This is a genomic window from Pseudomonas sp. FEN (assembly GCF_904067045.1).
Lineage (GTDB): Bacteria > Pseudomonadota > Gammaproteobacteria > Pseudomonadales > Pseudomonadaceae > Aquipseudomonas.
In genome coordinates, this window is the sequence record NZ_CAJFDC010000010.1 from 280001 (window position 1) to 394428 (window position 114428).

Annotated in this window: 106 protein-coding genes, 1 tRNA gene, 2 rRNA genes and 2 pseudogenes (2 of these 111 running past the window's edge); 56 read left to right on the plus strand and 55 right to left on the minus strand. The window is 61.2% G+C overall.

From position 1 onward, the window contains the following. Both PFEN_RS09970 and rrf read left to right on the plus strand, forming a co-directional pair. A 23S ribosomal RNA gene (locus tag PFEN_RS09970) occupies window positions 1-1751 on the plus strand (it extends 1140 nt beyond the left edge of the window). A 171-nt stretch (window positions 1752-1922) separates the two neighbouring features. Next, a 5S ribosomal RNA gene (gene rrf / locus PFEN_RS09975) occupies window positions 1923-2038 on the plus strand. Between the two features lie 136 nt (window positions 2039-2174). Here the strand turns inward: rrf and PFEN_RS09980 are convergent. After that, window positions 2175-2921, minus strand: a complete 747-nt coding sequence (locus PFEN_RS09980; RefSeq protein ID WP_191486672.1) for an NADPH-dependent F420 reductase — start codon at window positions 2919-2921, stop codon at window positions 2175-2177. 102 nt (window positions 2922-3023) lie between these two features. Here PFEN_RS09980 and PFEN_RS09985 point away from each other — a divergent pair, with 102 nt between their 5' ends. Beyond that, window positions 3024-3377 (plus strand): winged helix-turn-helix transcriptional regulator, encoded by a 354-nt coding sequence (locus tag PFEN_RS09985; protein WP_191486673.1) that lies wholly within the window; start codon window positions 3024-3026, stop codon window positions 3375-3377. Window positions 3378-3531: 154 nt separating this feature from the next. Here PFEN_RS09985 and queD read toward each other — a convergent pair whose 3' ends face one another. Both queD and PFEN_RS09995 read right to left on the minus strand, forming a co-directional pair. Continuing rightward, window positions 3532-3888 carry a 6-carboxytetrahydropterin synthase QueD gene (gene queD, locus PFEN_RS09990; RefSeq protein ID WP_191486674.1) on the minus strand — a complete coding sequence of 119 codons (357 nt, stop codon included), beginning with the start codon at window positions 3886-3888 and terminating at the stop codon, window positions 3532-3534. Window positions 3889-3968: 80 nt separating this feature from the next. Beyond that, the gene (locus PFEN_RS09995) at window positions 3969-5048 is read right to left on the minus strand and encodes a patatin-like phospholipase family protein (protein ID WP_191486675.1); all 1080 of its coding nucleotides are present in this window, start codon (window positions 5046-5048) and stop codon (window positions 3969-3971) included. 291 nt (window positions 5049-5339) lie between these two features. On the opposite strand from PFEN_RS09995, the gene PFEN_RS10000 reads away from it, so the two are divergent. From PFEN_RS10000 to PFEN_RS31405, 7 genes and pseudogenes are all read left to right on the plus strand, one after another. Continuing rightward, a complete protein-coding gene (locus PFEN_RS10000) occupies window positions 5340-5648 on the plus strand; it encodes a PepSY domain-containing protein (RefSeq protein ID WP_191486676.1) in 309 nt (102 codons plus the stop codon). Further along, a complete protein-coding gene (locus tag PFEN_RS10005; protein WP_191486677.1) occupies window positions 5648-6313 on the plus strand; it encodes a response regulator transcription factor in 666 nt (221 codons plus the stop codon). Before PFEN_RS10000 ends, PFEN_RS10005 begins: the two co-directional genes overlap by 1 nt. Continuing rightward, on the plus strand, window positions 6313-7626 hold the full coding sequence (locus PFEN_RS10010; protein ID WP_191486678.1) for an ATP-binding protein: 1314 nt from the start codon (window positions 6313-6315) through the stop codon (window positions 7624-7626). Before PFEN_RS10005 ends, PFEN_RS10010 begins: the two co-directional genes overlap by 1 nt. A gap of 260 nt (window positions 7627-7886) precedes the next feature. Further along, window positions 7887-8621 (plus strand): annotated as a pseudogene (locus PFEN_RS31390) (cache domain-containing protein); the annotation flags it as partial. 102 nt (window positions 8622-8723) lie between these two features. Further along, window positions 8724-9479, plus strand: coding sequence for a methyl-accepting chemotaxis protein (locus PFEN_RS31395; RefSeq protein ID WP_412071421.1), 756 nt, complete (start codon window positions 8724-8726; stop codon window positions 9477-9479). A gap of 176 nt (window positions 9480-9655) precedes the next feature. Further along, a pseudogene (locus tag PFEN_RS31400) lies at window positions 9656-10399 on the plus strand (cache domain-containing protein); the annotation flags it as partial. A 102-nt stretch (window positions 10400-10501) separates the two neighbouring features. Then, complete coding sequence (locus PFEN_RS31405; RefSeq protein ID WP_412071422.1) at window positions 10502-11257, plus strand: methyl-accepting chemotaxis protein; 756 nt, start codon at window positions 10502-10504, stop codon at window positions 11255-11257. Between the two features lie 185 nt (window positions 11258-11442). Here PFEN_RS31405 and yegQ read toward each other — a convergent pair whose 3' ends face one another. From yegQ to PFEN_RS10135, 23 genes are all read right to left on the minus strand, one after another. Then, a complete protein-coding gene (gene yegQ / locus PFEN_RS10025; protein WP_191486681.1) occupies window positions 11443-12777 on the minus strand; it encodes a tRNA 5-hydroxyuridine modification protein YegQ in 1335 nt (444 codons plus the stop codon). Window positions 12778-12931: 154 nt separating this feature from the next. Next, a complete protein-coding gene (nuoN, locus tag PFEN_RS10030; protein ID WP_191486682.1) occupies window positions 12932-14395 on the minus strand; it encodes an NADH-quinone oxidoreductase subunit NuoN in 1464 nt (487 codons plus the stop codon). Window positions 14396-14402: 7 nt separating this feature from the next. Further along, window positions 14403-15935, minus strand: coding sequence for an NADH-quinone oxidoreductase subunit M (gene nuoM, locus PFEN_RS10035; RefSeq protein ID WP_191486683.1), 1533 nt, complete (start codon window positions 15933-15935; stop codon window positions 14403-14405). Window positions 15936-15975: 40 nt separating this feature from the next. Further along, window positions 15976-17829 carry an NADH-quinone oxidoreductase subunit L gene (gene nuoL / locus PFEN_RS10040; RefSeq protein ID WP_191486684.1) on the minus strand — a complete coding sequence of 618 codons (1854 nt, stop codon included), beginning with the start codon at window positions 17827-17829 and terminating at the stop codon, window positions 15976-15978. After that, window positions 17826-18134, minus strand: coding sequence for an NADH-quinone oxidoreductase subunit NuoK (gene nuoK, locus PFEN_RS10045; protein ID WP_191486685.1), 309 nt, complete (start codon window positions 18132-18134; stop codon window positions 17826-17828). The genes nuoL and nuoK overlap by 4 nt, the downstream gene beginning before the upstream one ends. Window positions 18135-18137: 3 nt before the next feature. Continuing rightward, window positions 18138-18638 (minus strand): NADH-quinone oxidoreductase subunit J, encoded by a 501-nt coding sequence (nuoJ, locus tag PFEN_RS10050; protein WP_191486686.1) that lies wholly within the window; start codon window positions 18636-18638, stop codon window positions 18138-18140. 9 nt (window positions 18639-18647) lie between these two features. After that, window positions 18648-19196, minus strand: a complete 549-nt coding sequence (gene nuoI / locus PFEN_RS10055) for an NADH-quinone oxidoreductase subunit NuoI (RefSeq protein WP_093421186.1) — start codon at window positions 19194-19196, stop codon at window positions 18648-18650. 11 nt (window positions 19197-19207) lie between these two features. Further along, window positions 19208-20215, minus strand: a complete 1008-nt coding sequence (gene nuoH / locus PFEN_RS10060) for an NADH-quinone oxidoreductase subunit NuoH (RefSeq protein WP_191486687.1) — start codon at window positions 20213-20215, stop codon at window positions 19208-19210. Continuing rightward, complete coding sequence (gene nuoG, locus PFEN_RS10065) at window positions 20212-22926, minus strand: NADH-quinone oxidoreductase subunit NuoG (RefSeq protein ID WP_191486688.1); 2715 nt, start codon at window positions 22924-22926, stop codon at window positions 20212-20214. Before nuoG ends, nuoH begins: the two co-directional genes overlap by 4 nt. Window positions 22927-23054: 128 nt before the next feature. Beyond that, entirely contained in the window at window positions 23055-24410 is a 1356-nt protein-coding gene (nuoF, locus tag PFEN_RS10070) for an NADH-quinone oxidoreductase subunit NuoF (RefSeq protein ID WP_191486689.1), read from the minus strand. Further along, window positions 24407-24904: an NADH-quinone oxidoreductase subunit NuoE gene (gene nuoE, locus PFEN_RS10075; protein ID WP_191486690.1), complete on the minus strand. Its 498-nt coding sequence runs from the start codon at window positions 24902-24904 to the stop codon at window positions 24407-24409. The genes nuoF and nuoE overlap by 4 nt, the downstream gene beginning before the upstream one ends. 2 nt (window positions 24905-24906) lie before the next feature. Continuing rightward, a complete protein-coding gene (gene nuoC / locus PFEN_RS10080; protein WP_191486691.1) occupies window positions 24907-26688 on the minus strand; it encodes an NADH-quinone oxidoreductase subunit C/D in 1782 nt (593 codons plus the stop codon). A 72-nt stretch (window positions 26689-26760) separates the two neighbouring features. Next, window positions 26761-27435, minus strand: a complete 675-nt coding sequence (locus tag PFEN_RS10085; protein ID WP_191486692.1) for a NuoB/complex I 20 kDa subunit family protein — start codon at window positions 27433-27435, stop codon at window positions 26761-26763. A gap of 10 nt (window positions 27436-27445) precedes the next feature. Continuing rightward, the gene (locus PFEN_RS10090) at window positions 27446-27859 is read right to left on the minus strand and encodes an NADH-quinone oxidoreductase subunit A (RefSeq protein ID WP_191486693.1); all 414 of its coding nucleotides are present in this window, start codon (window positions 27857-27859) and stop codon (window positions 27446-27448) included. Between the two features lie 639 nt (window positions 27860-28498). Beyond that, on the minus strand, window positions 28499-29824 hold the full coding sequence (gene aceA, locus PFEN_RS10095; protein ID WP_191486694.1) for an isocitrate lyase: 1326 nt from the start codon (window positions 29822-29824) through the stop codon (window positions 28499-28501). Between the two features lie 520 nt (window positions 29825-30344). After that, a complete protein-coding gene (locus tag PFEN_RS10100; protein ID WP_191486695.1) occupies window positions 30345-31145 on the minus strand; it encodes a secretin N-terminal domain-containing protein in 801 nt (266 codons plus the stop codon). A 302-nt stretch (window positions 31146-31447) separates the two neighbouring features. After that, window positions 31448-31873, minus strand: a complete 426-nt coding sequence (locus PFEN_RS10105) for a GNAT family N-acetyltransferase (protein WP_191486696.1) — start codon at window positions 31871-31873, stop codon at window positions 31448-31450. Continuing rightward, on the minus strand, window positions 31866-33032 hold the full coding sequence (locus tag PFEN_RS10110; RefSeq protein WP_191486697.1) for a cupin domain-containing protein: 1167 nt from the start codon (window positions 33030-33032) through the stop codon (window positions 31866-31868). Before PFEN_RS10110 ends, PFEN_RS10105 begins: the two co-directional genes overlap by 8 nt. A gap of 84 nt (window positions 33033-33116) precedes the next feature. Beyond that, on the minus strand, window positions 33117-34487 hold the full coding sequence (purB, locus tag PFEN_RS10115) for an adenylosuccinate lyase (RefSeq protein WP_191486698.1): 1371 nt from the start codon (window positions 34485-34487) through the stop codon (window positions 33117-33119). A gap of 112 nt (window positions 34488-34599) precedes the next feature. Continuing rightward, the gene (gene hflD, locus PFEN_RS10120; RefSeq protein ID WP_191486699.1) at window positions 34600-35223 is read right to left on the minus strand and encodes a high frequency lysogenization protein HflD; all 624 of its coding nucleotides are present in this window, start codon (window positions 35221-35223) and stop codon (window positions 34600-34602) included. Beyond that, entirely contained in the window at window positions 35220-36353 is a 1134-nt protein-coding gene (gene mnmA / locus PFEN_RS10125) for a tRNA 2-thiouridine(34) synthase MnmA (RefSeq protein WP_191486700.1), read from the minus strand. The genes hflD and mnmA overlap by 4 nt, the downstream gene beginning before the upstream one ends. 60 nt (window positions 36354-36413) lie before the next feature. Then, window positions 36414-36860: an NUDIX hydrolase gene (locus PFEN_RS10130; protein WP_191486701.1), complete on the minus strand. Its 447-nt coding sequence runs from the start codon at window positions 36858-36860 to the stop codon at window positions 36414-36416. A 220-nt stretch (window positions 36861-37080) separates the two neighbouring features. Continuing rightward, complete coding sequence (locus tag PFEN_RS10135; RefSeq protein ID WP_191486702.1) at window positions 37081-39306, minus strand: NADP-dependent isocitrate dehydrogenase; 2226 nt, start codon at window positions 39304-39306, stop codon at window positions 37081-37083. A gap of 507 nt (window positions 39307-39813) precedes the next feature. On the opposite strand from PFEN_RS10135, the gene icd reads away from it, so the two are divergent. Continuing rightward, the gene (gene icd, locus PFEN_RS10140) at window positions 39814-41070 is read left to right on the plus strand and encodes an NADP-dependent isocitrate dehydrogenase (protein WP_191486703.1); all 1257 of its coding nucleotides are present in this window, start codon (window positions 39814-39816) and stop codon (window positions 41068-41070) included. Window positions 41071-41145: 75 nt separating this feature from the next. On the opposite strand, the gene cspD is transcribed toward icd, so the two are convergent. Further along, the gene (cspD, locus tag PFEN_RS10145; RefSeq protein ID WP_224770935.1) at window positions 41146-41421 is read right to left on the minus strand and encodes a cold shock domain-containing protein CspD; all 276 of its coding nucleotides are present in this window, start codon (window positions 41419-41421) and stop codon (window positions 41146-41148) included. Window positions 41422-41648: 227 nt separating this feature from the next. Between cspD and clpS the strand changes: the two genes are divergently transcribed. Continuing rightward, entirely contained in the window at window positions 41649-42011 is a 363-nt protein-coding gene (gene clpS / locus PFEN_RS10150; RefSeq protein ID WP_040069302.1) for an ATP-dependent Clp protease adapter ClpS, read from the plus strand. A 28-nt stretch (window positions 42012-42039) separates the two neighbouring features. Continuing rightward, a complete protein-coding gene (clpA, locus tag PFEN_RS10155) occupies window positions 42040-44310 on the plus strand; it encodes an ATP-dependent Clp protease ATP-binding subunit ClpA (RefSeq protein WP_191486705.1) in 2271 nt (756 codons plus the stop codon). A gap of 186 nt (window positions 44311-44496) precedes the next feature. On the opposite strand, the gene infA is transcribed toward clpA, so the two are convergent. The 4 genes from infA to trxB form a co-directional block, all read right to left on the minus strand. Beyond that, window positions 44497-44715, minus strand: coding sequence for a translation initiation factor IF-1 (gene infA / locus PFEN_RS10160; RefSeq protein ID WP_002553999.1), 219 nt, complete (start codon window positions 44713-44715; stop codon window positions 44497-44499). A gap of 145 nt (window positions 44716-44860) precedes the next feature. After that, window positions 44861-45568, minus strand: a complete 708-nt coding sequence (locus tag PFEN_RS10165) for an arginyltransferase (RefSeq protein WP_191486706.1) — start codon at window positions 45566-45568, stop codon at window positions 44861-44863. Between the two features lie 185 nt (window positions 45569-45753). Next, a complete protein-coding gene (gene aat, locus PFEN_RS10170) occupies window positions 45754-46446 on the minus strand; it encodes a leucyl/phenylalanyl-tRNA--protein transferase (protein ID WP_191486707.1) in 693 nt (230 codons plus the stop codon). 178 nt (window positions 46447-46624) lie between these two features. Further along, window positions 46625-47575, minus strand: a complete 951-nt coding sequence (gene trxB / locus PFEN_RS10175; RefSeq protein ID WP_191486708.1) for a thioredoxin-disulfide reductase — start codon at window positions 47573-47575, stop codon at window positions 46625-46627. 157 nt (window positions 47576-47732) lie between these two features. On the opposite strand from trxB, the gene ftsK reads away from it, so the two are divergent. From ftsK to cysG, 6 genes are read left to right on the plus strand one after another with little or no spacing between them, the layout of a single operon-like run. Further along, window positions 47733-50138: a DNA translocase FtsK gene (gene ftsK, locus PFEN_RS10180; protein ID WP_191486709.1), complete on the plus strand. Its 2406-nt coding sequence runs from the start codon at window positions 47733-47735 to the stop codon at window positions 50136-50138. A gap of 58 nt (window positions 50139-50196) precedes the next feature. Further along, window positions 50197-50820 (plus strand): outer membrane lipoprotein chaperone LolA, encoded by a 624-nt coding sequence (gene lolA, locus PFEN_RS10185; RefSeq protein ID WP_191486710.1) that lies wholly within the window; start codon window positions 50197-50199, stop codon window positions 50818-50820. A gap of 19 nt (window positions 50821-50839) precedes the next feature. Next, the gene (locus PFEN_RS10190) at window positions 50840-52165 is read left to right on the plus strand and encodes a replication-associated recombination protein A (protein ID WP_191486711.1); all 1326 of its coding nucleotides are present in this window, start codon (window positions 50840-50842) and stop codon (window positions 52163-52165) included. Next, complete coding sequence (gene crcB / locus PFEN_RS10195; protein ID WP_191486712.1) at window positions 52162-52536, plus strand: fluoride efflux transporter CrcB; 375 nt, start codon at window positions 52162-52164, stop codon at window positions 52534-52536. Before PFEN_RS10190 ends, crcB begins: the two co-directional genes overlap by 4 nt. A 15-nt stretch (window positions 52537-52551) precedes the next feature. Beyond that, window positions 52552-53832 carry a serine--tRNA ligase gene (serS, locus tag PFEN_RS10200; protein WP_191486713.1) on the plus strand — a complete coding sequence of 427 codons (1281 nt, stop codon included), beginning with the start codon at window positions 52552-52554 and terminating at the stop codon, window positions 53830-53832. Continuing rightward, window positions 53833-55227, plus strand: coding sequence for a siroheme synthase CysG (gene cysG, locus PFEN_RS10205; RefSeq protein ID WP_191486714.1), 1395 nt, complete (start codon window positions 53833-53835; stop codon window positions 55225-55227). A 255-nt stretch (window positions 55228-55482) separates the two neighbouring features. On the opposite strand, the gene PFEN_RS10210 is transcribed toward cysG, so the two are convergent. From PFEN_RS10210 to PFEN_RS10240, 7 genes are all read right to left on the minus strand, one after another. Next, window positions 55483-56481: a glutathione S-transferase family protein gene (locus PFEN_RS10210; protein ID WP_191486715.1), complete on the minus strand. Its 999-nt coding sequence runs from the start codon at window positions 56479-56481 to the stop codon at window positions 55483-55485. A gap of 88 nt (window positions 56482-56569) precedes the next feature. Further along, a complete protein-coding gene (locus PFEN_RS10215; protein ID WP_191486716.1) occupies window positions 56570-57571 on the minus strand; it encodes a glycosyl transferase family protein in 1002 nt (333 codons plus the stop codon). Next, window positions 57568-57903 carry a TusE/DsrC/DsvC family sulfur relay protein gene (locus PFEN_RS10220; RefSeq protein WP_191486717.1) on the minus strand — a complete coding sequence of 112 codons (336 nt, stop codon included), beginning with the start codon at window positions 57901-57903 and terminating at the stop codon, window positions 57568-57570. The genes PFEN_RS10215 and PFEN_RS10220 overlap by 4 nt, the downstream gene beginning before the upstream one ends. After that, window positions 57900-58199, minus strand: coding sequence for a sulfurtransferase complex subunit TusB (gene tusB / locus PFEN_RS10225; protein WP_191486718.1), 300 nt, complete (start codon window positions 58197-58199; stop codon window positions 57900-57902). The genes PFEN_RS10220 and tusB overlap by 4 nt, the downstream gene beginning before the upstream one ends. Further along, window positions 58199-58561, minus strand: coding sequence for a sulfurtransferase complex subunit TusC (gene tusC, locus PFEN_RS10230; RefSeq protein ID WP_191486719.1), 363 nt, complete (start codon window positions 58559-58561; stop codon window positions 58199-58201). Before tusC ends, tusB begins: the two co-directional genes overlap by 1 nt. Window position 58562: 1 nt before the next feature. After that, complete coding sequence (gene tusD, locus PFEN_RS10235; RefSeq protein WP_191486720.1) at window positions 58563-58955, minus strand: sulfurtransferase complex subunit TusD; 393 nt, start codon at window positions 58953-58955, stop codon at window positions 58563-58565. Window positions 58956-59066: 111 nt separating this feature from the next. Beyond that, window positions 59067-59735, minus strand: coding sequence for a Bax inhibitor-1/YccA family protein (locus PFEN_RS10240; RefSeq protein ID WP_191486721.1), 669 nt, complete (start codon window positions 59733-59735; stop codon window positions 59067-59069). Between the two features lie 239 nt (window positions 59736-59974). On the opposite strand from PFEN_RS10240, the gene PFEN_RS10245 reads away from it, so the two are divergent. The 5 genes from PFEN_RS10245 (at window position 59975) to PFEN_RS10265 (ending at window position 67685) form a co-directional block, all read left to right on the plus strand. Continuing rightward, a tRNA-Ser gene (locus tag PFEN_RS10245) sits at window positions 59975-60065 on the plus strand. Between the two features lie 255 nt (window positions 60066-60320). Continuing rightward, the gene (wecB, locus tag PFEN_RS10250; RefSeq protein ID WP_191486722.1) at window positions 60321-61472 is read left to right on the plus strand and encodes a non-hydrolyzing UDP-N-acetylglucosamine 2-epimerase; all 1152 of its coding nucleotides are present in this window, start codon (window positions 60321-60323) and stop codon (window positions 61470-61472) included. Then, the gene (gene nrfB / locus PFEN_RS10255) at window positions 61469-63643 is read left to right on the plus strand and encodes a cyclic di-3',5'-guanylate-activated glycosyltransferase NrfB (protein WP_191486723.1); all 2175 of its coding nucleotides are present in this window, start codon (window positions 61469-61471) and stop codon (window positions 63641-63643) included. The genes wecB and nrfB overlap by 4 nt, the downstream gene beginning before the upstream one ends. Then, window positions 63640-66804: an NfrA family protein gene (locus PFEN_RS10260; protein WP_191486724.1), complete on the plus strand. Its 3165-nt coding sequence runs from the start codon at window positions 63640-63642 to the stop codon at window positions 66802-66804. Before nrfB ends, PFEN_RS10260 begins: the two co-directional genes overlap by 4 nt. Further along, a complete protein-coding gene (locus PFEN_RS10265; RefSeq protein ID WP_191486725.1) occupies window positions 66804-67685 on the plus strand; it encodes a DUF4434 family protein in 882 nt (293 codons plus the stop codon). The genes PFEN_RS10260 and PFEN_RS10265 overlap by 1 nt, the downstream gene beginning before the upstream one ends. 94 nt (window positions 67686-67779) lie before the next feature. Here PFEN_RS10265 and PFEN_RS10270 read toward each other — a convergent pair whose 3' ends face one another. Further along, window positions 67780-68265, minus strand: a complete 486-nt coding sequence (locus PFEN_RS10270; protein WP_191486726.1) for an Lrp/AsnC family transcriptional regulator — start codon at window positions 68263-68265, stop codon at window positions 67780-67782. 478 nt (window positions 68266-68743) lie between these two features. On the opposite strand from PFEN_RS10270, the gene PFEN_RS31005 reads away from it, so the two are divergent. The 4 genes from PFEN_RS31005 (at window position 68744) to PFEN_RS10285 (ending at window position 71451) form a co-directional block, all read left to right on the plus strand. Beyond that, window positions 68744-68872: a hypothetical protein gene (locus PFEN_RS31005; protein ID WP_263596599.1), complete on the plus strand. Its 129-nt coding sequence runs from the start codon at window positions 68744-68746 to the stop codon at window positions 68870-68872. An 18-nt stretch (window positions 68873-68890) separates the two neighbouring features. Beyond that, window positions 68891-69574 (plus strand): DUF2000 family protein, encoded by a 684-nt coding sequence (locus PFEN_RS10275; protein ID WP_191486727.1) that lies wholly within the window; start codon window positions 68891-68893, stop codon window positions 69572-69574. A gap of 75 nt (window positions 69575-69649) precedes the next feature. Further along, the gene (locus tag PFEN_RS10280) at window positions 69650-70270 is read left to right on the plus strand and encodes a LysE family translocator (protein ID WP_191486728.1); all 621 of its coding nucleotides are present in this window, start codon (window positions 69650-69652) and stop codon (window positions 70268-70270) included. Between the two features lie 167 nt (window positions 70271-70437). Next, on the plus strand, window positions 70438-71451 hold the full coding sequence (locus tag PFEN_RS10285) for a GlxA family transcriptional regulator (protein ID WP_224770936.1): 1014 nt from the start codon (window positions 70438-70440) through the stop codon (window positions 71449-71451). Between the two features lie 9 nt (window positions 71452-71460). Here PFEN_RS10285 and PFEN_RS10290 read toward each other — a convergent pair whose 3' ends face one another. From PFEN_RS10290 to PFEN_RS10300, 3 genes are all read right to left on the minus strand, one after another. Further along, window positions 71461-71736, minus strand: coding sequence for a metal/formaldehyde-sensitive transcriptional repressor (locus PFEN_RS10290; protein WP_191486729.1), 276 nt, complete (start codon window positions 71734-71736; stop codon window positions 71461-71463). A gap of 87 nt (window positions 71737-71823) precedes the next feature. Next, window positions 71824-73695: an ATP-binding protein gene (locus PFEN_RS10295; RefSeq protein ID WP_191486730.1), complete on the minus strand. Its 1872-nt coding sequence runs from the start codon at window positions 73693-73695 to the stop codon at window positions 71824-71826. Between the two features lie 150 nt (window positions 73696-73845). Next, entirely contained in the window at window positions 73846-74745 is a 900-nt protein-coding gene (locus PFEN_RS10300; protein WP_191486731.1) for a LysR family transcriptional regulator, read from the minus strand. A gap of 95 nt (window positions 74746-74840) precedes the next feature. Between PFEN_RS10300 and PFEN_RS10305 the strand changes: the two genes are divergently transcribed. Together PFEN_RS10305 and PFEN_RS10310 are read left to right on the plus strand one after the other, a co-directional pair. Beyond that, window positions 74841-75806, plus strand: coding sequence for an NAD-dependent epimerase/dehydratase family protein (locus PFEN_RS10305; RefSeq protein ID WP_191486732.1), 966 nt, complete (start codon window positions 74841-74843; stop codon window positions 75804-75806). A 180-nt stretch (window positions 75807-75986) separates the two neighbouring features. Further along, on the plus strand, window positions 75987-77474 hold the full coding sequence (locus tag PFEN_RS10310) for a hypothetical protein (protein ID WP_191486733.1): 1488 nt from the start codon (window positions 75987-75989) through the stop codon (window positions 77472-77474). A 32-nt stretch (window positions 77475-77506) separates the two neighbouring features. Here PFEN_RS10310 and PFEN_RS10315 read toward each other — a convergent pair whose 3' ends face one another. Then, window positions 77507-78418, minus strand: a complete 912-nt coding sequence (locus PFEN_RS10315; protein ID WP_191486734.1) for an AraC family transcriptional regulator — start codon at window positions 78416-78418, stop codon at window positions 77507-77509. A gap of 104 nt (window positions 78419-78522) precedes the next feature. Between PFEN_RS10315 and PFEN_RS10320 the strand changes: the two genes are divergently transcribed. The 8 genes from PFEN_RS10320 (at window position 78523) to PFEN_RS10355 (ending at window position 87070) form a co-directional block, all read left to right on the plus strand. Next, window positions 78523-79083, plus strand: a complete 561-nt coding sequence (locus PFEN_RS10320; RefSeq protein WP_191486735.1) for a carboxymuconolactone decarboxylase family protein — start codon at window positions 78523-78525, stop codon at window positions 79081-79083. A gap of 49 nt (window positions 79084-79132) precedes the next feature. Further along, complete coding sequence (locus tag PFEN_RS10325) at window positions 79133-80203, plus strand: acyl-CoA dehydrogenase family protein (RefSeq protein WP_191486736.1); 1071 nt, start codon at window positions 79133-79135, stop codon at window positions 80201-80203. Then, window positions 80200-81021, plus strand: a complete 822-nt coding sequence (locus tag PFEN_RS10330) for an ABC transporter ATP-binding protein (RefSeq protein WP_191486737.1) — start codon at window positions 80200-80202, stop codon at window positions 81019-81021. The genes PFEN_RS10325 and PFEN_RS10330 overlap by 4 nt, the downstream gene beginning before the upstream one ends. Beyond that, window positions 81008-82207, plus strand: coding sequence for an ABC transporter substrate-binding protein (locus tag PFEN_RS10335; protein WP_191486738.1), 1200 nt, complete (start codon window positions 81008-81010; stop codon window positions 82205-82207). The genes PFEN_RS10330 and PFEN_RS10335 overlap by 14 nt, the downstream gene beginning before the upstream one ends. Continuing rightward, the gene (locus tag PFEN_RS10340) at window positions 82207-82971 is read left to right on the plus strand and encodes an ABC transporter permease (RefSeq protein ID WP_191486994.1); all 765 of its coding nucleotides are present in this window, start codon (window positions 82207-82209) and stop codon (window positions 82969-82971) included. The genes PFEN_RS10335 and PFEN_RS10340 overlap by 1 nt, the downstream gene beginning before the upstream one ends. 352 nt (window positions 82972-83323) lie before the next feature. Then, window positions 83324-85066 carry an ABC transporter permease gene (locus tag PFEN_RS10345; RefSeq protein WP_191486739.1) on the plus strand — a complete coding sequence of 581 codons (1743 nt, stop codon included), beginning with the start codon at window positions 83324-83326 and terminating at the stop codon, window positions 85064-85066. Window positions 85067-85080: 14 nt separating this feature from the next. After that, window positions 85081-86403: an AAA-associated domain-containing protein gene (locus PFEN_RS10350; RefSeq protein WP_191486740.1), complete on the plus strand. Its 1323-nt coding sequence runs from the start codon at window positions 85081-85083 to the stop codon at window positions 86401-86403. Window positions 86404-86752: 349 nt separating this feature from the next. Beyond that, window positions 86753-87070, plus strand: coding sequence for a hypothetical protein (locus tag PFEN_RS10355; protein ID WP_191486741.1), 318 nt, complete (start codon window positions 86753-86755; stop codon window positions 87068-87070). 69 nt (window positions 87071-87139) lie between these two features. Here the strand turns inward: PFEN_RS10355 and PFEN_RS10360 are convergent, their stop codons facing one another. Both PFEN_RS10360 and PFEN_RS10365 read right to left on the minus strand, forming a co-directional pair. Then, on the minus strand, window positions 87140-87718 hold the full coding sequence (locus tag PFEN_RS10360) for a DUF4337 domain-containing protein (protein ID WP_191486742.1): 579 nt from the start codon (window positions 87716-87718) through the stop codon (window positions 87140-87142). 84 nt (window positions 87719-87802) lie between these two features. Continuing rightward, a complete protein-coding gene (locus tag PFEN_RS10365; RefSeq protein WP_191486743.1) occupies window positions 87803-89647 on the minus strand; it encodes a DAHL domain-containing protein in 1845 nt (614 codons plus the stop codon). A gap of 544 nt (window positions 89648-90191) precedes the next feature. On the opposite strand from PFEN_RS10365, the gene PFEN_RS10370 reads away from it, so the two are divergent. Further along, complete coding sequence (locus PFEN_RS10370; RefSeq protein ID WP_191486744.1) at window positions 90192-90407, plus strand: DUF2790 domain-containing protein; 216 nt, start codon at window positions 90192-90194, stop codon at window positions 90405-90407. A 217-nt stretch (window positions 90408-90624) separates the two neighbouring features. Here PFEN_RS10370 and PFEN_RS10375 read toward each other — a convergent pair whose 3' ends face one another. From PFEN_RS10375 to PFEN_RS10395, 5 genes are all read right to left on the minus strand, one after another. Continuing rightward, window positions 90625-91956, minus strand: a complete 1332-nt coding sequence (locus PFEN_RS10375) for an OprD family outer membrane porin (RefSeq protein ID WP_191486995.1) — start codon at window positions 91954-91956, stop codon at window positions 90625-90627. 273 nt (window positions 91957-92229) lie between these two features. Continuing rightward, window positions 92230-93618 carry a dihydrolipoyl dehydrogenase gene (lpdA, locus tag PFEN_RS10380; RefSeq protein ID WP_191486745.1) on the minus strand — a complete coding sequence of 463 codons (1389 nt, stop codon included), beginning with the start codon at window positions 93616-93618 and terminating at the stop codon, window positions 92230-92232. A 2-nt stretch (window positions 93619-93620) separates the two neighbouring features. Beyond that, a complete protein-coding gene (locus PFEN_RS10385) occupies window positions 93621-94901 on the minus strand; it encodes a dihydrolipoamide acetyltransferase family protein (protein ID WP_191486746.1) in 1281 nt (426 codons plus the stop codon). Continuing rightward, window positions 94902-95957: an alpha-ketoacid dehydrogenase subunit beta gene (locus PFEN_RS10390; RefSeq protein ID WP_191486747.1), complete on the minus strand. Its 1056-nt coding sequence runs from the start codon at window positions 95955-95957 to the stop codon at window positions 94902-94904. It abuts the gene before it with no gap. 2 nt (window positions 95958-95959) lie between these two features. Further along, the gene (locus tag PFEN_RS10395) at window positions 95960-97195 is read right to left on the minus strand and encodes a 3-methyl-2-oxobutanoate dehydrogenase (2-methylpropanoyl-transferring) subunit alpha (RefSeq protein WP_191486748.1); all 1236 of its coding nucleotides are present in this window, start codon (window positions 97193-97195) and stop codon (window positions 95960-95962) included. Window positions 97196-97391: 196 nt separating this feature from the next. Between PFEN_RS10395 and bkdR the strand changes: the two genes are divergently transcribed. Next, window positions 97392-97880, plus strand: a complete 489-nt coding sequence (bkdR, locus tag PFEN_RS10400; protein WP_191486749.1) for a Bkd operon transcriptional regulator BkdR — start codon at window positions 97392-97394, stop codon at window positions 97878-97880. 69 nt (window positions 97881-97949) lie between these two features. Here the strand turns inward: bkdR and csrA are convergent, their stop codons facing one another. Then, on the minus strand, window positions 97950-98141 hold the full coding sequence (csrA, locus tag PFEN_RS10405; RefSeq protein WP_191486750.1) for a carbon storage regulator CsrA: 192 nt from the start codon (window positions 98139-98141) through the stop codon (window positions 97950-97952). Window positions 98142-98391: 250 nt separating this feature from the next. Here csrA and PFEN_RS10410 point away from each other — a divergent pair, with 250 nt between their 5' ends. Next, the gene (locus tag PFEN_RS10410) at window positions 98392-98772 is read left to right on the plus strand and encodes a hypothetical protein (RefSeq protein WP_224770937.1); all 381 of its coding nucleotides are present in this window, start codon (window positions 98392-98394) and stop codon (window positions 98770-98772) included. A 178-nt stretch (window positions 98773-98950) separates the two neighbouring features. Here PFEN_RS10410 and PFEN_RS10415 read toward each other — a convergent pair whose 3' ends face one another. Together PFEN_RS10415 and PFEN_RS10420 are read right to left on the minus strand one after the other, a co-directional pair. Continuing rightward, window positions 98951-99640 (minus strand): endonuclease, encoded by a 690-nt coding sequence (locus PFEN_RS10415; RefSeq protein WP_191486751.1) that lies wholly within the window; start codon window positions 99638-99640, stop codon window positions 98951-98953. A gap of 4 nt (window positions 99641-99644) precedes the next feature. After that, window positions 99645-99923 carry a DUF1654 domain-containing protein gene (locus PFEN_RS10420; protein WP_191486752.1) on the minus strand — a complete coding sequence of 93 codons (279 nt, stop codon included), beginning with the start codon at window positions 99921-99923 and terminating at the stop codon, window positions 99645-99647. A 362-nt stretch (window positions 99924-100285) separates the two neighbouring features. Between PFEN_RS10420 and PFEN_RS10425 the strand changes: the two genes are divergently transcribed. From PFEN_RS10425 to PFEN_RS10465, 9 genes are all read left to right on the plus strand, one after another. Further along, a complete protein-coding gene (locus tag PFEN_RS10425) occupies window positions 100286-101242 on the plus strand; it encodes a sugar ABC transporter substrate-binding protein (RefSeq protein ID WP_191486753.1) in 957 nt (318 codons plus the stop codon). Window positions 101243-101298: 56 nt separating this feature from the next. Beyond that, window positions 101299-102852 (plus strand): sugar ABC transporter ATP-binding protein, encoded by a 1554-nt coding sequence (locus PFEN_RS10430; protein WP_191486754.1) that lies wholly within the window; start codon window positions 101299-101301, stop codon window positions 102850-102852. Further along, window positions 102849-103826 (plus strand): ABC transporter permease, encoded by a 978-nt coding sequence (locus PFEN_RS10435; RefSeq protein ID WP_191486755.1) that lies wholly within the window; start codon window positions 102849-102851, stop codon window positions 103824-103826. The genes PFEN_RS10430 and PFEN_RS10435 overlap by 4 nt, the downstream gene beginning before the upstream one ends. 3 nt (window positions 103827-103829) lie before the next feature. Beyond that, window positions 103830-104849: a LacI family DNA-binding transcriptional regulator gene (locus tag PFEN_RS10440; RefSeq protein WP_191486756.1), complete on the plus strand. Its 1020-nt coding sequence runs from the start codon at window positions 103830-103832 to the stop codon at window positions 104847-104849. A 23-nt stretch (window positions 104850-104872) separates the two neighbouring features. After that, entirely contained in the window at window positions 104873-105793 is a 921-nt protein-coding gene (gene rbsK, locus PFEN_RS10445; RefSeq protein ID WP_191486757.1) for a ribokinase, read from the plus strand. Further along, window positions 105790-106194 (plus strand): D-ribose pyranase, encoded by a 405-nt coding sequence (gene rbsD, locus PFEN_RS10450; protein WP_191486758.1) that lies wholly within the window; start codon window positions 105790-105792, stop codon window positions 106192-106194. The genes rbsK and rbsD overlap by 4 nt, the downstream gene beginning before the upstream one ends. Before the next feature lie 26 nt (window positions 106195-106220). Next, window positions 106221-107249, plus strand: coding sequence for a nucleoside hydrolase (locus PFEN_RS10455; protein WP_191486759.1), 1029 nt, complete (start codon window positions 106221-106223; stop codon window positions 107247-107249). 7 nt (window positions 107250-107256) lie between these two features. Beyond that, complete coding sequence (locus PFEN_RS10460) at window positions 107257-107562, plus strand: hypothetical protein (protein ID WP_191486760.1); 306 nt, start codon at window positions 107257-107259, stop codon at window positions 107560-107562. Window positions 107563-107734: 172 nt separating this feature from the next. Continuing rightward, the gene (locus tag PFEN_RS10465; RefSeq protein WP_191486761.1) at window positions 107735-108061 is read left to right on the plus strand and encodes an I78 family peptidase inhibitor; all 327 of its coding nucleotides are present in this window, start codon (window positions 107735-107737) and stop codon (window positions 108059-108061) included. A 72-nt stretch (window positions 108062-108133) separates the two neighbouring features. On the opposite strand, the gene PFEN_RS10470 is transcribed toward PFEN_RS10465, so the two are convergent. Both PFEN_RS10470 and PFEN_RS10475 read right to left on the minus strand, forming a co-directional pair. Next, window positions 108134-108346 carry a cold-shock protein gene (locus PFEN_RS10470; protein WP_007905882.1) on the minus strand — a complete coding sequence of 71 codons (213 nt, stop codon included), beginning with the start codon at window positions 108344-108346 and terminating at the stop codon, window positions 108134-108136. A gap of 293 nt (window positions 108347-108639) precedes the next feature. Beyond that, window positions 108640-108939: a hypothetical protein gene (locus PFEN_RS10475; RefSeq protein ID WP_191486762.1), complete on the minus strand. Its 300-nt coding sequence runs from the start codon at window positions 108937-108939 to the stop codon at window positions 108640-108642. Window positions 108940-109310: 371 nt separating this feature from the next. Here PFEN_RS10475 and thrS point away from each other — a divergent pair, with 371 nt between their 5' ends. From thrS to pheT, 6 genes are all read left to right on the plus strand, one after another. Then, window positions 109311-111233: a threonine--tRNA ligase gene (gene thrS, locus PFEN_RS10480; RefSeq protein WP_191486763.1), complete on the plus strand. Its 1923-nt coding sequence runs from the start codon at window positions 109311-109313 to the stop codon at window positions 111231-111233. Next, entirely contained in the window at window positions 111233-111784 is a 552-nt protein-coding gene (infC, locus tag PFEN_RS10485) for a translation initiation factor IF-3 (protein ID WP_191486997.1), read from the plus strand. Before thrS ends, infC begins: the two co-directional genes overlap by 1 nt. Before the next feature lie 60 nt (window positions 111785-111844). Next, entirely contained in the window at window positions 111845-112039 is a 195-nt protein-coding gene (gene rpmI / locus PFEN_RS10490; RefSeq protein WP_002553160.1) for a 50S ribosomal protein L35, read from the plus strand. A 29-nt stretch (window positions 112040-112068) separates the two neighbouring features. After that, on the plus strand, window positions 112069-112425 hold the full coding sequence (gene rplT, locus PFEN_RS10495) for a 50S ribosomal protein L20 (protein ID WP_002553161.1): 357 nt from the start codon (window positions 112069-112071) through the stop codon (window positions 112423-112425). Between the two features lie 110 nt (window positions 112426-112535). Continuing rightward, the gene (pheS, locus tag PFEN_RS10500) at window positions 112536-113552 is read left to right on the plus strand and encodes a phenylalanine--tRNA ligase subunit alpha (RefSeq protein ID WP_191486764.1); all 1017 of its coding nucleotides are present in this window, start codon (window positions 112536-112538) and stop codon (window positions 113550-113552) included. A gap of 35 nt (window positions 113553-113587) precedes the next feature. Then, window positions 113588-114428, plus strand: the beginning of a protein-coding gene (gene pheT, locus PFEN_RS10505; protein WP_191486765.1) for a phenylalanine--tRNA ligase subunit beta. The gene runs 1541 nt beyond the window's last position; the window shows 841 of its 2382 coding nt (coding positions 1-841); the start codon lies at window positions 113588-113590; the stop codon falls past the right edge of the window.

Below are 114428 nucleotides of genomic sequence, written 5' to 3' on the forward strand. Positions count from 1 at the left end.
CACCGAAGCTACGGGTATCACTTAGGTGATGCGGTAGAGGAGCGTTCTGTAAGCCTGTGAAGGTGAGTTGAGAAGCTTGCTGGAGGTATCAGAAGTGCGAATGCTGACATGAGTAACGACAATGGGTGTGAAAAACACCCACGCCGAAAGACCAAGGTTTCCTGCGCAACGTTAATCGACGCAGGGTTAGTCGGTCCCTAAGGCGAGGCTGAAAAGCGTAGTCGATGGAAAACAGGTTAATATTCCTGTACTTCTGGTTATTGCGATGGAGGGACGGAGAAGGCTAGGCCAGCTTGGCGTTGGTTGTCCAAGTTTAAGGTGGTAGGCTGGAATCTTAGGTAAATCCGGGATTCTAAGGCCGAGAGCTGATGACGAGTTGTCTTTTAGATGACGAAGTGGTTGATGCCATGCTTCCAAGAAAAGCTTCTAAGCTTCAGGTAACCAGGAACCGTACCCCAAACCGACACAGGTGGTTGGGTAGAGAATACCAAGGCGCTTGAGAGAACTCGGGTGAAGGAACTAGGCAAAATGGCACCGTAACTTCGGGAGAAGGTGCGCCGGTGAGGGTGAAGGACTTGCTCCGTAAGCCCATGCCGGTCGAAGATACCAGGCCGCTGCGACTGTTTATTAAAAACACAGCACTCTGCAAACACGAAAGTGGACGTATAGGGTGTGACGCCTGCCCGGTGCCGGAAGGTTAATTGATGGGGTTAGCTAACGCGAAGCTCTTGATCGAAGCCCCGGTAAACGGCGGCCGTAACTATAACGGTCCTAAGGTAGCGAAATTCCTTGTCGGGTAAGTTCCGACCTGCACGAATGGCGTAACGATGGCGGCGCTGTCTCCACCCGAGACTCAGTGAAATTGAAATCGCTGTGAAGATGCAGTGTATCCGCGGCTAGACGGAAAGACCCCGTGAACCTTTACTATAGCTTTGCACTGGACTTTGAATTTGCTTGTGTAGGATAGGTGGGAGGCTTTGAAGCGTGGACGCCAGTTCGCGTGGAGCCAACCTTGAAATACCACCCTGGCAACTTTGAGGTTCTAACTCAGGTCCGTTATCCGGATCGAGGACAGTGTATGGTGGGTAGTTTGACTGGGGCGGTCTCCTCCTAAAGAGTAACGGAGGAGTACGAAGGTGCGCTCAGACCGGTCGGAAATCGGTCGTAGAGTATAAAGGCAAAAGCGCGCTTGACTGCGAGACAGACACGTCGAGCAGGTACGAAAGTAGGTCTTAGTGATCCGGTGGTTCTGTATGGAAGGGCCATCGCTCAACGGATAAAAGGTACTCCGGGGATAACAGGCTGATACCGCCCAAGAGTTCATATCGACGGCGGTGTTTGGCACCTCGATGTCGGCTCATCACATCCTGGGGCTGAAGCCGGTCCCAAGGGTATGGCTGTTCGCCATTTAAAGTGGTACGCGAGCTGGGTTTAGAACGTCGTGAGACAGTTCGGTCCCTATCTGCCGTGGACGTTTGAGATTTGAGAGGGGCTGCTCCTAGTACGAGAGGACCGGAGTGGACGAACCTCTGGTGTTCCGGTTGTCACGCCAGTGGCATTGCCGGGTAGCTATGTTCGGGAAAGATAACCGCTGAAAGCATCTAAGCGGGAAACTTGCCTCAAGATGAGATCTCACTGGAACCTTGAGTTCCCTGAAGGGCCGTCGAAGACTACGACGTTGATAGGCAGGGTGTGTAAGCGCTGTGAGGCGTTGAGCTAACCTGTACTAATTGCCCGTGAGGCTTGACCATATAACACCCAAGCAATTTGCACGCTTCCAGCTGAAGAGCGAAGGGGCACCAGATTGCGGTGTGTGAAGACGAAACGAACCGAAAGTTTGCGACTCACAAAACACCAAGCTGTCACATATCCATTTGCTGGAGCGTGATCTCGCAAGAGAAAACGAGCTGGCTACCGAATTTCTTGACGACCATAGAGCATTGGAACCACCTGATCCCATCCCGAACTCAGCAGTGAAACGATGCATCGCCGATGGTAGTGTGGGGTTTCCCCATGTGAGAGTAGGTCATCGTCAAGATTAAATTCCAAAACCCCTGATTGCTAACGCGATCAGGGGTTTTGTTTTTGTGGCGTCGAAATATTGGGTGCGGGGCTTGAGGGCCTATTCGCCGCACCGCTGCGAATAGGCCAAATAGGCGCTGTCAGGCCCAACGTTAATCCAGCGGGTTGAAGGAACGGTTCATGGCTACAACATCGCCATGACTTGGGTTCGGCCCGAGCCGTTCGAAGTGCTGGGGCAGTTCATCTCGCTTTACTGCTGCCTGTCCCTTAACTGCTACTGCTAGAGCCCTGCGCATGGTTTCAGCGTCATAGTCACAGCAATAGCATGGTGTGGACGGTTGTTGCCTCCAGGACTCATCAAGAGAACCGCCGTCTACTGGATCGAAGCCAGCTTGGTTCACCAGAGACATTACCGTCTCTTTGGCCCCGGGATCGTCACCCGCTACCGCTGCCGCCAGGCGACCTTCAGTGCCCTCCGGAAGACCTAGCTCTGCCAAGGTATAGGCCAGCACATTGTTGAAAGCTTTAACCACAGGACGCCCAATTTGCTTAGTCACCCAGACGCTTTCCGTCATTCCTTGATCGATTTCATCAATGTGGGGGTCACGCAAACCAGGGTAGTAGTTACTGGTGTCGACAACCGGGACGCTGTCAGGCACAGAGGTAAACAGGTCAGAAGGGAGTGCGCTCAACGCAGGTAGCGGTATCGACAGTACGATCACATCCACCCCATCTACCGCGCCTCGAATATCTACAGGTTCCGCTCCAATTTCTTCGGCGAACGCACGAACGCCGTTGACGCCTCCAGAGTTTGCTACACGGATCTCATGACCGGCAGCTATAAGCTTACGGGCGATGGTGCCCCCGATATTTCCGGCTCCAATGATGCCGATTTTCATGCCTCAACCTCTTTAATTGATTGCCTCGCACCGATTTTAGGGGGCTCATGAGATAATGGTAAGTACACACCAAAAGGTGGGTAACTCACTTGCGAGAGAGAAATGGGACGAGACTGGAACTGCGACGATCCACAAAATCGAAGAAACTGGGCTGAGGCGACGACTGAAACTCTTCGCGTACTGGAAGGGAAATGGAAGATCATCATCTTGTGCCAGCTTTTCGCGGCAAAGGGCGCGCTTCGTTTCTCGGATCTGGAGAAATTGATCGAGGGGATCAATCAGAAGATGCTGATCCAACAGCTTAAGCAGCTAGAAAAGGACGGTATCGTACTCCGGACGGTGTACCCGCAGGTGCCACCTAGGGTGGAGTATCAGCTCACGCCTATTGGCCATGCACTCGGGCCATCAATCCAGGCGTTGATTGAATGGGCAGAGATGAGGCGCGATCACGTCTGAGCGCTATGAGCTTCGAACTAGTCTCCAAGTGGAACGAGGCTGTCGAGGTGGGATTGTCGGACGCTTACCGAAGACGACCGAAATAGGCGCTGCTGGACTCAAATCCCGGACACAAAAAAACCACCTGTGCAGGTGGTTTTCTTATCCAGGGAATTCACTCCCCGCGATAAATGCAGCCGCTGGTGCAGGTCTCATGAATGCGGATGGCCGACAGCTCAGGCAGCAACGGCTTCAACTCCTGCCAGATCCACTTCGCCAGGTTCTCGCTGGTGGGGTTCTCAAGGCCGGGAATATCATTCAGGTAGTTGTGGTCCAGACGCTCATACAGCGGCTTGAAGATCGCCTTGATCTCCGAGAAGTCACGGATCCAGCCGCTGTGCGGGTCCATCTCGCCGCTCAGATGAATCGCCACCTTGAACGAATGACCATGCAGGCGACCGCATTTATGGCCGTCCGGTACATGGGGCAGTCTATGGGCGGATTCGAAGGTAAATTCTTTGAAGATTTCCACGGTAATGTCAGCTCTGAAGGGTGGCCAGCGCGCAGCCGATGAATGCAGGGCGCAGTTTAACAGCTTGTGCGGCAAGCGCATCAAAGCGCCAACAGGCGCTCCCCCAGGCGGCCGTTGTCGACCAGTTCGAGAAACTCGTCGCCCAGGCGTCGGCTCTGCTCCATCGCCTTGCGCCAATAGGCCTGGCGTCCCTTGTCATCGCCCAGGTAACGCTTGAAGTCGTTGCGGTCGGGAAGCTTGCCGTGGGGCAGGCGGGCCAGGTATTCCCGCGAAGGCGCCAGTAGCAACACGTCCCGCAAGCGGTCCGGGCTGCCCCGACGCCAAGGCAGGGTCTTGTCAAACCAGCCGGGAATGACCTTGTCGGTGAAATGCGGATACAGCACCACATCCGTGCCGCTGTAGGGCAGGTCCAGGTGATAGTCCAACAGCCCGCCATCGCGGTAGGTGCCAGCGCCGACCCCGGCGATATCGCGCACACCTTCCATCACCATCGGGATGGAGCCGGACGCCAGCAGGCCCTGGCGCAGATTGTCCGCGGCCAGGGGCAGGCAGCGTGACGGAAAGTCCTCGAGTGCCTGAAGGGGAGGGGCCAGTCGCGGATCATGCAGGATGACCCGTTCGAAATGTCGCGACAGTCGCGAACGCCTCATCAGGTTGTTGGCGATGACCGACGACAGCCCAAGCCCGAGGCGTCCACGATGATCGTCGGCGAGCAGACCGTGGCTCTTCACGATGACCACGTTCAGGCGGTAATGGCTGTTCGTCAGGATTGACGCGTCGCGGCCATCGAGCAGGTCATGGAGCATGCGTCGGCAGCTCTCGCTGACCTGAGCCATGCTCACGCCCTTGGCAAAGCTTTGTTCGTTGTAGAGCTGGCCCAGTCGCCTGATGCCCTCGGCGGCGTCGGGCAGGCAGGCGCTGGCGAAGCGCCAGGCGCCGATGGACGCACCGATCAGCGACCGTTCCCGCGGGCTGGCCGGCAGCCACTCGCCGAACAGCGCCAGGTCCAGGCCCTGGATGCCGAGGGCCTTGGGGCCGCCGGCCGCACCAGGCAGGGTCCCGACATCCGCGGCTTTCAAGCCTTGTTCGCGAATGCGTCGCAAGGTCCGCTTGCCGGCCTTGAGGGTCAAGGCGGGAAACTTGATATGGATGGCAGTCATACGGTTCTCGTTCTACCGGGACCGGGATTATAAGGGAGGTCACGGTCTTCGACAGTTGTTGCTCTGCAAAAGCCACCCGCCAGGGTGGATGGCCGTGGAGGAAATTCAGTTTTGATTAAGTTGTGGTGTTTAGCCTGTGGTATCGGAAGGCTCGGTTGATACTGAGCCTCGTAATGAACGAAATGGCGACTTCCCTTATCAGATAGAACTGCGCGGTGCTCAAGGAACTGAGCGGGATATTGAATCGGACACCATCGACGGGCGGGTTCTCAAGGATCATCAGGACAGTTAATGACGTTGAATCTGCGCGCCTGCGGCCTGCTCGCGCTTGTGGCTTTCTGCTCGATGGTTTCGGCCCGCGACCTGGATCAGGACGAAGCCCTGCGCTTGCGCCGTCAGGGCATCATCATGCCGCTGGAGCAGTTGCTGCAGGAGGCCTTGAACCACTATCCCGGGGCGAAGCTGCTGGAAGCCGAACTGGTGACCCGGCATGACCTCTATATCTATGACGTCGAACTGCTGACCCGGGCCGGTGTGGTGCGGGATATCGAACTGGATGCCAGTAGTGGTCGTTTATTGAAAGACAAGGAAGACGATTGATGCGGCTGTTGTTGGTGGAAGACCATGTTCCCCTGGCGGACGAACTGATAGCCGGTCTCACGCGCCAGGGTTATGCCGTCGACTGGCTGGCTGATGGGCGCGACGCGCTCCGTCAGGGAACCGTCGAGCCCTACGACCTGGTCATTCTCGATCTTGGCTTGCCAGGCTTGTCGGGGCTCGAGGTACTGCACCAATGGCGTGCCGACAACCTCGCGGTGCCGGTGCTGATCCTCACCGCGCGCGGTTCCTGGGCCGAGCGTATCGAAGGGCTCAAGGCCGGTGCCGACGATTACCTGACCAAACCGTTTCATCCGCAGGAGTTGCAGTTGCGGGTCCAGTCGCTGTTACGCCGAGCCCGCGGCCAAGCCAACCAACCGACCCTGAAAGCCGCTGGCCTGCATCTGGATGAAGGCCGCCAGTGTGTCAGCCGCGAGGATGGCGATGTTCAGCTCACGGCGGCGGAGTTCAGGCTGTTGCGCTATTTCATGTTGCACCCGCAACAGATCCTGTCGAAAAGCCATTTGGCCGAGCATCTCTACGACGGCGAAACCGAGCGTGATTCCAATGTGCTGGAGGTGCACGTCAATCACCTGCGCCGCAAGCTGGGGCGCGCTGTGATCGAAACCCGCCGTGGCCAGGGTTATCGATTTGGCGGCGTGGCTTAGTGAAGTCGATTCAGCGCCGCTTGAGCCTGGGATTGCTCAGCGTATTGCTGGTCGCCGGACTGGTGGTGGCGCCGACCAGCCTTTGGCTGTTCGAGCTGGGCCTGCAACGTTATCTGGAGGACGGGTTGCACGCTGACAGTGAGAGCCTGCTGGTGGCGTTGGTGCGTAGCCCCGCAGGCCTGAAACTGGATGAACGACGCTTGTCGCCGGCCTATCTGCGGCCCTTTTCGGGGCATTATTTCCGTATTGATTTCGCCGATCAGCACTGGCGCTCACGTTCGCTCTGGGACCAGGACCTGCCCAGCGTCGAGCAGGCGGGGCTGCATGCCAACCTGCAACTGGGGCCGGAAGGGCAGATGCTCCTGGTGCTGCGTTCGGACTACCGGCGTCTGGGCCAATCGATCAGTATCAGCGTGGCCCAGGACTACACGCCGGTCCGCCGCAGTTTCCAGCTGATGCAACGGGTTGGCCTGGGCATCGGCCTGGCGGCACTGATCGTGATCCTGCTGCTGCAACGGGTTACCGTGCGTCGGGCGTTGCAACCGTTGGAAAACGCCCGCAAGCAAATTGCCCAGTTGCAACAAGGGCGCCGTTCACAACTTGATACCCAGGTGCCACGGGAACTGGAGCCGCTGGTGTCGCAGATCAATCGCCTGCTGACCCACACCGAGGGCAGCCTCAAGCGTTCGCGCAACGCCTTGGGCGATCTCGGGCATGCCCTCAAGACGCCCCTGGCGGTCATGCTGAGCCTGACCTCCAGTGCGGAATTGGAGGCGCACCCGCTGCTGCGGCAAACCTTGCGCGAGCAACTGGAGCAGATTCAGCAACGCCTGGAACGGGAGTTGGGACGCGCACGGCTGGCGGGGGACACCTTGCCCGGCGCGGCATTCGATTGCGATACGGAACTGCCGGCACTGTTCTCGACCCTGCGCATGATCCATGGCGAGCACTTGCAGTTGTCCCATGAGGTTCTGGCCGGGCTGCAGTTGCCCTGGGATCGCGAGGACCTGTTGGAGTTGCTCGGCAATCTGCTGGACAACGCCTGCAAGTGGGCCGATGCGCGGGTATGCCTGAGTATTGTCGAAGTATCGGCGGGCTATCGCCTGGGGATCGAGGATGATGGACCGGGCATCCCGCCGCAGAGCCGGGCGCAGGTGTTCAGCCGAGGCGCGCGCCTGGACGAGCAGATCCGCGGGCATGGTTTGGGCCTGGGCATTGTGCGCGATATCGTCGAGGCCTGGGGCGGCGACTTGCGTTTGTCGAGCAGCCCCCTCGGCGGGCTGCTGGTGACGGTCGACGTGCCGCGTCGCTAGACCCTGAACGGGTTCGTCGGGCGGCGGACTGGTGTGGGGAATAGCGTCAACGAGGCATTGGCTGATATCCAAAGTGCATCATTTGCGTGTATGAATAGCCACTAGGCTCAACTTTGGTTATCCCAAGCCGTTAACCCGTTGAGCGCCTATTCCGACAAGAGAGAACCATCATGCGTCTGAGCTTGAAGGCCAAAGTCGTGTCCCTCGCAGTGTTGCCGGTATTGCTCTGCGCCGTGGTGATCAGCTTGACCACGGTATGGATGTTGCAAAATCAGGCCAGGAATGAGGTGGAGGAAACCCGCCAGCGGTTGGTTTCGGAAGCCAAGGTGACCTTGCAGAATTACGTCACCCAGGTGATGACCGCGATCAAGCCGCTCTACGATGCGGCCGCGCCGGGCGACCTGGCGGCCCGGGCCCAGGTGGTGAAACTGCTGTCGAATATCAAGTATGGCAAGGACGGCTACTTTTTCGGCTATGACTCGCAGATCGTGCGGGTGTTCAAGAGCGATAACCCCGATGGCGTCGGCAAGAGCTTCAAGGACGCCCGCGACCCGAATGGTGTCTACGTCAACCGTGACCTGGTCCAGGTCGCCAAGGACGGTACCCATTACCTGAAATACAGCGCGTCGCTGGCCACCAACGAGCAAGTGTTGGTACCGAAGATTGGTTACACCGAATACCTGCCCAAGTGGGATCTGGCCGTCGGTACCTTCGTCAACCTTGACGGCATCGAGCTTCAGGTCGCGGAGGTGGAGGCCAAGGTCCATCAGCGCATGGAAGGGGTGATTCTGAGCATCCTCGGGATCACCGCGGTGGTGCTGCTGTTTATCGCGGTCCTCGGGATACTGATGGCCAATACCATTTTGCGTCCGCTGCAACTGATGAAGCTCAACCTGGACGATATCGCCGCCGGGGAGGGCGACCTGACACGGCGCCTGGCGATCACCAGCCAGGACGAACTGGGGCAGTTGGCCGGTTCCTTCAACCGCTTTGTCGACAAGATCCATGGCCTGGTGCGGCAGATCAGCGAAATGACCGTGCAACTGACCACATTGGTCGCCCAGGTCAGCGATCAGGCCCTGCGTTCGGAACAGGCGATGGAGCGCCAGCGCCACGAAACCGACCAGGTCGCCACGGCGATCAACCAGATGTCCTCGGCGGCCCAGGAGGTGGCTCGTGGTGCCCAGGGGGCCTCGGTTGCGGCGCAGCAGACCGATGCCGAAGGCCAGGCCGCCAAGCGCGTGGTCGATGGCAGTATCCAGCAGATCCATGCGCTGGTGAAGGACATACGCCACAGCGGTACCTCCCTGGACAGCCTGCAGCAGGACGTGACCTCGATTGTCAGCGTACTGGGGGTGATTCGTTCCATCGCCGAGCAGACCAACCTGCTGGCGCTCAATGCCGCCATCGAGGCCGCGCGGGCCGGCGAAGCGGGGCGCGGCTTTGCGGTGGTGGCCGATGAAGTGCGGGCACTGGCCAGCCGGACCCAGCAAAGCACCCAGGAAATCCAGAGCATGATCGACCGCCTGCAAACGGGCACGCAGGTGGCGGTGGAAGCGATGCGCCGTTCCAGCGAGGCCGGTGACGGCACCTCGGATCGGGCCAATGAGGCCGGTGTGTCGCTGGATACCATGGCGCAGTTGATCGGTACCATCAACTCGATGAACGCGCAGATCGCCAGCGCCGCCGAGGAGCAGACCGCGGTGGCCGAAGAGATCAACCGCAGCGTGCACCAGATCGCCACGGCGGTGGACAGCATGGCCGATGAAACCCAGCGGGGGGCCCAGACCTCCCGTAGCCTGGCGGACCTGGGGCAGCGCCTGGGCAAGCTGGTGGGGCAGTTCCGGATTTAAAGGCATCGTCGGCCCACCGCCACGATGCTCAACTTTGCTCTTCCCGAGCCGTTAACCTGTTGACTGTCTATTCCTATAAGAACGAGAGCACCATCATGAGTCTGAGCCTGAAGACCAAAGTCGTATCCCTCGCGGTACTGCCGGTATTGCTCTGCGCCGTAGTGATCAGCCTGACCATGGTGTGGATACTGCAGAATCAGGCCAAGGATGAAGTGGAGGAAACCCGCCAGCGGTTGCTCTCGGAGTCCAAGGTGACCTTGCAGAATTACGTCAACCTGGCGATCACTGCGATCAAGCCGCTCTACGATGCCTCTGCCCCGGGCGACATGGTGGCCCGGGCCCAGGCGGTGAAACTGCTGTCGAGTATCAAGTTTGGCAAGGACGGTTACTTTTTTGGCACCGACTCGCAGATCGTGCGGGTGTTCAAGAGCGATAACCCCGATGGCGTCGGTAAAAACTTCAACGATGCCCACGATGCGAATGGCGTCTACTTCACTCGCGAGTTGGTCCGGGTTGCCAAGGACGGTACCCACTACCTGAAATACAGCGCATCGCTGGCCACCAACGAACAAGTGCTGGTGCCGAAGATCGCGTACACCGAATTCCTGCCCAAGTGGGATCTGGCCATCGGGACCTTCGTCAACCTCGATGGCATCGAGGCTCAGGTCGCGGAGGTGGAGGCCAAGGTCCATCAGCGCATGGCAGGGGTAGTCCTGAGTATCTTCGGGATCGCTCTGGTCGTGCTGCTGGTGATCGCGGTACTCGGTGTATTGATGGCCAATGGTATTTTACGACCGCTGCAACTGATGAAGCTCAACCTGGACGATATCGCCGCCGGGGAAGGTGACCTGACACGGCGCCTGGCGATCACCAGCCAGGACGAACTGGGGCAGTTGGCCGGTTCCTTCAACCGCTTTGTCGACAAGATCCATGGCCTGGTGCGGCAGATCAGCGAAATGACCGTGCAACTGACCACATTGGTCGCCCAGGTCAGCGATCAGGCCCTGCGTTCGGAACAGGCGATGGAGCGCCAGCGCCACGAAACCGACCAGGTCGCCACGGCGATCAACCAGATGTCCTCGGCGGCCCAGGAGGTGGCTCGTGGTGCCCAGGGGGCCTCGGTTGCGGCGCAGCAGACCGATGCCGAAGGCCAGGCCGCCAAGCGCGTGGTCGATGGCAGTATCCAGCAGATCCATGCGCTGGTGAAGGACATACGCCACAGCGGTACCTCCCTGGACAGCCTGCAGCAGGACGTGACCTCGATTGTCAGCGTACTGGGGGTGATTCGTTCCATCGCCGAGCAGACCAACCTGCTGGCGCTCAATGCCGCCATCGAGGCCGCGCGGGCCGGCGAAGCGGGGCGTGGCTTTGCGGTGGTGGCCGATGAAGTGCGGGCACTGGCCAGCCGGACCCAGCAAAGCACCCAGGAAATCCAGAGCATGATCGACCGCCTGCAAACGGGCACGCAGGTGGCGGTGGAAGCGATGCGCCGTTCCAGCGAGGCTGGTGACGGTACCTCGGATCGGGCCAATGAGGCCGGGATATCGCTGGATACCATGGCGCAGTTGATCGGCACCATCAACACGATGAACGCGCAGATCGCCAGCGCCGCCGAGGAGCAGACCGCGGTGGCCGAAGAGATCAACCGCAGCGTGCACCAGATCGCCACGGCGGTGGACAGCATGGCCGATGAAACCCAGCGGGGGGCCCAGACCTCCCGTAGCCTGGCGGACCTGGGGCAGCGTCTGGGCAAACTGGTGGGGCAGTTCCGGATCTAACAGGCCAGCCCCTACAGTTTTGTGTCTGACGCAATTCCTGCGTACGGCACAGATACTGTGGGAGCGGTGCTTGCCCGCGAAGGGGCCCTGGAGGCCGCCAGAAGCTTCGCGGGCAAGCACCGCTCCCACAGGGACCGTGTCCGGCTTTAACTGGGTGGTATCAGGGCTTGCTTGCCATCCACAGTTTATTGTTCGCCGGTCGTGAGATCCCGCATCAACAAGCCGAATTGCAACGCCACCCCATCCGGCACCGGCAGGTACACCGTGTGCCCATCCCCGGGTGCGACCGTGATCCGCTCACCGCGCTCATTGCGCAGCTCATCCAGATCGAAATGCAGATTGCCCGCGGGGGTCATCAGCTCCAGATGATCACCGACCCCGAAACGGTTCTTCACCTTGACCTGCGCCAGTCCCTCGCGCCGTTCCCCCGTCAGTTCGCCGACAAACTGCTGGCGTTCCGAGACCGAACTGCCGTGCTGATAGTTCTGATATTCGTCATGCACATGCCGGCGCAGGAAACCCTCGGTATAGCCACGCTGGGCCAGTGATTCCAGGTCATGCATCAGGCTGCGGTCAAACCCCCGTCCGGCCACTGCATCGTCAATCGCCCGGCGATAGACCTGGGTCGTTCGCGCACAGTAGAAATGCGATTTGGTCCGGCCTTCGATTTTCAGCGAATGCACACCCATGCGAGTCAGCCGCTCGACATGCTGCACGGCGCGCAGGTCCTTGGCATTCATGATGTAGGTGCCGTGTTCGTCCTCGAAGGCCGGCATCGATTCATCCGGTCGCTGGGCCTCCTGAAGCAGGAATACCTGTTCGGTCGGTGCGCCCAGACCCAAGGTCGGCTCGACGGGGTCGAAGGCCTGGACAATCTCGCCCAACAGGTTTTCCGCGGCCGGCTGGGCCTTGTACTGCCAGCGGCAGGCGTTGGTGCAACTGCCCTGGTTGGCATCGCGCCGGTTCATGTACCCGGAGAGCAGGCAGCGCCCGGAATAAGCCATGCACAGCGCGCCGTGGACGAACACCTCCAGCTCCATGTCCGGCACTTGCTCGCGGATTTCGCCGATTTCCTCCAGGGACAGCTCCCGGGAGAGGATGATCCGGCTCAGCCCCAGTTGCTGCCAGAACTGCACGCTGGCCCAGTTCACCGTGTTGGCCTGCACCGACAGGTGAATCGGCATCTGCGGGAAATGCTGGCGTACCAGCATGATCAGGCCCGGATCGGACATGATCAGCGCATCGGGGGCCATGGCGATCACCGGTGCCAGGTCCTTGAGAAAGGTCTTGAGCTTGGCATTGTGCGGGGCGATGTTCACCACCACGTAGAAGCGTTTGCCCTGGTCCTGGGCTTCGCGGATGCCGAGGGCCAGGTTGGCATGGTCGAACTCGTTGTTGCGCACCCGCAGGCTGTAGCGTGGCTGGCCGGCGTAGACCGCGTCGGCGCCATAGGCGAAGGCGTAACGCATGTTCTTCAGGGTGCCGGCGGGGGCCAGCAGTTCGGGGGAGGGGAGGGCCATGGTCGGATCGTTCGCAAAAGGTCGCGAAGTTAAGGCATTGGATCTTGAGAAGTATTGATCTGGGTCTATATCCCCCCTGTAGGTGTAGGAGGGTGGAAACAAAACACCCCGCCGGAGTTGCCTCGGGCGGGGTGTTGGGGACACCAGCGAATGCTTAGCTTGCCAGCACCGCGTGTTGCACCAGCTCCAGCAGCGGTTGCGGGTACAGGCCGAGGAAGAAGGCCAGTACCGCGATCGCCAGCAGCATCACGCCACCCGCCTGCTGTTCCCAGTGCAGCTGGGCATCGACCCGACGCAGGTTTGGTTCGATCAGGTACAGGGTGACCATCACGCGCAAGTAGTAGAACACCCCGATAGCACTGCCCAGCACCAGCGAGCCGATCAGCCACCAGTGATGGGATTCGACACCGGTAGCGATGATGTAGAACTTGCCGATAAAGCCAGCGGTCAGCGGGATACCGGCCAGCGACAGCATCATCACGGTCAGTACCGCGGTCAGGTACGGACGGCGCCAGAACAGGCCGCGGTATTCGTACAGGGCGTCCGCGTCACGGCCCTTGTAAGGCGAGGACATCAGGGTGATCACGCCGAAGGCGCCGAGGCTGGTGATCACGTAGGTGACCAGGTACACGCCCATGGCTTCCACGGCCATGCCCTTGCTCGCCACCAGGGCGATCAGCAGGTAACCGAAGTGGGCGATGGACGAATAACCGAGCAGACGCTTGAGGTTGTTCTGGGTCAGCGCCAGCAGGTTACCGATCAGGATCGAGGCCACGGCGATCACCGCCAGGACATTGCTCAGCACGCCACTGCTGGCCACCGGCGAGATCTGGAACAGGCGGATCATCACGGCAAACACCGCCACCTTGCTGGCGGTGGCGAGGAACGCCGCCACCGGTGCCGGGGCGCCTTCGTAGACGTCCGGGGTCCAGAGGTGGAAAGGTACCAGCGACAATTTGAACGCCAGGCCGACCAGCATCATGCCCAGGCCCAGCTGGGCAATCGGGCTCGGCAAACCGGTGGCCGCCAGGGCCTGACCGATACCCGTGAAGCTCAAGGTACCGGCTTCGGCGTAGAGCAGGGCCATACCGAACAGCAGGAAGGCCGAACCCGCGGCCGACAGCACCATGTACTTGATGCCGGCTTCCAGCGAGCGCTTGTTGAAGAAGGCGTAAGCCACCAGGCCGTAGACCGGTACCGAGAGCAGTTCCAGGCCGATGAACAGGCTGGCCAGGTGCTGCGCGCTGACCAGGACCAGGCCGCCGGCGGCGGCCATCAGGATCAGCAGGTAGAGTTCTTCACGGTTGCCCGGGTAGCCGTCGCCGCCATCACCCAGATAAGCATGGGCCAGGGTGACGCAAGCCAGGGTGGCGACCAGGATCAAGGCCATGTACAGACAGGCGAAGTCATCGATCTGGATCAGCGTTGTCACGGCCAGTGGCGCGACTTTCAGTGCCGGGATAATCGACAGCAGCGCCAGGTTGAGACCCGCCACCGAGAGCAGGAAGGTCTGTGAGTGGTTGCGGCGCCAGGCGATCGCCAGCATCACCACGACAACGGTGAGACTGGTGATCAGCAGCGGTGCAAGCGCAATAAAGTGTTGAGTCGTCAGGTCCATAGCGCTCTTACCGGGCCGAAGCGAGTTGAGTGAGGGCGGTGCCGAGCCACTGCTGCACACCATGCATGGTGGCGGCGGAGGTATCGAGGAACGGTTGCGGGTACACGCCGATGTAGATCAGCAGAACCGCCAGTCCCAGCACCATGATCAGTTCGCGGCCATCCATGCCATGCATCACGGCATCGGATTTGGACGGGCCGAAGTAGGCACGGTGAATCATGATCAGCGAGTAGACCGAACCGAACACCAGGCCCGAAGTGGCAATCGCGGTGATCCACGGTGTTGCCACGAAGGTACCGATCAGGATCAGGAACTCGCCGACGAAGTTGCCGGTGCCTGGCAGGCCCAGCGACGCGGCGGCGAAGAACAGGCTGATGGCTGGCAGGTAGGCGATCTTCGACCACAGGCCACCCATCTCACGCATGTCGCGGGTATGGGTACGCTCGTAGAGTTGGCCGCTGAGGATAAAGAGTGCCGCCGCCGACAAGCCGTGGGCGAGCATCTGGATCACCGCGCCTTGCAGGGCCTGCTGGCTGCCGGAGTAGATCCCGATCAGCACGAAGCCCATGTGCGAAACGCTGGAGAAGGCGATCAGCCGCTTGATGTCGGTTTGCGCGAAGGCCAGGAACGCGCCGTAGAAGATCCCGACCAGGCCCAGGGTCATGGCAATCGGCGCGAACTCCGCCGAGGCATTCGGGAACAGCGGCAGGGCGAAACGCAGCAGACCATAGGCAGCGGTCTTCAACAGGATACCCGCTAGGTCCACGGAACCCGCCGTGGGGGCCTGGGCGTGGGCGTCCGGCAGCCAGGAGTGGAACGGCACCACCGGCAGTTTCACCGCGAAGGCGATGAAGAAGCCGAGCATCAGGATGTACTCGGTGCTCAGCGACATCTTGGTTTTCAACAGGTCGGTGTAATTGAACGTCATCACGCCGGTGTTGTTGAAGTTGACCAGGACCAGACCGAGGATCGCCACCAACATGATCAGGCCGGAAGCCTGGGTGAAGATGAAGAACTTGGTCGCCGCGTAGATCCGGGTTTTCTTGCCGTCCGAAGAACTGTGACCCCAGAGCGCGATGAGGAAGTACATCGGCACCAGCATCATTTCCCAGAAGAAGAAGAACATGAACAGGTCGAGGGCCAGGAACACGCCGATGACACCGCCCAGGATCCACATCAGGTTCAGGTGGAAGAAGCCCACGCGATGCTGGATCTCTTTCCACGAGCAGAGCACCGAGAGGATACCCAGCAGACCGGTCAGCAGGATCATCAACAGCGACAGGCCGTCGAGCGCCAGGTGCACGTTGATGCCGAAGCGCTGGATCCAGACATGCTTGAACTCAAGCGCGAAGGTCGGATCGGCGCCAGGCGCCGGGGCCAGATGGAAATCCCCGTGGGCCCACAGCCAGAGGCCGAGGGCGAGTTCGAGGGACATGGTCAGCAGCGCAATCCAGCGCGGGAGGGTGGAGCTGACGCGCTCACCCAGCCAGCACAGCAGGCCACCGATAAAGGGGATCAGGATTAGCCAAGGCAGAATCATGACGGGCTCAATTCCTTTCGCAATGTCGCAAGGTTCATAGTCAGACCGCTACCAGCACAATGGCGCCCAGCACCACGACGGCACCGGCGGCGATCGACGCGGCATACCAGCGCAGCTGACCGGTCTCGGTGCGGCTCAGGGCGGTGTGACCGCCCTTGGCCATACGCGGGATCAGGCCGATGGTCTGGTCAAGCGGGTCTTTGCGCAGCAGATGACTGATCGCCAGGTACGGCTTGACGAACAGCTTGTCGTAGATCCAGTCGAAGCCCCAGGCGGCGAACCACCAGGCCGAGAGGAAACGCCCGATGCCGCTGTTGGCGATGGCGGTCACGAAGCGACGCTTGCCAAGGAACAACACGGCCGCCAGCAGGATACCGGCCAGGGCGATGGCGCCCGAGGCGATTTCCAGGCTGTGCTTGGCTTCGCCACCGGCATGCCCGGCGCTTTCCGGCAGGACACCCGCCAGTGGTGGATGAATCCAGGCACCGACGAAGGTCGACAGCACGATCAGCACGCCCAGTGGCAGCCAGTGGGCAATCCCGTGGCCGGCATGGGCTTGGGTCTTGGTTTCACCGTGGAAGGCGATGAAGATCAGGCGGAAGGTGTACAGCGAGGTCATGAACGCACCGACCAGACCGGCATAGAGCAGATTCTGGTTACCGCTGGCGAAGGCTTCCCAGAGGATTTCGTCCTTGGAGTAGAAACCGGCGGTCACGATCGGCAGGGCGGACAGGGCGGCACCACCGACGATGAAGCTGGTGTAGGCCAGCGGCAGTTTCTTCCACAGACCACCCATCTTGAAGATGTTCTGCTCGTGGTGGCAGGCAACGATCACTGCGCCGGATGCGAGGAACAGCAGGGCCTTGAAGAAGGCGTGGGTCATCAGGTGGAAGATCGCGCCTTCCCAGGCGCCGACGCCCAGGGCCAGGAACATGTAGCCGATCTGGCTCATGGTCGAGTAGGCGAGGATCCGCTTGATGTCGGTCTGGACCAGGGCGGCGAAGCCGGCCAGGACCAGGGTCACGCCGCCGACGATGCCAACCAGGTGCAGGATATCCGGCGCCAGGCTGAACAGACCGTGGGTACGGGCAATCAGGTAGACACCGGCGGTCACCATGGTGGCGGCGTGGATCAGTGCCGAAACCGGGGTAGGACCGGCCATCGCGTCGGCCAACCAGGTCTGCAGTGGCAGTTGCGCCGATTTACCGACCGCGCCGCCCAGCAGCATCAGGGTCGCCAGGACGATCCAGAAATCGCCGACCTTGAAGTGCTCCGGCGCCTTGACCAGCAGTTCCTGGATATTCAGCGTGCCCAGCTGCGTGAACAGGATGAACAGGCCGATGGCCATGAACACGTCGCCGATGCGGGTGACGATAAAGGCCTTGAGGGCGGCGTTACCGTTGTTGCGGTTGCTGTAGTAGAAACCGATCAACAGGTAGGAGCACAGGCCCACGCCTTCCCAGCCGAAGTACAGGAACAACAGGTTATCGCCGAGCACCAGGAACAGCATGCTGGCGATAAACAGGTTGGTGTAGGCGAAGAAGCGTGAGTAACCGTCTTCACCGCGCATGTACCAGGACGCGAACAGGTGGATCAGGAAACCCACGCCGACCACCACGCCGAGCATGGTGATCGACAGGCCGTCGACATACAGGGCGAAGTTGGGGGCGAAGCCCGCCACCGACATCCACTGCCACAGCACCAGGGTGTAGTGACCACCCTCGGGCGGCGCGACGTTGAATTGCCAGATCACATAGGCCGCCACGATGGCCGAGAGGCCGATGGAGCCGACACCGATCAGGGCCGAGAGGTTTTCCGAGAGGCGTCCACGGGAGAACGACAGCAACAGGAAACCGATCAGGGGAAATACGAAAGTCAGAAAGATCATGTTCATCCGCGCATCTCACTGGCAGCGTCGATATCGAGCGTGTGGAAGCGGCGATACAGCTGTAGCAGGATCGCCAGGCCAATGCTGGCCTCGGCGGCTGCCAGGCTGATCACCAGGATGAACATGATCTGTCCGTCCGGCTGCGCCCAGCGTGCGCCCGCGACAATGAAGGCCAGGGCGGCGGCGTTCATCATCACCTCCAGGCTCATCAGCACGAAGAGGATGTTGCGGCGGACCATCAGGCCGATCAGGCCGAGGCAGAACAGGATACCGGCGACAGCCAGGCCATGTTCCAAAGGGATAGCAGGCATGAGTTACTCCTTCGCCTCGTTGCGGCCCAAGTGGAATGCCGTGATGGCTGCGGCGAGCAGCAGCATCGAGGCGAGTTCGACCGCCAGCAGGTACGGACCGAACAGGCTGATGCCCACGGTCTTGGCGCCCACGGTGGTTTGACCGATGCCCACGCCGCTGCTATGGCTGAACAGCACATAGAGCAGTTCGAGCAGCAGCAGGGCGGAGAGGATCACCGGCCCGATCCAGATCCCCGGTTTGAGCCAGTCGCGCTCTTGCAGCACCGAGGCGGGACCCAGGTTCAGCATCATCACCACGAACACGAACAGCACCATGATGGCACCGGCGTAGGCGATCACTTCCAGGGCTCCGGCAAATGGCGCGCCGAGGCTGAAGAAGGTCATCGCCACGGCGATCAGCGAGATAATCAGGTAGAGCAGGGCATGCACAGGGTTGGTGTTGGTGATCACGCGCAGCGTGGACAGAACAGCGACACCCGATGCGAAATAGAAAGCGAATTCCATCGTTCTTCCTTAAGGCAGCAAGCTCTTCACGTTGATCGGCTCGGCTTCGTTCTGGGCGGAGCCTTTCGGCTTCCCGGCGACGGCCATGCCTGCAACACGATAGAAGTTGTAATCAGGGTTCTTGCCGGGGCCGGAGATCAGCAGATCTTCTTTCTCGTACACCAGGTCCTGACGTTTGAACTCGGCCATTTCGAAATCCGGTGTCAGCTGGATCGCGGTGGTCGGGCAGGCTTCCTCGCAGAGGCCACAGAAAATGCAGCGCGAGAAGTTGATGCGGAAGAACTCCGGGTACCAACGACCGTCGTCGGTTTCGGCTTTCTGCAGCGAGATGCAGCCCACCGGGCACGCCACGGCGCACAGGTTGCAGGCTACACAGCGCTCTTCGCCGTCGGGGTCGCGGGTCAGCACGATGCGACCGCGATAACGCGGCGGCAGGTACACCGCCTCTTCCGGGTATTGCAGGGTGTCGCGTTTGCGGAAGCCGTGGCCGAAAATCATCACCAGGCTTCGCAACTGGGTACCGGTACCCTTAACGATGTCGCCAATATATTTGAACATGGGTCAAATCCTCACTGAACCGCGCCCGCGGGCGTGTTCAACAACACAAGCGCAGCGGTCACCAGCAAATTGATCAGGGTCAGCGGCAGGCAGAATTTCCAGCTGAAGTCCATCACCTGGTCATAGCGTGGGCGCGGGATCGAAGCGCGCAGCAGGATGAACAGCATGATGAAGAACGCGGTCTTCAGGGCGAACCAGACGAAGGACAGTTGCGGCAGGATGCCGAACGGACCGTGCCAGCCACCGAAGAACAGGGTGACCAGCAATGCCGAGATCAGGATGATGCCGATGTACTCGCCGACGAAGAACATGCCCCATTTCATGCCGGCATATTCAATGTGGTAACCGTCGGCCAGTTCCTGCTCCGCTTCCGGTTGGTCGAAGGGGTGACGGTGAGTCACGGCCACGCCAGCGATGAAGAAGGTCAGGAAACCGAAGATCTGCGGAATGATGAACCACAGGTGCTGGGCCTGGTAGTCGACGATATCGCGCATGTTGAACGAGCCGACCTGGACCACGATGCCCATCAGCGACAGGCCCATGAACACTTCATAGGACACGGTCTGGGCCGAGGCGCGCAAGCTGCCCAGCAGGGCGTACTTGTTGGCGCTCGACCAACCGGCGAACAACACCGCGTAGACCGACAGGCCGGCCATGGCGAAGAAGAACAGCAGGCCGATGTTCAGGTCCGCGACACCCCAGGTCGGGGTGATCGGGATGATCGAGAAGGCGATCAGCAAGGCGCTCATGGCCACCACCGGTGCCAGGGTGAAGATCACCTTGTCGGCGAACGGTGGTGTCCAGTCTTCCTTGAAGAACATCTTCAGCATGTCGGCGGCGATCTGGAACATGCCGAACGGGCCAACGCGGTTCGGACCGTAGCGGTCCTGCCACCAGCCCAGCAGGCGACGTTCGACGAAGCTCAGCAAGGCCCCCGCGACCACGACGGCCAGCAGGATGACAATGGCCTTGATGACCGTGAGGATCACGTCGATCACTTCAGGTGTGAACCAGGTCATTGAGCTGCCTCCTGCAGACCGTCAACGGATTTGCCGAAAATCGCCGGGGGAATGCCTGCCAGACCGGCCGGCAAGGCCACCAGGCCAGCGCCCAGTTCTTCATTGATGCGCAACGGCAGGCGCAGGGTGACGCCGGCCACGTTCAGGCTCAGCAGCGCGCCGTCGTTGACCCCCAGGCGGTCCGCCTCGGACTTGGCCAGCGACACATAGGCCGCCGGGATGCGCTCTTGTACCGGCGCGGCTTTCGAGGAGGTTTCCTCGCTGCCGAACAGGTGGAAGAACGGCACCACTTGCCAGGTGCCCTGGGCCGGGTTGAAGGCGCGCGGCACATTGGCGAACCAGTTCAGCGCATCGCCCTGGCTTTCGATCAGGCGGGTGCCCGGGTCGCCGGCACGGATATGACCACCGACTTCGTCCTGGAACTTGTTCCAGGCCTGTGGCGAGTTCCAGCCCGGCGACCAGGCGAACGGCACCTGCTGGCGCGGTTCGACGGAGCCCGAGTAACCTTCCATGGAGAAGGCGAAGGCGCTGTCGATGTCCTGGGAGGTGCGCGGCTCGTGCACGCTGATATTGGCGCGCATGGCGGTCCGGCCGGAGTAACGCAGCGGTTCACGGGCCAGTTTCATGCCCTTGATGCGGAACGCGGCGGACGGCGCGGCATCGACGATGCGCGCCAGTTGCGGGGTGCTGGCGGCGCAGGCGGCGGTGACGTGGTCCAGTTGGGTCCAGTCGATCGGTTGGTTCAGCAGGGTCGCGCGCAGGGCGTGCAGCCAGCGCCAGCCTTCGTGGACCAGGATGCTGGCATCGAGGTACTTCGGATCGAAGACCTGGAAGAAGCGCTGGGCGCGGCCTTCCTGGCTGACCAGGGTACCGTCGCCTTCGGCGAAGCTGGCCGCTGGCAGCACCAGGTGGGCGCGGTCGCTGGTGGCGGTCTTCTGGTGGTCGGCCACGATCAGCACTTTCGCGGCGTTCAGCGCGGCGTCGACCTTGGCTTTGTCGGTGCGGGTGTACAGATCGTTTTCCAGCACGACGATGGCGTCGGCCTTGCCATCGATTACCGCTTGCAGGGCCGCGTCCAGCGATTCGCCTCCGAACATGGCCAGGCCGAGGCTGTTGGCTTCCGGTACGATCAGGCTGATGGAGCCGTTCTTCTCGCGCAGCTTCAAGGCTTTGGCAATGTTTGCCGCCGCTTCGATCAACGCCTTGGAACCCAGGGAGGTGCCGGCGATGATCAGTGGGCGCTTGGCTGCCAACAGGGCGTCGGCAATGCGCTTGGCCAGTGCCTGGGCTTCAGCGTCCAGGCCCTCGACGGCCGGGGCGCTGGCGTCGAGGGCGTGAGCCACGGCGAAACCGATGCGGGCCAGGTCGTCGGGCGCGGCGTGCACGCACTCTTCGGCGATGTCGTCGAGCTTGGTTTCAGCGAGGCTGGCGATAAACAGCGGGTTCAGCGCGTGCTGGCCGATGTTCTTCACGGCGGCGTCGAGCCAAGGCTGGACGCGCATGGCGTCAGCCATGTCTTCGGCCTTGCCCTTGACCGACTGGCGCAGGGCCAGGGCCATGCGGGCGGCGGTCTGGGTCAGGTCTTCACCGAGGACGAACACGGCGTCGTGGTCTTCGATGTCGCGCATGTTCGGCACCGGCAGCGGACTGTCCTTGAGGACTTGCAGGACCAGGCGGATGCGTTCCAGCTCAGCGGCTTCGATACCCGAGTAGAAGTGCTCGGCACCCACCAGTTCGCGCAGCGCGTAGTTGCTTTCCAGGCTGGCGCGGGGTGAACCGATACCGACGATGTTGCGCCCGCGCAGCAGCTCGGCGGCTTTATCCAGTGCTTCGTCCAGGCTCAACTTGGCGCCATTGGCCAGCAGTGGCTGACGTGGGCGATCTTCGCGGTTGACGTAGCCATAGCCGAAACGGCCACGGTCACAGAGGAAGTACTGGTTCACCGAACCGTTGAAGCGGTTTTCGATGCGCCGCAGTTCGCCGTAGCGCTCGCCCGGGCTGATGTTGCAACCGCTGGAGCAGCCGTGGCAGATGCTCGGCGAGAACTGCATGTCCCACTTGCGGTTGTAGCGCTCGGAGTGGGTCTTGTCGGTGAACACACCGGTCGGGCAGACCTCGGTGAGGTTGCCGGAGAACTCGCTTTCCAGGGTGCCGTCTTCGACGCAACCGAAGTACACGTTGTCATGGGCACCGAACACGCCCAGGTCGGTACCGCCGGCGTAGTCCTTGTAGTAGCGCACGCAGCGATAGCAGGCGATGCAGCGGTTCATCTCGTGGGCGATGAACGGGCCGAGCTCCTGGTTCTGGTGGGTGCGCTTGGTGAAGCGATAACGGCGCTCGTTGTGGCCGGTCATCACGGTCATGTCTTGCAGGTGGCAGTGACCGCCTTCCTCGCAGACCGGGCAGTCGTGCGGGTGGTTGGTCATCAGCCATTCGACGACGCTGGCACGGAAGACTTTCGCTTCCTCGTCGTCGATGGAAATCCAGCTGCCGTCGGAAGCCGGGGTCATGCAGGACATGACGATACGACCACGCTTGTCGTTTTCGTCGTTGAACTGCTTGACCGCGCACTGGCGACAGGCACCGACGCTACCGAGCGCGGGGTGCCAGCAGAAATAAGGGATGTCGAGGCCTAGCGACAGACAAGCCTGTAACAGGTTGTCCGCCCCATCGACTTCGAGCGCTTTGCCGTCTACGTGGATAGTGGCCATGGTTCAAAGTTCTTCGTTGGCCCGCGTCTGCGGGCGTGGCTAATGGAATCCTGGTCCTCGCCTGGCGCATTGCGGTGCGTCTTCAGGCGAGCAAGAGGGCGGCACGGACCGCCCTCCCTTTCGATACGTTATGCGCCGACTACGATCGGCCGCGCCAAAGGCGGGATGGCGGCACCTTTGGGTGCGATGCCAGCCTCGAACTCCGGACGGAAATACTTGATGGCGCTGCCCAAGGGCTCGACGGCACCTGGTGCGTGGGCACAGAAGGTCTTGCCCGGGCCGAGGAAACCGACCAGACCCAGCAGGGTCTCGATATCGCCGGCCTGGCCTTCGCCGTTCTCCAGCGCGCGCAGCAGCTTGACGCTCCACGGCAGGCCGTCGCGGCAAGGGGTGCAGAAACCGCACGACTCACGGGCGAAGAACTCTTCCATGTTGCGCAGCAGCGAGACCATGTTGACGCTGTCGTCCACCGCCATCGCCAGGCCGGTGCCCATCCGGGTGCCGACCTTGGCGATGCCGCCGGCATACATTTGCGCGTCGAGGTGCTCGGGCAGGAGGAAACCAGTACCGGCACCGCCTGGCTGCCAGCACTTGAGCTTGAAGCCATCGCGCATGCCGCCGGCGTAGTCTTCGAACAGCTCGCGGGCGGTGACGCCGAACGGCAGTTCCCACAGGCCGGGGTTCTTCACTTTACCGGAGAAGCCCATCAGCTTGGTGCCGTGGTCCTCGCTGCCTTCGCGGGCGAGGGATTTGTACCAGTCGACGCCGTTGCCGATGATCGCCGGTACGTTGCACAGGGTCTCGACGTTGTTCACGCAGGTCGGCTTGCCCCAGACGCCGACGGCGGCGGGGAAGGGCGGCTTGGAGCGTGGGTTGGCGCGCCGGCCTTCGAGGGAGTTGATCAGCGCGGTTTCTTCACCGCAGATGTAACGCCCGGCGCCGGTGTGGACGAACAGCTCGAAGTCGAAGCCGCTGCCGAGGATGTTCTTGCCCAGCAGGCCGGCGGCCTTGGCTTCTTCCACGGCACGATTGAGGTGCTTGGCCGCGGTGGTGTATTCGCCGCGCAGGAAGATATAGCCGCGGTAGGTTTTCAGCGCCCGGGCGCTGATCAGCATGCCTTCGATCAGCAGATGGGGCAGTTGCTCCATCAGCATGCGGTCTTTCCAGGTGTTGGGTTCCATTTCATCCGCGTTGCACAGCAGGTAGCGGATGTTCATGGATTCGTCTTTGGGCATCAGGCCCCACTTCACCCCGGTGGGGAAGCCGGCACCGCCGCGACCCTTGAGGCCGGCGTCCTTCACGGTCTGGACGATATCGTCCGTGGCCATGTCGGCGAAGGCCTTGCGGGCGGCGGCATAACCGTTCTTGGCCTGGTACTCGTCGAGCCATACGGGTTCCGCGTCATCACGCAGGCGCCAGGTCAGCGGGTGGGTTTCCGCCGCGCGCGCAATGCGGTTGGCCGGGCCGAAGGAAGTCAGGGTCATACGTAGCCCTCCAGCAGTTTGGCAACGCCGGCTGGCTGGACGTCGCCGAAGGTGTCGTCGTCGATCATCAGCGCCGGGGCCTTGTCGCAGTTGCCGAGGCAGCAGACGGGCAGCAGGGTGAAGCGGCCGTCGGCGGTGGTCTGACCCAGGCCGATGCCGAGCTTGCTCTGCAGTTCGCCGACCACCGACTCGTGGCCGCCGATGTAGCAGACCATGCTGTCGCAGACGCGAATGATGTGGCGACCCACCGGCTGGCGGAAGATCTGGCTGTAGAAGGTCGCGACGCCTTCGACGTCGCTGGCCGGGATGCCAAGGATCTCGCCGATGGCATAGAGCGCGCCGTCAGGCACCCAGCCACGTTCCTTCTGGACGATCTTCAGGGCTTCGATGGACGCCGCGCGCGGGTCTTCGTAGTGATGCAGCTCGTGCTCGATGGCCGAGCGCTCGGTTTCGCTCAGGGCGAAACGGTCTGTCTGGATAAGCGGGCTGTTCATGCTTAGCGGTCCACGTCGGCCATAACGAAGTCGATACTACCCAGGTACGCGATCAAGTCCGCGACCATGCTGCCTTTGATCACCGAAGGGATCTGTTGCAGGTGCGGGAAACTTGGGGTGCGGATCCGGGTACGGTAGCTCATGGTGCCGCCGTCGCTCGTCAGGTAATAACTGTTGATGCCCTTGGTCGCTTCGATCATCTGGAAGGATTCGTTGGCCGGCATCACCGGGCCCCACGAAACCTGCAGGAAGTGCGTGATCAGGGTCTCGATGTGCTGCAGCGTGCGCTCTTTCGGTGGCGGCGTGGTCAGCGGATGATCCGCCTTGTACGGACCTTCCGGCATGTTGCGCAGGCACTGGTCGATGATCTTGATGCTCTGGCGCATTTCCTCGACGCGCACCATGCAGCGGTCATAGGCGTCGCCGTTGACCGCCAGCGGTACTTCGAACTCGAAGTTCTCGTAGCCGGAGTACGGACGGGCCTTGCGCAGGTCGAAATCGCAACCGGTGGAACGCAGGCCGGCACCGGTGACACCCCATTCCAGGGCTTCCTTGGTGTTGTAGGCGGCGACACCGATGGTCCGACCCTTGAGGATGCTGTTCTGCAGGGCCGCCTTGGTGTATTCGTCGAGACGTTTTGGCAGCCAGTCGACGAATTCCTTGACCAGTTTGTCCCAGCCGCGTGGCAGGTCGTGGGCGACGCCGCCGATGCGGTACCAGGCCGGGTGCAGGCGGAAGCCGGTGATGGCCTCGATCACCTTGTAGGCGCGCTGGCGGTCGGTGAAGGTGAAGAACACCGGGGTCATGGCGCCGACGTCCTGGATATAGGTACCCAGGAACAGCAGGTGGCTGGTGATCCGGAAGAACTCGGCCATCATGATGCGGATGGTGTCGACCCGGTCCGGCACCTTGATGCCGGCCAGCTTCTCGACCGAGAGCACGTATGGCAGGTTGTTCATTACCCCGCCGAGGTAGTCGATACGGTCGGTGTAGGGGATGAAGCTGTGCCAGGACTGGCGTTCGGCCATTTTCTCGGCGCCACGGTGGTGGTAGCCGATGTCCGGGACGCAGTCGACGATTTCTTCGCCGTCCAGTTGCAGGATGATGCGGAAGGCACCGTGGGCCGAAGGGTGGTTCGGGCCCAGGTTGAGGAACATGTAGTCCTCGTTGCTGCCGGAACGCTTCATGCCCCAGTCTTCGGGACGGAAGCGCGCGGCCTCTTCCTCGAGCTGCTGCTTGGCCAGGGTCAGGCTGTACGGATCGAATTCGGTGGCGCGGGCCGGGAAGTCCTTGCGCAGCGGGTGACCTTCCCAGGTCGGCGGCATCATGATGCGCGACAGGTGCGGGTGGCCTTTGAAGTCGATGCCGAACATGTCCCAGACTTCGCGTTCGTACCAGTTGGCATTCGGCCAGATGCTGGTGATGCTCGGTACGCTGAGGTCGCTCTCGGACAAGGCGACTTTGATCATCACGTCACTATTACGCTCGATCGAGAGCAGGTGATAGAAGACGCTGAAATCGGCCGCCGGCAAGCCCTGGCGCTTGGTGCGCAGACGCTCGTCCACGCCGTGCAGGTCATAGAGCATGACGTACGGCTTGGGCAGATTGCGCAGGAAAGTCAGGACTTCGACGAGCTTGGCCCGGGTCACCCACAGTACCGGCATGCCGGTGCGGGTGGCCTGGGCAGTGAAGGCCTCGGGGCCAAAACGGTTGTTCAGTTCGACGACCACATCCTGGTCGTCAGCCTTGTAGGGCGGGATGTACAGAGCATTGCCTGTAGTCATGGTTTCTTATCGCTTTCGGTCAACGTAAAGAATGAAGCCAGCTTCTCGTTTCTTTTACAGAGCGGATCTGGATCAGACTTCGTCGGGGCTGCGCAGGTTGGTGACCTGAATACGCTGTTCGCGGCGCTGTTCCTTTTGTGACGGCATCTCGGCGCGGTATACGCCTTGATCACCGACGACCCAGGAAAGTGGGCGACGCTCCTGGCCAATCGACTCCTGCAACAGCATCAAGCCTTGCAGGAAAGCCTCGGGACGGGGCGGGCAGCCAGGCACGTAGACATCCACGGGGAGGAATTTGTCCACCCCCTGGACCACGGAATAAATGTCGTACATGCCGCCGGAGTTGGCACACGAACCCATGGAGATGACCCACTTGGGTTCGAGCATTTGCTCATAGAGACGCTGGATGATCGGCGCCATCTTGATGAAGCAGGTGCCGGCAATAACCATGAAATCCGCCTGGCGCGGCGATGCCCGGATAACCTCGGCGCCGAAGCGGGCGATGTCGTGGGGCGCCGTGAAGGCGGTGGTCATTTCCACGTAGCAGCAGGACAAGCCGAAGTTGTACGGCCACAGGGAGTTTTTGCGCCCCCAGTTGACCGCGCCGCTCAGCACGTCTTCCAGCTTGCCCATGAAGATGTTCTTGTGGACTTGATCTTCTAACGGATCGGAAACGGTTTCCCGTTGGCCAATCGGGTACTGCTCGTTAGGAGCATCCGGGTCGATTCGGGTGAGATTGTATTGCATTGCCAAAGCCTCATTGTTTCAGCTTCGCCTGCCGCTTCTGACGAGCTTGCGGAGCCCAATCAAGCGCCCCCACTCGGTAAAGGTAGACAAGACCTGCCAACAGAATTGCTATGAAAACGAGAGCTTCGACGAATCCGGTCCAGCCGCTTTCGCGGACGGACACAGACCATGCAAAGAGAAAGAGGGCTTCGATATCGAAGATCACGAACAGCATCGCGACCAGATAGAATTTGGCGGAGAGCCGCAAGCGGGCGCTGCCGGTGGGGAGCATGCCGGACTCGAACGGTTCGTTTTTGCTGCGGCCCCAGGCTTTTGACCCGAGGAGGCTGGATACACCGAGCATGAAGGCACAGAGGCCGACGACGCCGAGCAGGAAAATGGCAAAGCCCCAGTTATGGGCCATGAGTCCGGTCGCTTCGGTCATGCGGGCAATCCTTAACAGAGCGCAAAGGGCTCTGAGCGTGATAAAGAAATAAAAGCAGTGACGATATGTCGCAGTGCAATCTATCCCAGTGATTTTATGGCTAAACACCGGGCAAGTAAATTTTCTATAGCGAAATTATTGGTTGGAATAAGGGCATGTTGAGCTCTCGATGGCTCGCAGGCCATGCGTTACGGGCATTAGGCACCTTTTTGTTAATTATGTTTTATTCAGGCTGTAATGAACGAAGTTAATCTTGAATGATAATTGATATCGTTTGGGCGGCTCCAGTGCTTGCTGTTGGCGGCGTGGGCAAGTGTAGTGGGTTTAAACGCACTCGGGATGAAAGTTGCGTCGCGCGCCGTTTTTAGCGTTTTTTGTCGCATTGGATACCGACCTGGATCAATGTTTTGCGCTGTCACGGCTGAACGCATTCCTTTAGGAGCCGGGCTCGTCGGGACGCCGCACCGCCGCGAAGAGGTCCTTGCGGCCGCCTTCGCGGGCAAGCCCTGCTCCTACAGGGGCGCGGTGGGGTTGTAAGCGACGGGCAAAAAAACGCCCCGAACCAGTCGGGGCGTCAGTTTTTCAGACCTTCCAGTTAGTTCTGGTTCGCTCTGGAATGGCCGCTTGCTCGCCGTGTACTCAGTGGAACTGTTCTTCTTCGGTCGAACCGGTCAGCGCGGTCACCGAGGACGTGCCGCCCTGGATCACGGTGGTCATGTCGTCGAAGTAGCCGGTGCCGACTTCCTGCTGGTGCGCCACGAAGGTGTAACCCTTGGCCGCGTCGGCGAATTCCTGCTCCTGCAGCTTCACGTAGGCGGTCATGTCGTTGCGGGCGTAGTCGTGCGCCAGGTTGAACATGCTGTGCCACATGTTGTGGATGCCCGCCAGGGTGATGAACTGGTGCTTGTAGCCCATGGCCGACAGTTCGCGCTGGAACTTGGCGATGGTCGCGTCGTCCAGGTTTTTCTTCCAGTTGAAGGAAGGCGAGCAGTTGTAGGACAGGATCTGGTCCGGGTATTCCTTCTTGATGGCCTCGGCGAAGCGACGGGCTTCGTCCAGGTCCGGCTTGGCGGTTTCGCACCAGATCAGGTCGGCGTACGGCGCGTAGGCCAGACCGCGGGCGATGGCTTGATCGAGGCCGGCGCGGACCTTGTAGAAACCTTCCTGGGTGCGGGTGCCAACAACGAACGGTTGGTCGTACGGGTCGCAGTCGGAGGTCAGCAGGTCAGCGGCGTTGGCGTCGGTACGGGCCAGGATGATGGTCGGGACACCGGCAACGTCGGCCGCCAGACGGGCAGCGGTCAGCTTCTGCACGGCTTCCTGGGTCGGTACCAGGACCTTGCCGCCCATGTGGCCGCATTTTTTCACCGAGGCCAGTTGGTCTTCGAAGTGCACGCCGGCGGCGCCCGCTTCGATCATGCTCTTCATCAGTTCGTAGGCGTTCAGGACGCCACCGAAACCGGCTTCGGCGTCGGCCACGATGGGGGCGAAGTAGTCGATGTAGCCGTCATCGCCAGGGTTCTTGCCGGCTTTCCACTGGATCTGGTCGGCGCGACGGAACGAGTTGTTGATGCGCTTGACCACGGTTGGCACGGAGTCCACCGGGTACAGCGACTGGTCGGGGTACATGGATTCGGCGGAGTTGTTGTCCGCGGCCACTTGCCAGCCCGACAGGTAGATCGCCTGGATACCGGCCTTGACTTGTTGCACGGCCTGGCCGCCGGTCAGGGCGCCCATGCAGTTGACGAAGTCCTTGTCCGGGCGGAAGGACGGCTTGGCGCCCTGGGTGACCAGGTTCCACAGTTTCTCGGCGCCCATGCGGGCCAGAGTGTGCTCGGGTTGAACCGAGCCACGCAGGCGGACCACGTCAGCGGCGGAGTAAGTGCGTGTCACGCCTTTCCAGCGCGGGTTTTCAGCCCAGTCTTTTTCAAGGGCTGCAATTTGCTGTTCGCGTGTCAGTGCCATGGAGATAAACCTCGTCGCGTCTTTTGTAAAAAGTCGTTCATGGGTGGAAAGTTCCGTGCTCCGCCCACTGTGCAAGCCTAGGGCTTGGGCAAAAGGCTGCTCGCTGACCAGAAGCTTAGGCACTCAGGTGTGGTCCGACGGGGAATGCGACGATTGAACGATGGGCTCAAGGGGGGGGAAGTGAGCGAGGTGAGGGCGATCCGTCGGGCGCATTGGGGCGTCGTGGGCCTTCATGCGGGCTTCAGAGGTCTTGCCGTTCTACCTGATTACGCTTCCGTCCCTCGGGACAACTTCGTTCCAGTCGCAATCTCGTCAAACACGCCTTGTGGGCGGTACAGACACGAATCGGCTCAGGTGGGTAGTTCAGAGCGGCGATCCGAAGGCCCTTGCCAGGGCCCCTGATTAGCGGGAGCGAGGCCATCATGCCTTCGGTTTTTTGGCGCGTCAAACGTTTTGTAGTGCTTTTTTATAGGCACTACATCTTTGGTCTAATACGACTTGCCAGTCAGTTTCCGGTGCTTTAGTCCAAGGTGTCGACTTTCACCCGTAAAGTCATGTCGTTACGCCCGGAGGTCGAGTAGCTGCGGGTTAGCGCCTGGCGATCGGCCTGGCTCTGGCCATTGACGCCGGCCAGGGTGATCCACTCGCCCAGGCGCCCGCTGACGGTTGTGTCGGTGCTTTGCACATTCACTACATCCTGACGCTCCTGGCTCATCCGGTCACGATTGGTACTGATGGACAAGTGAACGATGTCGCCGGTGACGCTGGCGGTGACGTAGAAGCCCTGGGTCACGTTGCGGTACTGGTTCTGGATCTGTGTCAGCGGCTGTTGGTTCGGGTTCTGGGTCTGGCTGGTGCCGTTGCCGAAGGACTGGTTGGTGCTGATGGCGGTGGTCAGCGGCACGCTCTGGCCGACCTGGATCAGCGCCGGGGCGCCTTCGACGGTCTGGACTTGTTGCAGGCCGCCGTCACGGCTGCCGGTGCCATAGCTGATGATGCGGGTCTGGTTCTGGCCGTTGGTGCTATAGCCCTGGGTGTTCTGGTCGTTGCTGTCGCTGGTGTCGACACTGATCAGCAGGCGTCTGGCTGGGGTGTCCAATTGCCCGAGGAACTCACGCAGTTCCTTGATCTTGCCTGGTTCGGCATTGACGATCAGTTGGTTCTGGTAGGCGCTGGCCTTGCCGTCCTTGCCGAGAAAGTCCTGGGCCACCGGCAGCAGGTCGGCGCTGGTGCGGTAGTTCAGGGGGATGATTTCAGTGGCGGCCTGGGCGCTGAGGGTGCAGGCCAGGAGCAGGCCGGTGAGCAGGGTACGTAGGGACATGTCCGTTATCTCCGCGTTGGACTTGAGCTATGCGTTGAGTTTGACAGTTTCTCGGCTGTTGGTGGGTCAAGTTGAATCGCGCACGGCAAAACGCCCCGGCATCGGCGGGATGGCGGGGCGTTTTTTTTGGGGGGGGCTGTCTACTTGTGGCGAGCGGGCTTGCCCGCGCTGGGGGGCGAAGCCCCCCCAAAACTGCGACTCCGGCGCATCAGATAGACCGGGATCAGAGGTTTTACGACTGCTTCGCAGTCGAGCGCGGGCAAGCCCGCTCGCCACAGGTCAGATCACAGGCTTCTGGTGTGTCAGGCGTGGCCGCGCACCATGTCCACATGGGGAATCCCGGCTTCGAGAAACTCCTGGCTGACAATGCTGAACCCCAGGCGCTCATAGAACCGGGTCGCCTGGACCTGGGCGCTGAGCATCTGTTGCTTGAGGCCGCGCTTCTCGGCCTCGCCGATCACCGCCTGCATCAGTGCGTCGCCGACTTTCAGTCCGCGCCAGTCCTTGAGTACCGACACCCGGCCGATATGACCGTCCGGCAGCAAGCGCGCGGTGCCGATCGGGAAGTCGCCCTCGAAGGCCAGGAAATGCACGGCGCCGCTGTCATCGGCATCCCACTCCAGTTCCGGCGGAACCGCCTGCTCGGCGATGAACACTGACTCACGAATGCGCCGAATCTCGGCGTTATCCTTTTGCCAGTCCGCGACACGTACGTGAATTCTATTCATCGGCAAATCCCAGGCTTCCTTGTTTGACCAACTGACAGAGCAGGCCGCGTCCATCTTCGTCGGCCAGCCAAGGCTTCAGATTATCCGCGTGCAACGCATCGGCCGCACAGATCATTTTCAACAGCTCGCGCAGCTTGCCCGGCAGCAGGCGGCTCTGACCACTGGCGAACAGCAGCAGGTCGTCGTCCACTTCGGACCAGGCCAGACGCGCACTCGGGTTGCGGATCAGCACCGCGCCCTGTTGCAGGCCGTCGAGCAGGTCTTCTTCCTCGAGTTCCGGGCCTACCACCAGCTCCGGGTAGCGCGGTTCGGTCATGAACTGGCCGAACCAGGTCAGCAGCAGGCGCTCGTCGCTCATGTGCTCGGCCAGCAGGCTTTTCAGGCGGTCGAGGGCGTCGTGCTGGATCTGGTGCGGATCGCTGACCGGGTGTACGTCGGCGTCGGTGTAGCGCTCTTCGTCCGGCAGGAACTGGGCGAGGAAATCGGTGAAGTGGGTCAGTACTTCAGCGGCGCTCGGGGCGCGGAAGCCCACCGAATAGGTCATGCAGTCGTCCACGGCGATGCCGCAATGGGCCAGGCGTGGCGGCAGGTAAAGCATGTCGCCGGGTTCCAGGGTCCACTCGGCGGTTTCCTCGAAGTCGGCGAGGATGCGCAGGTCGGCGTGTTCCAGCAGCGGGCTGGCGGAATCGCACATCTGGCCGATCTTCCAGTGGCGCTTGCCGTGACCCTGGAGCAGGAACACATCGTAGTTGTCGAAGTGCGGGCCAACGCTACCGCCGGGCGCGGCAAAGCTGATCATCACATCGTCGATGCGCCAGCTCGGCAGGAAGCGGAAGTGTTCCAGCAACTCGGCGACTTCCGGGACGAACTGGTCCACGGCTTGCACCAGCAAGGTCCACTCGCGCTCCGGCAGTTGGCTGAAAGCGTCCTCGGCGAACGGGCCGCGGCGCAGTTCCCAGGGGCGTTCGCCGTGCTCGATGACCAGGCGCGATTCGACTTCTTCTTCCAGGGCCAGGCCGGCCAGTTCGTCGGGGTCGATCGGACTTTCGAAATCCGGAATGGCCTGGCGGATCAGCAGTGGTTTCTTCTGCCAGTAGTCACGCAGGAATTCCCGGGCGGTGAGGCCGCCCAGAAGTTGCAGAGGAGTATCAGGATTCATGTGTAACCTATTGAAAAAACGTATTTTCCAGACTGGAATAAAAACGCCCGGCTCAGCCGGGCGTTCAGAGCGGGTGCGGTGCGATCAGATACGTCGGGCCTGGGCCACGGCGTTGCCGATGTAGTTGGCCGGGGTGAGTTTCTTCAACTCGGCCTTGGCATCCGCGGGCATTTCGAGACCGTCGATGAAAGTCTGCAGCGCTTGCGGGCTGATGCCCTTGCCACGGGTCAGTTCTTTCAGCTTTTCGTATGGGTTTTCGATGTTGTAGCGACGCATGACGGTCTGGATCGGCTCGGCCAGGACTTCCCAGCAGGCGTCCAGGTCGGCGGCGATTTTCTGCTCGTTGAGCTCCAGCTTGCTGATGCCCTTGAGGCTGGCTTCGTAGGCAATGACGCTGTGGGCGAAGCCGACACCGAGGTTGCGCAGCACGGTGGAGTCGGTCAGGTCACGCTGCCAGCGGGAGATCGGCAGCTTGCTGGCCAGGTGCTGGAACAGGGCGTTGGCGATGCCCAGGTTGCCTTCGGAGTTCTCGAAGTCGATCGGGTTGACCTTGTGCGGCATGGTCGAGGAGCCGATTTCGCCGGCAATGGTGCGCTGCTTGAAGTAGCCCAGGGAGATGTAGCCCCAGATATCGCGGTCGAAGTCGATCAGGATGGTGTTGAAGCGCGCGATCGCGTCGAACAGCTCGGCGATGTAGTCGTGCGGCTCGATCTGGGTGGTGTAGGGGTTGAAGCCCAGGCCCAGTTCGTCTTCGATGAAGGCGCGGGCGTTTTCTTCCCAGTCGATCTGCGGGTAGGCCGACAAGTGTGCGTTGTAGTTGCCCACGGCACCGTTGATCTTGCCCAGCAGCGGCACGGCGGCGACCTGGGCGATCTGGCGTTCCAGGCGGTAGACGACGTTCGCCAGCTCCTTGCCCAGGGTGGTCGGCGAGGCCGGCTGGCCATGGGTGCGCGACAGCATCGGCACGCCGGCGAAGCGGTGGGCCAGTTCGCGGATGGCTTCGGCGATCTGGCGCATCAGCGGCAGCAGCACATCGTCGCGGCCTTCGCGCAGCATCAGGGCGTGGGACAGGTTGTTGATGTCCTCGCTGGTGCAGGCGAAGTGGATGAATTCGCTGACGTTGGCCAGTTCAGGCAGCTTGGCGGCTTGTTCCTTGAGCAGGTACTCAATGGCCTTGACGTCGTGGTTGGTGGTGCGCTCGATCTCTTTGACACGCTCGGCGTGTTCCAGGGAGAAGTTTTCGGCGAGGGTGTTCAGCACCGCGTTGGCTTCGGCGGAAAAGGCCGGAACTTCGCTGATCTGGGCGTGGGCGGCCAGGCGCTGGAGCCAGCGCACTTCCACCAGCACGCGAGCACGGATCAGCCCGTATTCACTGAAAATAGGGCGCAGGGCCTGGGTTCTGCCGGCGTAGCGGCCGTCAACAGGGGAAACCGCAGTGAGCGAAGAAAGCTGCATGGGGTGTTCTCGGACAGTCGGGCAACGAAATGGGGCGCGTATCATACATGAAAATAACCGCCGATCCGTTGCCAACCGACCGACGTCTTGCGCTTTTTCGGGATGGCCGCGCCTAGACGCCGCGCATCAATGGGTACAGTTCCTTGAGCAGCTTGCGCCGGCTGATTACCAGTTGCCAGCGATGGCCACCCAGTTGTCGCCACAGGCGCGCCGAACGGATGCCGGCCAGCAGCAGGGCGCGGATCTTCGATGCATTGCTCGGTTGTTGCAAATTGCGCATGTCGCCGTGCACCTGGATACGCTGGCGCAAGGTGCTCAGGGTGTCCTGGTACAGGGCGCCGCAGGCGGCCACGACGTTTTCATGGGCCGGGCCGAAATGCTCGACCTGCGACTGGATCTGCGGCAAGCGCTTGCCGATGATCTGCAGCAGGTCGTCACGCTTGGCCAGCTGGCGCTCCAGGCCCAGCATCGACAGGGCATAGCGCAGCGGTTCGCGTTGCAAGGCGTTGGGATCGCGCTCCAGGGCTCCGATCAAGGCGCGGTAGCCGTCGCGCAGGTTGATATCGTCGCCCCCGTAGACTTCCAGGGTGTCCTTGGGGTCGCGCACCAGCAGGCTGCCAAGCATGCAGCTCAGGCCGGCTTCGCTGGACTGGCCGGTCTTGGCAATCTTGTCCACCAGTACCGCGGCGAGAAACACCCCCCCCAGCGCCGTCAATTGCTCCTGGGTCGGGCTCATGCGCGCGGGTCCTTGAGGGTCCAGGGTTCGGCGATTTCGATGACTCCGCCACCGAGGCAGACCTCGCCATCGTAGAACACCACGGATTGGCCGGGGGTCACGGCGCGCTGCGGTTCGTCGAACACCGCGCGATAGCCGTTTTCGGTCTGTTCCAGGGTGCAGGACTGGTCGCTCTGGCGATAACGGACCTTTGCTGTCAGTTTGCGCGGCACGCTCAGGTCCACCGGGTTGACCCAGTAGATCTCGGACGCGAGCAGGGCGCGGGAAAACAGCCATGGATGGTCGTTGCCCTGGCCGACGATCAGTTCGTTGTGCTCCAGGTCCTTGAGCAGCACGTACCACGGCTCGTCGCTGGCGTCCTTCAAGCCGCCGATACCGAGGCCCTGGCGCTGGCCGATGGTGTGGTACATCAGGCCGTGGTGGCGGCCGATGACTTCGCCATCGGTGGTCTTGATCTCGCCCGGCTGGGCCGGCAGGTACTGCTTGAGGAAGTCACTGAAACGTCGTTCGCCGATAAAGCAGATCCCGGTGGAGTCCTTTTTCTTCGCCGTGGCCAGTTGGTGTTTCTCGGCGATGGCGCGTACCGCGGGCTTTTCCAGTTCGCCGACCGGGAACAGGGTCTTGGCGATCTGCGCGCCGCCGACGGCATGCAGGAAGTAGCTCTGGTCCTTGTTCGGATCCAGGCCCTTGAGCAGTTCGGTGCGGCCGTCGATGTCACGGCGGCGCACGTAGTGACCGGTGGCGATCAGGTCGGCGCCGAGCATCAGGGCGTAGTCGAGGAACGCCTTGAACTTGATTTCGCGGTTGCAGAGGATGTCCGGGTTCGGCGTGCGTCCGGCCTTGTATTCGGCCAGGAAGTGTTCGAACACGTTGTCCCAGTACTCGGCGGCGAAGTTGGCGGTATGCAGCTTGATACCGATCTTGTCGCACACGGCCTGGGCGTCCGCCAGGTCGTCCATGGCGGTGCAGTACTCCGTTCCGTCGTCTTCTTCCCAATTCTTCATGAACAAGCCTTCCACCTGGTAACCCTGCTCCATCAGCAGGACGGCGGAAACGGAAGAGTCCACGCCGCCGGACATGCCGACGATGACGCGCAGGTTTTCTGGGGCGGTGGTAGCTGGATCACGCATAGGGATTCAATGAGTGTCTTCGAAAAAGGACGCGATTCTAACAGGCCCGGGCCCGCAAGGCTAAAGAGAAGGGCGGATCAGCTCGAGACTGTGCGGGGGGGCGGCCAGATAATCGTCCAGGCAGCGGATGATCAGCTCGCTGCGCCATTGCGGGCGCAGGGCCAACAGTTCGTCGCGGGTCAACCAGTGTGGGCCGATGATGCCGTGGTCCAGTTGATACTCCGGGTGGTGCTTGAGCGGCTTGCCGGCAAAGCAGACGCGCTGGTAGGTCACGCCGTTGCTGGGGGCGGTATACAGATAGATACCCACGACGCCGGTCAGTTCGACGTCCCAGCCGGTTTCTTCGAGGGTTTCGCGGATAGCGGCTTGGATCAGGCTTTCGTCGGGGTCCAGATGGCCGGCGGGCTGGTTGAAGACCGTCTGTCCGTCTTGCCGTTCTTCGACCAGCAGGAAGCGGCCGTTGTCTTCGACGATGGTGGCGACGGTGATATGCGGTTGCCATTCCATAAAGAGTGCTCTGTTCAGGGAAGATCATCTTGGGACGAGCGCGGTCCCCTGTAGGAGTCGGCTGGCTGGCGATGGCGGCCGGACAGTCGAAGCCAGGCTTGTCGGCCTCATCGCCAGCCAGCTGGCTCCCGCAGGGGGGTGTATTCGCGGTTCGATGAATGCGCGGGCCACAAACACAAACCCCGGCACTGGGCCGGGGCTTGTGGTGCTGCCGAAAAGCTTACACCAGCGCAGCGATCGCCGCGTTGAAGGTTGCGCTCGGACGCATGGCCTTGCTGATCAGTTCGGCATCGGCGTGGTAGTAGCCACCGATGTCCACTGGCTTGCCCTGTACGGCGTTGAGCTCGGCAACGATGGTTGCCTCGTTCTCGGCCAGGGTCTTGGCCAGTTGGGTGAACTGGCCTTGCAGCGCGGTGTCTTCGCTCTGGGCGGCCAGGGCCTGGGCCCAGTACAGCGCCAGGTAGAAGTGGCTGCCGCGGTTGTCGATGTTGCCGACTTTGCGCGATGGCGACTTGTTGTTGTCGAGGAACTGACCAGTGGCCTGGTCCAGGGTCTTCGACAGCACCAGGGCTTTCGGGTTGTTGTAGGTCACGCCCAGGTGTTCGAGGGAGGCGGCCAGGGCGAGGAATTCACCCAGGGAGTCCCAGCGCAGGAAGTTCTCTTCCAGCAGTTGCTGAACGTGCTTCGGTGCCGAACCGCCGGCGCCGGTTTCGAACAGGCCGCCACCGTTCATCAGTGGGACGATCGACAGCATCTTGGCGCTGGTGCCCAGTTCCATGATCGGGAACAGGTCGGTCAGGTAGTCGCGCAGCACGTTGCCGGTGACCGAGATGGTGTCCTTGCCGGCACGAGTGCGGGCCAGGGTGAATTTCATCGCGTCGACCGGCGACATGATCTGGATGTCCAGGCCAGTGGTGTCGTGGTCCTTGAGGTAGGTCTGGACCTTCTCGATCACCACGCCGTCATGGGCGCGCATCGGGTCGAGCCAGAAGATGGCCGGTGTGTTGCTGGCGCGAGCGCGGTTGACGGCCAGTTTGACCCAGTCCTGGATCGGCGCGTCCTTGGCTTGGCACATGCGGAAGATGTCGCCGGCTTCCACGGTTTGTTCCAGCAGGACGCGACCGCTGTTGTCGGAAACCCGAACCACGCCGTCGGCCTTGACCTGGAAGGTCTTGTCGTGGGAGCCGTACTCTTCGGCTTTCTTCGCCATCAGGCCGACGTTCGGCACGCTGCCCATGGTGGTGGGGTCGAAGGCGCCGTGTTGCTTGCAGTCCTCGATGACGGCCTGGTAGATGGTGGCGTAGCAGCGGTCCGGGATCACCGCCTTGGTGTCATGCAGCTGGCCGTCGGTGCCCCACATCTTGCCGGAGTCACGGATCATGGCCGGCATCGAGGCGTCGACGATCACGTCGCTCGGCACGTGCAGGTTGGTGATGCCCTTGTCGGAGTTGACCATGGCCAACTCCGGACGCGCGGCGTAGACCGCCTGGATGTCCGCTTCGATCTGCGCCTGCTGCTCGGCCGGCAGGGCCTTGATGCGGGTGTACAGGTCGCCGATGCCGTTGTTCAGGTTGAAGCCGATCTGTTCCAGCACCGCGGCGTGCTTGGTCAGGGCGTCCTTGTAGAACTCGGCGACGATCTGGCCGAACATGATCGGGTCGGAGACCTTCATCATGGTGGCTTTCAGGTGCACCGACAGCAGCACGCCTTGTTTTTTGGCGTCTTCGATTTCAGCGGCGATGAAGCTGCGCAGGGCGTTCTTGCTCAGCACGGCGCAATCGATGATCTCACCGGCTTGTACGCTGGTCTTTTCCTTCAGGACGCTGGCAGTGCCGTCCTGGGCGATCAATTCGATCTTGACGCTGCCGGCGGTGTCGATCAGCGCGGCTTTTTCGCTGCCGTAGAAGTCGCCGCTGCTCATGTGGGCCACGTGGGACTTGGAGTCAGCCGCCCAGGCGCCCATCTTGTGTGGGTGCTTGCGGGCGTAGTTCTTGACCGACAGCGGCGCGCGGCGGTCGGAGTTGCCTTCGCGCAGTACCGGGTTCACGGCGCTGCCCTTGATTTTGTCGTAACGGGCGCGGGCGTCTTTCTCGGCGTCGTTGGTTACGGTTTCCGGGTAGTCCGGGATGTTGAAGCCCTGGGCTTGCAGCTCCTTGATCGCGGCCTGCAGTTGTGGAACCGAGGCGCTGATGTTCGGCAGCTTGATGATGTTGGCTTCAGGGGTGATGGCCAGCTCGCCCAGTTCGGCGAGGTGATCCGGCACGGCCTTGGCGCCCAGTTGTTCGGGGAAGCTTGCGAGAATGCGTCCGGCCAGGGAAATATCGCGGGTTTCCACGGCGATATCAGCCGAAGCGGTAAAGGCCTCTACGATAGGCAGCAGCGAATAGGTGGCGAGGGCAGGGGCTTCGTCGGTGAAGGTGTAGATGATCTTCGAACGGTTGGGCATATTCGGGTTAACTCTCTTCTTTGCTAAAGCATGCGCAGAAACTCGAGATGCGCCGGGTAAGCGCGTTCGTTCAAAGTCATCCATGAGCCGAATATCGAGGTTTCTTCGCGCGCGGTGATGTTGGGTGCATCAGTCGAGCGTCAAGCGGTCGGACTGCGGTAACAGCCCGGCTTTGGGCGGAAAGTCTCGGCTACATTTTTCCAGTAACAGAGCGGTCGGCCGGCGTGACTCCATGGTCAGCGGCGCGATTATACATAGGTTGCTGGCAAAACGCCGATGCTTCAGAAACGACTACACTCGTCCATTGGTCTAAAGGTCGCAGGACGGGCTGCGGCGTGGCGTCGCAAGAAGTGCTCGACTTTGGCGCTTTTACCTTTGATTTCAAGCTTGTAGGTCGCGAACTCAAGGTTTTTCGCGGCAGACGGATCGGCTGTGAGGTTCCCGCGCGCAAGCAACTGGGGTACGCTCGAACGCAGCCAGATGTTCAATCCATAGATGGAGTTCAGCATGGGATACAAGAAGATTCAGGTTCCGGCAGTCGGCGACAAAATCACCGTCAATGCAGACCATTCTCTCAATGTTCCTGACCACCCGATCATCCCCTTCATCGAGGGTGATGGTATTGGCGTCGATATCAGCCCGGTGATGATCAAGGTCGTCGATGCGGCGGTGCAGAAGGCTTATGGCGGCAAGCGCAAGATCTCCTGGATGGAAGTCTATGCCGGCGAGAAAGCCACCCAGGTCTATGACCAGGATACCTGGCTGCCCCAGGAAACCCTGGACGCGGTCAAGGACTATGTCGTCTCCATCAAGGGCCCGCTGACCACGCCGGTGGGCGGCGGTATCCGCTCGCTGAACGTCGCCCTGCGCCAACAGCTCGACCTGTATGTCTGCCTGCGTCCGGTGCGCTGGTTCGAAGGCGTACCGAGCCCGGTCAAGAAGCCTGGCGACGTCGACATGACGATCTTTCGCGAGAACTCCGAAGACATCTATGCCGGTATCGAATGGAAGGCCGGCTCGCCGGAAGCGAACAAGGTCATCAAGTTCCTGAAGGAAGAAATGGGCGTGACCAAGATCCGTTTCGACCAGGACTGCGGCATCGGCATCAAGCCGGTGTCCAAGGAAGGCACCCAGCGCCTGGCGCGCAAGGCCCTGCAATATGTCGTCGACAACGATCGCAAGTCGCTGACCATCGTGCATAAAGGCAACATCATGAAGTTCACCGAGGGGGCCTTCAAGGAGTGGGCCTATGAAGTGGCGGCCGAGGAGTTCGGCGCGACGCTGCTCGATGGCGGCCCGTGGATGCAGTTCAAGAACCCGAAGACCGGCCGCAACGTCGTGGTCAAGGACGCCATCGCCGATGCCATGCTCCAGCAGATCCTGCTGCGTCCGGCCGAGTACGACGTGATCGCGACCTTGAACCTCAACGGCGACTATCTGTCCGACGCCCTGGCCGCTGAAGTCGGTGGTATCGGGATCGCGCCGGGCGCCAACCTGTCCGATACCGTGGCGATGTTCGAAGCGACTCACGGGACCGCGCCCAAGTACGCCGGCAAGGACCAGGTCAACCCCGGTTCGCTGATCCTTTCCGCGGAAATGATGCTGCGGCACATGGGCTGGACCGAAGCGGCCGACCTGATCATCAAGGGCACCAATGGCGCCATTGGCGCGAAAACCGTGACCTATGATTTCGAGCGTCTGATGGACGGTGCGACGCTGGTGTCGTCTTCCGGCTTTGGCGATGCGCTGATCAAGCACATGTGATTCGACGGACGGTCAATGAAAACGCCCGATCCAGGCGACTGGATCGGGCGTTTTCTTGTCTGAAAGCCCCTGCTTTCAGGCTCTGGCCGTTGCGACGCAAGCGCGTTCCCCGGCCTTTTGCGGGTTTTTATCGGGTGTTGCGGCGGACACGGGTACCGAAATGTTGACCGCGTGCAGTCCCTTTGGACCCTGGATGATCTCAAAGCTTACTGCCTGGCCAGCCTTAAGGGTTTTGTAGCCATCCATCTGGATGGCCGAGTAATGGGCGAACAGATCTTCACTCTTGCCTTCTTCAATGATGAAGCCGTAGCCCTTGGCATTGTTGAACCACTTGACTTTACCACTCAGCATGCTCATATCCCTCTGCAAGCGACCCCATCACTGGAGTATCATCCAGTTCATCCTTCACTGCGTGAACCAGAAAAACGGTTGACGGTATGGACCTTTATTACCCAATGTGGGTTCTATTGGTTGTAACACCGTTTTGCCGATAGTCAAGGTGACCTGGCGGCCAGTGTTGAAAACTGTCCGAAGCGTCCCCATCACTGCAATTGCTCAACAGACGAACCTTTCTTTCCATGCATGCAATCAGCCAGATTCGACTAACATTCAATCAGGATCGCCCGGATTCCCACGACGACGATTCCGCGGGTATTGCTGTACAGGAATCCAAGCCCGCGCTGCAGGCGCCACCGATGTACAAGGTGGTTTTGTTCAACGATGACTACACACCGATGGATTTCGTCGTCGAAGTGCTCGAGGTGTTTTTTAACCTGAATCGCGAGCTGGCGACCAAGGTCATGCTGGCCGTCCACACAGAAGGGCGGGCAGTATGTGGAGTGTTTACCCGCGACATCGCCGAGACCAAGGCCATGCAGGTCAACCAGTACGCCAGGGAAAGCCAGCATCCGCTACTCTGTGAAATCGAGAAGGACGGTTAATGCCGACCACTTGGGTATGAGGTGAACTATGTTAAACCGCGAACTCGAAGTCACCCTCAATCTTGCCTTCAAGGAGGCTCGTTCGAAGCGTCATGAATTCATGACCGTCGAGCACCTGCTGCTGGCCCTTTTGGATAATGAGGCGGCCGCCACCGTCCTGCGTGCCTGTGGCGCCAACCTCGACAAACTCAAGCACGATCTGCAGGAGTTCATCGATTCCACCACGCCGCTGATCCCCGTCCATGACGAGGACCGCGAAACCCAGCCGACTCTGGGCTTCCAGCGTGTCCTGCAACGTGCTGTCTTCCATGTGCAGAGTTCCGGTAAGCGCGAAGTGACGGGCGCGAACGTGCTGGTTGCGATCTTCAGCGAACAGGAAAGCCAGGCGGTGTTCCTGCTCAAGCAACAAAGCGTGGCACGTATCGATGTCGTCAACTACATCGCCCATGGCATCTCCAAGGTGCCCGGGCACGGCGATCACTCCGAAGGCGAGCAAGACATGCAGGACGAAGAGGGCGGTGAGTCTTCATCTTCAGGCAATCCACTGGACGCTTACGCCAGCAATCTGAATGAACTGGCACGCCAGGGTCGTATCGACCCGCTGGTCGGGCGCGAGCTGGAAGTCGAGCGCGTGGCGCAGATCCTCGCGCGTCGGCGCAAGAACAACCCGTTGCTGGTGGGTGAGGCGGGCGTGGGCAAGACGGCCATCGCCGAGGGCCTGGCCAAGCGTATCGTCGACAACCAGGTACCGGACCTGCTGGCCAACAGCGTGGTCTACTCCCTCGACCTGGGGGCCCTGCTGGCCGGTACCAAATACCGTGGCGATTTCGAGAAGCGCTTCAAGGCGTTGCTCGGCGAGCTGAAAAAGCGTCCACAGGCGATCCTGTTCATCGACGAAATCCACACCATCATCGGCGCGGGTGCCGCTTCCGGTGGTGTCATGGATGCCTCGAACCTGCTCAAACCGTTGCTCTCCTCGGGTGATATCCGTTGCATCGGCTCGACCACCTTCCAGGAGTTTCGCGGCATCTTTGAAAAAGACCGTGCCCTGGCCCGGCGTTTCCAGAAGGTCGATGTGTCCGAGCCTTCGGTGGAAGACACCATCGGCATCCTGCGCGGCCTCAAGGGGCGTTTCGAGCAGCATCACAACATCGAATATAGCGACGAGGCCTTGCGCGCCGCCGCCGAACTGGCGTCGCGTTATATCAACGATCGGCATATGCCGGACAAGGCTATCGACGTTATCGACGAGGCGGGAGCCTACCAGCGCCTGCAACCGATCGAGAAACGGGTAAAACGCATCGAGGTGGCACAGGTCGAGGACATTGTGGCGAAGATTGCGCGGATTCCGCCAAAACACGTCACCAGCTCCGACAAGGAACTGCTGCGTAATCTGGAGCGTGACCTGAAACTGACGGTGTTCGGCCAGGATGCGGCCATCGACTCGCTGTCGACCGCCATCAAGCTGTCCCGTGCCGGATTGAAGTCGCCGGACAAACCGGTCGGTTCGTTCCTGTTCGCGGGACCCACCGGTGTCGGCAAGACCGAAGCGGCGCGGCAGTTGGCCAAGGCGATGGGGATCGAGCTGGTGCGCTTCGACATGTCCGAGTACATGGAGCGGCATACCGTTTCCCGTCTGATCGGCGCGCCTCCGGGTTATGTCGGTTTCGACCAGGGCGGCCTGTTGACCGAGGCGATCACCAAGCAGCCGCATTGCGTCCTGCTGCTCGATGAAATCGAGAAGGCTCACCCGGAAGTCTTCAACCTGCTGCTGCAGGTGATGGATCACGGGACCCTGACCGACAACAACGGGCGCAAGGCGGATTTCCGCAATGTGATCATCATCATGACCACCAACGCTGGTGCCGAGACCGCGGCGCGTGCCTCTATCGGCTTCGCGCACCAGGATCACTCTTCCGATGCCATGGAAGTGATCAAGAAGAGCTTCACGCCGGAGTTCCGCAACCGTCTGGACACCATTATCCAGTTTGGTCGCCTCAGTCATGAGGTGATCAAGAGCGTGGTGGACAAGTTCCTCACCGAGCTCCAGGCGCAGTTGGAAGACAAGCGTGTGCAACTGGAAGTCACCGATGCGGCGCGCAGTTGGCTGGCGGAGGGCGGTTACGACGCTTCGATGGGCGCACGCCCAATGGCGCGTCTGATCCAGGACAAGATCAAGCGGCCATTGGCCGAAGAAATCCTGTTCGGCGAGTTGGCCGACCATGGCGGTGTGGTGCACATCGATATCAAGGATGGCGAGCTGACCTTCGACTTCGAAACCACGGCTGAAATGGCTTGAAGTGATACCGCAAGAAAACCAAGGCGCCTTCGGGCGCCTTTGTTGTTTCTGCTGTCTTGAGCGTGTGGCGAGCGGGCATGCCCCACAGCGACCGTGTTCGGTCTTGACTGAGCGGCATTAGGGTTTGCCCTCTCGCCACACAAACAAAAACGCCCGGCAGTGCCGGGCGTTTTTGTATCGACTTGCTTAGCGAGCGCGGTAGGTGATGCGCCCTTTGCTCAAGTCGTAGGGCGTCAGCTCGACGCGCACTTTGTCACCGGTGAGAATGCGGATGTAGTTCTTGCGCATCTTCCCGGAGATATGCGCGGTTACGACGTGCCCATTTTCCAATTCCACGCGAAACATGGTGTTTGGCAGGGTGTCGACGACAGTGCCTTCCATTTCGAAGCTGTCTTCTTTCGACATGCAGTAAAGCCCTCGGTGTCCAGTGAATGGCCCGGTGCAACTGCGCCAGGCAAAAGCGGCGTGCATTGTGCCCGAAAAAGGGGGTTCACGCCAAGGGGTTAGTACCGACCTGGAAAATACCGTTCGATTCCGCTGGGCCGCTGACTCAGCTGAGGGTGACCCAGCGTTGATTGATCAGCAGTTCGATCGGCCGATATTGGGTCTTGTAGTTCATCTTCTTGCAGTTCTTGATCCAATAGCCGAGGTAGACGGCCTCCAGTCCCAGCCGCTGGGCTTCGGCGATCTGCCAGAGGATAGCGTAGCGCCCCAGGCTGCGTCGCTCCTCAGCGGGCTCGTAGAAGGTGTAGACCGCCGACAGGCCGTTGGGCAGCAGGTCGGTGACGGCCACCGCCAGCAGGCGTCCCTCCAGGCGGAACTCATAGAAGCGTGAGAACGGCAGGTCGCGGACCAGGAAAGTGGAAAACTGGTCGCGACTGGGTGGGAACATGTCGCCATCGGCATGGCGTTGCTCGATATAGCGTTGGTACAGGTCGAAGTATTCCTCGCTGAACCCCGGCTTGACGGCCTTGACCTTGAGATCGGCGTTACGCTTGAGGATGCGTTTCTGTTGGCGATTGGATACAAATGGCGCCACCGGAATGCGCGCCGGCACGCAGGCGTTGCAGTTCTGGCAGTGTGGCCGGTACAGATGGTCGCCGCTGCGGCGAAAGCCCATCTCCGACAGATCTGCGTAGACATGCACGTCCATGGGCTGGCTGGGGTCGAGGAACAGCGTGGTGGCCTGCTCTTCGGGCAGATAACTGCAAGAGTGGGGTTGAGTGGCATAAAACTTCAAACGCGCCAGCTCGGTCATGATCGACCCTCGGGATAAACTTCGAATTGCGTTGAATCAAGTGTAAGCCAGCCTGGGAAAAGACGCCTAGGCACTGTGTGAAGGTTGCCCGATCGTATTATGTTTTTTCGATACGTTGGCCGATTGTCCATTCGTTGAGCCTTGCCTTGTTCTTGAGCGTGCGGCGGAAGTTGCGGGAGGCCTGTTCAGTCTTGGCGAGGTGCCCGCCAGGTGGCGCTGTTGGGTTGGTCCAGGTGTTCGCGCAGATAGCGGGCGAACTCGGCGCGGGGAATGGCCCGGGCGCCCAGGCTGTGCAGATGCTCGGTGGGCATCTGGCAGTCGATCAGGACGAAGCCCGCGGCCTTGAGGTGGCTGACCAGGGTGGCGAAACCGAATTTCGAGGCGTTGTCGGCGCGACTGAACATGGATTCGCCGAAAAACAACTGGCCCATGGCCAGACCATAGAGGCCGCCCACCAGTTGTTCGTTGTCCCAGACCTCCACCGAGTGGGCGAAGCCGCGTTCATGCAGTTGCAGGTAGGCGTTTTGCATGGCCTCGGTGATCCAGGTGCCATCGGCATAAGTGCGTGGGGCGGCGCAGGCGCGGATCACGGCGGCGAAATCGCGGTCGAAGGTGACCTGGTAGCGTTGCTGGCGCAACAGCTTGTTCAGGCTGCGCGACACATGCAACTCGTCGGGAAACAGGACGGTGCGCGGGTCCGGCGACCACCAGAGGATCGGCTGGCCTTCGGAGAACCAGGGGAAGCAGCCATGGCGGTAGGCCTGGATCAGCCGATCGGCGGACAGGTCGCCGCCGGCGGCCAGCAGGCCGTTGGGTTCGCGCATGGCCTTGGCCAGTGGCGGAAAAGTCAGGGAGTCGCGTTGTAACCAGGTCAGCATGGCAGTCGGGCTTGAGCAGAGAAGGGGAGGGCGGTCATGTACAGCCTCATAGGCGCCGCGCCACCTGCGGGAGCCGAGCTTGCTCGCGAGAGGCCCGTGAGCCTTGCATCGTGGCCATCGCCAGCAAGCCGGCTCCTACAGGGATCGCGTTCGGTCGGTCCACAGGGTCGGCGTTCAATCAGTTATCGTCGAGGAACTTCTCGGCATCCAGTGCCGCCATGCAGCCGGCGCCAGCGGAGGTAATGGCCTGGCGATAGACATGATCGGCCACGTCGCCAGCGGCGAACACTCCGGGAATCTCCGTCGCCGTGGCATTGCCCTCGCTGCCACCCTGTACCCGCAGGTAGCCGTTGTGCATTGTCAGCTGGCCCTGGAACAGGTCGGTGTTGGGTTTGTGGCCGATGGCGATGAACACTCCGGCCAGCGGCAGTTCCTGGGTTGCGCCGGTTTCGCCGTGGCGCAGGCGCGCTCCGGTGACCCCGCTGGCGTCGCCCAGGACTTCATCCAGGTTCTGGTTCCAGTGCAGGCGGATATTGCCGGTGGCGGCCTTATCGAAGAGCTTGTCCTGGAGGATCTTCTCCGCGCGCAGCTTGTCCCGGCGATGCACCAGGTGCACCTCCTTGGCGATATTGGCCAGGTACAGGGCTTCCTCGACCGCGGTATTGCCGCCGCCAACCACTGCCACCACCTGGTTGCGGTAGAAGAACCCGTCACAGGTCGCGCAGGCCGAAACGCCCTTGCCGGCAAAGGCCTCCTCGGACGGCAGGCCCAGGTACTGCGCCGAGGCCCCGGTGGCGATAATCAGGGCGTCGCAGGTATAGACACCGCTGTCGCCCTCGAGGATAAACGGGCGCTGCTGCAACTTGGCGGTGTGAATGTGGTCATAGACGATCTCGGTATCGAAGCGCTCGGCGTGTTTTTGCATGCGCTCCATCAGTACCGGGCCGGTCAGGCCCTCGACATCGCCGGGCCAGTTGTCGACTTCGGCGGTGGTGGTCAATTGACCGCCGGCTTGCAGGCCGGTAATGACCAAAGGCTTGAGGTTGGCGCGCGCGGCATAGACGGCCGCGCTGTAACCGGCGGGGCCGGAACCCAGGATGATCAGGCGTGAATGCTTGGTTGCGCTCATAAAACACCTCATAAGCCTTTGTCACAAAAGAGAATGCGTGCTCAAATTGAACCGCGTGAAAAGTGCTGTCGGTTATGCTACACCCATGCGGTGACAGCGTGGCATCGGGCGGACAAATCCGTACAATGCCGGTTATGTAATGAAACAGTGAATCATTTTGAAGAAATCCACCGCCACACCCTCTAAAACAGTCGTTCCGCTCTGGCGGCAGCAGCTGCATTATCGCCTCAAGGAAGGTGCGCTGATCGCTTTCGGCGCGTTGTGCCTGTTCCTGATGATGGCCTTGCTCACCTATGGCAAGGACGATCCGGGCTGGAGCCACAACAGCAAGATCGACGACGTGCAGAACTTCGGCGGTCCCGCCGGCTCCTACAGCGCCGACATCCTGTTCATGGTGCTGGGTTACTTCGCCTATGTGTTTCCCTTGTTGCTGGCGATCAAGACCTACCAGATCTTTCGCCAGCGCCACGAACCCTGGCAGTGGAGCGGCTGGCTGTTTTCCTGGCGCCTGATCGGCCTGGTGTTCCTGGTGCTGTCCGGGGCCGCGCTGGCCCATATCCATTTCCATTCGCCCGTCGGCTTGCCGGCGGGTGCCGGCGGCGCCCTGGGCGAGAGCCTTGGCAACCTGGCGAAAAACGCCTTGAACATCCAGGGCAGCACGCTGCTGTTCATCGCCTTGTTCCTGTTCGGCCTGACGGTGTTCACCGATCTGTCCTGGTTCAAGGTCATGGACGTCACCGGCAAGATCACCCTGGACCTGTTCGAACTGGTCCAGGGCGCGCTGAACCGCTGGTGGTCATCCCGGGTCGAGCGCAAGCAACTGGTGGCGCAACTGCGGGAAGTCGACGACCGGGTCCACGAGGTGGCGCCGAGCGTTCCCGACAAGCGCGAGCAGGCCAAGGTCAAGGAACGCCTGATCGAGCGCGAGCAGGCCTTGAGCAAGCACATGTCCGAGCGCGAGAAGCAGGTGCCACCGGTCATCGCCCCGGCACCGCCGAAGCCGCCGCAGCCGAGCAAGCGCGTGGAGAAAGAGAAACAGGCGCCGTTGTTCGTCGACAGCGCGGTGGAAGGCACCTTGCCGCCGATCTCGATCCTCGACCCGGCGGAAAAGAAACAGCTCAACTACTCGCCGGAATCCCTGGCGGCCGTTGGCCACCTGCTGGAAATCAAGCTCAAGGAGTTCGGCGTCGAGGTCTCGGTGGACTCCATTCACCCGGGCCCGGTGATTACCCGTTACGAGATTCAACCGGCGGCGGGGGTGAAGGTCAGCCGGATCTCCAACCTGGCCAAGGACCTGGCGCGTTCGCTGGCGGTGACCAGCGTGCGGGTGGTGGAAGTCATCCCCGGCAAGACCACCGTGGGCATCGAGATCCCCAACGAGGACCGTCAGATCGTGCGTTTCTCCGAAGTGCTTTCGACCCCGGAGTACGACGACGCCAAATCCCCGGTCACCCTGGCCCTGGGTCACGATATCGGCGGCAAGCCGGTGATCACCGACCTGGCGAAGATGCCGCACCTGCTGGTGGCCGGTACCACCGGTTCCGGTAAGTCGGTGGGGGTGAACGCGATGATCCTGTCGATCCTGTTCAAGTCCGGCCCGGAAGATGCCAAGCTGATCATGATCGACCCGAAAATGCTCGAGCTGTCGATCTACGAAGGCATTCCGCACCTGCTCTGCCCGGTGGTCACCGACATGAAGGACGCCGCCAACGCCCTGCGCTGGAGCGTCGCCGAGATGGAGCGGCGCTACAAGCTGATGGCCAAGATGGGCGTGCGTAACCTGTCGGGCTTCAACCACAAGGTCAAGGAAGCCCAGGACGCCGGCACGCCGCTGACCGACCCGTTGTACAACCGCGAAAGCATTCACGATGAAGCACCGCTGTTGGTGAAGCTGCCGACCATCGTGGTGGTGGTCGACGAATTCGCCGACATGATGATGATTGTCGGCAAGAAGGTCGAAGAACTGATCGCCCGTATCGCCCAGAAGGCCCGGGCCGCCGGTATCCACCTGATTCTCGCGACCCAGCGGCCGTCGGTGGACGTGATCACTGGCCTGATCAAGGCCAACATCCCGACCCGCATGGCGTTCCAGGTGTCGAGCAAGATCGACTCGCGGACCATTATCGACCAGGGTGGCGCCGAGCAATTGCTCGGCCACGGTGACATGCTCTACATGCCGCCGGGCACCAGCCTGCCGATTCGCGTCCATGGCGCCTTTGTTTCCGACGATGAGGTCCATCGCGTGGTGGAGGCCTGGAAGCTGCGCGGCGCGCCCGAGTACAACGACGATATTCTCAACGGTGTCGAAGAGGCGGGCAGTGGCTTTGACGGTGGTGGCAGCGGCGGCGACGACGATGCCGAGACCGATGCGCTGTATGACGAAGCCGTACAATTCGTCCTGGAAAGCCGTCGGGCCTCCATTTCCGCGGTGCAACGCAAGCTGAAGATTGGCTACAACCGGGCCGCCCGCATGATCGAAGCCATGGAAATGGCCGGGGTCGTGACGTCCATGAACACCAACGGCTCGCGTGAAGTACTCGCCCCCGGGCCGTCGCGCGACTGATCCGCGCCGCGTGGGCTCACGCGGCACGCCTTTATCAACGAGTTCAATGAGGATTCCCATGCGTTTTATCCGCATGCTGTTGCTGCCGGTTCTGGCCCTGACCACGCTGTCGGCCCACGCCGATCCGAAGGACGTGGCCCGTTTGACCCAGTTGCTGGAAAAGTCCCAGACCCTGACCGCGCACTTCTCGCAGTTGACCCTGGATGGCAGCGGTACCCAGTTGCAGGAAACCGCCGGCGAAATGTCCCTCAAGCGCCCGGGCCTGTTCTTCTGGCACACGGATGCGCCGCAGGAGCAGACCATGATCTCCGATGGCCAGAAGGTCACCCTCTGGGACCCGGACCTGGAACAGGTCACCATCAAGAAGCTCGACCTGCGCCTGACCCAGACCCCGGCCCTGTTGCTGTCCGGCGATGTCTCCAAGATCAGCGAAAGCTTCGATATCAGCGCCAAGGAAGCCGGTGGGGTGATCGACTTCATCCTCAAGCCGAAAACCAAGGACACCCTGTTCGACAGCCTGCGCCTGTCGTTTCGCAACGGCCTGATCAATGACATGCAACTGATCGACAGCGTCGGCCAGCGCACCAACCTGCTGTTCACCGGGGTCAAGGCCAATGAACCCATCGATGCCGCCAAGTTCAAGTTCGACATCCCCAAGGGTGCGGACGTGATCCAGGAATAAGAGGTTTCAGACGCCCGCCATGGACTTGTTCAGCCGTGCCCCGATTGCCCAGCCGCTGGCCGCCCGTTTACGCGCGACCAACCTGGATGAGTACGTCGGCCAGGAGCACCTGCTGGCTCGTGGCAAGCCCCTGCGTGAAGCCCTGGAGCAGGGCGCGCTGCATTCGATGATCTTCTGGGGCCCGCCGGGCGTGGGCAAGACCACCCTGGCGCGGCTGCTGGCGGAAGTTTCGGATGCCCACTTCGAGACGGTCTCGGCGGTGCTGGCCGGGGTCAAGGAGATCCGCCAGGCGGTGGAAGTCGCCAAGCAGCAGGCCGGCCAGTACGGCAAGCGCACCATCCTGTTCGTTGACGAAGTGCACCGCTTCAACAAGTCCCAGCAGGATGCTTTCCTGCCTTATGTGGAAGACGGCACGCTGATCTTCATCGGCGCCACCACCGAGAACCCCTCGTTCGAACTGAACAACGCCCTGCTCTCCCGGGCGCGGGTCTATGTGCTGAAAAGCCTCGACGAGGCGGCGCTGAACAAACTGGTGCAGCGCGCCTTGAGCGAAGAGCGCGGCCTGGGCAAGCGTCAGCTGACCTTGGGCGATGAAGGCTTCAAGATGCTGCTGTCGGCGGCGGACGGCGATGGCCGGCGGCTGCTCAACCTGCTGGAAAACGCCTCGGACCTGGCCGAGGATGGCAGCGAGATCGGCGTTGAACTGCTGCAAAGCCTGCTCGGCGACACCCGTCGGCGTTTCGACAAGGGCGGCGAGGCGTTCTACGATCAGATTTCCGCCTTGCACAAATCGGTGCGCGGCTCCAACCCCGATGGCGCCCTGTACTGGTTCGCGCGCATGCTCGATGGCGGCTGCGATCCGCTCTACCTGGCCCGCCGGGTGGTGCGCATGGCCAGCGAGGATATCGGCAACGCCGACCCGCGAGCCCTGAGCCTGTGCCTGGCGGCCTGGGATGTGCAGGAGCGTCTCGGCAGCCCCGAAGGCGAACTGGCGGTGGCCCAGGCCATCACCTACCTGGCTTGCGCGCCGAAAAGCAACGCCGTGTACATGGGCTTCAAGGCCGCCATGCGCAGCGCCGCCGAGCATGGCTCGCTGGAGGTCCCGCTGCACCTGCGCAATGCCCCGACCAAGCTGATGAAGCAGCTGGGCTATGGCGACGAGTACCGCTACGCCCATGACGAACCCGACGCCTACGCGGCGGGCGAGGATTATTTCCCCGAGGAGTTGCCGCCGCAGCCCTTCTATCAGCCGGTGCCGCGCGGGCTGGAATTGAAGATCGGCGAAAAGCTCAACCACCTCGCCAGCCTTGACCGCAACAGCCCGAGACAACGGAGAAAGCCTTGATCCGCACCGTGCTTGCCGTCTCTGTCGCGGGTATCGTCGGCACCCTGGTGCGCTTCGCCACGGGCAATTTGATCAATGCCAATTGGCCGCGGCACTTCTATACCGCGACATTGGCCGTTAATATCGTGGGCTGCCTGGTGATTGGCGTGCTCTACGGCCTGTTTTTGCTGCGTCCCGAGGTGCCGATTGAGATCCGCGCCGGCTTGATCGTGGGATTTGTCGGCGGCCTGACCACATTTTCATCCTTTTCACTGGATACGGTGCGCCTGCTGGAAAGCGGGCAAGTGCTCACTGCCCTGGGCTATGCGGCCCTCAGCGTATTCGGCGGGCTGCTCGCGACCTGGGCCGGCCTGTCCTTGACCAAACTCTGACAACGAGAAACCGACATGCTCGACTCCAAACTGTTACGTAGCAACCTTCAGGACGTAGCGGATCGCCTGGCCTCCCGTGGCTTCAGCCTCGATGTCGCCCGCATCGAAGCGCTGGAAAACCAGCGCAAGGTGGTGCAGACCCGCACCGAACAATTGCAGGCCGAGCGCAATGCGGTTTCCAAGAGTATCGGTCAGGCCAAGCAGCGCGGCGAGGACATCGCCCCGTTGATGGCCAGTGTCGAAACCATGGGCTCCGAGTTGAGCGAGGGCAAGATCGCGCTGGACGCCATCCAGTCCGAGCTGGACCAGATCCTGCTGGGCATTCCGAATCTGCCCCATGAGTCGGTGCCGGTCGGTGCGGATGAAGAGGGCAACGTCGAAGTCCGTCGCTGGGGGACGCCGACCACTTTTGATTTCCCGATCCAGGACCATGTTGCCCTGGGCGAGAAATTCGGCTGGCTGGATTTCGAAACCGCCGCCAAGTTGTCCGGTGCGCGTTTCGCCCTGCTGCGTGGTCCGATTGCCCGTCTGCATCGTGCCCTGGCGCAGTTCATGATCAACCTGCACACCGCCGAGCACGGCTACGAAGAGGCCTATACGCCTTACCTGGTCCAGGCCCCAGCCCTGCAAGGCACCGGCCAACTGCCGAAGTTCGAGGAAGATCTGTTCAAGATCAGCCGCGAAGGCGAAGCCGATCTGTACCTGATCCCGACCGCCGAAGTGTCGCTGACCAATATCGTCTCGGGCGAGATCCTCGATCCGAAGCTGCTGCCGTTGAAGTTCGTCGCCCACACCCCATGCTTCCGCAGTGAGGCCGGTGCCTCGGGCCGCGACACCCGCGGCATGATCCGCCAGCATCAGTTCGACAAGGTCGAGATGGTCCAGATCGTCGAGCCGTCGACTTCCATGCAAGCCCTGGAAGGCCTGACCGCCAACGCCGAGAAGGTCCTGCAACTGCTCGAGCTGCCATACCGCGTACTGGCCCTGTGCACCGGCGACATGGGCTTCAGCGCCGTGAAGACCTACGACCTGGAAGTCTGGGTGCCGAGCCAGGACAAATACCGTGAAATCTCGTCGTGCTCCAACTGCGGCGACTTCCAGGCCCGTCGCATGCAGGCGCGTTTCCGTAACCCGGAAACCGGCAAGCCGGAACTGGTGCACACCCTGAACGGCTCCGGCCTGGCCGTGGGCCGCACGCTGGTGGCGGTGCTGGAAAACTACCAGCAGGCTGACGGTTCGATCCGCGTGCCGGAAGTGCTCAAGCCGTACATGAGCGGCCTTGAGGTCATCGGCTAAATGGAATTTCTGCCGCTGTTCCACAACCTGCGCGGCCAGCGTGTGCTGGTGGTCGGTGGGGGCGAGATTGCCTTGCGCAAATCCCGCCTGCTGGCCGATGCCGGCGCGCTGCTGCGGGTTGTCGCGCCCGAGATCGAGGACCAGTTGCGCGAACTGGTCGGCGGCAGCGGCGGCGAGTTGCTGCTACGCGGTTACCTTGAGTCCGACCTCGACGGTTGTGGGCTGATCATTGCCGCCACCGACGACGAGCCGCTCAACGCCCAGGTCTCGGCGGATGCCCATCGGCGCTGCGTGCCGGTCAATGTGGTGGATGCGCCGGCGTTGTGCAGCGTGATCTTTCCGGCGATTGTCGACCGTTCGCCGCTGATCATCGCGGTGTCCAGCGGTGGTGATGCGCCGGTGCTGGCGCGCTTGATCCGGGCCAAGCTGGAAACCTGGATACCGTCGACCTATGGTCAGTTGGCCGGTTTGGCGGCGCGCTTCCGGGCCCAGGTCAAGCACCTGTTTCCGGGTGTGCAACAGCGTCGGGCGTTCTGGGAAGAAGTATTCCAGGGCCCGATTGCCGATCGCCAGTTGGCCGGGCAGGGCGCCGAAGCCGAGCGCCTGCTGTTGGAGAAGATCAACGGCATGGCACCGAATGCGCCGGGCGAGGTGTATCTGGTGGGGGCGGGGCCGGGCGATCCGGACTTGCTGACCTTCCGGGCCCTGCGCCTGATGCAGCAGGCCGATGTGGTGCTGTATGACCGTCTGGTGGCGCCGGCGATTCTGGAGCTGTGTCGCCGTGATGCGGACCGGATCTATGTGGGCAAGCGGCGCGCCGAGCATGCCGTGCCCCAGGAGCAGATCAACCAGCGCTTGGTCGACCTGGCGAAACAGGGCAAGCGGGTGCTGCGCTTGAAGGGGGGCGATCCGTTCATCTTTGGCCGTGGCGGCGAAGAGATCGAGGAACTGGCGGCCCAGGGCATTCCGTTCCAGGTGGTGCCGGGGATCACGGCGGCCAGCGGTTGCTCGGCTTATGCCGGGATTCCGTTGACCCACCGCGATTACGCGCAGTCGGTGCGCTTTGTCACCGGGCATTTGAAGGATGGTTCCACGGATCTGCCATGGGCGGATCTGGTGGCGCCGGCGCAGACGTTGGTGTTCTACATGGGCCTGGTCGGGTTGCCGATGATCTGTGAGCAGTTGATTGCCCATGGTCGTTCGGCACAGACCCCGGCGGCGTTGATCCAGCAGGGCACCACGGCCAATCAGCGGGTGTTTACCGGGACCTTGGCCAACTTGCCGCAACTGGTGGCGGAGCATGAAGTGCATGCGCCGACGCTGGTGATTGTCGGTGAAGTGGTGCAGTTGCGCGAGAAACTGGCCTGGTTCGAAGGCGCGCAATCCCAGGTTTGATCGAGTCTTTGTGGTGAGCGGGTAAACCCCAACGCTGTTCAGCTAAGACTGTTTTCACGGCAGGCCGGGATATGTGGCGAGCGGGCTTGCCCGCGTTGGGGCGCGAAGCGCCCCTAAAACCTGTGAACCTCTCTTGTCAGGCAGACCGGGATGAGCGGTTTTGCGACTGCTTCGCAGCCGAGCGCGGGCAAGCCCGCTAGCCACAAGACCGTGTCCGGCTTCAGACTTTCTTAACTGAACGAAGCCTTCTGGCCCTCACGCGCCCATCACCCCACGTCCCGCCAATCGCTCGCGATCATGCTTGGCCATGAAATCCTGCTGCGGCCCCTTGGGCACGATCCCCGTCGGATTGATGGTTCGGTGACTGGCGTAGTAGTGCCCCTTGATATGGGCAAAATCCACTGTCTCGGCCACTCCCGGCCATTGAAACAGCTCCCGCAGCCAGTTCGACAGGTTCGGATAATCGGCAATCCGCCGCAGATTGCATTTGAAGTGCCCGTAGTACACCGCATCAAAACGTATCAGCGTGGTGAACAGTCGCACATCCGCTTCAGTCAGGTACTCCCCCGCCAGATAACGGTTCTCCCCCAAATGCCGCTCCAACTGCTCCAGTTCGTCGAACACATCATCAAAGGCTGCTTCATAAGCGCCCTGTGAAGTGGCAAATCCGGCCCGATAGACGCCGTTGTTCAGCGCCGGATAGATACGCTCGTTCCAGCTATCGATCACCGGGCGCAAGGCTTCGGGATAGAAATCCAGCTGATTGCCGGTCAGCCCGTTGAACGCACTGTTGAACATACGGATGATTTCCGACGACTCATTGCTGACGATGCGTTGCAACTGCTTGTCCCACAGCACCGGCACGGTTACGCGGCCGGTGTAGTCGGCGGTATCGGCGGTATAGCGTTGGTGCAGGAAGGCCTGGTCATCGAGCTTGTCGCCGCTGGAGCCGTGGGCCGGGTCGAAGGTCCAGCCGTTTTCCAGCATCAGCCAACTGACCACCGACACATCGATCAGGCTTTCCAGTCTCTTGAGCTTGCGCAGGATCAGGGTGCGGTGGGCCCAGGGGCAGGCCAGGGAAACATAGAGGTGATAGCGCCCGGCTTCGGCCTTGAAGCCGCCTTCGCCGCTGGGGCCGGGCCTGCCGTCGGCGGTCAGCCAGTTGCGGCGCTGTGCCTGTTCGCGCTGGAAGGCGCCGTCCTTGCTGCTTTGGTACCACTGGTCATGCCAGCGGCCGTCGATCAAAAGGCCCATCGGAAACTCCTCGGCAAGTCTGCGTTGGCGTTCAGTCTAAAGGCCTTTGTTCGAAAAAATAGCGCAAAGCCTGGGGGTTAATTATCGATCAGATCGATCTATCCCGTGCATCCCAGTAGCGTCGGGCCTGTTCGAAGGCCTGTTCGCGGGGTGTGCCAAGACCGCGCAGGGCCAGGGCCATGGTCGAGATCAGGGCCAGTTGCGGATAGCTGTCCTCGACCTCGCCGCGCCAGACCGCCTTGAGGTGTTCAGGCTCCAGGGTTGCCGGCTTCACATGTCGTTGCTCGGACAGCGCTGGCCATTCCTCGTCCCAGCTTGCGCCGCCCGTGGCGCCATAAAGATGGCTGCTGCTGTCCGGGTTGATCTCGATTTCGCCGCCGTCACCCTTGATCACGATCACCGTGTCACCCAACAGGCCGCTGGCTTCGCGGTGCACCGCCTGGTAGCCGGGATGGAAGATGCTTTGCAGGCCGCAGCGCGCGCCCAGCGGGTTGAGCAGGCGCGCCAGAGAGTGGATCGGCGAGCGCAGGCCGAGGGTATTGCGCAGGTCGATCATGCGCTGCAGGGCTGGCGCCCAGTCGCCCAGCGGCATGAAGGCGAGATTGCCGTGTCCGATTGCCTGCTCGACGGCTGTCCAGTCGCGGCACAACGGAATGTGCAGCGTCTCGAGCAGTTGCTCGGTGTAGAGGCGACCCGCGGTATGGGCGCCGCCGCCGTGCATGAAGATTCTGATGCCGTTCTGCGCCAGGCACTTGGCGGCCAGCAGGAACCAGGGCAGGTGTCGCTTCTTGCCGGCGTAGCTCGGCCAGTCCAGGTCGATCGCCAGCTTTGGCGCGTGCAAACGCTCGCGCAGGGATTCGGTGAAGCCGGCCAGTTCCTCCGGGCTTTCTTCCTTGTGACGCAACAGCATCAGGAAGGCCCCCAGCTGGGTGTCCTCGACCTTGCCGTCGAGCAACATGCCCATGGCCTCGCGGGCTTCTTCCCGGGTCAGGTTGCGGGCGCCACGCTTGCCCTTGCCGAGGATGCGGACGAACTGGGCGAACGGATGCTCGGCGGGCGTTTCGGTGATCAACGGCGGGTAGTCGGTCATAAGCAGTTCGTCGGTTTGGGCAGGCCCGCCAGCTTGGCGGCAAGTTTGGCGGGAGTGCCTTTGAACAAGCGGTTGAGGTGCAGGCTGTTACCTTTGTCGGCACCTAGCTTCAAAGCGGTGTACTTGATCAGCGGGCGGGTGGCGGGGGAGAGTTCGAACTCCCGGTAGAACCCGCGCAGCAGTTCAAGGATTTCCCAGTGCTCGGGGCTCAGTTCGAGCGCTTCGCGCGAGGCGAGGGCGACCGCGACTTCCGCCGACCAGTCGCTCAATTCGACCAGGTAGCCGTCTTTGTCCAGGGCGATGCTTTGCCCATTCACGGTCAGGGTGTTCATAGCCAGGTATTGACCTTGTCGTAACGGATCGACAGTTCCACGAACGCCGGGTAATCGACGCTGGTGGCCCAGGCCGGGCACTCCAGGCCTCGGGCTTGCAGGTCCTCGTCGAGCAGGAACAGGCACAGGCCATCACTGCGTTCTTCCAGCGCCTCCAGCGGCAGGCTGCGCGGTTGCACGGCATGCACCGCGTCACCACAAAGCAGCAGCGCATCCTCGTTGCCCAGCAGGCGCAGGCAACTGCCCAGGCGACTGTCGGTAAAAGGGGAATGGGACAACACATGCAAGGTCGACATCAGAGGGTGATCACCTGGTCATAACGGTTGACAAGCGCACTGAGCTGTTCGCCAGTGAGCACCTCAAGGTCTGCGCCAGCGACCTGGGTCGGGAAGATTCCCCGGTCGGCCAGGCTGTCGGCGCAGGCGTACAGCTCATCGATACCGAACAGCGACAGTGCCTGCAGGTTGGCGGTCAGGTCTTTCTGTTGCAGGGCCTTGGCGTTCTGCCCGGGCATCAGTTGGAAGACGCCGTCGTCCATGAACAGCAGGCCGATGGGCAAGTCGAACGCGCCGCCGGCCAGTACGATATCCAGCGCTTCGCGGGCGGCTGGGCCGGACCAGGGCGCCTGGCGGCTGATAATCAACAGGGATTTGGGCACTTCAAGGCCCTCCAAAGCAGATCAGGCGGTCGGCGGTTTGCACCGCATCATGCAACTGGCCCAGACCGGACAGGGCCCAGGGTGCCGTCAGATTGACCGCCGAGCGTTGATAGCGCCGGGCTTCTTCGTCGTTCAGCACGCCGCGGCGCAAGGCCGCCGCGATGCAGACCACGCCGTCGAGCTGGTGTTCGCTGACGAAGTCGGCCCATTGCCGCGGCAGGTCCTGCTCGTCCTGCGGGGTGACCACGCTGTTCGAGGCGCTGTGCACGCCATCCTGATAAAAGAACAGCCGGACAATCTCATGCCCGCCAGCGAGCACGGCCTGGGCGAACAGCAGGGCGCGGCGGGAAGAGGGCGCGTGGGGCGCGGCAAACAGCGCAATGGCAAACTTCATGGAGGACTCTGTTGGCAAACCTGGGCTCATGATAAAGCCAGAACCCCCAAGAAGCTAAATCGCCGGCAAGAAAAAGCCCGCCGAAGCGGGCTTTTGGCTCAACGGCGGCGATCAGTCATCGCGGCCCATGATGCCGAAGATCTGCAACAGGCTGATAAACAGGTTGTAGATCGACACATACAGGCTGATGGTTGCCATGATGTAGTTACGTTCGCCGCCGTGGATGATGGCGCTGGTCTGGAACAGGATGCAGACCGAGGAGAACAGCACGAAACCGGCGCTGATCGCCAGCTGCAGGCCGCTGATGTGGAAGAACATGCTGGCCAGGGTCGCGCCCAGCAGGACGAAAAAGCCGACGGTGATGAAGCCGCTGAGGAAGCTCATGTCCTTGCGGCTGATCAGCACGTAGGCCGAGAGGCCGCCGAATACCAGGGCGGTCATGGCAAACGCCGAACTGACGACTTCCGCGCCGCCCTGCATGCCCAGGTAGCGGTTGAGGATCGGGCCGAGCAGATAGCCCATGAAGCCGGTAAGGGCGAAGGTGGAGACCAGGCCCCAGGCCGAGTCACGGAGTTTGTTGGTGAGGAAGAACAGCCCGTAGAAGCCGATCAGCACCACGAACACGTTCGGGTAGCCGACGTGCATCTGCTGCGAGATGTAGGCGGTCAGGCCACTGAAGGCGAGGGTGAGGGCCAGAAGGCTGTAGGTGTTGCGCAGGACGCGGCTAACTTCTAGCTGCTCAGCCTGCACGCTGTTAACGGCGTAATCCTGTTCGCGCATGGCGACACTCCTTCGGGTTTGAAATGTTCAGTCGCAAAGATCATACCAGACGCTCTGTAACAAGCTATCACGAGAGTTTGACAGTGTGTTTCATTCCGGTATTATGGCGCCCGCAATGCCTGGGGGGTGGCCGAGTGGTTTAAGGCGGCAGTCCTCGGAACGGCCGACTGTAACAGGTCCAGGGGTTCTTGTTTTAGAGCGACCCCAGTTGCACGCTACCCAGCACATCCAGATGTATCGGGGAATTGGCAGAGTGGTTGAATGCACCGGTCTTGAAAACCGGCGAACGTTAATAGCGTTCCCAGGGTTCGAATCCCTGGTTCCCCGCCAAGAATCAAGTAAATCAAGGGCTTAGAGTGAATCTAGGCCCTTTTTTGTGTCTGGGATTCCGTTTGGTCACATCGGATGGCTGGGCATCCAGCGCCACGTTGGCGGATGGCATCTGCGATACACGGCGACACTCGAGCAGGCAGTTCATGATTGTCTGAAAACGCTTCACTGGACAATTTTCACCAAGCCCTTGTTCAGCTGCTCTTGTATTAGACCTCTAGCCATTCGGACAGGATGTTGTCCAGGGAGGGAATGATGAGCTTCAAGATCATGATGGTGTTCGGTACCCGCCCAGAAGCCATCAAGATGGCTCCGCTGGCCCGGGTTCTGCGTCAGTGGCCAGGGGTCGAGTTGAGCATCTGCTCCACCGGCCAGCACCGGGAAATGCTCAAGCAAGTGCTCGACGACTTCGAGTTGACGGTCGACGAAGACTTGCAAGTGATGACCCCGGGCCAGTCCCTCAACGGCCTGTCCCAGCAACTGCTGATCAGCCTGGATAAAAGCTATGAACGCCTGCAACCGGACATCGTGCTGGTGCACGGCGATACCACCACCAGCTTTATCGCTGCCCTTGCCGCCTTCAACCGCCAGTTAGCGATCGGCCATGTCGAGGCCGGTCTGCGCACCGGCAACCTGCGCGCGCCCTGGCCGGAAGAAGCCAACCGGCGCCTGACCGGGGTGATCGCCGACTTGCACTTTCCACCTACGGACGACGCCCGGGACAATCTGCTTCGTGAAGGTGTGCCACGGGAGAACATCGAGGTTACCGGTAACACGGTGATTGATGCGCTGTTGTGGATGCGCGCGCGCCAACACGAAACCCAATGGCATCCCGCCGCTGACTCGCCGTTGGCGGTGCTCGACGACAACCGACGCATGGTACTGATCACCGGCCATCGTCGGGAAAACTTCGGCGACGGCTTCCGCGACATCTGCCTGGCCCTGGCTGAGTTGGCCCAGCGTTACCCGGACGTGCAGTTCGTGTATCCCGTGCATCTGAATCCGCGCGTGCAAAGTGCGGTGTATGGCGTGCTTTCGGACCAGCCGAATATCTATCTGATCGCCCCTCAGGATTACCAGCATTTCGTCTGGTTGATGGTTCGCGCCTATTTCATCCTGACCGACTCCGGTGGCGTACAAGAAGAGGCTCCGGCGATCGGCAAGCCTCTACTGGTATTGCGCCAGGTAACCGAGCGTCCGGCAGCGCTGAAAGGTGGCACGGTGTTGCTGGTGGGCACCGATACCCAGCGCATTGTCCAAGAGTCTATCCAGTTACTGGATGATCCATCGACCTATGCGCGCATGAGCCGCGTCCACAGCCCCTATGGCGATGGGCACGCCAGCGAACGTATCGCCAGGCGCTTGTGCTCCTGGCTGAGTGCGCGCTCCGCGAGTAGCGCAGTATGAGCCTGGGGATTGTCGATTTTTTTGCATACATACTGTTCGGCTTGAAATACCTTGCGTTCAGCCTGGCCTTGTTGATGTTCGTGCTGGGGCTGGATGACCTGTTCATCGACCTGATGTACTGGAGTCGTAAGCTGATCCGGCGCTGGCGGATCTACGAAAAATTCAAGCGTGCCGATGAACAGCGACTCTATGAGATCGCCGAGAAGCCGTTGGCGATCATGGTTCCGGCCTGGCACGAAGTCGGCGTGGTCGGTGAAATGGCTCGGTTGGCGGCCTCGACCCTGGACTATGAGAACTACCAGATTTTCGTCGGCACCTACCCGAACGACGCCGAGACCCAGGCCGACGTCGATGCCGTGTGCCGGCACTATCCCAACGTGCACAAAGTGGTGTGCGCGCGGCCCGGGCCAACCAGCAAGGCTGACTGCCTGAATAACATCATCGACACGATTCTGCGCTTTGAAAACGACGCGAAAATCGAATTCGCCGGGTTCATTCTGCACGATGCCGAAGACGTGATTTCGCCCATGGAATTGCGCCTGTTCAATTACCTGCTGCCGAGCAAGGACCTGATCCAGATTCCGGTCTACCCCTACGCACCGGAATGGAGCGGTTTCACCGCCGGGCACTATGTCGATGAGTTCGCCGAAAACCACGGTAAGGACGTGATCGTGCGCGAAGCGCTGACCGGCCAGGTGCCGAGCGCCGGTGTCGGCACCTGTTTCAGTCGCAAGGCGATCACCGCCCTGCTGGAGGACGGCGATGGCATCGCTTTCGATGTACAGAGTCTGACCGAAGACTACGACATCGGTTTTCGCCTCAAGCAAAAGGGCATGAAGTGCATTTTCGCCCGTTACTCGGTCAGCGACCCGAAACTGGCGTTGGAACGGAAGTGGGTGATAGGGATGAACCGTGCGTTCTCCCAGGTCATTTGTGTCCGCGAACATTTTCCGCGTGATCTGCAACACGCGATCAGGCAGAAGTCGCGCTGGATTGTCGGCATCGTCTTCCAGGGCACCAAGAACCTGGGGTGGAGCAGCAATGGCTCGCTGAACTATTTCCTCTGGCGCGACCGCCGAGGCATGATCGCCTACCTGCTGAGCTTTATGGTCAACCTGTTGCTGCTGGTGTTGCTGAGCATGTGGCTGGTGACGCTGCTCTTCCCCGAGGCCTGGCGTTTCCCGTCTATTCTGTCCGACAGCCCATTGCTGTCGCAACTGCTCTGGCTCAACGGCCTGATGCTGCTCAATCGGCTGCTTCAGCGGGCCTGGTTCGTCACCCGTTTCTACGGTCTGGGTCAAGGCCTGTTGTCGGCGCCACGGATGATGTGGAGCAACTTCGTGAATTTCTTCGCCAATCTGCGCGCCTTGCGTCAGGTCATGGCAATGGGCGATTCGCGCCGCGTGGCCTGGGACAAAACCACCCACGAATTCCCCGCCCTGGCCACGACCCAACGCACATCGCTGGGGCATCGGCTGGTCGAAAAAGGCCTGCTGAGTGAAGCGCAACTGGAAGCCGCGATCACCAACCCGGTGCGCCGTCGCCTCGGTCATGAGTTGCTGCTGCGCGAGCACATCAACAGCACTCAACTGGTCGAAACCCTGGCCGAGCAGTTGGACCTGGAGTGGGCGCCACTCAATCCGTTCAAGCTCGACAAGCAGCTGATCGAGTGTATACCGCGCAAAGTTGCCACCCACTACGGCGTGCTGCCGGTCGCCGAAGAAGGCAGAACCCTGGTGCTGGCCTCCGAAGGCCCGGTTAGCCAGGTTTCCCTGGGCGCCATCAGCCGTCGTTTGAAACGCCCGGTTCGCTGTCGTCTGGCCCCGCAGGGGCGGGTCACGCTGGGCATCCGCTATTGGTATCCAAGCCTGCTGCAAAACGAGGATGTGCATCACATGCTGGAGGTGCTTGAGCGTCATCAGGACGATGAAGCCCTGCTGGAACGTGTCAGCCACCACCAGGTATTGCTCGGCAATCTGCTGCAGGTGCGCGGTATGGTTCCGGCAACGCTGTTCAATCAGGCGTTGATCGACTTCGACTCCGAGCACATGTCGCTGGGCGATCACCTGATCGAGCGTGGCATGATCACCCCGGAGATCCTGCAACAGGCATTGCGCGAGCAATCGGCTGAACAGCAAGCGGCTTTCCGCATTGTTCGGGAGGTCGCATGAAACCAGGTATTCGTCATCAAGTGCTGCTCGGCGGCCTCTTGCTGGGTCTGGGCGCCGCCAGTTGGGTCGATGCCGCGCCACTGAGCGACTTCGATCAGTTCCGCAGCTACCCGTACATGGACCGCAGTTACCGCGAAGCCAAAAATGGTAACTGGAGTGAAGTCGAACGGCTGATGCGTCACCTGCTGACGCAGGTGCCCGACAACGAAGAAGCCCGGGCCATGCTGGTCGAATCCCTGGCCAAACAGCGTCGCTACAAGGAAGCGGTGCAGGCTCTGCCTGATACCCCGGGCAACCGTGACGCTCTGCTCGAACTGCGCCTGACCTGGATCGAACAGGATCCGCCGGCGGCCGAGGAGGTCGAAAGCTGGATCGCCAGCGGCCCGGCGAACCAGCGCGAGCGTCTCTGGCAGTCCTACAGTTTGAGCCTGGCCAAACGGGGTGGTGCGGCCCGTGCCCATGACTGGCTTGCCCATCTGCCCAGCCAGGGCAACGATAATCTCCTGCACCAGGCTCGCGCGAACTGGGCCGAGCAAATGCGCGACTGGGACGCGGTCATCCAGGAGTTGGCGCCACTGGCCGAGCGCAAGCAACTCGATGCCGAAGGTTGGCGGCGACTGGCCAGCGCCTATGTGCAACGCCTCGAAGACCAGCCTTTGCAGGACCTGTTGCGTCAGGCCCCGACCGCGGACGCGGCACACCAGGTGCGTCTGGCGATGGTTGACCGGGCAATTGCCATGGGCCATATCCAACAGGCGCAACGCTGGATGCAATCAGTGCCGGCTGGCGAGCTCGACGCCCCCGGCCAGCGCCAACGACTCTGGGAACTGGCCCGGCAAACCGGTGACTCTGCGACTGTGCAACGCTTGAGCGGCGAGTTGCAGCGCCCGTGTCTGGAAACCGCGGAATGGCTGTCCCGTCGTGACCCGCAAGCCGCGCTGGTCCAGTTGCGCGGTTGCTCGCCAAACGATGATCCGCAGACCTGGCTGGTGCTTGCGCAACGCCTGCAAGCCAGCGAGCTGCTGCAGAGCCAGCGCCTGCCCGAACCCTGGGACAGCAAGCGCCGAGAAGACTTGCTCGATGTCTGGCAGCAACAGGGCCAGAGCGACAAAATCATGGCCTGGCTCGTCAGCCAACCGCAAACCGCTGATGTGGTCAAGCGCCGTGCCGAACGGCTGCAGGCACTGGGCCGTAACGCTGAAGCGGCGACGCTGTGGGAGCGGCATTACCAACAGACTGGCAATCTGGAGTCACTCAATCAAGCCACCTACCTGGCGCTCAACAACGGCCAGCGCGATCACACGCAGCAGTTGCTCGAAGAGGCCTTCGACTGCCACGACGCGCACTTGCCGGCGGCGATGTTGCAACGTCTGGCCGGGCTCTATGACTCATCGTCGACAGCGACCCCTGCCCAGCAAAAGCGCATGGCCCTGTTGTTGAGCCGGGTCGACCCCGCGACGCGCGACCAATTGCTCGGGCAACTGGCAGAGAACGGCCAGTGCGACGCGGTCCGCCAAGCCATCGCTGCGCAACCTGCCGACGCCGGCGAATTCCGTGCCCTGGGGCGCTGTGCCATGCCGGGCCGGCCGGGTGAAGCAGTGGTTTATTATCAGGCTGCGGAAACACTCGGTGATCGCGCCAGTCGCTTGCCGCTGGCCTATGCCCTGGAAGCCTCCGGCGACTCCGCCGGGGCCTTGCGTATCTGGCGCGACACGCCGGACCGCGAACTGACTGAAAACGCCCGTCTCACCGCCAGCCGCAGCGCATTGACCGTTGGTGACACCGATGCCGCGGAGCGCTATTGGCAGCAAAGCCGCACCCGTGGCGGTAACGAATGGAGCCTGGGCGCGGCCATCGCCCAGGCCCGGGGCAACTATGCGCTGGCCCTTGAGCGTCAGCGTCAGGCGTTGCAGCTATCACCTGACGCCGAGCATTTTTATGCCGCCTCGGTGATCGCGCAAAAGGCCGGCGATCTGCCGCAAAGCACGGCGTGGCTGGCCGAGGCGGTACGTCGCGAACCGAACAACCCGCGCTACAGCGCCGACTACGGTATGCGTCTGGCCGGGGCCGAAACCGCGCCAGAGCGCGCTGACGCGATTCCCTACCTGCAAACCGCCACCCAGCATTTCCCCGAGGACTATGCGCTCGGCGAGACACTGGCCTGGCGCTACGATGAAGTCGAAGACAGTGCCTCGGCGCGCAAGGAACTACGCCGGGTCATCGATCTGGAGCAAAACCCGCTGGTCGGCGGCGACGGCGACAACCTCGAAGCCCTCCGTTATCGCCAGCGTCGCGCCCACGAAGCGCTGTCCAGGCGTGACAGCCGAACCCTGGCCAGCACCTGGTCGCCGGCCGGGGTATCGACCAACGACATCCTGCGCCCCGATAATAGCCAGGGCACTGTTCGTCACGCCGCTTCGCAAAACGTGCAGGTAGCCATGTGGGACCATGCCCTGGGTGATGAGCCAAGCCGCGCTGGCAGCACGTTGTCGGTGTATGGCCGGGCATTGCTGGGGGGCGCGGGTCGCTCCAGTTACGCGGAGTCCGTCGGCACGGGGCTGGGCTTGCGCTACAAACCCTGGGGCACGGCGAACATCAACTTCTACGCCGAGATCTACAAACAGAACACCTTCGACAGCCAGGACAAGCAAGGCCTGAGTCTGGGTGAGTTGCTCAACCCGGGGCAGCTCTGGGACCAGCTCAACGATCACCGTAAAGACGGCCACACCAACACCGACTATTTGTTGCGCACCACCGCTTCGTTCCTCGATCAAGGCCGCTTCCGCAACGATTGGCGGGTCGATGAAAGCGATTGGGAGGAGCGTTTCCTGTACCTCGACGCGGCGTGGTGGACCAAGTCCGGCGACCATCAATGGTTGTCGCGCTTCCAGCAGGGACACGCCTGGAAGCTGCCGTTCAACAGCGCGCAAACCATCATGCCGTATGGCTTTCTCGAGTTCGCCAGTCAGGATCCGAACAACGCCTGGCGTCAGGATTTGCGCGCCGGTCTCGGCCTGCGCTGGCAATGGTGGTTCGACGACGATATCTACAACGCCTACCGCGCGCACCTGACCGTACGCACCGAGTATCAGCAGGCATTGGGCGGCAATTTGTATGAAGGCGGCAATGGCGTGCTGCTGGGCGTGGAGTTGAACTTCTGATGAGCCGACTGCTGCTTCTGCTCTGCTGGCTGATGCTGGGCAGCCTGCAGGTCCGCGCCGATGAGCGGATTTTCTATCAGCCGTTGAATGTCGACGCCAGCCTGAGTCAGTCGCAATGGCGACAGGTTTGGCAAGCCAGTGCCAAGCAGGGGGCGACCACGCTCATCGTACAATGGACGGCATTCGGGGACTCGGTCTTTGGCCAAGCCAATGGCTGGCTCGCCAACAGTCTGCGTGAAGCCCAGGGGCAGGGGCTGAAGCTGGTGCTTGGACTGTCCATGGATCCGGCGTTTTACCAGCGTATCGACCCACTCGACAGCGCCGGGCTGGCGTCCTACTGGCAAGCGCAACTTGGGCAATCACTGGCCCAGCAGAAGAAACTGCGCAAGGACTGGAAGTTGCCGGTCAGTGGCTGGTACCTGCCACTGGAATTGGATGACACGCACTTCATGGCGCTCGAAAGGCGTGAGCAATTGCGGCGGCAACTCCAGGGCTTCGCCCGCCAACTCGACGCGCCGCTGCACATCAGCGCGTTCAGTACCGGAAAGCTGGCACCACAGGTCAATGCCCATTGGCTGGGTGAACTGGCCAGCAGCGGGATTCAGGTCTGGTGGCAGGACGGTGCCGGTAGCGGACGTTTGCCGTTGGTGGTGCGCGACAGTTACACCAGCGCGCTGCCTTGCTCGGTCGGTATCGTGCATGAAGCGTTCCGCCAGGTCAGCCCCGAAGGCCAAGCGTTTCGCGCCGAGCCGGCAGCCCCGGACGCCAGGTCCAGCGGTTGCCATCCGACGGCGGTATTCTCCTTGCGCTACCGTCCGTGGGGGCGGGTGATCCTGGACAATCAACGTAAAAACCAGGCAAGCGATTTACAACACCGTTAGTGCACAACCCCCGGGGGCCGAGCGCTACGTCAATTCTCGATATCGAGTTTTGGTGGTATCCGACACCGGTGTTTGTTGGCGCGGTACTGCGCATTCATGCTTCTTCGGCGCGCTTGACCGGGAACGACACGAAAGGCTTGATCTCCTTGAGCACGAACATGCTCTGCATCTCCTTGATGCCGGGTAACTGCCGGACCACCGACATGGCGAAGTCGGCAAACGCGTCGAGATCGCGGGCCACTACCTGTAGCAGGAAGTCGGCGTCGCCACCGATGCTGTAGCACGCCACCACATCCTCCAGTTGCATCACTTCCTGTTCGAACTTCCTGGCCTCGGCTGCGCTGTGATGGTCGATGCTGACCCGTATGAAGACCATGACCCCCAACCCGATCCGGCGTCGGTCCAGCACCGCTCTGTAACCCTGGATATAGTGATGTTCTTCCAACTGCCGGACCCTGCGCCAGCAGGGCGAGGCCGACATGCCGATCTGGTCGGCCAAGGTCTGGTTGGTGATCCTGCCGTCCTGTTGCAAGGCGGTAAGGATTTTGACATCAGTCGGGCTTAGAGTCTGATAGGTCATAAATTTCTCTTCCTTGTGCTTAACAGGTAGATCCTACCAGAACTCAGCCTGCCAGCAATTGAAATAGAAAATTTTTCCCGGGCTGGAAGGTATAATATTTTTTCAGCTTGTGGTGTTGAAGTTGTCAGGTTTTAGTTACTGCATACAAGTCGATGTTGGGCGCTTCGTTGAATAAATAAATCAAGATGGGCGCTACCTTTTTCGGGGGGAGCACGGTTTCAGGCGGATAAATGATTTTTTATCTGTTTTTTCAAGTTTTATCAGCTTTTTCAATAGCGCGACGACCAAGCGGTCGATGCGCAGCCCCAGACACGTCAGGTCTTTCCATGTCATATCAACGAAATATTGGGCTGGGCAGGTGCAGGAATGTAAGTCCGCTGTAACAGGCTGTGGACTATGTGGCGATGACGTTATTTGCAGCTCAAGAGACACTCTCTGCCGGCCTGACTCATCCCAACCCTCTGCGGGGTGTGATGAAGTGGCAGAAGTCGCCAGTTGGCAAGTCGCTTATATCGGCATTGGTAGTGACACTGAAAAGTTTGTCGGGCTGCTCGATGGCTGGATTGACTTCAGTGTGACAACGCTCAAAGAACTGAACAGTCATTAATAGTTGTGGGGGGATTCAATGAGTTTCAATGCAACCGTTCACAAATGCGTCATCGTAGTCGACAAGACACTGGGGCAGGGACATGCGGCCAATGCCGTCAGCATTATTGGCGTCACCCTGAGGGGGACGGTAGAAGGATTGTTCGGACCCGATGTGCAATGCCCTGACAATGCGAATGCCCCCGGAATCATCTGTGCGCCGTTGCCGGTTCTGCTGTCCACCCGATTGGCGAGCAAAGGGCCAATAACGACCGGAGAGTTGACGTTTGCGTCCTGGGGCGAGCACTGCCGCGATTTGCCGGTCGCGATTAGCGCGATGATGACCGAGTCGGTACCTGACAGTGACGTCATCTTTACCACTGCGGCCGCTCGCACGCCGATTCTGGCTCGTGCTGAGCTACCGGAGCGCTGCCCTATCAACGCAATCGGGGGCCAGGCGTCGCATGAAGACGGGGGCCAGGGCTGCGCGTTGTTCATGCACTGCAACCGATCGGTTCTGGCCGTGCCCGAGTGCGTGATCAAGGCCATTGTCAAAGGCCTGCTGCCGGGCGAAGGAGTGGACGCGGAGATCTGCGCTGTCTGCGTCGATGACGTGTTGGCTCACGAGGCGGGCGTGACGATCTTCAAGTCGGTCGGATTAGCGGAGCAGGATCTGGTCTTTTCCCGGGAAGTCGCCAGGCAGTGGGTTGCTGGATTCCGTTGACCGTGTTGATCACCTTGCTTGCCGAAAGCGTAAAGCGCCGAGCAAGACAATAATAAGTTACCTGAGGAACGCAATATGCTCGATTTGACACAAGCACTTACCTATTCGGCAGCGCTGGGTATCGCGGCGGCCATTCCCGGCCCCGGCATGGCCGCGCTGGTGGCGCGCAGCGTCAGCGGTGGCGCGTTGTCGGGTTTTTGCCTGCTGTTTGGCTTGATCCTCGGCGATCTGACCTACCTGTCATTTGCCGTCTTCGGCCTGGCAATGATCGCCGAGCACTTCAGTGCGTTGTTCCAACTGGTGCGCTGGGCGGCGGCGCTGTACCTGTGCTATCTGGCCTGGCAGTTCTGGTTCGCCAACCATCAGGCTATCGAAGTCGGCAAACCGGTGAGGAAGAAGGAACTGCTGTCGGCGGCGATATCCGGCCTGACCATTACCCTGGGCAACCCGAAGACCATTGCCTTCTATCTGGCGTTGTTGCCGCTGGTGATCAACCTTGAGACGGTCTCGTTGCAGACCTGGGGGCTGATGCTGGTACCGCTGACTGTTCTCGTGCTGCTCGCTGTTGGCGCGCTGTTCATTGTCGGCGCGGTGCGCATCCGGCACCTGCTGTCGAGCTTGCGAGCGCAACAGCGGCTGTTCCGCGGCGCGGCGGCGATCATGCTGGCGGCTGCCGCGGCGATGCTGATTCGTTGACGCGCCCAGTGCCCGTGGCTGCGGCGTGCATGGGTGTGTTCCGCTCGTTTTTGCGATGCAGTGGGTGCGACAAGTCGGTACTCTCTCTACTGTGTCGCGGCCAGGTGTTTCACCCTGCTCGATACGCCAGACGACCTGTTGGTTAATACAATCGAGTGGTTCAAACATTGATCGAGCGACGTCAATTCAGCGGCGGGATGAAGGGCAAGAACCTCCGCTACCTGAATGAAAACCCTGACCAGTCTGCGCAAATGAGCCGGGTAGGTTTTTTGTTGCTCGAGCATTTCTCGCTGCCGGCGTTCACCCAGGCACTGGATACGTTGGTCACGGCGAATCTTCTGCGCCCCGGGTTGTTCTCTTCCCGAACCTTCGGCCTGAATGAAGGGGAGGTCATCAGCGACCTGGGCCTGGTTATTCGGCCCGATGCCCGTATCGATTCCAGCGTCCTCCAGAACCTGGATCTGCTGGTCGTCTGCGGTGGCTACCGGACAGCGCTGCAGACGGATGATGAGTTCATCGGCCTGCTGAGGCTGGCGTCGGAGCAGGGCACCAGTCTGGCCGGACTGTGGAATGGTGCATGGTTCCTGGGCAACGCCGGCTTGCTGGACGGCTATCGTTGTGCGATTCACCCCGAACACCGTCCGGCACTGACGGAAATCTCCAAGGCCGCCCACGTCACCAGTGAGGCCTACGTCATCGACCGCGACCGGCTCACCGCTTCCAGCCCCTCCGGGGCATTCCACATGGCGTTGGACTGGATCAAGGGCCGGCATGACAAAGCCCTCGTCGAGGGGATCGAGGACATCCTGGCATTCGAGGAGTCACGCTACCGGCGCATAAAACCGACGGAAAATGTCTGTGTGAGCGCGCCGTTGCGCGAGGTGGTCAAGCTGATGGACGCCAACCTCGAAGAGCCTCTGGAGCTGGAGCAACTGGCGGTCTACGCCGGCCGTTCCCGTCGACAGCTCGAACGTCTGTTCAAGGAACAATTGGGGACCACGCCGCAACGCTATTACATGGAACTGCGTATCACCGAGGCGCGTCGACTGCTTCAACACACCGAGCTGTCCCAGGTCGATGTGCTGGTGGCCTGCGGTTTTGTTTCACCCAGTCATTTCAGCAAATGCTATAGCGCGTATTTTGGGTACCGACCGTCCAAGGAAAAGCGACTCGTCAAGTAAACAGACAAGTCACTTCAGATACGAACGCAGCGCCGACACCACCTCGTCCACATCCTCTCGACGTTGGGTCGGCGTGACATCGTCCGCGCCCAGGTGCTCGCGGATATGACCTTCCAGTACCTCGGCCATCAAGCCGTTGATCGCCCCGCGGATCGCCGCGATCTGTTGCAGCACGGCGCTGCACTCGACCTCCATGTTCAAGGCATTTTCCAGCGCTTCGGTCTGGCCCTTGATGCGTCTGACACGGGTCAGTAGGCGTTTTTTATCCTTGATGGTATGTGGCATGGCGTTGTCTCGTTGTGCGTTATCTATACTGGGGAGCAGCATACGCCAATGGCTGGCGTATCTTACGGATGGTCAAATCTGTATTCATCACTCAGCCATGGAAACACTGAGCTGAATATGCTGCCGGTAGGCTGCTGAGCGTTGAAGGACCTCGGTAAATGCGAGGAAAGTGGCCGGCTTGGTCAGAATGTCATTGGCACCGGCGCGCTTGAAATGCTCGATCTCGCTCGAAAAAGCGCTTGCGGTAAAAGCCACGATGTAGCGCGTATTACCCAGCGGCAACTGGCGGATTCTGCTGATGGTTTCCAAACCATCCATTCCAGGCATATTGATGTCCATCAAGATGACATCCGGTGTTGAGGTCTTGCAGTAATGGAGTGCCTCAAGACCACTAGAGACCAGATCAGGCGAGTAGCCCAGTGTCTGTAGCATTGCCAGCGCCACTTTTTGATTCAGTGGGTGGTTCTCCACCAGCAGAATATCGAGTGGGTATTGCCGGGCAAAGGATGAGTCGAAAAGCACTTCCGGATGATTCGAAACGGTGGGTATCTGCGAGGCAGAAAATGACTCGATGGGCAGTGAGAAAGAAAATATCGAGCCTCTACCTGGTACGCTGCTAAAAGATAAAATCCCATTCTGGGCTTCGATCAAATGCTTGCAGATCGACAGACCAAGCCCTGTCCCTGCAAAGCGCTGATTGATCGGCCCCTCAAACTGGGTGAAGGGCTCGAACAGATGCTCCTGCTGTTCTGCGGAAATACCGATACCGGTATCGCGTATCGAGAAGTCGAGGTGAGGTAACGGCGTATTCCCCTTGAGGCCCACTGTTAGTGATACCTTGCCTGTTTCGGTGAACTTGATCGCATTACCCAGAAGGTTGATTAATATCTGGCGAAGACGTTCGTCATCGGTTTTTACCCATAACGGAACTTCCTTTGAGAGCTGCACTTCCAGTACAACAGGTTTGTCCTGGATATTTTGTCGAACCAGTTCGGCGGTAGCGCTTAACAAGGCGTGTAATTCGAATATACGAGGCTTGAAGTCTAGTTTTCCTGACTCGATCTTTGCGAGGTCCAGAGTATCGTTGATCAGGGATAGCATGGCTTTGCCGCTGGTATGAATTGTTTTCAGCAGATCGCTCTGCTTCGGGGTCAATGAAGTCCCGGCCAGCAGATCGGCTGCGCCGATGACTCCGTACATGGGGGTGCGAATTTCATGGCTCATGGAGGCCAGGAAGCGGGTCTTGGAGCGGTCGGCATGCTCTGCCACATTTTTTTCGTGGTGGAGTGCTTCGTTTATTTGAAGTTGTTGCAGATGCGTGCGCACGCGTAACAAGTCGACTGCGAACAGGATGCTGAAGGCGAGGAAGATCAAAATAGCCAGGACGATATGGTACAGGGATTCTTGATCGAGTTGCTGGTTGTAGTCTGCCAGAGTCATTTCTGCACCGGCAATGTAAACAGTACCATCCTGAGATCTCAATGGAACGAATACAGCACGAAAGTCACCCCAACGGTCAGCGTAATCGATCCAGGTTGGTTCGCTGCGTTCGAAACTATCAAGCAAGGCCTGGCTGGCATCGGGATAGGGATCGAAAAAACGGACGAAACTCTTGTCCTGCATTTCCTTTTCCGAGGCGCTGGAACTGACCAGATACGCGATCCCTGCCTGCTTTACCACGGTATAGATAAAGGCCGTGCCGATTGACTTGTTGAATGCGGACAGTCGTTGGATGGCATTCAAATCTTCCTCTTCCGATTTGGAGTGCTGGTCGATCAAATGGTCATGATAACGATCGCCGAGAATGGCTGAAGCGCCCAAGGCAGCATGCAGAAGTTTTTCGTTGATGCTTTGTGTCAGGATATCCTGAGCCTGGGAGTGGAGATGATAAATATAACTGCTGACACCGATGATATAGAGAAACAACAAAATCCATATGTTTCGTCTGGCTTTGAACATGTATTACGGCCTCCGTTGCCGTCAATAATCGAGTCTCCGAAAATGCGCTCCATGCACTTAAGACGACACCCTCATATTGAACCATATGCAAGACTGTCTCCTATAGTCAATAAATACATTCGAACGGCTCTCGAACTCAGTATTCAAAGATCATGACTGCGACGCCTGGGTGTGAGCCAGGAGGCACGCCACCAGTGCGTCGAACGTCGCCTTGCAGCGCGGGCTGGTGCGCAAGTCCTCGTGCATGGTCACCCAGGTTTCCAACTGGAAACTGAGCTGTCGTGGCAAGACCCGCACCAGGCCCGGCGTGCGGATTGCCAGCGCGACCTGACAGAAGCCGATGCCACAGCCGGCGCGGATCATCGCCAGTTGCGCCAGGTTGCTGTCGGTGCGCAGCGCGAAGGCTTCACGGTTCCAGCCCGGCAACTGTTTGCTGGCGGCACGCAGGAACGGGGTGGGCACGTCGAAGCCGATCAGTGCATGGCGCGACAGGTCATCCTGCGTGCTGGGCGTGCCATGCTGGTGCAAATAGTCCGCGTGGGCGTAAGCGCCCAGTTCCACATGGCCGATACGTCGAGCGATAAGCTGATCCTGTTTCGGTGCGGTCATCCGTACCGCAATGTCGGCCTCCCGCTGCAGCAGGTCTTGCACCTTGTCGGTGGCCAGCAGCTCGATCCGCAGTTGCGGATGGGCCTGGCGCAGTTGTGCCAGCGCCGTGGGCAAGACCTCGACGGCAATGATTTCGCTGGCGGATATCCGCACGGTGCCATTCACCGCCTGGCCCTGGCCGGTAGCGGCACGCTCCAGCGCGGCGGCGGTGTGTTGCATGGCTTCGGCATAGCCGCGCAGCGCCAACGCGGTCTCGGTGGGCAGCAAACCGGTCTGTGAGCGGGTGAACAGCGGTTGCTTGAATGAGCCTTCCAACGCAGCGATATGCCGGCCCACCGTGGGCTGGGTAATCCCCAGCGCCCGCGCGGCACCCGAGAGCGAGCCCTCCGTGAGCACGGCGAGCAAGGTGCGGTACAACTCCCAACCGATAGTCTTGTCCATGCATAAATGTATGGCGGATAGCTTGTGCCATGCAATTTATTTCCTGAAAGGGCAGGACCAGACTCTGTTCATCACCCCCTTTCTGGAGAATCGACATGGCAGCACTGGGCAACAAGGTTCTGGTTCTGGGCGCAAGCGGCGGCATTGGTAGTGAGGTGGCGCGGCAACTGCGTGATAGCGGCTGGCAGGTGCAGGCGCTCAAGCGCGGTTTGGCGATGGCGGCGCAACAGCGCGACGGTATCCAGTGGTTGCGCGGCGATGCCCTTGAGCGTGACGACGTGTTGCGTGCCGCGCGCGGTTGCAGCGTGATCGTGCATGCGGTCAACCCGCCGGGCTATCGGCATTGGGCCGAGCAGGTGCTACCGATGATCGACAATACGATTGCCGCCGCGCGTGTTGAAAACGCGACCATTGTGCTGCCGGGCACGGTCTACAACTACGGGCCGGATGCGTTTGCCGCGTTGGACGAACAGGCGGCGCAGCATCCTTTGACGCGCAAGGGGCGTATCCGCGTCGAGCTTGAGCAACGCTTGCAGGCGGCAGCGCAACAGGGCGTTCGAGCGATTGTGCTGCGGGCGGGCGACTTCTTCGGACCGCAGACTGGCAGCAGCTGGTTTTCCCAGGGGATGATCAAGCCCGGGCGGGCGGTGAGGGTGGTCAATCTGCCGGGCGATCCGGGCATCGGTCATCAGTGGGCCTACCTGCCGGACGTGGCGCGAACCATGATCGAACTGTTGGCGCGGCGGCAGACCTTGGCGCCCTTCGCGGCTTTTCATATGGCCGGGCACTGGGACGCCGACGGCACCCAGATGGCGGCCGCGATCACCCGCGTGGTCGAGCGCACGGGCGGCCAGGTAAAACTGCGGCGTTTTCCCTGGTGGCTGGTGGGACTGGTCTCGCCATTGGTAAGCACTTTTCGCGAGATGCTGGAGATGCGCTACCTGTGGCGCAAGCCACTGCGAATGAACAATGCCCATCTGTTGAACGTTCTGGGGACAGAGCCGCACACCCCTCTGGAGCAGGCGGTGGAGGCGACGCTGAAAGGCTTGAGGTGTCTGTAAGGGGGGAGCCCATACCATCGCACAGGCTGAGGAACCCGGGTGTCGCCGATGAATGGAACCGGCGTCACAACACTGACAATCAGGTGGGTGGATGCGGCCGTTCCCTGCAATAAAAATTTACTCCCGCCGCAAGAAATGAGAAAAGCTTCCCGGTATTTTCCAAGGATTCGGATTCCCGTCATGTCTCGATCAAAGTTGTTCATCCGGCTGTTTGTCGCACTGTTTGTCGGTGCCGGGCTCTGGTACATGTGGATAATTGCCAGCGCCAAGCTGGACTGGGGTGGGGGCAGCCCCGATCGGCAGCAGATCGGTACGCTGCAGGACATCCGGCAACGTGCCATGACCCAGTACTGCACCGGCGTGGTGGTGACTCCGCGGGGCACCTGGCTGGTGGGGCGCCTGGAGGGGGACGCGAAAAAGCTGCAACCTGCCGCCGACGTGGTGGACCTGGATGTCGTACTCCATGGCAAGTCGGTTGAGGATAAGGATCAGGAGTCGGAAGGCTCGGGTGCCTTTTCGGGCTTTCTTTCCCGCCGGGACAAGGAAACCTCCTTCATTTCCCGCCTGGACGCTCAGGGCCAGTTTCAAATGGTGGCCCATGTCAGTGACGCCGCCTGCCTGGTAGCCTCCGCGGATGGCGCCAGTGTTTTTCTGCTGACGGGTCTTGAGCGACCCGAAGTCGTCGGTGCGAGCAGCGATGACATCCGCCAGACCGTGATCTTTCGCAGTGACGATCAGGGCAAGCGCTGGACCTGGTTGGCCAAGGGGCTGTTTCCCAAGGCTGCTCAGTTGGCCTGGAACCTGAAACCCTACTTTCATGGCCAGGATGAGGTCTGGGCCTGGGGAACCCCGAGCGGCACCGATAACGAGAGCGGCGAAGACAAACCGGGGGCCATTGCCACCGGGGTGTTCTACTCCGCCGATCGCGGTGCGAGCAGCACTCCGATATTCGCTGCCGAGTCGCTGTTGGTGCCTACCGAGTATGCCCGGGGCAAACGGCCTGACATTGTTGAATGGCGCGACTCGGACGCTTATGGGGAAATCCAGACCTATGTCACGCAACTGGATGCACAGCGGGCGTTTATCTGGGTTTCCCAACGCTTCTGGGGGCGTAATCCCGACAGTGAAAGCGGCAGTCTGGCGATCAACGTCACGACACGGGCGCAACTGCAGCGCAAGGCCGGGCAGTGGCAGGTCGCAGCCGTGCGGCGCGAGGACGGTCTGTTTATCGATGCTCTGGTGGAGAACGATGTCGGGCGCGTGATAGGGCTGATCGACCAGGGCGATCACGGGCAAGATGTGGTTGCCGAACTGGATGCCGCCAAGCTGACCTGGCAGCCGATGGGCGAGCTGCCCAGCGTGTTCGCGCCGTTGGCATCGGACAGCCGCTTGCGCGGGGGAAATTTCTGGGTGGGACAGAACAGCCTGCTGATCAACACCTCAAGCGAACACCGGCCGCCGCGTTGGCTCTATTGGTGGTCGGATGCGCAAATCTCCGCCAACGGGGTGTTCTACTCCCGGGACTGGGGGCGTTCCTGGCAACGGCTGGCCATTGACGGTTACCTGGGCATCCTCGGTTTTCAAGGCGCGCAGGATCGTGTGGTCTGGGCCAAGGGCAATTGGTACAACAGCAATGATGTTGGGGTTTATTCCTATGGTTTGCGCTGAGGGTTGGGCTTGACGGTATTGCTCCAGTACCTTCAGCGCCCTTCATGCTGGCGACGATAAGCTCCCGGCTGTACCCCAAGCGCTTTGGCAAACGCCCGGGTAAACGCGGCAATCGACTGATATCCCACCGCCGCGCACACTTGCTCCACCGTATTATTGGCCCGCAGCAACTGACAGGCATGGCGCATCCGCAATGCCAGCAACACCTGCCCCGGTGACTGTCCGGCCAGTTCATTGAAACGCTTGAAAAATGCCGAGCGCGATGACCCGGTACAGGCCGCCATGCTCTCCAGCGACCAACTGTCCCCAGGCCGTTCGATCAACTGTTCCAGCAACGGCGCAAACCCCGGATGCCGGGCCAGCGCCACCAGTCCACCGAGGCTCTGGTTATCCGCCACCTGCTGGCGCAACACATACAGAAACAGCAGGTGACTCAGGCGCTCCAGCAGCGCCGAGGAGGGTGCCGGTGGCCGCTCGCACTCGGCCAGGATCAGCCCGAACAAGGCCCGCGCCGCACTCAGCGACGGATCTCCCGCGCGCAGGACGATCCAGTCCGGCAGCCCGTCGATAATCAACGTCGACAATCCCGACTTGAAATGAAAGAACCCGCACACCAGTCCCACGCCATCCTGGGCGGTGCCGTCCAGGGCGGTCATCGCCTGACGCGGCAGGCGCTGCGCTTCAACGTTGTCCCGGGCACTGGACAGCCGGTAATCCAGGCCCTGCAACAGAAACACCGCGTCCCCAGCCTCCAGCCGCAGGCTTTCTTGCTGTCCGTCAATGTGCAACCAGCAATGCCCTTGCACGATCAGGTGAAAGCTCGCCCGCGCCAGACCATGGGTGCTGGCATGCCAGCCGCCGCAGTAACGGCCCACATGGAACAGGCTCGCATCAAGTTCGAGACTTTCTAATAACCAATCAACCAGCGGGCTGGACGAAATCATCTAATGGAAACACTCAGGAGCAAGGAAACGCTACTTTTGAATATGGATCGGAATTCTTATAACCAACAGACTTACCAGACCACCCTACAACAGGAGTCCACTCCATGTCGCGCGTCACTCTACACACACTGCAAAGCGCTCCCGAAGCGGCCAGGCCTTTCCTGGAGAGCGCCCTGAAGAACTCCGGGTTTATCCCCAATCTGCTCGGTGTACTGGCCAATGCACCGGCGGCACTGGAAACCTACGTTACGGTATCGGCGCTCAATGGCAAGGCCGAGCTGAGCCTGGCCGAACGCGAAGTGGTGCAACTGGTGGCCGCCACCACCCACGGCTGCGACTTCTGTGTCGCCGGGCACACGGCGGTGGCGCTGAACAAGGCCAAGTTGCCGGCTGAAGTGGTCGAGGCCTTGCGCGGGCAAGCCGAACTGCCCCAGGAAAAGCTCGAAGTACTCGCCGCCTTTGCCCGGGAGGTGATTGCCAGCCGTGGCAATGTCAGTGACCAGGCCTTCAGCGAATTCCTCGCCGCCGGCTACACCCAGGGCAATGCCCTGGAAGTGATCCTCGGGGTGAGTCTGGCCACATTATGCAATTTCGCCAATGTCTTCGCCCGTACGCCGCTCAACCCTGAGCTGGCGCAATATCGTTGGCCAGCGACGGACCAATGAGGCATCGGCTTCGGCTATCATCCGGCGCTGTATTCAAGGAGAAAATGACATGCTCAATCCTGCATTGAGTCAATGGCTGGACGCTCAAGCCCAGGCCCTGGACCTGGGACAGTGCGACCCACAGGATGTGATTTCCCGCCTGGCGACCGCCAAGGTGCTGCGGGTCGGCGTAACAGAAGCCCAGGGCGGCACTGGCGGGACGGTGGCCGACGCGGTGGAAAGCATCGCCCAGGTGGCCAGCCATTCCCTGGCGGCGGCCTTTGTGTTCTGGGGCCAGCGGGCCTTTATCGAATACTTGTTGCACAGTCCCAACACGACCTTGCGCGATCAGTTGCTGCCGTCCCTGCTCAGCGGCGAATTGGCCGGCGCCACCGGGCTGTCGAATGCCATGAAGTTCCTCTCGGGCATCGAGGCGCTGCAGCTCCGGGCCCGCGAGCAGGAGCACGGCTGGTGTCTCGATGGTCGCCTGCACTGGGTAACCAATCTGCGCAAGAGTGGCTTTGTGGTAGCGGCGGCCATCGAGCGCGAGGAGGGCGGTGCGCCGTTCGTATTGGCCATTCCAGATGCGGTGACCGGCCTGCAACGCTCGGACGACTTGCAACTGATGGGCCTGCAATCGAGCAATACCGCCGCGTTGGACTTCAAGCAGGTGGAGGTCGGTCGCGACTGGCTGCTGCACGACGATGCCCGGGTGTTTCTGCCGGCGGTACGTCCGGCCTTCCTCGGCTTGCAATGCGGCCTGGCCATCGGCCTGGCGCGCCAAGCACTGCAGGAGGTCGACGGACACCTGCAAGACGCGCGCTCGATTCTCTGCGAACCCTTGCTCGAACAACGCCAGGCGCTGGCGCAGACGGTGACGGAACTCAAGAGCGGCTTGCTCGACGGGCGCTTCCTGGCCCAGCCGCAGGCCTTGTTCCAGATCCGTATCAGCCTGGCCGAGTCCGTTGCCCAGGCCGTGCAACTGGAGTTGCAGGCCAGTGGCGGCAAGGCCTACCTGAGTGAACACGGCAGCGGTTTTGCCCGGCGCTGGCGCGAGTCGGCGTTCGTGCCGATCGTTACCCCGAGCCTGGTGCAATTACGCGCCGAGCTGCAACGCCAGGCCTGGGAGGCGCTGGCATGAGCAGGGCCTTGCTGGAGGCCCGGCAGATCAGTCTCGGTTACCCCCGCGAACAGGGCTGGCAAGTGGTACTGGAAGGCTTCGACCTGCAACTGCAAGCCGGCGAAGTGGTGTCGATCCTCGGCCCCAGCGGCGTCGGTAAATCCAGTCTGTTGCGGGTCCTGGCCGGTTTGCAGGTGCCTCGCGAGGGGCGGGTAAGCTTCCTCGGCGAGCCCCTGGACGGCCCGCACCCACGGGTGGCGGTGGCTTTTCAGGATCCCAGTCTGTTGCCCTGGCTGAGCCTGGAAAAGAACGTCGCCTTCGGTCTCGACTTCGCTCGCCAGCCGCACCTGGATGCCCAGGAACGCAAGGCGCGGATCGACCATGCAATTGCCGCCGTCGGCCTGCAACACGCCCGGGACCAGTATCCGGCGCAGTTGTCCGGCGGCATGGCCCAGCGGACGGCTTTGGCCCGCTGCCTGGCCCGCCAGCCACAGGTATTGTTTCTCGATGAGCCTTTCGGTGCCCTGGATGAAGTGACTCGCGCCGACATGCAACAACTGTTGCTCAAGGTGATCGCCGAGCACAACACGGCGGCGGTGCTGATCACCCACGACATCGATGAAGCCCTGCTGCTCTCCGAGCGGATTCTGCTACTGGGCCACAGCCCGGCGCGGACCCTCGGCGAGTGGCGTATCGACCTGCCTCAGCCCCGTGCCGAGCTGGTGGAGGAACTGGGCGCCCTGCGTATCGAGATTCTCAAGACCCTTCGGCGGGCCAGCCGCACCTCACCCTCTCACTCTTTGCTCGAAACGTCGGAGATGGCCCATGTGCCTGGATGACTTCACCCATACACGTCGTGACTTCCTCAAACTCAGCGCCTTGCTGACCGCCGGCGGTGCCCTGCCGCTGCTCAACAGCCTGCAGGCCCGCGCCGCGTCGGAGCCCAACGCGCCAGTGCGGATCGGCTACCTGCCGATCACCGATGCCACGCCGCTGCTGGTGGCCCATAACAACGGCCTGTTCGAGGCCGAAGGCATCCAGGCCGAGCGTCCGGTGCTGCTGCGCAGTTGGGCCCAGGTGATCGAGGCGTTCATTTCCGGGCAGGTCAACGTGATCCACCTGCTGTCGCCGATGACCGTCTGGGCGCGCTACGGCAGCCAGGTGCCGGCCAAGGTGGTGGCCTGGAACCATGTCGGCGGTTCCGGCCTGACCGTGGCACCGGGCATTACCGAGGTCAAACAATTGGGCGGGCAGTCGCTGGCCATACCGTTCTGGTACTCGATCCACAACGTGGTGGTCCAGCAACTGTTGCGCGACAACGGCCTGCAGCCGGTGAGCAAGCCGGCCAACGGCGTGCTGGCGGCCAACGAGGTCAACCTGGTGGTGCTGCCGCCCTCGGACATGCCACCGGCCCTGGCCAGCAAGCGCATCGCCGGCTATATCGTCGCCGAGCCGTTCAATGCTCTGGCCGAGGAACTGAAGGTCGGCCGGGTGCAGCGCTTCACCGGCGATCTCTGGCGCAATCACGCCTGCTGTGTGGTGTTCATGCACGAGCAGGACCTGAACAATCGCCCCGAGTGGTCGCAGAAGGTGGTCAACGCCATCGTCAAGGCCCAGCTCTGGACCCGCAACAACCGCGCCGAGGCCGCCCAATTGCTGTCCAAGGATGGCGCCAACCGCTACACCCCGCACACTCCACAGGTGCTCAATCGGGTGTTGGTGCCCAATGCGAGCGATCGTGACGCCTACCTCGCCAGTGGGGCGATCCAGCACGGCAATTGGGACGAGCAGCGCATCGACTTCCAGCCGTATCCGTTCCCCAGCTACACCGAGGAACTGGTCAAGCGCCTGAAAAACACCCTGATCGAGGGTGACAAGGGTTTCCTCGCCGGCCTCGACCCGCAGCAGACTGCCCGCGACCTGGTGGACGACCGTTTCGTGCGCAACAGCCTGGCGGCGGTGGGCGGGCTCAAGGCCTTCGGCTTGCCGGAAAGCTTTGAACGCAGCGAGGAGTTCGGCATTTGATCGGCAAGCCTTCCTCATCGCTCCTGCATTGGGGGCTGGGCGTGGCGGGGTTGTTCTGCCTGTTGCTGCTGTGGTGGCTGGGCGTGCACCTGTTCGGCAGCCCCGACGGGCTGTCGGCGCGTTTCTCGCCGGAAGCGACACTGGGCAGCCTGGTGGAGTTGCTCGGCCGGGCCGAGCTTTATGAAAACGTCCTGGTCAGCCTCAAGCGCATTCTGGTCGGGCTGTTGCTCGCCTTGCTGATCGGTGTGCCGTTGGGGTTGTTGATTGGCAGCTATCGCCCCCTGGAGGCGGCGACCACGCCGGCCTTTCAGTTCTTGCGGATGATCTCGCCGTTATCCTGGATGCCGGTGGTGGTCATGCTGATGGGGGTGGGCGACCAGCCGATCTATTTCCTGCTGGCCTTTGCCGCTGTCTGGCCGATCCTGCTCAACACCGTGGCCGGGGTGCGCCAGCTCGACCCGCGTTGGCTGCAACTGAGCCGCAGCCTCAGTGCGACCCGCTGGGAAACCCTGTGCCAGGTGATCCTGCCCGGTGTGCTCGGCCATGTGCTGACCGGCGTGCGGCTATCCATCGGGATTCTCTGGATCGTTCTGGTGCCTTGCGAAATGCTTGGGGTCAGTGCCGGGCTCGGCTACTTTATCCTTGATACCCGTGATCGCCTGGCTTATTCGGAACTGATGGCCATGGTGCTGTTGATCGGTGTGCTCGGCTTCGCGCTGGACGCCTTGGCGCGTGGCCTGCATCGGCGTTGGGCGCATGCCTGACGCTATCTTTTCAATTTATAGGGAATTTACATTACTGTAACATTTTGAAATGTATAATCCCGCGCTGAACCACCCCCTCGCGTTTCAGCCCCCGACCTCCAGGAGATACGAACTTGGACCCTGCCCATTCTCGGTGGGCCACGTAGCGGGATTTACAAAGGGATACCTTCGGTACGCAACCGTCGTTCCGGTATCCAGTCTGTAGCGTTCAGTACGTGGCCTGGCCTCGACGATTTTCCGACCACTTCTTCAGGATGTGCTGTGCTTAGACTGCCGGCACCGTACCGCTTCTTGCGTTTGTATCCTGAAGTTCGTGGGCCTGTATGTCAGAACGCTGCTGGAATCATTGACGATGAATAAAGTATTACGCCATTACATCCCGGCCAGCACCCGGCGCCTGTTGCCCAACCGCTGGGACTTGATCGCGCTGCCGCTGGTAGTGGGCTTCCTGCTGTTTTTCTCAATCGGCGCACGGGAAACCTGGGCACCGATCTCGACCTTGCAGAGCCAGGTGATATCCCTCGATCCGGCCAATCTGCCGGAGTATGCGATTCGCACCACCCTGCGCATGCTCGCGGCGATGATTGCGGCCCTGGTCTTCACTTTTATCTACGGGACCCTGGCCGCCAAGAGCAAGCGCGCGGAGAAACTGTTGGTGCCGGTGTTGGATATCCTCCAATCGGTGCCGGTGCTGGGCTATATCTCGTTCACCGTGACCTTCTTTCTCCTGCTGTTTCCCGGTCGGGTACTGGGCGCCGAGTGCGCGGCGATCTTCGCGATTTTCACCAGCCAGGCCTGGAACATGACGTTCAGTTTCTATCAGTCGCTGCGCATGCTGCCACGGGACCTGACGGAAGTGTCCGAGAGTCTGCAGTTGTCCGGCTGGCAGAAGTTCTGGAAGCTCGATGTGCCGTTCGCCATGCCCGGGCTGATCTGGAACATGATGATGAGCATGTCCGGCGGCTGGTTCTTCGTGGTGGCCTCGGAGGCGATTACCGTCGGCGACAAGACCATCACCCTGCCAGGCATCGGCTCCTACCTGGCCACCGCTATCGAGCAGCGCGACCTCACCGCCGTGGGCTATGTGATCCTGGCGATGGTGGTGGTGATCCTGGTCTACGATCAGTTCCTGTTCCGTCCGCTGGTGGCCTGGGCGGACAAGTTCCGCATGGAAGACACCGCGGCCCAGGGCGGCGCGCCGGAATCCTGGGTGCTGAACCTGGTCCAGCGGACCCGGGTGATCCAGCGCCTGATCCGGCCGCTGTCGCGCGCTGTCACGCGTATCGGTCATCTGCGCCTGAGCCTGCCCCGGGTCAAGGTCCGGGCAAGCACGCCGAACCCGTCGACGTCGCGGGTGATCGACTGGGTCTGGGGTCTGTTCATCGCCTTGCTCGCGGCGTATGCGCTGTATCACATTTTTATCTATGTCAGCAGCGAAGTGACCCTTGCCGATCTCGGTGAAGTGATCGGTCTGGGCGCGATCACGCTGGTGCGGGTGACCTTGCTGATCGCCGTCGCTTCCTTGATCTGGGTGCCGCTGGGGGTGATGATCGGCCTGCGTCCGCACCTGGCCGAGAAAATCCAGCCACTGGCGCAGTTCCTCGCCGCGTTTCCGGCGAACCTGCTGTTCCCGGTGTTCGTCATCGTGATCCTGCACTTCAACCTGAACCCGGATATCTGGTTGAGTCCGCTGATCGTGCTGGGCACCCAGTGGTACATCCTGTTCAACGTGATCGCCGGGGCCAGTGCTTTTCCCAACGACTTCCGCGAAGCCGCCGCCAACTTCCATATCCGTGGCTGGCAGTGGTGGCGCAAGGTCATGTTGCCGGGGATCTTCCCGTACTACGTGACCGGTGCGATCACCGCCTCTGGCGGCGCGTGGAACGCCAGTATCGTTTCCGAGTTTGTTTCCTGGGGCCAGGACAAGGTGGTGGCCCACGGTCTGGGGGCGTATATCGCCCAGACCACGGCGGCCGGCGACTTTCCGAAAATCACCCTGGGCGTGGTGGTCATGTCGGTCTTCGTGGTGGCCTTCAACCGTTTGCTCTGGCGACCGATGTACGCCATTGCCGAAAACAAACTTCGTCTGAATTAATCCGAGCCGCTCTCATGAACAGTCATATCGAATACACCAGCAGCGCCCGTGAAATCTATTCGCTCACCAATGTGAGCAAGGGCTTTGGCAATGGCAAGGACGAGCGTCAGGTACTCAGCGAAGTCGACCTGCACCTGCACGAAGGCGAAGTGGTCGGGTTGCTCGGGCGCTCGGGCTCCGGCAAGTCGACCTTGTTGCGGATCATTGCCGGGCTGATCCAGCCGACTTCCGGCGAAGTGCTCTACAACGGCGAAACCCTGGACGGCCCGGCCAAGGGCGTGGCGATGGTGTTCCAGACTTTCGCCCTGTTTCCCTGGTTGACCGTGCTGGAAAACGTCGAGGCCGGCCTGCAAGCGTTGCAGGTCGAACCCAAGGAAGCGCGCAAGCGGGCGTTGGCGGCGATTGACCTGATCGGTCTCGACGGTTTTGAAAACGCCTACCCGCGTGAGTTGTCCGGTGGCATGCGCCAGCGCGTGGGCTTTGCCCGTGGCCTGGTGGTCAACCCGACCCTGCTGCTGATGGACGAGCCGTTTTCCGCCCTTGATGTGCTCACCGCGGAAAACCTGCGTACCGACCTGTTGGAGTTGTGGAGCGGCGGACAGTTGCCGATCAAGTCGATCCTGATCGTGACCCACAACATCGAGGAGGCGGTGCTGATGTGCGACCGTATCCTCGTGCTGTCGTCCAACCCCGGGCGCGTGGTGGCGCAGATCAAGGTGCCGTTCGCTCACCCGCGCAACCGCCTGGACCCGATCTTCCGCAAGATGGTCGACGATATCTATGCGTTGATGACCAACCGTCGCAGTGCCGACGCCCGCACTGGCAAGGCCGAACTGCAACTGGGCAGCCGGCTGCCGGAAGTCCCGACCAACCTGATGGCCGGTTTGATCGAAGCCCTGGCGGCCGAGCCCTACCATGGCCATGCCGGTTTGCCGAACGTGGCCGAGCGTTTGCTGCTGGAGGTCGACGACCTGTTTCCGGTGGCCGAGATGTTGGAGCACCTGGGCTTTGCCGAGCTGCGCGGGGCCGATATCAAGCTGACCGATTCGGGCAAGCGTTTCGCCGAGGACGGGACCCAGGAACGCAAGGTGATGTTTGCCGAGCACCTGCTGCGTGCCGTGCCCCTGGCGGCGCGCATTCGCCAGGTACTGCAAGAGCGCAACGGGCATTGGGCGCCACGGGTACGTTTCGAGCAGGAGCTGGAAGACTCCCTTAGCGAAGATTTCGTCGAGCAGACCCTGGAAAGCGTGATCAGTTGGGGCCGTTACGCCGAGATCTTCTCCTACAACGACACCACCGAAACCTTCAGCCTGGAAGACGTGGAAGGCGAGATCTGACACGAAACCCCTGTGGGAGTGGCTGGTCGACGTTCGATAAGCCGCGACGGGGCCTTTGGGCCTTGCGCGGTTCATCCAGACGCTATCTCCGGCAAGCCAATCCCCATAGGTTCCGTGCTGTTCATGCCTATTTGTAGCCGACTGCGAAACCTTCGCAGATCCATGAAATATGAAGTTTTCACTTGGCCGTAACAGGTTGAGCACATGGCAAGGCGCATTCTCTCCTACACCTCTGGTGGTTTCGGAGGCGGGCCAGTTTGAAGGGTCGAGACTGTAACTCGTAACGAATCGTGTGCCGGTCGAACGCATGTCCGGTCACGTTTGCTGATCCCAACTGAAGGAGAGTCCGATGTCCATCGGCGCAATTCCGGCTGCAACCCCTGTCTCTGTACGTATTGCCGGTCAGTCCCAGGCAACCCCGACACCCGCGCAGAAAACTTCCACCAGCACAACCGCCACCACCACTGCCAGCACCGTCAGCGACGCCTTGAAAGAGGCGACTGAAACCGCCGCACAAACCGCCCAGGAAGCCAGTCATGGCGACCGCGTGGCACAGAAGCTGGTGCAAAAACACCAGCATCACACCGCCACGGTCACTGCCGCGCCGAAAGCTGTTGCCAACGGTAGCGGCCAGCCGGTCGGCGAAACCATCAATACCAAAGCTTAAGCTGCGTTAACACGGCTCCATCAGTCAGCCCGGCCTGTACCGGACTGACTGACATCGGGCATCAGCCATTCAGATATGCAACCCGGCCAGGCCGCCGAGCACCACGCTGACACCCGCGGCGGTGTAGGCCAGGCGCTTGAGCCATTCCTTGCGCGTCAGCAGGGTGATCGCCGCCAGCGAAATGGCAATCTGGATCGCCGTCATCGCCTGTGCCCAGCGGTGATGCTGGTGCAGGACCTGCTCGGACTTGTCATCCCATTCGCGACTTTTGGCTTCCAGGCCCTCGGCTTTCTGCCGCACGACTTCCTTTTCCTTCTTGTAGCGTTCGACCTCGGCCGTGTAATGCGCGGCATCCAGGCCCGGGATATGGCTGGCCATCTCCGACAGGTTCTGCCGGCTGGACTTGGCCTGGTAGTAGTTCCACTGGTTGGCGGCTTCGGTCTTGAGGATGGCGGCGTTGTTCTTGTCCATCGCCGCTTCGCTTTCCGTGGAGCCCGCCTGGTAGCTGAGCATGGCGCCAATGGTGGCCATGATTGCGGTCATCACCGCGATCCGACTGGCAAAGCCGTCACCGCGTGCCTGGGCATGTTCGGTGGCGTGTTCGACGTGTTTTTCGTGGGGGCTTGGAACTTCGAAGTTTTCAGTCATGGAGACGGATCTTTGGGTGAAGAGGGCGGAAGGCAAAGTTTAAAGCCAGTGCCGGCAGAAGGCTCTCTCTCAATGATGAATATTCTAATAGGCCGATAGCTGAGAGGGGTTCGCAATAGGCGACTGCTCTTGCATGTGGATCGTATTCAACGGTATCTCCAGGGTAAACAGCGCGCCCTTGCCCGGCCCGTCGCTATGCGCGTAGAGATGGCCGTTCATCTCGAGCGCGGCCAGGGCGCAACTGTGCAGGCCGAAGCCGTGGCCGTCCTTGCGGGTGGTGAATCCGTGGGTGAAGATCCGGCTCATATTCTCCTGCGGGATACCTTCGCCCTCATCCTTGACGCTGAGGCGCAGGGTCTTGCCGTCGACGACCCGCACGCTCAGGGTGATGTCCCGTTCCCGGTTGCTCAGGTCGGACACCGCGTACTTGGCGTTGCTGATCAGGTTGATCATGATCAACAGCAGCCGATGCTTGTCCCCGAGGATGATCGGCACCGGCTGGAAGTCCTTGAGCACCGTGACCTTGTGTCGGTTCAAGGCACCGGTATTCATGCGCAGGGCATCTTCGAGCAGGTCGGTGATATTCAGCGGTTCAAGCAGCTTGGCCGTGCCAGCGTAGGATTGCTGGGTGGCGACGATCTCCTTGATGTGGTCGACGCTCTTGCTCAGTTGCGCCAACTCCTGGACGATCTCCGTGTGCTCGGCGGCGATGGCCGTGACCAGTTGGTTGAAGTAGGCGGGCAGCAGCTTGCCTTTTTCGTCATGGCTGACAAAGTCGCCCAGGTCGCTGCTGTGCTCGTTCATCAGTTGCACCGCCTTGCCCAGTCCCTGCGCCTTGCTGGCGCGGAGTTTGCGGGTTACCAGGTCGGCGGAAATATTCACGCTGTTGAGCACGTTGCCGACGTTGTGCAGGACGTTGGTGGCGATTTCCGCCATGCCGGCCATGCGGGCGGCGTCCATCAGTTCGCTCTGGGCTTCCTTGAGCTCGCGGGTACGTTCTTCGACCCGCTGTTCGAGGCGTTCGTTGGCCGCCTGCAAGGCGCTGTTCATCTGGTTGATCAGCGCATAGCTGCGCAGTTGGCGAATGATCAGGTAGAGCACCAGCAGGGCCATGAGGGCGGCACAGACGCTGAGATAGATCTGGTACTGGTGGTCCTGGAGGTCGGCGCGGCGCTGGTTTTCGTTCAACAGTTCGTTGATGCCGTCGAGGCTGGCGGCAACCGGGATGAAGCCGATGCGGTCCAGCAGGTCATTGACCAGGGGTTGCTCGCGCATCACCACATTGGCCTGTTCGATCAGCTTGTCGATGGGCGGGGTCAGCGCGGCGGGAAGACTGGCCTTTTGCGCCGTCAGGTGCTGGATCTGCCGCTCGATCTTGTCGGCTTTGCCATTGGACACATGTTGTGCATATTCCAGCGCGCTCAAGGTCAGTTTCGAGGCGCTGTACAACACACTCAGGCTTTCCACCGGGTGCTCGGCGCTGAAGGGTTCCAGGTCGGCCTGGATGGTGTCTTCGATCGACGACAGGGTTTCCAGGTCATCGCGCAAGGCCGTGTTGTGCGCCTGGAACTGCTCGATCAGTTTGTTCTTTTCCGCCGTGGCGTCCAGGTAGGCTTTCTTGCGGGCCTGCCAGATGCCGGAGTGCTCGAGGGCGATGTTCAGCGCCATCAATTGATCCCAGCGCCTGCTGGAGTCGGCTATGGGGCCGGTGAGCAGGTTGTAGTTGTACTCGTCGCTGATCCGGGTCTTGAGAATCTTCGCGTCCAACCGGGAATCGAGCTGCTTGAGCTGGCGAACCAGGTCACGGGAGTCAAAGTAGCTGGAAGTTTCCCGGGAGTCGGATTTGATGAGCAGGAAAGCCAGGAAGCTGACGAGGATGACAAACAATGTCACCAGGGCATGGCCTCTATATCTGCTCCAGAGCGTCATGGGGTACTTCCTGTGTCCGACTAACGTGATGGCTTCGGGCTATTTCGCAAAGTGTAGTGCCGTCGTGTCCCCAGGTCTCGGAAAAGTGTTAATTCTTTGCGTTTGAAGCGCTTTTCCAGGCGCTCGGGCGTGCTCGCCAGCCCTGGCAGAGTCGAACAGCCAGTCGACGGCCAGTCTGCCCGAGTCATGGGACGGCAGGACGTTCAGGGGCTGCGTCCAGGCTACCAGCCTCGTGCCAGTTCCAGCGGATAATAACGTTATGGAATCAGGTTGATTGTGTAAGTTAAAGATGAATCGGTTCATTAATAGCGATATTGTTCGGTGGGCGCTTTGCAAGTGTAACTTTTGTTATATTTGGTCGGGACGAGTGGGCGTGGGCTTTGGAAGGGGGGTAATGGGCCGGGTGTTGAGAGGTATATAAAGTTTTATTTAAGTAAGGTCGGAAATGTCTTAATCCGCGGATAATGATTGATTGAGAGTCTGCTCAGGTGTTGTCTGCCCAGCGCGGCAGGTTGTTCCCTATTTCCATCCTGAGTAAATTGCCATGAATATCTATACGAAGTGTCTGACCGTTGCGCTGTTTGTTTTCAGCGCCCAAGCCTTCGCCCTGGACAGAAAAGACATTGCCGAAGTTGTCCGTGTGGACTCCGACCCTTATGCCTGCGGCATCGTCGACGCGAAGATGACCTACAAGACGCCGAGCGGGGAGATCAAGGAGTACAAGTACAAGACATGGGGAAGTGGCTGTTCCGGAGATTGAGCGGGCCAGTTGTTCGATAAGCAGATTGAATGATTGAATATGCCACATCATTGTGGAGGCGGTGCTTGCTCGCGAAGCTTTATAGCGGCTTCGAGGGCCTCTTCGCGAGCAAGCTCTGCTCCTACAGGGACGGTATTCGGCCTTGACTGAATGGCCTTAGGACTTTTCAGCTCCGACAGTGCCATAAGCTATAACTGTCAGGAGTCGTGTCAGTTTCCTACCAAAGCGGTACTACATAACTTACATAGAAGCGGTTTTCGTCCTGGACGGTCGCCCCGGTGATGTCTGGGCTTGCATGGGCATTCTGCCAACGGACGCCCAGGCCTTTCAGCTGACCGCTCGGAACATTGTAGGCCAGCGAGATATTGCGTTCCCATTCCTTGGCATTGGGGTCGGAGGGGGTTCTGATCTGATCGCCGTGAGCATAGGTGGCGGCGAATGCCAGGCCATCGATCCCCAGGTGGGCGAAGTCGTATTTGTACTGTGCCAGCCAGGTCCGTTCACCCGCGTGCTGGAACTTGTTCAGTTGCATGTTGGTCAGCGCCGGGGTGTCGGCGCCCGAGCCCGGGCCCTGGAGGCTGGAGCCGCTGTTCAGGCCGGAGTCCAGGTACGGGAAGTCGCTGCTGCCACTGTTTTTCTGGGCGCCCAGGCCGACGGTGTGGCCGGCCAGGCTGTAGCTTTCCATCAGGCTGATGGTCGACTGGTTGATCCGGCCCTTGGTCAGGCCGTTGCCGTAGTAACCGGCCGCCGCGTATTGGCTGTCGCCATCGGCGTTGCCGCCGGTGCCCAGGCTGCGGTAGGCGCGCAAGTCGCTGTCGATGGCGCCGACGGGCAGGGCGTCATGTCGCTTGGCGCCGAGGAAAGCCTGCTGGTAGTAATCCGAGAGGTTCGAGTACCAGGCGCTCAGGGTGGTGCCCGGGATCCCCGCGTAGTCGGCGCCGCCGTAGAGAAAACGATTGCTCTTCTTGGTGCCGCCAGCGGTGATCATGCCAACGTCGCCGGTTTCATTGCGGATCTTGGTCTGGGTGATATCACCGACGGTGAAGGTGAAGTTGTCCAGGTCCTTGGACACCAGTTGCGCGCCGGTGTTGGTCTGGCGGTACAGGCGGCCGTCGGTGTTGGCCAGCATCGGGTTGTTCTGGTACAGGGTGCCGACGCGCAGTTCATCCTTGAGGAAACGCGCCTTGAAGGTCGGGCTGAGCACGCCGAACTGGTCGGCGGACTTGCCGTTGTCCAGCGGGAACATGCTGCCGGGGTAGCGGCCCTGGTGGGTCTTGTCGTTCAGATCGCCGCCCGAATCGAGTTTCAGGCCGTAGAACGCCTGCAGGTCCAGGCCCAGGCCAATGGTGCCGTCGGTGTAGCCGGACTTGAAGTCGAACTGGAAGCCTTGGCCCCAATCGTGATAGCTCTTCGCTTTGGCCGTGCTGCCACTGATGCCTTGACCATTCTGGTTCAGGTAACGGTTAAGGAGGGTCACGTCGGCGTGACTGTCATTGATGAAGTCCGCATGGGCGGACATCATGACACTCGCCAGAGCGGCGCCCACCATGGGGCTCAACAGCTTGTTCATTGGTTCGGATCCTTGTCACGGAATTGAAATAAGAGCTGCAAACTCTTTAAACAATTAAAAGGTCGATATGTGACAGTTCCGAGTCAGAAGGGCCCTGAATGACATGAACTTTAGTTTAATAAGCACCTGATTCTGGTCAGGTTTTTTCCATGGAGGAAGGCTCGAGACGGCGGTTATGTAGGAGCCGAGCTTGCTCGCGATCGAGTGCGAGCAAGCTCGGCTCCTACAGGTTACATGTCAGGTTTCAGCCGGCTACAGGTGCAAGGCATGCCCCAAGGCCCGCAGCGCCGCTTCCTGTACCGCTTCGCCCAGGGTCGGATGGGCATGGATGGTCCCGGCGATATCTTCCAGGCACGCACCCATCTCCAGCGACTGGCCGAACGCCGCCGCCAGTTCCGAGACCCCGACACCCACCGCCTGCCAGCCGACAATCAGGTGATTGTCACGCCGCGCCACCACCCGCACGAAACCGCTTTTCGATTCCAGGGTCATGGCCCGCCCGTTGGCGGCAAACGGGAAGCTCGATACCAGGCAATCGAGCCCCGCCGCCTTGGCCTCATCCGGCGTCTTGCCGACCACCACCAACTCGGGATCGGTAAAGCACACCGCGGCAATCGCCATCGGATTGAACTCGCGATGCTGGCCGGCAATCAACTCGGCGACCATCTCGCCCTGGGCCATGGCCCGGTGCGCGAGCATCGGCTCGCCGGTCAGGTCGCCGATGGCCCAGACGTTGCGCATGCTGGTCTGGCAACGGTTGTCGATCCTGATCGCCGCGCCGTTCATTTCCAGGGCCAGCGCTTCGAGGTTCCAGCCCTGGGTTCGCGGCTTGCGTCCCACGGCCACCAGTACCTGGTCGCTCGCCAGTTGGAGGATGTCCCCCTGGGGATCGCGCACCGCCAGGGTGTTGGACGCGGCATCGAAACCTTCGACGCTGTGCCCCAAATGCACGGTAATACCCAGGGCCTTGATCGACTCGGCCACCGGCTGGGTCAGTTCACGGTCATAGGTCGGCAGGATCCGGTCGCGCGCCTCGACCACGGTGACCTCGGCCCCGAGCTTGCGATAGGCGATCCCCAGTTCCAGGCCGATATAACCGGCGCCGACCACGGTCAGGCGCTTGGGAATCGACGTCGGCGCCAGGGCTTCGGTAGACGAAATAATCGCCCCGCCGATAGGCAGCATCGGCAGGTTGACCGTCTGCGAACCACTGGCCAGCAGCAGGTGTTCGCACTGGATACGCAGGCCGTCGACCTCGACGTGTTTGCCGTCGATGACCTTGGCCCAGCCATGGATCACCTTGACTCCATTCTTCTTCAACAATGCCGCGACGCCGCTGGTCAGGCGGTCGACGATGCCGTTCTTCCATTCGACGCTCTTGCCGATGTCCAGGGTCGCTGTCGATACCTTGATCCCCAGCGGCGAGGTGCTGCCACTGTAGCGCTGGGTGGTATGGAACTGCTCGGCGACATGGATCAGCGCCTTGGACGGAATGCAGCCGACGTTCAGGCAGGTGCCGCCCAGCGCCTGGCCTTCCACCAGCACGGTGGGGATGCCCAGCTGGCCGGCACGAATCGCCGCGACATAACCGCCGGGGCCGCCGCCGATGATCAACAGGGTAGTGTTCTGGGTCTGTTGCATGATCACTCCACAAACAGGCTGGCGGGTTGTTCGAGCAAGCCGCGAATGGCCTGGATGAATTGGGCCGCGTCCATGCCGTCGACCACCCGGTGATCGAAGGAACTGGACAGGTTCATCATCTTGCGGATGACGATCTGGCCCTTGATCACCACGGGCCGCTCGACGATCCGATTGACCCCGACAATCGCCACTTCCGGCAGGTTCAGTACTGGTGTGCTGACGATTCCGCCCAGGGCCCCGAGGCTGGTCAGGGTAATGGTCGAGCCGGACATTTCCTCGCGGCTGGCCTTGCCGCTACGGGCGGCCTGGGCCAGGCGGTTGATCTCGGCGGCGGCGCCCCACAGGTTGAGGCTTTCGGCGTGGCGCACCACCGGCACCATCAGGCCGCCGTCGGTCTGCGCGGCGACGCCGACATGCACCGCGCCATAGCGGGTGATGACCTGGGCGTCGTCGTCGTAGCGCACATTGATCTGCGGGAAATCACGCAGGGCCACGACCAGCGCCCGCACCAGGAACGGCAGCAGGGTCAGCTTGCCCCGGCTGTCGCCGTACTTGTGGTTCAGGTGTACCCGCAGTTCTTCCAGGGCGGTGACGTCGACTTCCTCGACATAGCTGAAGTGCGCGGCGCGGCGTTTGGCGTCCTGCATGCGCTGGGCGATCTTGCGGCGCAGACCGATGACCGGGATCTGCTGTTCGTCGGTGCGCTTGGCGTAGCTGGCGCCAACCGGCAGCGGTTGCCCGCTCTGCGCCAGGTAGGCGTCGAGGTCTTCGTGCAGGATGCGCCCGGCCGGGCCGCTGCCGTGGACGAAACGCAGTTCGATCCCGGCATCCCAGGCCTGCTTGCGCACGGCAGGGGAGGCCAGCGGGCGCTCGTCAGCCGTGCGCGCCACGGGGGCTGGGCGTGGGGCGGCGGCACCGGTCGGGGCTGGTTTGGCGGCGGGCTTGCTCGCGGCGACAGGTTCCACGAGAGGTTTTTCCACTACGGCCGCCGGTACCGCTTTCGGCGTCGGCGCTGCCGCGCCTTCGCGCAGGTTGCCGACGCCTTCCACTTCGATGCTGATCAGCACGCTGCCGACCGCCATGACTTCACCGGGCACGCCGCCCAGGGCAATCACTTTGCCGTGGACCGGCGAGGGAATGTCGACCATGGCCTTGTCGGTCATGACGTCCGCCAGCACCTGGTCTTCGACCACCAGGTCGCCGACCTGTACGTGCCATTGCGACAGTTCTACTTCGGCGATGCCTTCGCCAATGTCCGGCATCTTGATGACGTGAATACCCATTCAGACCTCCATGACCCGTTTCAAGGCCGCACCGACACGCGCGGGGCCAGGGAAATAAGCCCATTCCTGTGCGTGGGGGTAAGGCGTGTCCCAGCCGGTGACGCGCTCGATCGGCGCTTCCAGGTAGTAGAAGCAATGCTCCTGGACCAGCGCGATCAGTTCGGCGCCGAAGCCACAGGTACGGGTGGCTTCGTGGACAACGACGCAACGACGGGTTTTCTTCACGGAATTGACGATGGTTTCCAAGTCCAGCGGCCAGAGGCTGCGCAGGTCGATGACTTCGGCGTCGACCCCGGTCTCCTCGGCGGCGGCCTGGGCCACATAGACGGTGGTGCCGTAGGTGAGGATGGTCACCTCGGTGCCGGGGCGGACGATCGCGGCGCAGTCCAGCGGCACCGTGTAGTAACCCTCGGGCACGGCGCTGGCCGGATGCTTGGACCAGGGCGTCACCGGGCGCTCGTGGTGGCCGTCGAACGGGCCGTTGTACAGGCGCTTGGGTTCGAGGAAGATCACCGGGTCATCATTTTCGATGGCCGAAATCAGCAGGCCCTTGGCGTCGTAGGGATTGGACGGCATCACCGTGCGCAGGCCGCAGACCTGGGTGAACATCGCCTCCGGGCTCTGGCTGTGGGTCTGGCCGCCATAGATACCACCGCCGCAAGGCATGCGCAGGGTCATCGGCACGGTGAACTCGCCGGCGGAGCGGTAGCGTATGCGCGCCGCTTCCGAGACGATCTGGTCAGAGGCGGGGTAGAAGTAGTCGGCGAACTGGATTTCCGCCACCGGGCGCAAGCCATAGGCGCCCATGCCGACGGCGACGCCGACGATGCCGCTTTCCGAGATCGGCGCGTCGAACACCCGCGAGGTGCCGTACTTGCCCTGCAGGCCTTCGGTGCAGCGGAACACGCCGCCGAAGTAACCCACGTCCTGGCCGAATACCACCACGTTGTCGTCGCGCTCGAGCATCACATCCATGGCCGAGCGCAGGGCCTGGATCATGGTCATGGTGCTGGTGGCCACGGCGTTCTCCGTTTGCAGTTTGCTGTGATCGTTCATGGCTATAACCCCAATTCCTGACGCTGCCGACGCAAGTGCTCGGGCATGTCCTTGTAGACGTCCTCGAAGATGGTCGCGGCGCTGGGCATCTGCCCGCCGGCCAGGGTGCCGAACTGTTCGGCCTGTTTCTGCGCGGCGATGATCTCGGCTTCCAGCTCGGCGCTGACCGCGGCGTGTTCTTCCTCGGACCATTGGCCGATGGCGATCAGGTGCTGCTTGAGGCGCATGATCGGGTCGCCCAGGGGGAAGTGGCTCCAGTCGTCGGCGGGACGGTACTTGGACGGATCGTCGGAGGTGGAGTGCGGGCCGGCGCGGTAGGTGACCCACTCGATCAGGGTCGGTCCGAGGTTGCGCCGGGCCCGTTCGGCGGCCCAGCGCGAGGCTGCGTAGACCGCGATGAAGTCGTTGCCGTCGACCCGCAGCGAGGCGATCCCGCAGCCCACGCCACGCCCGGCGAAAGTGGTGGCTTCACCGCCGGCGATGGCCTGGAAGGTGGAGATCGCCCACTGGTTGTTGACCACGTTGAGGATGACCGGGGCGCGGTAGACGTGGGCGAAGGTCAGCGCGGTGTGGAAGTCCGACTCGGCGGTGGCGCCATCGCCGATCCAGGCCGAGGCGATCTTGGTATCGCCCTTGATCGCCGAGGCCATGCCCCAGCCGACGGCCTGGACGAACTGGGTGGCGAGGTTGCCGGAAATGGTGAAGAAACCGTGGTCGCGGACCGAGTACATGATTGGCAGTTGCCGGCCCTTGAGCGGATCGCGCTCGTTGGACAGCAGTTGGCAGATCATGTCCACCAGTGGCACTTCCCGGGCCATCAGGATGCTCTGCTGGCGGTAGGTAGGGAAGCACATGTCATCGATGTTCAGGGCCAGGGCCTGGGCGCTGCCGATGGCTTCCTCGCCGAGGCTCTGCATGTAGAACGACATTTTTTTCTGGCGCTGGGCAACCACCATGCGCGAATCGAAAAGGCGGGTCTTGAGCATGGCGCGCATGCCCTGGCGCAGGATTGCCACGGGGACGCCTTCGGCCCAGGGGCCGAGGGCCTGGCCCTGGTCATCGAGCACGCGGACCAGACCTTTGGCCAGGTCGGCGGTGTCGGCGGGTTCTACGTCGATCGGGGGTTTGCGAACCTGGCCAGCATCGGTCAGGTGCAGGTAACTGAAGTCGGTCTTGCAACCGGGACGCCCTGAAGGTTCAGGAACGTGCAGGCGCAGCGGTTCGTACGCTGAGGTCATGGCTTTCTACGCTCTATCTTGTGAATTTCTTGTAGTGGGCGCGCTAGCTGGCAGTCATTCCCTGGGTAAGGGAAATCTTGTCCTACAACAATCATAGGCCGGGCCAGAAAGAATATTTCTCTCTGTTTCGTTGCGTTCAAGGTGATTTGCAGATAAAAAATCTGCATAACCATAAAAAGGCAGGTGCTTTTATCTCATGCGCAAACTGGATCGTACTGACATCGGGATTCTCAACAGACTTCAGGAGAATGCCCGCATCACCAACGCCGACCTGGCCCGTTCGGTCAACCTGTCGCCGACGCCGTGCTTCAACCGGGTCAAGGCCATGGAGGAGCTGGGGCTGATTCGCGAGCAGGTGACCTTGCTCGATCCGGAACTGCTTGGGCTGCACGTCAACGTGTTTATCCATGTCAGCCTGGAAAAACAGGTGGAAGAAGCGTTGCAGCATTTCGAGGCGGCGATTGCCGATCGACCGGAAGTGATGGAGTGTTACCTGATGGCCGGGGACCCGGACTATCTGATTCGCGTGCTGGTGCCGACGATCCAGTCGCTGGAGCGGTTCATGATGGACTTTCTGACCAAGGTGCCGGGGGTGGCGAACATCCGCTCGAGTTTTGCCCTCAAACAGGTGCGCTACAAGACGGCGCTGCCATTGCCGGCGGGTGGTCTGACATTGGGCAGTTGAAGCCGCGAGGAGAGGGGGTGCTTTCGTCAGCCGCGACCCTGAAAACGGCGGGCTGACGAGGATGCAGCGTTACTTGGGCTCTTTGTCACCGGCCGTCAGGCCAGCCTGGATCCGTTGGTAAATCTCTTCACGGTGCACGGCAACGTCCTTGGGGGCGTCGATGCCTATCCGAACTTGCTGGCCGCTAACGCCCAGAATCGTGATTGTGATGTTGTCACCGATGTTGATGCTTTCACCGACTTTGCGGGTGAGTATCAGCATGTCTTTCTCCTTGAGTGTTACTAAGGCGCCTTTCTCAGGCATTCCTGGCTTAGGTCTTACACACAGAATACCGCTAAGTGCATCCGAACGGGTGGTTCATTACAGACGTCATTTCATTCTATTTAATTCCCCCGAGTCGGAAAATCGTCGGTAATTCAGCCTGATAAGACCGTCACAGCCCGTGGACCGAGGTTAAGACAGCCCGCAAGGTGATAAAATCACATTAACTGATCATTACGGGAGACGCTTTGTGCGCAGAATAGCAGTGATGGTGGCATTCGTGGTGCTGGCGGGATGTGGCGACGGTTCGGGGAACAAGGTCGAACCGGCGAAAGTGGCTGTCACGCCGGTCGCGGCGGTGGTGCCGGCTACCGGCTGGGATCTGCTGATCAAGGACGACAAGTCCAAGGCCCTGACTGACTGGACGGCCTGGCTGATCGAGCACGGCTACCCGTTCAAGATCCTCGATAACGGCCAGGTCGTCGCCGGGCCTTTCGCGACCCAGGCCATTGCCGAGCAGAAAAAGGCGCAACTGGCCGACAAGCAGAACATGGATTCCGAGGTGGTGGAGCACAAGCTGCCCGCGGATAGCGCGGCGCAAAACAACGCCGCGCCCGCGTCGGGCTATTGAGCCTGTAGCAAGGCTTGTCGCGATTCCTGTGGGAGCTGAGCGTTGTGGGCGCAGTGCTTGCCCGCGAAGCTTTTAGTAGCGTTCTCACGGGCCTCCTCGCGAGCAAGCACTGCGGCCACAAAGCTCTGCCCCCACAGGGACTGCGCGCTCCCCTGGGGCGCGCGTTCTCAGCGCATCTTCAGCCGCAGGCCTTGAGATTCACCGGTCCGACAAAGGCGTTGCCATGGCCCATGACGCAGGCCACGCTCTGGTTGCGCTGGCGTTCCCAGGCCTGGACCGGATAGGTCTTGTTCCAGGCTTCATACAGCTGGCGATCCTGTTTCGACAGGCGCAGGCCGTACTGCTTGCTCATGTAGAAATAAGTGCGCGCGATCATTCCGCGGATCGACGGACGCGGCATGACCTTCTTGGCCTTGAAGTCGACCTGGGTCAAGCACGCACCGTATTGCCCTTTTTGCACCGGCAACCAGCCGAAGCTGAAGTTGCTGCGGTCGCCGTTGACTTCGCCGATGCTCGGCACCAGGTTGTGCAGGTCAGCCTCGGCGCGCTTGTAGACCGGGTCGTGCTGGCTGCACTGCTTGCGCCCGCCCTGTTGCCAGCACTGGCGCTGATGACCGATCTGCCAGGCCGGGACAATGTGTTCCCACTCGATACGCGCGGCGCGCTGGGCGTTCTTGCGCGGCACATACCCGCAGGCCGCGAGGTCAACCCGGTTGCCGTTGTACTTGCAGCCGCAATAGAACTCGGTGGACTGCGGCGCATAGAGCTTCCAGGCGGCTTTCTTGGCTTCGGCGAAGGTCCGCGGCGCATCGGCCTGGGCCGACAGGGCAGAGCAAAAACACAGCAGGGCGATAAAGCGGACAATCATTGATTCAGTCTTCCTTTGGCACTACCCAGAAAATCTGCACGCCACCGTCGTCGCGGTAGGCCAGGGTGACGTTGTCGTTCTCGGCGATTTCCTCAAGCAGTTGCTCCCACTCGACCAGCGGTTCGTCCGGCAGGCGAAAGAGCAGGGCGGCCTTGGCTTTCTGGGCGTTCGGCGAGTTGATGATTTTCTGGACGCGCAGGCCCATGCGCTCATAGGGGCTGGGAGCGATGGAGGCTGAAGTTGGCTTTGCCACGGAACAATCCTTAATTAGCTGTACGTGCATACAGTATTTAACTGTAAGCTATTTCGCAACTGTCAGGGAATGGTGCGGAGCTTCTGACAGTGTGTTTTGCGATTTGGTGTACGCCAGGCGAAAAAAAACATCAGATTTTACAGAGAGATGCGCAGCGAGCAGGTCAGCCTACTGGCTCGGATATCGGGGGAATCCCCTTCGGACGCAGTGGGGATTTTCGTGATGCTCAGAGGGGGGATTACGCGGTGACAGACCGTTGACAAACCTGCGCAAGGTTCGCATAGTTAGCTGACGCAAACGTTTGCGCTAACGGTTTCCAGGGCTGTGCACACGCATTTCCCGTCACGCTCCTGGCGTTGCTCACAACAATCATAAGATCCGGAGTAAACCCCATGAAGTTGCCATTCGCTGGACGCCTTCTCGCTGTCGCCGTACTGGCCGCCGCCGCCGTCGCCCTGCCATTGTCCCCGGCCTATGCCGCCGACGCCGCCAAGCCCAAGGTCGGCCTGGTGATGAAATCCCTGGCCAACGAATTTTTCCGCACCATGGAAGACGGCGCCAAGGACTACCAGAAGAGCCACGCCGCCGATTTCGACCTGATCTCCAACGGCATCAAGAATGAAACCGACACCACCGCGCAGATCGACATCGTCAATCAGATGATCGTCTCCAAGGTCAATGCCATCGTTATCGCCCCGGCCGACTCCAAGGCCATGGTCTCGGTGATCAAGAAAGCCAAGGATGCCGGGATCGTCGTCGTCAACATCGACAACCAACTCGATGCCGGCGTGCTGAAAAGCAAGGGCATCGAAGTGCCCTTCGTAGGCCCCGACAACCGCAAGGGCGCGCGTCTGGTCGGCGAGTACCTGGCCAAACAACTGAAGGCCGGTGACGAGGTCGGCATCATCGAAGGTGTGTCCACCACCACCAACGCCCAGATGCGCACCGCCGGTTTCACCGACGCCATGAAGGCCGCGGACATGAAGATCGTCTCCGTGCAGTCCGGCGACTGGGAAATCGACAAGGGCAACGCGGTCGCCTCGGCGATGCTCAACGAATACCCGAACCTCAAGGCGCTGCTGGCCGGCAACGACAGCATGGCCCTGGGCGCTGTCTCCGCCGTGCGTTCGGCGGGCAAGGCCGGCAAGGTGCAGGTGGTCGGTTATGACAACATCAATGCGATCAAACCGATGCTCCAGGACGGTCGCGTGCTCGCCACCGCCGACCAGTTCGCCGCCAAGCAGGCGGTGTTCGGCATTGAAACCGCACTGAAAATCATCAAGGGCGAGAAAGTCGACAGCAAGGACGGCGTGATCGAAACCCCGGTCGAGCTGGTACTCAAGAAGTAAACCTCTCGCCGTTCAACGTGCCCGCTCGTCCTGAGCGGGCGCATGGAGACCTTCCTATGTCATCTTCCGCTCCGAACGCTGTCCTGTCGGTCAGCGGTATCGGCAAGACCTACGCGCAAGCTGTACTCAGCAACATCGACCTGACGTTGCGGCGCGGCGAGGTGTTGGCGCTGACCGGTGAAAACGGTGCCGGCAAAAGCACCCTGTCGAAGATCATCGGTGGGCTGGTCACGCCGACCACCGGGCAGATGCTGTTCAATGGTCGCGCCTATGCACCAGGCAGTCGGACCCAGGCTGAAGAGCTGGGTATCCGCATGGTCATGCAGGAACTCAATCTGCTGCCGACCCTGTCCGTGGCGGAAAACCTGTTCCTCGACAACCTGCCCAATCACGCGGGCTGGATCAGTCGCAAGCAGTTGCGCGGCGCCGCCATCGAAGCCATGGCCCAGGTCGGCCTTGATGCCATCGACCCGGACACCCTGGTCGGCGAGCTGGGCATCGGCCACCAGCAGATGGTGGAAATCGCTCGCAACCTGATCGGCGATTGCCATGTGCTGATTCTCGATGAGCCGACCGCGATGCTCACCGCCCGTGAAGTCGAAATGCTTTTCGACCAGATCGCCCGCCTGCAAGCCCGCGGCGTATCGATCATCTACATCTCCCACCGGCTCGAAGAACTGGCCCGGGTCGCCCAGCGCATCGCGGTATTGCGTGACGGCAACCTGGTCTGCGTCGAACCGATGGCCAATTACAACAGCGAGCAACTGGTCAACCTGATGGTCGGCCGCGAGCTGGGCGAACATATCGACATGGGCGTGCGCAAGATTGGCGCGCCGGCCTTGACCGTCAAGGGCCTGAGCCGCGCGGACAAGGTCCTCGACGTGTCCTTCGAAGTGCGCGCCGGGGAGATCTTCGGGATTTCCGGTCTGATCGGCGCCGGCCGCACCGAGCTGTTGCGGTTGATCTACGGTGCCGATGGCGCCGACAGCGGCACGGTGGCCCTAGGTTCGCCGGCCAAGGTCGTGGCGATTCGCTCGCCGGTGGATGCGGTTCGCCATGGCATCGCCCTGATCACCGAGGATCGCAAGGGGGAGGGGCTGCTGTTGACACAATCGATCAGCGCCAATATCGCCCTGGGCAACATGCCGGCGATTTCCAGCGCCGGCCTGCTCAACGCAAGTGACGAGTCGGCCCTGGCGCAGCGTCAGATCGACGCCATGCGTATTCGCAGTTCGAGTCCCGATCAGTTGGTTTCGGAGCTCTCGGGCGGCAACCAGCAGAAGGTGGTGATCGGCCGCTGGCTGGAGCGCGACTGCGCGGTATTGCTGTTCGACGAGCCGACCCGGGGGATCGACGTCGGTGCCAAGTTCGATATCTATGCCTTGCTGGGCGAGTTGACTCGCCAGGGCAAGGCGCTGGTGGTGGTTTCCAGCGACCTGCGCGAGCTGATGCTGATCTGCGACCGGATCGGCGTGCTCTCGGCCGGGCGCCTGATCGAGACCTTCGAGCGTGACACCTGGACCCAGGATGAGTTGCTTGCCGCCGCCTTCGCCGGCTACCAAAAACGTGATGCGCTGCTCGACGAAGCGGCGCCCAGGGATACCCTATGAAAACTGCACCTGCCGCCGGCAAAAACTCGCGTAATTTCTATGGCCTGGGCACCTACCTGGGCCTGGCGGGCGCCTTGCTCGCCATGATCATCCTGTTTTCCAGCCTGAGCAGTCATTTTCTCTCCTATGACACGTTCAGTACCCTGGCCAACCAGATTCCCGACCTGATGGTGCTGGCGGTGGGCATGACCTTCGTGCTGATCATCGGCGGCATCGACCTGTCGGTGGGGTCGGTTCTGGCCCTGGCGGCGTCGGCGGTCAGCGTGGCGATCCTCGGCTGGGGCTGGGGCGTGTTGCCGGCCTCGCTGCTGGGCATGGGCTGCGCGGCGCTGGCCGGCACCGTGACCGGTTCGATCACCGTGGCCTGGCGCATTCCATCGTTCATCGTGTCCCTCGGCGTGCTGGAAATGGCCCGGGGCCTGGCCTACCAGATGACCGGCTCGCGCACCGCCTATATCGGCGACTCGTTCGCCTGGCTGTCGAACCCGCTGGCCTTTGGTATTTCGCCGTCGTTCATCATCGCCTTGCTGGTGATCATCGTCGCGCAACTGGTGCTGACGCGGACCGTGTTCGGCCGTTACCTGATCGGCATCGGCACCAACGAGGAAGCGGTACGTCTGGCGGGGATCAACCCCAAGCCCTACAAGATCCTGGTGTTCAGCCTGATGGGCCTGCTGGCCGGTGTCGCGGCGTTGTTCCAGATCTCGCGCCTGGAGGCGGCGGACCCGAATGCCGGTTCCGGCCTGGAGCTGCAGGTGATCGCCGCCGTGGTGATCGGCGGCACCAGCCTGATGGGCGGCCGCGGTTCGGTGATCAGTACCTTCTTCGGCGTGCTGATCATCTCGGTGCTGGCGGCGGGGTTGGCGCAGATCGGCGCCACCGAACCGACCAAGCGCATCATCACCGGGGCGGTGATCGTGATTGCGGTGGTACTCGATACCTACCGCAGTCAACGCGCCCGTCGGCGGGGCTGAGGCATGGCGACCATCAAGGATGTGGCGGCATTGGCCGGGATCTCGTACACCACGGTGTCCCATGTACTGAACAGGACGCGCCCGGTCAGCGAGCAGGTGCGGCTCAAGGTCGAGGCGGCCATCGCCCAGCTCGACTACGTGCCCAGCGCCGTGGCGCGCTCGTTGAAAGCCAAGACCACCGCGACCATCGGCCTGTTGGTGCCCAACAGCCTAAACCCGTACTTCGCCGAGTTGGCGCGGGGCATCGAGGATTACTGCGAGCGCAACAACTACTGTGTGATCCTCTGCAACTCCGACGACGACCCGGACAAGCAGCGCAGCTACCTGCGGGTGCTGCTGGAGAAACGGGTCGATGGCCTGATTGTCGCCTCCACCGGCGGCGACGACGGCCTGGCGGCCGGATTGGCCTCGGTGCGTACGCCCATGGTCCTGGTCGACCGCGGCATTGCCGGGATCGAAACCGACCTGGTGCGTATCGACCACGAAGAGGGGGCCTACCTGGCCACCCGGCACCTGCTGGAACTGGGGCACCGGGCAATTGCCTTTATCGGCGGCCCGGCCGACACCAGCGTGGCGCAGATGCGTCTGGCCGGTTATCGGCGGGCGCTGACAGAGGCGGCGGTGGCGGTGCCCGAGCGCTGGGTGGTGGAAAGCGATTTCACCAGCCCCGGCGGTTATCGGGCGGCGGTCGTGCTGCTGGAGCGGGAGCGCCCCAGCGCGATCTTCGCCGGCAACGACTTGCTCGGTATCGGCGTCTTGCGGGCGGCGGCGGAGCGCAATATCCGCGTGCCCAGCGAGCTCTCGGTGATCGGCTTCGACGATATCCAGATGAGCCGCTATGTCTATCCGGCATTGACCACGGTCGGCCAGTCGATTCTCCAACTGGGGGAAACGGCGGCCGAAATGCTCTTGCACAGAATCACCACGCCGCTGCTGGCGGTTGATCGGCGGATCGTGACGCCGAATATTGTCCTGCGTGAATCGACGGCCCCGGTGCCGGGTGTGTTTGCGCAATACCGCTGAATCGAATTGACGAGTACTGATGTATGCAAGCAAAAGTAGTGGTGGTGGGCAGTCTCAACATGGACCTGGTCACCCGGGCCGAACGCCTGCCGCGGGCGGGCGAGACGCTGGTGGGCCAGTCGTTTGCCACGGTTTTCGGCGGCAAGGGCGCGAACCAGGCCGTGGCGGCCGCGCGGCTGGGCGCCACGGTGTCGATGATCGGTTGCGTGGGCGACGATGCCTACGGTCCACAACTGCGCGATGCGTTGTTGGCCGAGGGCATCGATTGCCAGGCCGTCACGATGGTGCCGGGCGTGTCCAGTGGCGTCGCGCTGATTGTCGTCGATGCCAGCAGCCAGAACGCCATCGTGATTGTGGCCGGGGGCAATGGCTGCCTTTCGCCGGAAATGCTCAAGGGTTTTGATGCGGTGCTGCAGGACGCGGACGTGATCATCTGCCAATTGGAAGTGCCGATGGAAACCGTCGGCTACACGCTCAAGCGCGGGCGCGAGCTGGGTAAGACGGTGATCCTCAACCCGGCGCCGGCCAGCGCGCCGCTGCCGGCCGAGTGGTATGCGTCGATCGACTACCTGATCCCCAATGAAAGCGAAGCGACGGCCCTGAGTGGCGTGCCGGTGGACTCCCTGGCGAGTGCCCAGGCGGCCGCGGCCCAACTGATGGCCGCCGGGGCAGGGAAGGTGATCGTCACCCTCGGCGCCCAGGGCTCATTGTTTGCCGACGGTCAGGGCTTTGCACATTTCCCGGCGCCGAAGGTCAAGGCCGTCGACACCACCGCCGCCGGCGACACCTTTGTCGGTGGTTTCGCCGCGGCGCTGGCCCAAGGGCAAAGCGAGGTCGAGGCGATTCGTTTCGGCCAGGTCGCGGCGGCGCTGTCGGTGACCCGTGCCGGTGCCCAGCCCTCCATTCCGCACTTGTCCGACGTACAGGGATTCAAATCGCCATGAAAAAGACACCACTGCTCAATATTGCCCTGTCGCGGCTGATTGCCTCCCTTGGCCACGGCGACATGCTGGTCATCGGCGACGCCGGCCTGCCGGTGCCGCCGGGGGTGGAACTGATCGACCTGGCGCTGACCCGGGGCATTCCCGATTTCATCAGCACCTTGCACACGGTGCTCAGCGAAATGCAGGTGGAGAGCCATGTGCTGGCCGAGGAAATCCTGCTCAAGCGTCCACCGGCGCTGGAACAGCTCGACGCCTTGACCGCGCAAGGCGCCCTGGGGCCGCGTCGTCTGCTCAGCCATGAAGAATTCAAGCTGCTCAATCGCAAGGCCCGGGCCGTGGTACGTACCGGCGAATGCCAGCCCTATTGCAATGTCGTGCTGGTGGCCGGCGTGACGTTCTAGTTTTTTCCTCGCACAAGGAGTGCGCTATGCAACGCTATGCCCCGATCTTGCAACACTGGTTCCGGAGTCTGCTGATTTTGTCCTTGTTCACTGTTACAGGCGCCCAGGCGGCGGAAAAAATCGACCTGATCATCGATACCGATCCAGGCGCCGACGATGTGGTGGCGCTGCTGTTCGCCCTGGCTTCGCCGCAGGAGCTGCATATCCGCGCGCTGACCACCGTGGCCGGCAACGTGCGTCTCGACAAGACCTCGCGCAATGCCCGCCTGGCCCGCGAGTGGGCCGGGCGCGAAGAGGTGCCGGTGTATGCCGGGGCGCCCAAGCCGCTGCTGCGCACGCCGATCTATGCCGAGAATATCCACGGCAAGGAAGGCCTCTCCGGCGTCGCCGTGCATGAACCCAAGGCGCCCCTGGCCCAGGGCAATGCCGTCAATTACCTGATCGACACCTTGCGCGCGGCCAAGCCCCACAGCATCACCCTGGCCATGCTCGGGCCACAGACCAACCTGGCACTGGCCCTGATCCAGGACCCCGGGATCACTCAGGGCATCAAGGAAGTGGTGGTCATGGGCGGCGCGCACTTCAATGGCGGCAACATCACCCCGGTTGCCGAGTTCAACCTGTTCGCCGATCCGCAGGCCGCCGAAGTGGTGCTCAAGAGTGGGGTCAAGCTGACCTACCTGCCGCTGGACGTGACCCACAAGATCCTCACCAGCGATGCGCGCCTGCAGCAGATCGCGGCGCTGAACAACAACGCCAGCAAGGTGGTCGGTGATATCCTCAACGAATACGTCAAGGGCGACATGGAACACTACGGTATTCCTGGCGGCCCGGTACACGACGCCACCGTCATCGCCTACCTGCTCAAGCCCGAGCTGTTCAGCGGACGTCAGGTCAATATGCTGATCGACAGCCGCGAAGGCCCGACCTTCGGCCAGACCATCGTCGACTGGTACGACGGCCTGAAGCAGAGCAAGAACGTGTTCTGGGTCGAGAATGGCGATGCCCAAGGCTTTTTCAACTTGCTGACAGAGCGTCTGGCACGCCTCAAGTGATCACCCCATGCAGATCGATCTGAACAACCCCGCCAACCTGACCCAGGACGCCGTGCGCCAGATGCTCGCGGCGGCCAGCGACGAGGTGCACACCCAGTTGCGGGTGACCCGCAAGGGCATCGCATACATCTCCTCGGGAGTGGTCGGCGGCGCGCAGATCGACGACCTGCTGTTCCGCCTGGAAACCTGGGCGGCCGGTTCCGGTTACGTCGGCAAGGTCGCGGCCGCCGACGAAGTCTGGGTCATGCAGGTATTCAATGCCTTGAAGCAGAACTGGCCCAACCCGCCCTTCGATTACATCGACATCTACTGAGCGAGATCGCTCGTTCATATTCAGTCACGATTCCCCCGGGGAAGTCCCGGGGCAGGTCAGGCAGACTTGTCGGGTGTGGCTGTCGGAATCGGCTGATCTGGCGTCTTGCGTGCAACCAATGGCGAAAATCGCGGTCGCACGCACTCTACTTATTATTTGAAAAGGAGGCTTCATGCCTTGGAAGCTTGCATCCCTGGGGGCCCTGTTCGCCCTCTCGGTACTGGCGGGTTGCACCACCTCCGAGTCATCCGCGGCTAAACAGCCGGCCAAGGACTCGGGCACCCAGAGCGTCTACGATCGTTGCGAAGCCAAAGGCGCCGATTTCACCATCGGCCAGCCAGCCTCCGCCGCACTGCTGGAGCAGGCCCGTAGCCGTTCCGGCGCGCAGAGCGCCCGGGTCCTGGGGCCGAACGACATGGTCACCCTGGAGTACCGTTCGGACCGCCTGAACCTCAACACCGACAGCAGCGGCAAAGTCATTCGCGCCAACTGCGGTTAAGGCTTTCCGGCTTTTGTTGCGCGCATAAAAAACCCCGTCGCATGGACGGGGTTTTTTCAGCTCGCGGGAAACTTACTCCGCGCGAACCTGTGCAGCTTGCATACCCTTTTGGCCTTTCTCAGCCACGAAGGAAACGGTCTGGCCTTCTTTCAGGCTTTTGAAACCGTCGCTTTCGATAGCTTTGAAGTGTACGAACAGGTCGTCACCGCCACCTTGAGGAGTGATGAAGCCGAAGCCTTTTTCATCGTTGAACCATTTTACGGTGCCGGTTTGGCGATTAGACATGGTGTATCTCCAAGAAACATATATTTTCAGTAGTACTGTGCTGCTCAGGCCAACTGGGCACACTGGGCTATCATAGTCGAAATGTTCGACTTGGGAGCCCCCCCTGGCGGCGGATTGCTAATCAGTCGCGCTTTCTTTGACCGTCTTATCGGCTGGAGGCCCCGGTTTTAAAGGCTTTCACCGGAAGTGACAGCCCCTAAAAAAACCCATAAAAGCTGCGTAAATATTGATGAAAATCATCTTTTCGAGCTGTTTTCATCCGGCCTGAGGTCCAAAAGACCCAGGGGGGCGGGTTACTTCTGCACCTTGCAGATGGCGATTTCGTTCAAGGCGCGGACCTGAAGATCCTTGGGGGCCGGGGTCTTGGCATCCATCAGTTGGCTGATTTCCTGGGTGGTGAATTTCTTTTCCAGGACATCGGCGCTGCAGGTGCAGTGCTGCTTGGCGACGGTCGGGTTGACGCTCTGGCTGGCCGCGCCAACGCAATCTTTCATGTAGCTGGCTTTGGCGCCGGCGGGCCAGGCGGCCTGGGCGCTCAATGGCAGCAGCAGGGCGAGTGGGGCGGCGAAGGCGAAAAGGTGAGTCAGGCGCATGTTCGAATACTCCTCGAAGGTGAATACCGTGTGGCTTTGTGTTTGAGGGCAGGGGCGGGGGGCAAGTTCACCCTCCGTGGCAGATAATCGCCGCGACTTTAACAGTTTACCGACGAGGCGATGACCGTTCATCTGTGCTAGCATCCCTGACCTGGCTGTTTTTGGTAGCGCTTGCGTGTTTCGCGCTCGATACCGGGCCATCAAACCTTTTTTTGAACTCCAGTCACTCTGGTTCGTTTCCGGTTGGCCTTACGGCTCCTGCCACTGTGCGGCAGGCGTTTTTCATTAAACGGCTGGACGAGTCGCGTACTGGCTGCTCATCCCAACCCACGTGACCTTTGGTAGGGGTCACCACTAGGAGAGGAGGCGCCATGCCCACTATTACTCTTCCCGACGGCAGTCAACGTTCGTTCGATCATCCGGTATCCGTTGCCGAGGTCGCCGCTTCCATTGGCGCGGGCCTGGCCAAGGCCACCGTGGCCGGCAAGGTCAACGGCAAGCTGGTCGATGCCTGCGACCTGATCGACAGCGACGCCACCCTGCAAATCATCACGCCCAAGGACGAAGAGGGGCTGGAGATCATTCGCCACTCTTGCGCCCACCTGGTTGGCCACGCGGTCAAGCAGTTGTACCCGACGGCGAAAATGGTGATCGGTCCGGTCATCGACGAAGGTTTTTATTACGATATCGCCTATGAGCGTCCGTTCACCCCGGACGACCTGGCCGCGATTGAGCAGCGCATGCAGTTGCTGATCGAAAAAGACTACGACGTGATCAAGAAGGTCACGCCGCGCGCCGAAGTGATCGACGTGTTCACCCAGCGCGGCGAAGACTACAAGCTGCGCCTGGTCGAGGACATGCCCAACGAGCAGGCCATGGGTCTGTACTATCACGAAGAATACGTCGACATGTGCCGTGGTCCGCACGTGCCGAACACGCGCTTCCTGAAGTCGTTCAAGCTGACCAAGCTGTCCGGCGCCTACTGGCGCGGCGATGCGAAGAACGAGCAACTGCAGCGCGTCTACGGTACTGCCTGGGCGGACAAGAAGCAGCTGGCCGCCTACATCCTGCGCATCGAGGAAGCGGAAAAACGCGACCATCGCAAGATCGGCAAGCGCCTGGGCCTGTTCCACACCCAGGAAGAAGCGCCGGGCATGGTGTTCTGGCACCCGAATGGCTGGACCCTGTACCAGGTGCTCGAGCAGTACATGCGCAAGGTGCAGCGTGAAAACGGCTACCTGGAGATCAAGACCCCACAAGTGGTCGATCGCTCCCTGTGGGAGAAATCCGGGCACTGGGCCAACTACGCCGAAAACATGTTCACCACCGAGTCGGAAAGCCGCGACTACGCGATCAAGCCGATGAACTGCCCGTGCCACGTACAGGTGTTCAACCAGGGCCTGAAGAGCTACCGCGAGCTGCCGATGCGCCTGGCCGAGTTCGGTGCTTGCCACCGTAACGAGCCGTCGGGCGCGCTGCACGGCATCATGCGCGTACGGGCCTTCACCCAGGACGACGCCCATATCTTCTGCACCGAAGAGCAGATGCAGGCGGAATCCGCGGCGTTCATCAAACTGACCATGGCGGTCTACGCCGACTTCGGCTTTAAAGACATCGAAATGAAGCTGTCCACCCGCCCTGAAAAGCGCGTGGGCTCCGACGAACTGTGGGATCGCGCCGAAAACGCGTTGGCCGCGGCGCTGGAGCACGCCGGCCTGCCGTATGACCTGCAGCCGGGCGAGGGGGCGTTCTACGGTCCGAAAATCGAATTTTCGCTCAAGGACTGTCTCGGTCGCGTCTGGCAGTGTGGTACCCTGCAGCTCGATTTCAACCTGCCGATCCGTCTGGGCGCCGAATACGTGTCCGAAGACAACAGCCGTAAGCACCCGGTCATGCTGCACCGGGCGATCCTCGGCTCCTTCGAGCGGTTCGTCGGAATTCTGATCGAACACTACGAAGGTGCGTTCCCTGCGTGGCTGGCGCCAACCCAGGCCGTGATCATGAATATCACGGACAAGCAGGCTGATTTTGCCCTCGAAGTGGAAAAAACTCTGGCCGAAAGCGGATTTCGTGCCAAGTCCGACTTGAGAAATGAAAAGATCGGCTTTAAAATCCGCGAGCATACTTTGCTCAAGGTTCCCTATCTTTTGGTTATCGGAGATCGGGAAGTCGAGATGCAGACTGTCGCTGTGCGTACTCGTGAAGGTGCTGACCTGGGCTCGATGCCCGTCGCCCAGTTCGCCGAGTTCCTCGCGCAAGCGGTTTCCCGGCGTGGTCGCCCAGATTCGGAGTAATTACTATTAAGCGTGAAATGAGACAAGATAAACGAGCTGCACCGAAGGCCCCGATCAACGAGAATATCTCGGCACGCGAGGTTCGGTTAATTGGCGCTGATGGCGAGCAGATTGGCATCGTCTCGATTGATGAAGCGCTTCGGATTGCCGAAGAAGCCAAGCTGGATCTGGTGGAGATTTCCGCCGATGCAGTGCCACCCGTCTGCCGGGTGATGGACTACGGCAAATCGATTTTCGAAAAGAAAAAGCAAATTGCTGCTGCGAAGAAAAACCAGAAGCAAGTGCAGGTCAAAGAAATCAAGTTTCGTCCAGGGACGGAGGAAGGGGATTACCAGGTAAAACTGCGCAACCTGGTACGTTTCCTGTGTGATGGGGACAGGGCCAAGGTTTCCTTGAGATTCCGCGGTCGTGAGATGGCCCACCAGGAGCTGGGGATGGAACTCCTCAAGCGGGTTGAAGGTGACCTGCTCGAGTACGGTTCGGTCGAACAGCATCCTAAGATGGAAGGACGCCAGCTTATTATGGTCATCGCCCCGAAAAAGAAGAAGTAACCACCAGGGCACGGCAGGCCTTGCGGTTATGTTTATCAACTGAATGCGGAGTATCCGAACATGCCAAAGATGAAAACTAAGAGTGGTGCTGCCAAGCGGTTTCTGAAAACTGCTAACGGCATCAAGCACAAACACGCTTTCAAGAGCCACATCCTGACCAAAATGTCGACCAAGCGTAAGCGTCAACTGCGCGGTAGCAGCTTGCTGCATCCGTCTGACGTGGCAAAAGTCGAGCGCATGCTGCGCCTTCGTTAATTTTGGATCAAGAATAGAGGAAGTAACTCATGGCTCGTGTAAAGCGTGGCGTCATTGCCCGTAAGCGTCACAAAAAGATTCTGAAACTTGCAAAAGGCTACTACGGTGCACGCTCGCGCGTATTCCGTGTTGCCAAGCAAGCGGTCATCAAGGCAGGCCAATACGCCTACCGCGACCGTCGTCAGAAAAAACGTCAGTTCCGCGCTCTGTGGATCGCTCGTATCAACGCTGGTGCACGTGTTAACGGTCTGTCCTACAGCCGTTTCATCGCTGGCCTGAAAAAAGCGTCCATCGAGATCGACCGTAAGGTTCTGGCTGATCTGGCAGTGAACGAAAAAGCGGCGTTTGCTGCGATTGTCGAGAAAGCTAAAGCCACCTTGGCTTAAGTACCCCCCGACAATCACCAGGCCCTGCCTTTGTGGGGTCCGGTGTTAAACGTCATAAATAGGGGAAGAGCCTTCAAGCTCTTCCCCTATTTCGTATCTGGAGTCTGTACATGGAAAACCTGGACGCGCTGGTCTCTCAAGCTCTCGAGGCTGTGCAAAGCGCTGAAGATATCAATGCCCTGGAGCAAATCCGGGTTCAATACCTTGGCAAGAAAGGTGAATTGACTCAGGTGATGAAGACCCTGGGCAGCTTGCCGGCCGAAGAGCGACCGCAGGTCGGTGCGCTGATCAACGTTGCCAAGGAGCGTGTCACAGAGGTTCTCAATGCGCGCAAGGCGTTGTTCGAGGAGGCGGATCTGACCGCCAAGCTCGCCGCCGAGTCGATTGACGTGACCCTGCCTGGTCGTGGCCAGACCTCCGGTGGTCTGCACCCGGTCACCCGGACTCTGGAACGGATCGAGCAATTTTTCACCCACATCGGCTACGGCATCGCCGAAGGGCCCGAGGTGGAAGACGATTACCACAACTTCGAAGCGCTCAACATCCCAGGCCATCACCCGGCCCGGTCGATGCATGACACTTTCTATTTCAACGCCAACATGTTGCTGCGCACCCATACCTCGCCGGTCCAGGTCCGCACCATGGAGTCGAAACGACCGCCGATCCGCATCGTCTGCCCAGGCCGTGTGTACCGTAGCGACTCGGATATTACCCACTCGCCGATGTTCCACCAGGTCGAAGGTCTGCTGATCGATCGCGACATCAATTTTGCCGACCTCAAGGGCACCATCGAAGAGTTCCTGCGGGTGTTCTTCGAGAAGGAACTGGCGGTGCGCTTCCGTCCTTCCTACTTCCCGTTTACCGAGCCATCCGCTGAAGTCGACATGGAATGCGTGATGTGCAGTGGTAAAGGCTGCCGCGTCTGCAAGCAGACCGGTTGGCTGGAAGTCATGGGCTGCGGCATGGTCCACCCCAACGTGCTGCGCATGTCCGGGATCGACCCGGAAGAATTCCAGGGCTTTGCCTTCGGCATGGGCGCCGAGCGTCTGGCCATGCTGCGTTACGGCGTGAATGACTTGCGCCTGTTCTTCGACAACGATTTGCGGTTCCTCGAGCAATTTCGCTAGGTCGCGGCCCGTAACGAATCTATTAGGAGAGCAGGATGAAATTCAGTGAACAATGGCTGCGCAGTTGGGTAAGCCCGCTGGTGAGCCGCGACGAGCTGGTGGCTCGTCTGTCGATGGCCGGCCTTGAGGTCGATAGCGTCACGCCGGCCGCTGGCGAATTCAGCGGCGTGATCGTCGGTGAAGTGTTCAGCACCGAACAGCACCCGGATGCCGACAAGCTGCGGGTGTGCCAGGTCAGCAACGGTTCCGAGACCTTCCAGGTCGTCTGCGGCGCGCCGAATGTGCGCCCGGGCCTGAAGATCCCGTTCGCGATGATCGGTGCCGAACTGCCTGGCGACTTCAAGATCAAGAAAGCCAAGCTGCGTGGCGTCGAGTCCAACGGCATGCTCTGTTCGCAGGCCGAGCTGCAGATCGGCGAAGGCAACGATGGCCTGATGGAGCTGGCGGCTGACGCGCCGGTGGGCATGGACATCCGTGACTACCTGGATCTGGACGACGCGAGCATCGAGGTCGACCTGACCCCGAACCGTGGCGACTGCCTGTCCCTGGCGGGTCTGGCCCGTGAAGTCGGCGCGCTGTATGCCACTCCGGTCGAGCGCCCGGTGGTAGCGGTGGTGCCTGCCGTGCACGACGATGTCCGTTCGATCGAAGTCTTGGCCCCGGCCGCCTGCCCGCGTTACCTGGGGCGGGTTATCCGTAACGTCGACCTGTCGAAGCCGACCCCGCTGTGGATGGTCGAGCGCCTGCGTCGTTCCGACGTGCGCAGCATCGACGCCGCCGTGGACATCACCAACTACGTGATGATCGAGCTGGGCCAGCCGCTGCACGCCTTCGACCTTGCCGAAATCAACGGCGGCATCCGCGTGCGCATGGCCG

Coding starts and splice junctions, on each gene's coding strand:
- PFEN_RS09980 (WP_191486672.1), bottom strand. CDS start 2,921: ATGAAAATCGGCATCATTGGAGCCGGAAATATCGGGGGCACCATCGCC.
- PFEN_RS09985 (WP_191486673.1), top strand. CDS start 3,024: ATGGGACGAGACTGGAACTGCGACGATCCACAAAATCGAAGAAACTGG.
- PFEN_RS09995 (WP_191486675.1), bottom strand. CDS start 5,048: ATGACTGCCATCCATATCAAGTTTCCCGCCTTGACCCTCAAGGCCGGC.
- PFEN_RS10000 (WP_191486676.1), top strand. CDS start 5,340: ATGACGTTGAATCTGCGCGCCTGCGGCCTGCTCGCGCTTGTGGCTTTC.
- PFEN_RS10005 (WP_191486677.1), top strand. CDS start 5,648: ATGCGGCTGTTGTTGGTGGAAGACCATGTTCCCCTGGCGGACGAACTG.
- PFEN_RS31395 (WP_412071421.1), top strand. CDS start 8,724: ATGGAGCGCCAGCGCCACGAAACCGACCAGGTCGCCACGGCGATCAAC.
- PFEN_RS31405 (WP_412071422.1), top strand. CDS start 10,502: ATGGAGCGCCAGCGCCACGAAACCGACCAGGTCGCCACGGCGATCAAC.
- yegQ (WP_191486681.1), bottom strand. CDS start 12,777: ATGGCCCTCCCCTCCCCCGAACTGCTGGCCCCCGCCGGCACCCTGAAG.
- nuoN (WP_191486682.1), bottom strand. CDS start 14,395: ATGGACCTGACGACTCAACACTTTATTGCGCTTGCACCGCTGCTGATC.
- nuoM (WP_191486683.1), bottom strand. CDS start 15,935: ATGATTCTGCCTTGGCTAATCCTGATCCCCTTTATCGGTGGCCTGCTG.
- nuoL (WP_191486684.1), bottom strand. CDS start 17,829: ATGAACATGATCTTTCTGACTTTCGTATTTCCCCTGATCGGTTTCCTG.
- nuoK (WP_191486685.1), bottom strand. CDS start 18,134: ATGCCTGCTATCCCTTTGGAACATGGCCTGGCTGTCGCCGGTATCCTG.
- nuoJ (WP_191486686.1), bottom strand. CDS start 18,638: ATGGAATTCGCTTTCTATTTCGCATCGGGTGTCGCTGTTCTGTCCACG.
- nuoI (WP_093421186.1), bottom strand. CDS start 19,196: ATGTTCAAATATATTGGCGACATCGTTAAGGGTACCGGTACCCAGTTG.
- nuoH (WP_191486687.1), bottom strand. CDS start 20,215: ATGACCTGGTTCACACCTGAAGTGATCGACGTGATCCTCACGGTCATC.
- nuoG (WP_191486688.1), bottom strand. CDS start 22,926: ATGGCCACTATCCACGTAGACGGCAAAGCGCTCGAAGTCGATGGGGCG.
- nuoF (WP_191486689.1), bottom strand. CDS start 24,410: ATGACCCTGACTTCCTTCGGCCCGGCCAACCGCATTGCGCGCGCGGCG.
- nuoE (WP_191486690.1), bottom strand. CDS start 24,904: ATGAACAGCCCGCTTATCCAGACAGACCGTTTCGCCCTGAGCGAAACC.
- nuoC (WP_191486691.1), bottom strand. CDS start 26,688: ATGACTACAGGCAATGCTCTGTACATCCCGCCCTACAAGGCTGACGAC.
- PFEN_RS10085 (WP_191486692.1), bottom strand. CDS start 27,435: ATGCAATACAATCTCACCCGAATCGACCCGGATGCTCCTAACGAGCAG.
- PFEN_RS10090 (WP_191486693.1), bottom strand. CDS start 27,859: ATGACCGAAGCGACCGGACTCATGGCCCATAACTGGGGCTTTGCCATT.
- aceA (WP_191486694.1), bottom strand. CDS start 29,824: ATGGCACTGACACGCGAACAGCAAATTGCAGCCCTTGAAAAAGACTGG.
- PFEN_RS10100 (WP_191486695.1), bottom strand. CDS start 31,145: ATGTCCCTACGTACCCTGCTCACCGGCCTGCTCCTGGCCTGCACCCTC.
- PFEN_RS10105 (WP_191486696.1), bottom strand. CDS start 31,873: ATGAATAGAATTCACGTACGTGTCGCGGACTGGCAAAAGGATAACGCC.
- PFEN_RS10110 (WP_191486697.1), bottom strand. CDS start 33,032: ATGAATCCTGATACTCCTCTGCAACTTCTGGGCGGCCTCACCGCCCGG.
- purB (WP_191486698.1), bottom strand. CDS start 34,487: ATGCAGCTTTCTTCGCTCACTGCGGTTTCCCCTGTTGACGGCCGCTAC.
- hflD (WP_191486699.1), bottom strand. CDS start 35,223: ATGAGCCCGACCCAGGAGCAATTGACGGCGCTGGGGGGGGTGTTTCTC.
- mnmA (WP_191486700.1), bottom strand. CDS start 36,353: ATGCGTGATCCAGCTACCACCGCCCCAGAAAACCTGCGCGTCATCGTC.
- PFEN_RS10130 (WP_191486701.1), bottom strand. CDS start 36,860: ATGGAATGGCAACCGCATATCACCGTCGCCACCATCGTCGAAGACAAC.
- PFEN_RS10135 (WP_191486702.1), bottom strand. CDS start 39,306: ATGCCCAACCGTTCGAAGATCATCTACACCTTCACCGACGAAGCCCCT.
- icd (WP_191486703.1), top strand. CDS start 39,814: ATGGGATACAAGAAGATTCAGGTTCCGGCAGTCGGCGACAAAATCACC.
- cspD (WP_224770935.1), bottom strand. CDS start 41,421: ATGCTGAGTGGTAAAGTCAAGTGGTTCAACAATGCCAAGGGCTACGGC.
- clpS (WP_040069302.1), top strand. CDS start 41,649: ATGCATGCAATCAGCCAGATTCGACTAACATTCAATCAGGATCGCCCG.
- clpA (WP_191486705.1), top strand. CDS start 42,040: ATGTTAAACCGCGAACTCGAAGTCACCCTCAATCTTGCCTTCAAGGAG.
- infA (WP_002553999.1), bottom strand. CDS start 44,715: ATGTCGAAAGAAGACAGCTTCGAAATGGAAGGCACTGTCGTCGACACC.
- PFEN_RS10165 (WP_191486706.1), bottom strand. CDS start 45,568: ATGACCGAGCTGGCGCGTTTGAAGTTTTATGCCACTCAACCCCACTCT.
- aat (WP_191486707.1), bottom strand. CDS start 46,446: ATGCTGACCTGGTTACAACGCGACTCCCTGACTTTTCCGCCACTGGCC.
- trxB (WP_191486708.1), bottom strand. CDS start 47,575: ATGAGCGCAACCAAGCATTCACGCCTGATCATCCTGGGTTCCGGCCCC.
- lolA (WP_191486710.1), top strand. CDS start 50,197: ATGCGTTTTATCCGCATGCTGTTGCTGCCGGTTCTGGCCCTGACCACG.
- PFEN_RS10190 (WP_191486711.1), top strand. CDS start 50,840: ATGGACTTGTTCAGCCGTGCCCCGATTGCCCAGCCGCTGGCCGCCCGT.
- serS (WP_191486713.1), top strand. CDS start 52,552: ATGCTCGACTCCAAACTGTTACGTAGCAACCTTCAGGACGTAGCGGAT.
- cysG (WP_191486714.1), top strand. CDS start 53,833: ATGGAATTTCTGCCGCTGTTCCACAACCTGCGCGGCCAGCGTGTGCTG.
- PFEN_RS10210 (WP_191486715.1), bottom strand. CDS start 56,481: ATGGGCCTTTTGATCGACGGCCGCTGGCATGACCAGTGGTACCAAAGC.
- PFEN_RS10215 (WP_191486716.1), bottom strand. CDS start 57,571: ATGACCGACTACCCGCCGTTGATCACCGAAACGCCCGCCGAGCATCCG.
- PFEN_RS10220 (WP_191486717.1), bottom strand. CDS start 57,903: ATGAACACCCTGACCGTGAATGGGCAAAGCATCGCCCTGGACAAAGAC.
- tusB (WP_191486718.1), bottom strand. CDS start 58,199: ATGTCGACCTTGCATGTGTTGTCCCATTCCCCTTTTACCGACAGTCGC.
- tusD (WP_191486720.1), bottom strand. CDS start 58,955: ATGAAGTTTGCCATTGCGCTGTTTGCCGCGCCCCACGCGCCCTCTTCC.
- PFEN_RS10240 (WP_191486721.1), bottom strand. CDS start 59,735: ATGCGCGAACAGGATTACGCCGTTAACAGCGTGCAGGCTGAGCAGCTA.
- wecB (WP_191486722.1), top strand. CDS start 60,321: ATGAGCTTCAAGATCATGATGGTGTTCGGTACCCGCCCAGAAGCCATC.
- nrfB (WP_191486723.1), top strand. CDS start 61,469: ATGAGCCTGGGGATTGTCGATTTTTTTGCATACATACTGTTCGGCTTG.
- PFEN_RS10260 (WP_191486724.1), top strand. CDS start 63,640: ATGAAACCAGGTATTCGTCATCAAGTGCTGCTCGGCGGCCTCTTGCTG.
- PFEN_RS10265 (WP_191486725.1), top strand. CDS start 66,804: ATGAGCCGACTGCTGCTTCTGCTCTGCTGGCTGATGCTGGGCAGCCTG.
- PFEN_RS10270 (WP_191486726.1), bottom strand. CDS start 68,265: ATGACCTATCAGACTCTAAGCCCGACTGATGTCAAAATCCTTACCGCC.
- PFEN_RS10275 (WP_191486727.1), top strand. CDS start 68,891: ATGAGTTTCAATGCAACCGTTCACAAATGCGTCATCGTAGTCGACAAG.
- PFEN_RS10280 (WP_191486728.1), top strand. CDS start 69,650: ATGCTCGATTTGACACAAGCACTTACCTATTCGGCAGCGCTGGGTATC.
- PFEN_RS10290 (WP_191486729.1), bottom strand. CDS start 71,736: ATGCCACATACCATCAAGGATAAAAAACGCCTACTGACCCGTGTCAGA.
- PFEN_RS10295 (WP_191486730.1), bottom strand. CDS start 73,695: ATGTTCAAAGCCAGACGAAACATATGGATTTTGTTGTTTCTCTATATC.
- PFEN_RS10300 (WP_191486731.1), bottom strand. CDS start 74,745: ATGGACAAGACTATCGGTTGGGAGTTGTACCGCACCTTGCTCGCCGTG.
- PFEN_RS10305 (WP_191486732.1), top strand. CDS start 74,841: ATGGCAGCACTGGGCAACAAGGTTCTGGTTCTGGGCGCAAGCGGCGGC.
- PFEN_RS10310 (WP_191486733.1), top strand. CDS start 75,987: ATGTCTCGATCAAAGTTGTTCATCCGGCTGTTTGTCGCACTGTTTGTC.
- PFEN_RS10315 (WP_191486734.1), bottom strand. CDS start 78,418: ATGATTTCGTCCAGCCCGCTGGTTGATTGGTTATTAGAAAGTCTCGAA.
- PFEN_RS10320 (WP_191486735.1), top strand. CDS start 78,523: ATGTCGCGCGTCACTCTACACACACTGCAAAGCGCTCCCGAAGCGGCC.
- PFEN_RS10325 (WP_191486736.1), top strand. CDS start 79,133: ATGCTCAATCCTGCATTGAGTCAATGGCTGGACGCTCAAGCCCAGGCC.
- PFEN_RS10330 (WP_191486737.1), top strand. CDS start 80,200: ATGAGCAGGGCCTTGCTGGAGGCCCGGCAGATCAGTCTCGGTTACCCC.
- PFEN_RS10335 (WP_191486738.1), top strand. CDS start 81,008: ATGTGCCTGGATGACTTCACCCATACACGTCGTGACTTCCTCAAACTC.
- PFEN_RS10345 (WP_191486739.1), top strand. CDS start 83,324: ATGAATAAAGTATTACGCCATTACATCCCGGCCAGCACCCGGCGCCTG.
- PFEN_RS10350 (WP_191486740.1), top strand. CDS start 85,081: ATGAACAGTCATATCGAATACACCAGCAGCGCCCGTGAAATCTATTCG.
- PFEN_RS10355 (WP_191486741.1), top strand. CDS start 86,753: ATGTCCATCGGCGCAATTCCGGCTGCAACCCCTGTCTCTGTACGTATT.
- PFEN_RS10360 (WP_191486742.1), bottom strand. CDS start 87,718: ATGACTGAAAACTTCGAAGTTCCAAGCCCCCACGAAAAACACGTCGAA.
- PFEN_RS10365 (WP_191486743.1), bottom strand. CDS start 89,647: ATGACGCTCTGGAGCAGATATAGAGGCCATGCCCTGGTGACATTGTTT.
- PFEN_RS10370 (WP_191486744.1), top strand. CDS start 90,192: ATGAATATCTATACGAAGTGTCTGACCGTTGCGCTGTTTGTTTTCAGC.
- PFEN_RS10375 (WP_191486995.1), bottom strand. CDS start 91,956: ATGGTGGGCGCCGCTCTGGCGAGTGTCATGATGTCCGCCCATGCGGAC.
- lpdA (WP_191486745.1), bottom strand. CDS start 93,618: ATGCAACAGACCCAGAACACTACCCTGTTGATCATCGGCGGCGGCCCC.
- PFEN_RS10385 (WP_191486746.1), bottom strand. CDS start 94,901: ATGGGTATTCACGTCATCAAGATGCCGGACATTGGCGAAGGCATCGCC.
- PFEN_RS10390 (WP_191486747.1), bottom strand. CDS start 95,957: ATGAACGATCACAGCAAACTGCAAACGGAGAACGCCGTGGCCACCAGC.
- PFEN_RS10395 (WP_191486748.1), bottom strand. CDS start 97,195: ATGACCTCAGCGTACGAACCGCTGCGCCTGCACGTTCCTGAACCTTCA.
- bkdR (WP_191486749.1), top strand. CDS start 97,392: ATGCGCAAACTGGATCGTACTGACATCGGGATTCTCAACAGACTTCAG.
- csrA (WP_191486750.1), bottom strand. CDS start 98,141: ATGCTGATACTCACCCGCAAAGTCGGTGAAAGCATCAACATCGGTGAC.
- PFEN_RS10415 (WP_191486751.1), bottom strand. CDS start 99,640: ATGATTGTCCGCTTTATCGCCCTGCTGTGTTTTTGCTCTGCCCTGTCG.
- PFEN_RS10420 (WP_191486752.1), bottom strand. CDS start 99,923: ATGCACGTACAGCTAATTAAGGATTGTTCCGTGGCAAAGCCAACTTCA.
- PFEN_RS10425 (WP_191486753.1), top strand. CDS start 100,286: ATGAAGTTGCCATTCGCTGGACGCCTTCTCGCTGTCGCCGTACTGGCC.
- PFEN_RS10430 (WP_191486754.1), top strand. CDS start 101,299: ATGTCATCTTCCGCTCCGAACGCTGTCCTGTCGGTCAGCGGTATCGGC.
- PFEN_RS10435 (WP_191486755.1), top strand. CDS start 102,849: ATGAAAACTGCACCTGCCGCCGGCAAAAACTCGCGTAATTTCTATGGC.
- PFEN_RS10440 (WP_191486756.1), top strand. CDS start 103,830: ATGGCGACCATCAAGGATGTGGCGGCATTGGCCGGGATCTCGTACACC.
- rbsK (WP_191486757.1), top strand. CDS start 104,873: ATGCAAGCAAAAGTAGTGGTGGTGGGCAGTCTCAACATGGACCTGGTC.
- rbsD (WP_191486758.1), top strand. CDS start 105,790: ATGAAAAAGACACCACTGCTCAATATTGCCCTGTCGCGGCTGATTGCC.
- PFEN_RS10455 (WP_191486759.1), top strand. CDS start 106,221: ATGCAACGCTATGCCCCGATCTTGCAACACTGGTTCCGGAGTCTGCTG.
- PFEN_RS10460 (WP_191486760.1), top strand. CDS start 107,257: ATGCAGATCGATCTGAACAACCCCGCCAACCTGACCCAGGACGCCGTG.
- PFEN_RS10465 (WP_191486761.1), top strand. CDS start 107,735: ATGCCTTGGAAGCTTGCATCCCTGGGGGCCCTGTTCGCCCTCTCGGTA.
- PFEN_RS10470 (WP_007905882.1), bottom strand. CDS start 108,346: ATGTCTAATCGCCAAACCGGCACCGTAAAATGGTTCAACGATGAAAAA.
- PFEN_RS10475 (WP_191486762.1), bottom strand. CDS start 108,939: ATGCGCCTGACTCACCTTTTCGCCTTCGCCGCCCCACTCGCCCTGCTG.
- thrS (WP_191486763.1), top strand. CDS start 109,311: ATGCCCACTATTACTCTTCCCGACGGCAGTCAACGTTCGTTCGATCAT.
- rpmI (WP_002553160.1), top strand. CDS start 111,845: ATGCCAAAGATGAAAACTAAGAGTGGTGCTGCCAAGCGGTTTCTGAAA.
- rplT (WP_002553161.1), top strand. CDS start 112,069: ATGGCTCGTGTAAAGCGTGGCGTCATTGCCCGTAAGCGTCACAAAAAG.
- pheS (WP_191486764.1), top strand. CDS start 112,536: ATGGAAAACCTGGACGCGCTGGTCTCTCAAGCTCTCGAGGCTGTGCAA.